Here is a 111,292-nt window from a genome sequence, read left to right on the forward strand (position 1 = left end):
TAGCTCAGTCGGTAGAGCAGAGGACTGAAAATCCTCGTGTCACTGGTTCGATTCCAGTTCGAGCCACCATAATGGCGCTATAGCCAAGTGGTAAGGCAGAGGTCTGCAAAACCTTTATTCCCCAGTTCAAATCTGGGTGGCGCCTCCAATTTATTTAAGATAGCTTATGTATTAACTAAATAGTTGATACATAGGCTATTTTTTATGTATATAATAAGCTTTATGGAAATCTATAATTTAAAATTGAATTAATTACATAGAAATATTATAAGTTAATGAGTCACTAATAGAGTTAATTAATGAATTATATATCACATGACATGTGTTGCAGCGATTGAATATATATATTTAATGGTATTACATTGGTTAAATTGGTTTACTATAATTGCAAAGGTAGGATATTATCATAAATATATATTAAATAAATTTTTAAATTACTTTTTAAATTACTTTTTAAAGTTTATTGAAAAAGGTTTCAAAGAGTGCTATACTAAATTTAAGGAAAATAAATATTGGGTACCTATTTTTCTAAAAGCTAATAGATATGCATGCATTATTAAGATTATTAATAGAAGGTATATTTATCGATATGATAAATATGAATAAAAACTAGTACAACATTATTTAAAGAATGTAAGAGAAAATTGGCCTTGCTAGTTATTTTTACCAAGTTTTATGGAGGTCAAATTATAAATATACTAGGCAATTAATGTATCTTTTGTAAACGATAAAAATAGTCTTCCGAACGAAGAAATTTTAGGAATATTATAAACGCACTAGGAATATACGAATTTAAATCAAATGAAATAAAAAATGGGAGATGATTTTAATGAAAATAAAAATTAGTAACTCTGTAATATATATTTTCGCTGCACTTAGTGGGCTTTTGTTTGGTTATGATACTGGAGTTATTTCAGGAGCTATTTTATTTATTCAAGAACAAATGCACCTTGATTCATGGCAGCAAGGATGGGTTGTAAGTTCTGTATTATTAGGAGCTATTCTTGGGGCTGCAATCATTGGTCCTATGTCTGATAAATATGGCCGTATAAAGCTAATTCTTACATCGGCTGTTATCTTCTTTGTCGGCGCACTTGGATCAGCATTTGCTCCAGAAATTTGGTCATTAATTATATTTAGAATCATTCTTGGTGTCGCAGTTGGTGCATCTTCAGCTCTAATTCCAACTTATTTAGCTGAATTATCACCATCTGAAAAACGTGGAACCATATCAAGTTTGTTTCAGCTAATGGTTATGAGCGGAATTCTATTGGCTTATATTACGAATTATGCATTTTCAGATTTATATACTGGTTGGCGAGTGATGTTAGGGTTCGCAGCTATTCCAGCAGCAGTTCTTTTAATAGGTGCACTTGTGTTACCAGAAAGTCCTAGATTTTTAGTAAAAGATGGACGAGTAGATGAAGCAAGAAGTATACTAGAACATATGAATAAACATGATAAAGGTGCTGTTAATTATGAATTAGCTCAAATAAAAAAACAAGCCGAGATTAAAAGTGGTGGAGTTAAAGAGCTATTTAGCGAATTTGTACGCCCGGCATTAGTCATAGGCTTTGGTTTGGCTGTTTTTCAGCAGATTATGGGTTGTAACACAGTTCTTTATTATGCACCAACTATATTTACTGATGTTGGATTTGGGGTGCAAGCAGCTTTACTCGCTCATATTGGAATTGGAGTTTTTAATATAATAATTACTGCTATAGCTGTAGCCATTATGGATAAAATTGATCGTAAAAAGATGCTTATTTATGGTGCTATTGGAATGGGCGTTTCGCTCTTGATTATGAGTATTTCAATGAAATTCTCTAATGGATCTTTCGTTGCCTCAATCATATGTGTTATTGCATTAACTATTTACATTGCTTTCTTTTCAGCTACTTGGGGACCTGTAATGTGGGTCATGGTAGGAGAAGTATTTCCATTAAATATTCGCGGCTTAGGTAATTCATTCAGTAGTGTAATTAATTGGAGTGCTAATATGATGGTATCATTGACATTTCCAGTATTATTGAATTACTTTGGTACAGGTAGTTTGTTTATAGGTTATGGTGTAATATGTTTTGCAGCAATTTGGTTTGTTCAGTCTAAGGTATTTGAAACACGTAATCGTTCACTTGAAGATATAGAATCTGAACTTAGATCATATAAAGGAGTAGAAAAACTCCAAAAGGATATCTGCACTCAAGATGCTACAACTAAGGCTTAGGTGATAAGAGTAGTTATAAGATATTATAAAAAAGATATGTTAGTTAAACATATCTTTTTTATATAATATAAAGGCAACAAGTCCACAAATGCCAACAGTTACGCCCATAACTATAGAGAATGCATGTGGATTATCTGCAGATAATGGTAATGCTATATTCATACCAAATATTCCACCTATTATAGTCGGTATTGCCATAAGAATTGTAACTGATGCAAGTACTTTCATAACAATATTTAAGTTATTTGATATGACAGAAGCAAAAAAATCCATTGTACTAGCTAATATATTACTATAGATTTCAGTCATTTCTATAGCTTGTTTATTTTCTATAATTACATCTTCCAAAACATCTTTATCTTCTTCATATTTTTGCATAAGCTCTAATTTCAGCATTTTCTCTAAAGTAATTTCATTAGCCTTTAGTGAAGTTGAAAAATAAACAAGTGATTTTTCCAGAGAATGTAATTGTATAAGCTCTCTATTTTTCATAGATTTATGAAGCCTTTTTTCAATCATTAAACTTTTTTTATCTATTTGACGCAAATAAAGTAAATAGTATGTTGATATTCTATTTAGTATTTGTAATGTAAATCTTGATTTTTTAAATGTATAAAAAGATTTAATTTTGTTATTAGCAAAATCCGTTAGGATTTTACTGTTTTTTAAGCATACAGTTATCAATTGTTTATTAGTATGTATTATTGATAATGGGTATGTATCATAAGTAAGAGAGTTATCTTCCATTTCGGTAAACGGTATATCCACTATTATTAATAATGAATCCTCTTCAATATCGATACGTGAGGTTTCTTCATCATCTAAAGCTGCTTTCAAGAATTCCAGGGGCACGCCTGTTTTCTTTGATATTAATATTAGTTCTTCAGCAGATGGAGCAATAAGATTTATCCAAGCACCATTTTCTATCGTATCTATTAATTTTAGGGAAGGATCAAATTCATTTTCGCTTTTATAGATTTGAATCAATTTATACACCTCCTAAGCAGTACAACTAATATTATACTATTATAAGATGGTTTGTAAACACAACATGGCGTTTCTTTTAGCATCCTATTATTTTTATTATTCTGTAAGTTTAAGGTGGAAATATACCAAAGGGTTTTACGTTTGCTTTTTTTATGATGCTAGAATCTATGAAGTGAAATATGGTACCTTAAAATATAAATCAATATAATATACGGACTTTATTACTATTAAAGGTATATATTATATTATTTTTAAGATACCATATCTTATAATTTTTTTATTAGCAATTTCTATTATTAAAGAATTCAGATTTAACTTCAGAGAGTAAAGTTTCATTTTGTATCAAGTCAATAGCAGTTAATGCAAGAGCTGTAGCTGCTATATTGCATTGTTTTAAAGCAAATTCAGATGTAGTTGCTTTTGCGAAATCTAGGCTTCCATATTTAATATTTTCATCATCTATTATAGATATATACGGATGTATACAAGGAACCTTATGACTTACATCTCCAATGCTTAATCCGGCATATATATCTTTTGGTGGATTAATATTTATTATTCCACTTTCTTTAAGGTTATGACTAAATAGTCTATTTAGGGTCCTATTGGTTATTAGTTCCTTATTAGGAGACTCATATAAGAAAAATTTATTAGGAATATCTATTAATGTTGTTACATTATTTGCAATTTTTCTTATTTTATCATAAGCCTCATTAGCAGTTTTGGTGTTAGATGCACGAATGCAAAATTTAATTTCAGAATCTGCTGGTAATAGCAATGTTGTATACCCACCATTAGATATAACCGAATTTATTTCTAAATTATCGGGAAATCCTTTTTTTATGGAGTTTAAAATATTAAGAGTTAGTAAAACGGCATCTAACGATGTATAAGAATTCTGATTTAAAAAACTCAACTTGCTTTCGCTTTCAAACTTAAGCCCTAATGGGATAATTGCTGATGAAGAGCCACTTTCACATGTACATGTGTCAGGGTGTGCTACCATTACAACATCTATGTCATCAAATAGTCCTTGTTTTACCATTGTCCCTTTAGTCCCGCCAAAGTATTCACCGGGGCAACCTACCAGTATTACAGAACCTCCGATGTCATCTATAACACTTCCTAAAGCTAACGTCGCAGATACTGACATTGCAGTAACCATATTATGCCCGGTAATATGACCTTCATTTTCGATAGCATCATACTCACATAGATAGCATATTTTAGGATGACCTTGGCCTTTCTTTGCTATAAAGGAATTGTTAATGTTAAAAAAATTTCTATCAACTTCAAATTTGTATTTATTTAATAAATTGCATATGCAATTAGACGCGTTAACTTCACTATAACTTTTTTCAGGATTCTCATATAAATAGGTACAGAGATTTTTAATATCGTCAGCACAAGTAGATAAAAATGAAATAATTTTGTTTTTCATAAGCGCAATTTCTTACTTAAAACTTGCAAAATAAATTACTAGATCTTGTATATAGTACAGGTTTTGCTTCGTTTTACAGTAAGTTCTCCTTTCATATTAATGTTTTTATTGTTAACATGGTAGTAGCTGTATTAAATATAAGCTTAATATAGCTATCACTTTAAATATTATGAGCAAATTATTATTTGAAAATTTAATAATATAAGATATTTTTGCAAGCTATATTTACATTATGTAATTTGTATTAAATTCAGCATTAATTGTGTAATTATATATTGCCCTTTATTAGTATTACCAAAAATTTAAAAAATATCTATATAGAAGTTATTAACATCCAGAGAGTGTATAAAGTCTACATAATTGGTAATAATTTTATAAGAATCATAAAATTAAGGGGGAATTACTAATGGAGGATACAAATAAATCATGTTTTTTATGTGGAGCAAGTGATTGCGATGGTATAATATTAAATGGAGAAAAAATTTGTAAAGCATGTGAAGAGAAAATTGTTAATACAAATGCAGAGGGTCCAGATTATGATTATTATAAAGATAATGTTAGGATAATCTTATTTAGCGAACATGCTTAGAAATTAAATTCTTACATTTAAACGCTAATATATAGAGGGGTACGTTAAGATGAAAAAAGGTTTATTTATAGTTTTTGAAGGTGGCGAGGGAACCGGAAAAACAACGGCAATTGACGCAATATATGATTGGATTACAGAAAATAATTTTGAATGTATAAAGACGAGGGAGCCAGGCGGAATTAAAATATCAGAGCAAATAAGACAAGTTATTTTAAGCACAGATAACAAGGAGATGGATGCTAAAACAGAAGCACTATTATATGCAGCGGCGAGAAGACAACACCTTGTAGAAAAAGTGATACCAGCATTGAATCAAGGTGTAATAGTTCTTTGTGATAGGTTCATAGATTCTTCTTTGGCGTATCAGGGTTATGCGAGAAATTTAGGAATAGAAGAAGTTTTAAGTATAAATAAATTTGCTATTGGTGAGTACATGCCAGATATGTCAGTGCTATTTGATCTTGATCCTAAAATAGGATTGGCTAGAATAGCTAATAATGATTGCAGAGAAGTAAATAGATTAGATATAGAAAAGTTAGAGTTTCATGAAAGAGTTAGAGAAGGATATGATATTGTTTATAAAAATAATAATCATAGAATTGTTAAGATAGATGCAAATAATACTAAAGAAAATGTGATTAATCAAATAAAAAATATACTAAGACCTAAAATATGGACAAATATAAACTAAGTAATAAAAAGCCACCTATTTGTGGTAAAATAGTATGTAGTAAATTATTATTAGTTTAAGGGTGGGAATTAAAATGAAATTGATAATTGCAATTGTTCAGGATGAAGATTCAGCAGATGTCATAGAGGCTTTAACAGAAGAGGATTATAGAGTTACAAAACTAGCAACTACAGGAGGATTTCTTAAATCTGGTAATACTACATTATTGGTAGGAATTGAAGAGGAAAAAGTTGAACTTGTTATTGATGTTATTAGGAATGTATGTAGAAAGCGAAATGAGACAGTAGTCACACCAACTACCCTTGGGGGAAGTGAAAGTGGATATATGCAACAATACCCAGTGCAAATTAGCGTGGGAGGTGCTACTGTATTCGTAATTGATGTGGATAAGTTCGTAAAAATATGATATCAAGGAGAGATAAGCATTGAGAAAGATAATCGGACATAAAAATATTATCGATAATATAAATAATAGAAGACAAAAGGATTCATTTTCTCATGCAAATCTAATAATTGGTAATGATGGAATAGGAAAAAGTATAGTAGCTAAGTATCTTTCAAACCAGATTATTAAAGAGAGAAATGGTGTAGAGAGTGTTGATATTGTAAGATATTCTCCTAATTCCAATTCATTTGGTGTTGATGATGTGAGAAACATTATAAGTGAAGTCAATAAAAAGCCTTATGAAGGTGATAAAAAGGTATTAATATTATATAAATGTGACAAGCTAACAGTTCAAGCTCAAAATGCATTATTAAAAACTATTGAAGAACCACCAAGAGGTGTACATTTAATATTACTAAGTGATTCTTTAGAAGTAATTTTAGATACCATAAAATCGCGTTGCCAAATATATAGGTTAACACCATTAAATAAAGAAGAAATTTTGAGTTACCTTGAGAAAAAATATAATAATTTAAGTGAAGATGATAAAAAAGCTGCATTAGCTTATAGTGCTGGAATACCTGGAAATGTAGATAGATTTTTTAGCGATGATAAGTTGAGAAATTTGAGAGATATATGTATAGAATTATTTGAAGATATCGTAAGTAGACAAAAAGGTATTATATTAAAGTATGAAGAATTATTAAAAAGTGCAAAAGAAGATAAATTAGAGTTACTAAATATACTTCTATCATATATAAGAGATATCTTACTTCTTAAAGAACTTAATGATAGTGAACTCGTTGTTAATTTTGATAAAATATATAAGATAAAAAATATATCAAGAGGAATATCTTATAAGAAATTAAATAGTATGTTAGAATACATAAAAGAAGCTAGAATAAATTTTAATAGTAATACGAACTATTCAATGGTCATAAGTGTTTTGCTTATGGGCTTTGCGGAGGTATAATTAATGATAAAAGTTATAGGCGTAAGATTCAAGAAGGCAGGAAAAATTTACTACTTTAGTCCATTAGAATTGGATATAAAAAAGGGCAATTATGTAATAGTAGAGACAGCTAGAGGTATAGAATTTGGTGAATGCGTTATAGGAATTAAGGAGATAAAAGAGGAAGATATAGTATCACCTTTAAAGAATGTTATTAGAATTGCTGATGAGGATGATATTAGAAAACATAAAGAAAATAAGGATAAAGAAAAAGAAGCATTAGATATATGTTTAGCTAAAATTCAAGAACATAAATTAAATATGAAATTAATAGATGTAGAGTATACATTTGATAATCATAAGGTTATATTCTACTTTACAGCAGATGGCAGAGTAGATTTTAGAGAATTAGTTAAGGATCTAGCTACTATATTTAAAACCAGAATAGAATTAAGACAAATAGGAGTAAGAGATGAGGCTAAAATGGTTGGAGGACTTGGACCATGTGGTAGGCCTATGTGCTGCTCTACATTCTTAGGAGACTTTGCATCTGTGTCAATAAAAATGGCAAAGGAACAGAATCTTTCTTTGAATCCAACCAAGATATCTGGAATATGTGGAAGATTGATGTGCTGTTTGAACTATGAGCAAACTACATATGAAGGTATAAGAAAGAGATTGCCTAAGATTGGTTCTATTGTTAAGACAGAGGCTGGAAATGGAGAAGTTGTTGGTAATTCAATAGTTAAAGAGATGGTAAAGGTTAAGGTTAGAAGAGGAGACGAGGAAGTTGTTGAGGAATTCAAAATAACTGATGTAGAGCTCGTTTCAGGAAAATATGAAGACACAATTGATGAAAATAATATAAAATTGATTGTTGAGTCAGAGGAAGATAAAACATTAATAAAAAATCTTATTAATGAAAAATAGGAGGAATTTCTATGAAATCTGTTATTAAGATTTGTAATATGGAGTCTAATGACGATGCCAAGATAATTCAAGATACAGTTGTTAAGAATTCGGGAGTAATAGCTACTGAAATTTCGCTTGCAAGAAGGGAGATAACAGTGATATATAATGATATCTTTTTAAAACTCGAAAGGATTATAAATTCCATAGAGGATTTAGGATATGTTGTTTTGTAATCGTAAATAATATAACAATATTAAAAAATAAGAAGTCTAGAATACAAAACACTTTTAAAACATACGAATACGTGTTAAAATGTAAGAGGTTAATTACCACAATTTATTAGGAGGTGTTCTAGATGGCATTTGTTATTAATGATTCATGTGTTAGCTGTGGAGCATGCGCTGGAGAATGTCCAGTTAGTGCTATAACTCAAGGAGATACTCAATTCGTTATTGATGCAGATACTTGTATCGATTGCGGAAACTGTGCTAATGTTTGCCCAGTGGGAGCTCCAAACCAAGAGTAATAAAAGAGAGATCGTCTTTAGGCGGTCTTTTTTTTATTTAAAAATAGTTGAAATAGTTATTTTCACTATTTATATGGAGGTGTTAACAAGATACATTCAGACTTAAGGTTAGAATTTATATCCAAGTCAGAAGTATCTAATATATTAGAATTTATTTTTTTTACGCTCTTCATAGATATTATAAAATTCTTAGGGTCGTCTAAGTATAAAGATGTTGTATTAGTTTTATAATGCATAGGAACTATGTATTTTGGGGAAATAAGGTTACAAAGTTTCGCAGACTCAAAACCGTCGAGAGTGAAATGTCCACCAATAGGGATAAGTAAAATATCAATATTTTTAAGCTTTTCTAAAATCAATGAACAAGGTATATGGCCTAAATGTCCTAAATGGCATATGGAAAGTTTATCATCCTTAAATATATAAATAATATTTGAGCCTCTTTTTAGTCCATTGCACTTATCATGAAAGGAGTCAAACCCTTCTATGCTAAGGAAGCTTAAGTTAAAGTTTCCGCTCTCATTAATAATCTTGGTTGTATTATTTATATCATTAATATATGAACTATCAAAATGGTTATGACTAATGGTAATTAAATCGGATTTAGGGAAATTATTATCATAACCTAAATTGTTGCTAAATGGATCAATTAGAATTCTTTTACCAATGGATGTTTTCATAAGGAAACAAGAATGTCCATACCAAATAATTTGCATATAAAACCTCCATAAATTGAAATATATTAAATATTATTAACATACAGTATTATAAATAATCATAAATTTATATTGATACTTCAAAAAGTAAAAGAAGTATAGTATAATATTATAAAGTCAAAGTAAGTCAAAAACAAATAATTAAATAAAGGTTTAAGCAGGTGATGTTATGGCAAGACTTTCAGATATAATAGAAGAGTTTATAAAACAAATGTTTAATGAGAATAGAGATAATGTGATTTTTATACAAAGAAATGAGTTAGCAGATCAGTTTAGATGCGCGCCGTCCCAAATAAACTATGTATTAACAACTCGATTTACCTATGAAAGAGGATATTTAATTGAGAGCAAGAGAGGCGGCGGAGGTCATATAGCGATCAAGCAGTTGGATGATGATAATTCCAATAGAAGGGAAGAATTAATTAACCAAAGCATAGGAGAAACAATAACATATCATAATGCAAACGCATTGCTTAATCACTTATTAGAATCTGGAGTTATTGAAGAAAGAGAATGTGAAATAATGAAAATAGCAATAAATGATAGAAGTTTAACTTCAGCAGATAATAAAAATAAAGTAAGAGCTGATATTTTAAAAGCTATGATTATGATAATTTTATCTTAAAGGTGGGGATATATATGTTATGTGAAAAATGTAAAAAAAATGAAGCAAAGATAAATTTAATTACAGTGATGAATGGTCAGAAACAAGAAATTTGGTTGTGTGAAAATTGTGCAAAAGATATAGCTAATATTCCGTTCTTTAATCCAATAATGCAAAATATAAATGTTCCATTTCAAGGCATACTTACAGAAATATTATCTAATGTAGATAATGGTAAATCAAATATAGATAATAATAAAGTAAAGGAAATTATTTGTCCAAATTGTGGGTTAACCTATCAGGAATTTAAGAAATCAGGAAGATTGGGATGTACTGATTGTTATAAAGAATTTAATATTGTACTTGAGCCAAGGATAAAGAGCTTACAAGTTGGAAGTAAACATATTGGTAAGATTCCTAAGGTAAAGGGAAAGGAATTGGTTCAAAGAAAAAATCTTAAGGATTTAAAAGAAGAGATGCAAAAATTGATAGTAGCAGAGGAATATGAGAGAGCAGCAATAGTAAGAGATGAAATTAAAAAACTAGAATTATATATATTAGAAAGTAACACTAAGGAAATTATAAATAGAAAGGAGGGCAATTGTGATGAATAGCTGGGAAGATGATAAGGAAAGATTTGGGGCAGTATTAAGTAGCAAAGTGTTGTTAGCTAGAAACTTTAGTAATTTACCTTTTCCTAATAAGCTAAACTATATTAAGGGTAGAGAAAATGGCAAAGAAGTATATAACGTTCTTAAAAACGAATTGGATAATGAAGAAATTACGTTATATGAGATTTGGAATACAAAAGAGGAATTTAGTAAACAATATTTAGAAAGGGATCTAATTAGCAAAGAGCTTTTGAAAAATTCTGATAAGGGCTCATTTATATTGAATAAAGAAGAAGATCTTAGCATCATGATAAATGAAAAAGATCATATAAATCTTCAATGTGTAAGTGATGGATTGAAATTAGAAGAAATTTTTGAGAGAGCAACAGTTATTGATGATAAGATAGAAGAAAATTTTGACTATGCTTTTGATGAAACATTAGGTTATTTAACAGCATCACCAGAGAATATCGGAACAGGAATGAAGGCCTCAGTAGTATTACATTTGCCAGCTCTTAGTATGAGTGAAGAAATTAATAATATATCCAAAAGGCTTGGTAAGTTAGGAATTGCTATAAAGGGAGTTCATTTAGATGGTACAAAGGTTTTTGGAAATTTATACAGAATATTTAATAAAGTGTCATTAGGTTTGACAGAGGAGAATATTATAAATAAATTAAAAGAAGCAGTTTGGAGCATAATAATAGAGGAAAATAAATTCCGAGAAATATTACTTAGTAAATGTAGACATGAATTAGAGGATAAGATATATAGAGCATATGGAATACTGAAATATGCAATGATTTTGGATTTTAAAGAGTCTATTGAACTATTATCAAATGTTAGATTAGGGGCGGAATTATCAATTATAAATATTGATAAGGGTAAGTTAGATAAACTATTTATTCTAATTACTAATTCATCCCTTCAAAATTATTTAAAAAAATCACTAGATGATAAGGAAATTAAGTATGAAAGAGCTAAATTAGTGAAAGAAATGTTAACCTAAGGAGAAGATAGGAGGTTTAAAGTATATGGAATATAATAAATTAACAGAAAGGGCACAAGCAGTAATTTTAGAAGCTGAAAATGAATCGGAAAAATTTAAACATGGGTATGTTGGAACTGAGCATATATTACTTGGCATATTAAAAGAAGATGGATATTCTGCTAAGTTATTAAAAAAATATGGGGTTAATAGTGAGAATATTAGAAATATGATACAAAGATACTTGGGTTATGGGGATATCAAGAAAACAGACGATAATATTTTACTGACCCCTCGGACCAAAAGGTTAATAGATGAAAGTTTCGCAGCAGCAAAAAGATTAAATCATAAATATGTTAGCCCTGAACACATTTTATTGGCCTTACTTAATCAAGAAGAAGGAATGGCATACACTATCTTAAAAAGCTTGAATCTTAACTTCACCATTATAAGTGAAGAATTACTTGTATTCTTATCTGGTACTTATGAAGATAAAGCTAGCGATAAAAATATAATTGATAATAAGAAAGCTAATACTCCAATGCTTGATAAGTATGGAAGGGATTTAACAGTACTATCTAAGGAACAAGGACTAGATCCTGTAATTGGAAGGGATAATGAAACTCAAAGGTTATTAGAAATTCTTTGTAGGAGAATTAAAAATAACCCGTGTCTGATTGGGGAACCAGGTGTTGGTAAAACTGCTGTAGTTGAAGGACTAGCACAGAGAATAGTGGAGGGAAATATTCCAGAGATACTTAGAAATAAAAGAGTTGTTTCTTTAGATTTAACATCTATGATTGCAGGAGCTAAGTATAGAGGTGAATTTGAGGAAAGACTTAAGAAAACTATGGATGAAATAATTAAAGATAAAGATATAATTATTTTTATAGATGAGATTCATACTATTATAGGAGCAGGAGGAGCAGAAGGTGCTATCGATGCATCTAATATATTAAAGCCTGCTTTAGCAAGAGGAGAGATTCAATGTATAGGAGCCACAACTATAGATGAATATAGAAAGTATATTGAAAAGGATTCTGCATTAGAAAGAAGATTTCAACCTGTAACAGTGGGAGAGCCTTCAAAGGAAGAAACGCTAAAGATTCTTAAAGGATTAAGAGATAAATATGAAGCTCATCACAGAGTTGAAATAACAGATGAAGCTTTAGAAGCGGCCGTTAATTTGGCAGATAGGTATATAACAGATAGATTTATGCCGGATAAAGCCATTGATTTGATTGATGAAGGAGCTGCTAAAGTGAGAATCCAAAGTTTAACAGCCCCTCCAGATTTAAAAGATTTAGAAGAAAAAATTGAAAATATAGGTAAAGAAAAGGAAGAAGCTATACGAGTTCAAGACTTTGAGAGAGCTGCGAATTTAAGGGATAAAGAGAGAATTTTAAAAGAGCAGTTAGGTAATATGAAAGATAGTTGGGATACTCAGAATTCTATAAAGACACTAGTTGTAGATGCAGAAAAGATAGCGAGTGTAGTATCATCTTGGACTAAGATTCCAATTCAAAAGTTAACTGAATCGGAAAGTGAAAGGTTATTAAAATTAGAGGAAATACTACACAAGAGAGTTGTTGGACAAAATGAGGCGGTTAAATCTATAGCAAGGGCTGTGAGAAGGGCAAGAGTTGGAATAAAGGATCCTAATAGACCAATAGGAAGCTTTATATTTTTGGGACCAACTGGAGTTGGAAAGACTGAGCTTTCTAAAGCACTTGCAGAAGCTATGTTTGGTGATGAAAATAATATTATAAGAATTGATATGTCAGAATACATGGAAGGTCATTCGGTATCTAGATTAATAGGATCGCCTCCAGGATATGTAGGACATGAAGAAGGTGGTCAACTTACAGAAGCTGTTAGAAGAAAACCTTATTCAATAGTTCTTTTAGATGAGATAGAAAAGGCAAATCCAGAGGTATTCAATATATTGCTTCAAATTATGGAAGATGGAAGGCTTACTGATGGCAAAGGAAAAATAGTTAATTTTAAGAATACAATAATTATAATGACTTCAAATGTTGGGGCTCATCAAATTAAAAAACAAAAAAGCATAGGATTTAGTAGTGTTAGTTCTAAAAACGAAAATGAAACTGAATATGAAAAGATGAAGGAAAATATATTAGGGGAATTAAAGCAAAAATTTAGGCCAGAATTTTTAAATAGAATAGATGATACAATAGTATTCCATAAGTTGAGTGATGAAGATTTAAATCAAATTATAGATTTAATGCTTGCATCAATAAGAAAAAGGCTTGAAGACAGAGATATATACTTAAACTTTGAAGATAATAGTAAAAGGTTCCTGCTAAACAAAGGAATTGACCTTGATTATGGTGCAAGGCCACTTAGAAGATTAATAATAAAAGAGGTAGAAGATAAATTAAGTGAGGAAATATTACAAGGAAATATAAGAATTGGAGATAGGGTAAAGGTAAGTGAGTTAGAAAACAAACTTATTTTCAAAAGATTGGCTGAAAGCAATTTGGAGCTCAATAAGAATTAATTTATGTTAATGGGCTATTTCAACGCTATAAATTATTTATACATTGAAATAGTCTGTTTAGTTTAAAGATTAATATAATATTTGGGTATTGAGTAGTTTAAAATGTATTAAATATTAGGAGAAAATAGATATGAGTAAAGAAAAGAAAGAATTGGATTTAATTATAATTGGTGGTGGACCAGCAGGTCTTACAGCAGCAATGTATGCAGGAAGGGCAAAGTTGGATACATTGTTGTTAGAAAATGAACTTGTGGGAGGTCAAGTTAGAAATAGTTATACTATAGAGAATTACCCGGGATTTAAAAGTATAGGTGGAGGAGATTTAGCTGACATATTTCAAGAACAAGCTAGAGATCTTGGAGCAAATATTGATGAATTTGATTCAATTGAAAAGATATATATATCAGATGATGAAAAGATTATAGAAACTGAATCATATGTATACCAACCTAAAGCTGTAATAATTGCTACAGGAGCTGCGCCAAGAAAACTGCCTATTCCTCAAGAAGAACAATTTTCAGGAAGAGGAATTCATTACTGTGCTATTTGTGATGGAGCACTTTATCAAGGCAAAAAAGTTGCTGTTGTAGGCGGCGGAAATTCTGCACTAGAGGAGTCTGTATTTTTAACGAGGTTCGCTGAAAAAGTGTACTTAATAAGAAGGTATGATTATTTTAAAGGAGAACAGTCATTAATTGATGAAGTTTTCAATAATCCTAAAATAGAGGTTCTATTAAATAAGGATTTGATTCAAGCCAATGGTAAGGGATTTTTGGAATCGGTTATTATAAAAGACACTAAGACTCAAGAAAGTAGTAGCTTAGATGTTAATGCAGTTTTTGGATATATAGGAACAGAGCCTAGAACAAAAGAAGTAAAGGATTATATAAAATTGAATGAACAAGGATATATAATTACCGATGAAGATTTACAAACAAATATTCAAGGAGTATATGCAGCAGGGGACGTAAGACAAAAGAAGTATAGGCAAATAACAACTGCTGTATCAGATGGTACGATTGCGCTTTTAAATGCAGAAAAATATATATTACGAAAAAGAAAATAGCATTAAAGATGAGAATATAAATCAGATATATTTATATAAGCCAAAATAAAAGAGGCGGATATACGCCTCTTAATTATTTACCTAAAGCCTTTAGAATAGCAGGCTTATCAAAGCCTATAATAATATTATCATTAATATCTAATACTGGGACACCCATCTGATTAGACTTTTTTATCATTTCTTCTCTAGCTTCCATATCATCTTGAACATTTAATTCTTGAAATTCAATGTTCTCTGATTTAAGAAAAGTTTTTGCTTTAACGCACCAAGGACAAGTATTGGTAGTATATACTTTTACCATAAATGAATACGCCTCCTTAATAATAGTTATTATATTGTAATTAATATTATAATATAGATTTTATAATCATTCAATATAGCTAGAAAATAATGATGTTTATTATCAATTAAATTATAACTTGGTTATATATTGTTGTCTCATTATTAGAATAATCATTATAGAGTAATTTAGTTAATACATAACTGGTGAATTATATATTATATTTATTTTCTAGTGTTGATATTAATATTATAATTTCTATATTATTATATATTTGTTCTTTACTAATCTATTTTATAATAGCTTTTGCAATAATTTATTAAATATTCTAAGAACAAAAAATAAAATAGTTATAAAGTACTATATATAATAATTGATTGAAGGCTAAGCACTAGCTATATTTAATTCAAAATATATGAGTAAGAAAGTAATATGCTATAATGTAATTAATATTATTATTAAAAAAGTAAGATGTAATAAAGATCTAGAAACGAAGGGAGAGGTTTATGAAGAAAAAAACATTATATAGATGTAATAGTTGCGGTTTTGAAAGTATAAAGTGGCTTGGTAAATGCCCAACATGCAATAATTGGAATACATTAGAGGAAATTACTATTGAAGCAAAAAATTTAGAGACTAGATCCAGACAAGTAGCAAAAAAACCGTTAAAAAAACTTTTGGATATAGTTTCCAACAAAAGCGATAGAATAGTAACAGGGATAAATGAATTTGATAGGGTTATGGGTGGAGGAATCGTAAAGGATTCAATTTCAATTATAACAGCAAGACCGGGAGCGGGAAAATCAACACTTCTTCTTGAAATTTCCGATGCTGTCGCCCAAAAAGGATATAAAGTAATTTATGCGTCAGGGGAAGAAAGTGATAGTCAGATAAAAAACAGAGCAGACAGAATTCTTAATAAAATCCACGAAGATATATGGGTACTACAAGAAACAAGTCTTGATAATGTTTTAGATGCAGTTGAAGAAATAGATCCGGATATTATAATAATAGATAGTATACAAACATTTACTATGGAATCATCTTTGCCAGCGAGAGCAGGGTCACCTACACAAACTATGGAATGTGCTAATGCATTGCTCCAAATGGCTAAAAACGATAGAAGGCCAAGAGCGGTTATAATAGTTGGTCAGATGACTAAAAGTGATGAACTTGCAGGGCTAAGAGCCTTAGAACATTTAGTTGATACGGTGCTTATAATAGAAGATGATAGTGATGAAGAGTTAAGAGTACTTGTAAGTTCTAAAAATAGATTTGGTGGTATTGAAAATGGCTTCTTTCAAATGGGGGAGAGAGGGATTATTTCAATAGATAACCCCTCAGAATTTTTCATGACAAAGCGTGAAGAAGGAGAAATTGTATCAGGAAGTGCATTAACAGTAATTAAAGAAGGAACAAGAGCAATAATAACTGAAATAGAAAGTTTAGTGTCGAAGAGTTTTACTCCGTATCCTACAAGAATAGGGGAAACATTAGGAAAGGATAAATTAAACACTTTGATATCTATACTTGAACAACGTGGAGGAATTAATTTATACGATAAGAATGTAATTATTAAAACTACAGGTGGTATAAAAATAAGAGAACAGGGCATTAATTTAGCTGTAATAATGAGTATAGTATCCTCAGTAAAGCAGCAGGGGATAGAATCAAATATAGCGTTTATAGCAGATGTAGGACTGACTGGGGAACTTAAAAAAGTACCATCATTAGAAAGTAGGATTAGGGAACTTGAGAGAATGGGATTTAAAAAGGTTTATGTTCCAAAGGATTCTATAGGAAAAAGCAGTAACTTAAAGAAAATAGATATAATTGAATTAAAGACCTTGATGGATGTAATAAATAATATTTATAGAAGCTAGAACATTATAGAAATTCCATATTAAATATGAAGAGGATAGAGCTATTTCTTACAAATAAATATATTATAACTTAAATTTAACAAATGTTGTTGAGGGATTATATTTATTATAGTATTATAGTTTCTAGAGCCTAGGTTAAATTTACTCGGAAAATAATATCAGTCAAAATGTTTAATATTTGATTTTAAATAAATCTAGAAAAGTATTAAAATGATTTTTAAAGAAAATGGGTGAGTGTATGAGAATAGAAAAGGGAATAGGAATAAAGAATGTCTTAAAGATAATGTGCCCAGGCACTCAACTAAGGGAAGGTCTTGAAAATATATTAAGAGCTAAAACAGGTGGATTATTAGTGATTGGTGACGATGAAGAAGTTATGAAACTCGTTGATGGCGGTTTTTATATTAATTCAGAGTATACACCATCATATGCATACGAATTAGCTAAAATGGATGGAGCTATAGTCATAACTGGAGACTTAAAGAAAATCGTTTGTGCTAATGCGCAATTAATACCTGATTCATCTATTCCAACATATGAAACAGGAACTAGGCATAGAACAGCGCATAGAGTAGCTAAGCAAACGAATAACATAGTAATTGCAATTTCTCAAAGAAGAAATATAATAACTATGTACAAGGGTGATATAAAGTATGTATTAAGAGAAAGTAGTGTAATTCTTGGAAAGGCAAATCAAGCGCTTCAAACACTAGAAAAATATGTTGCAGTACTTGAACGTGTTATTAATAACTTGAATTTATTGGAGTTTCAAGACTTAACAACACTATTCGATGTAGTTACAGCAATTCAAAGAACTGAAATGGTAATGAGAATAGTGGAAGAAATTAATATGTATATACTAGAGTTGGGGAATGAAGGACGATTAATATCAATGCAATTGAATGAATTAGTTAAGCATATAGAAAGAGATGGAATATTGCTAATTAGGGATTACTGTAAAGATGGACTTCAATATAACGAGGTATATGAGCACATTCAAAAATTAAATTCTTCAGAATTATTAGAATTAGACGCAGTTGCAAGAACATTAGGTCGTGGAGGAATTCCACTTATGGATACATTAATATCTCCAAAGGGATATAGAATGTTGAGTAAGGTGCCAAGAATACCATCTAATGTTATTGATAATCTTATAAAAGAATTTGAAGAATTAAGTAATATAATTGATGCGGATATAAATGACTTAGATAATGTTGAAGGAATAGGAGAAGCTAGAGCTACTGCCATTAAAGATGGATTGAAACGTATAAAAGAGCAAGTTTCATTAAAAAAGGAAATATGATAATTAAATTTGTGTTAAATTAAATAGGATTTAGTTTTTACAAAGAAAATACCATTTATTTAGATTTATTGATCTAAGATTTAAGTTGATTCTTCAAAGTAGAATGAAATTATTAGTAAACTTAATAATTTATTCATTTTAGAGGTACTTATTGTATGATATAATTAATATGATTTAGAGAAATGTTGAAAAAATGATTAAAATACTATCTAATTGTAAATAATTAGAAGGAGGTGAAGTATGTGTTAAAAAGACTATTAAGGGGAATTTTTTCTGTAATTGGATTGATACTAGGATATTTCATATCTGAAATATTACTTACAATCCCTCAGGTTGATAATTTAACTTACATTTCAACCACTATTACTAGAGTTTTATTTATTATTATTATATCTTTTATCTTTGGACTTATATTTTATATTATTTCTCCTATTATATACAAAGGAATTTCTAATTTAATTGAGTATATTGAAAAGAGTATGCAAAAAATGAGCATAACTGAAATCATTTATGGAACTTTTGGAGCTGTAATTGCGTTAATTCTTATGACATTTATTGCAAAACCAATAAATGATATAAATATAATTGGGCCAATTTTATTGATTTTATTAAATGTGTTAGCTGCTATAATAGGTGCTGAAATAATGATTAAAAAAAAGGAAGATATAACAGCTCTTCTTGTTAATATGAAAAAGCCTGTAATTAAAGAGAAAAAAGTTAAAGAGGTAATAAAAGAATCTATAAAAGGAATTCCAAAGGTATTAGATACATCAGTTATAATTGATGGAAGAATATTTGATATTTGTGAGACTGGATTTGTTGAAGGACCACTGGTTATACCTAACTTTGTATTGGATGAATTAAGGCATATATCCGATTCTTCTGATTCACTAAAAAGAAATAGAGGAAGAAGAGGTCTAGATATATTAAATAAAATACAAAAAGAGCTAGCCATAGAAACTCAAATTGTAGAAGATGATTTTCCTAAAATTGCAGAAGTTGATGCAAAGTTGCTTAAACTTGCACAAAAGATGGAAGGAAAGGTTATAACTAATGATTATAATCTAAATAAAGTGGCTGAGTTTCAAGGAGTACCGGTATTAAATATAAATGAATTATCAAATGCAATAAAACCAGTAGTATTACCTGGTGAAGAAATGACAATTGATATAGTAAAGGATGGAAAAGAATCAAGTCAAGGTGTTGCATATTTAGAAGATGGAACTATGATTGTCGTTGAAGGTGGAAGAAAATATATAGGACAAACAACAAGTGTTATAGTTACATCAGTTCTTCAAACAGCAGCTGGACGAATGATTTTTGCAAAACCAAAAGATAATTAAAAGTTAAGGAGAGTTTTCTGTATGGTTAGTGCGATAGTATTAGCTGGAGGCAGAGGTAAGAGAATGGGCAATATTCAAAGCAAGCAATATATTGATTTGAATGGTGCGCCCATTCTTTATTACACGTTAAAGCAGTTTATAGAAAATGATTTGATAGATAAGATCATTTTAGTAGTGCCTGAAGATGAAAAAGATTATTGTAAAAGAGAAGTATTAAATAAATATGGATTAAAAATAGATGATTTAGTATCTGGTGGGAATGAAAGACAAGAATCAGTATATAATGCTTTGGAGAAATTAGAAAAATCCGATATAGTATTAATTCATGATGGAGCTAGGCCATTTGTATCTCAGAAAATAATAAATGATGCGGTTGAATATGCTAAGCTTTATAAAGCTGCAGCGCCTGGAGTTATGCCTAAAGATACTATAAAAATTAAAGATAGTAATAATTTTTCAGTAGATACTTTAGTTAGAAGTGAACTTGTTGCGATTCAAACGCCCCAAGCTTTTGATTTTAACCTAATATATGAATGCCATAAAGAAATAAAGAAAAGATGTATATCAGTTACTGATGATACTAGTGTAGTAGAGCTTTTGGGACATAAAGTTTATATTTATGAGGGGGATTATAAAAATATAAAAATAACTACACCGGAAGATTTAATACTTGCAGAGTATTTTGTGAAAAATATAGTATAGTAATAATGTATTGACAGGCTAAATTCAGGAAGTTATAATATATTAAAATAAAATTTAATTAAGATTGTAAAACGTTGATGAAGAATAGTAGAAGTCGATAATATAAGAGAAAAAGTCCGTGGGCTGAAAGACTTTTAAATAGGCTTTGAACCAGCTTTTGAGTATAGGGAAAAACTATCGGTCTAAAACCGTTATCATTGCTAGAGAACAAATTTAGGTGGTACCGCGATATAAAGTTCGCCCTAATATATATATTAGGCGGGCTTTTTTATTTATCCAATTATATATTTTTAAACTATTAATTATTTGTAAAATCAAATATTCAGATTTTATTACATCATATATAAAATATTATTTGCAATCTAACCAATATTATTTAGGAGGAACACCAAATGAAAATGTCTAATATGTTAATATCAACATTAAGAGAAGTACCAGCGGAAGCAGAGATTGATAGCCATAAGCTTATGTTAAGAGCCGGAATGATAAGGAAAATGGCTGCAGGAGTATATAATTATATGCCTCTTGGATTAAAAGTTTTAAAAAAGGTTGAGGATATAATTAGGGAAGAAATGAATGCCGCAGGTGCGCAGGAATTTCTAGCATCAGCTATTATTCCAGCAGAATTATGGCAAGAATCTGGTAGATGGGATGCATATGGAGCAGAAATGTTTAGATTAAAGGATAGAGGGGATAGAGATTTCTGTTTAGGGCCAACTCATGAAGAAGTATTTACAGATATAGCGAGAAATGAAATTAAGTCTTACAAGCAATTACCTCTTAATTTATATCAGATTCAAACAAAGTATAGAGATGAGCGTAGACCTAGGTTTGGAGTGATGAGATCTAGGGAATTTGTAATGAAGGATGCTTATAGCTTTGATAAAGATCAAGGTGGGCTAGATTTAGCTTATGATAAAATGCATGATGCATATGTAAAAATATTTAATAGATGTGGTTTAGATGCAAAATGTGTTGCTGCTGATTCTGGTGCTATTGGTGGTTCAAATTCAGCAGAGTTTATGGTTAAATCGGAAGTTGGAGAGGATGATGTGGTATTTTGCAGTGAATGTAACTATGCAGCAAATATCGAGAAAGCTTCATCACCAGCAGAGAAAGAGTTAAAACAAGAATTCAAGGAAATAAATAAAGTTGAGACACCTAATACAAAAACTATAGATGAATTGGTTAAGTTTTTCGGTACTAATGAAAAAAAATTCGCAAAGACTATCTTGTTTAATGCAGATGGCAAAATAGTAGCAGTTATGGTTAGGGGTGATAGAGAAATTAATGAGGTTAAGGTTAGCAATGCAATTGGTGAAGTAATTAATCTAGATCTTGCTAGTTCAGAAGATGTAAAAAAGGCAACGGGAGCAGAAATAGGATTTGCGGGACCAATAGGGATAAAAGTAGATATGCTATTAGTTGATGAAGAAGTTGCTAATATGTATAACTTTATTGTGGGTGCTAATGAAACAGGTTACCATATTAATAATGTGAATTATGGAAGAGACTTTGAAGGTGTAATAGGAGATTATAGAAACGTAACTGAAGGTGAAAAGTGCCCAGTTTGCGGTGGTAAGGTTACTATTGCAAGAGGAACAGAAGTAGGGCATATATTTAAACTTGGTACTAAATATTCGGAAGCCATGAATGCTAAGTTCATAGATGAAGATGGAAAAGAAAAGCCATTTATAATGGGATGCTATGGAATTGGAGTTACAAGAACAATGGCATCTATAATTGAGCAACATCATGATGAGAATGGTATAGTATGGCCATTGTCTGTTGCACCATACCATGTTTCTGTAATTCCTGTTAATGTAAAAGATGAGGAACAAGCTAGAATTGCAAATGAAATTTATGAAAAATTAACAAGTGCTGGAATAGAAGCTCTTTTAGATGATAGAAATGAAAGAGCAGGAGTGAAATTCAAAGATTCAGAATTAATGGGAATACCAATGAGAATAACAGTAGGTAAAAAGATTAATGATGGAGAAATTGAATTTAAACTTAGAGATGGGGAAATGGAAGTAATCAAAATAGAAGATGTTTATAATATAATAAAAGGTGAATTTGAGAAAAACAAAATAAAACTAAAATAATTTTAGGAGGTAAATTAATGAGGGTATTTAATACTTTAACAAGACAAAAAGAAGAGTTTATCCCTATTATTCCTGGCGAAGTTAAAATGTACGTCTGTGGGCCGACTGTATATAATTTTTTTCACATAGGTAATGGAAGAACATTTATTGTATTTGATACTATAAGGAGATATTTGGAGTATAGAGGATACAAGGTTAGATTTGTTCAAAACTTTACTGACATAGATGATAAAATGATTAATAAAGCTAATGATGAGGGAATTACAGTAAAAGAGCTTGGAGATAAATATATAAAAGAATACTACCAAGATGCCGATTCATTAAAGATAGAAAGAGCTACTGTAAATCCTAGAGCAACAGAATATATTAATGATATAATCAAATTTGTTGAAGAGTTGATTGAAGCAGGATTTGCTTATGAAGTTGATGGTGATGTTTACTATAGCACAAAAAAATTTGATAATTATGGAAGATTGGTAGGACAGAACTTAGATGATTTGCAGGTTGGTGCAAGAATATCTGTTGATGAAAGAAAGAAAGATCCTATGGATTTTGCAGTATGGAAAGCACAAAAGCCAGGTGAACCTGCTTGGGAAAGTCCTTGGGGGCCTGGAAGGCCTGGATGGCATATAGAGTGTTCGTGCATGGCAAAGAAATTGTTGGGAGATACAATAGATATTCATGCAGGTGGCATGGATTTAAGATTCCCGCATCATGAAAATGAAATAGCTCAAAGTGAAGCTCTAACAGGAAAAACATTTGCAAATTATTGGCTCCATGCAGCATTTGTTAATGTAGATAATAAGAAAATGTCAAAATCATTAAATAACTTCTTTACCGCAAGAGAAGTTCTTGAGGAATATAGTTCGGATGCAATAAGGTTCTTGATGTTGTCTGGACACTATAGAATACAAATAAATTTTACTAAAGAACTTTTAGATTCAGCAAAATCATCAATAGAAAGATTATATAATTGCATAAATAATCTTGAAAATTTGAAAGATGAAGTGACTAAAAAATTAATGGATGAAGCGGAAGAAAAATATCTAAAGTCTTTAGATAAATATAGAGAAAAATTTATTGAGAAGATGGATGATGATTTTAATACAGCAGATGCTATTTCAGTATTGTTTGATTTGACTAAAGATATTAACAATAATGTGAATATTAATTCATCCTCTGGATTATGTGAGAAAGCAGAATCAATGGTTAGAGAACTAGGAAATCCGCTAGGTATACTTCAAGATCGTATTGAGAAGGATTTGGAAACAGAAATTCAGGAGCTTATTGAAAAGAGACAGCAAGCTAGAAAAAATAAAGATTTTGCACTTGCGGATAAAATAAGAGATGATTTAAAAAGCAGAAATATAATTTTGGAAGATACACCACAGGGTGTTAGATGGAAAAAGATTGATTAATTAAAGAAAGGGTTGCATTTTTGCAACCCTTATTTAAAGGAGAATTATAATGTTAGATGACTTAAGAATTAGAAAATTTTCAAAAGATGAAGCAAGAATGCTGAATTCATTACAATTGGCATTAATAGGTGATGGTGTATTTGAAGTTTTTATTAGAAATTATATTTTGACTCAAAATACAGCGTTATCTGCAAATAAGATACATGTGAAGGCAATTGGATATGTAAAAGCAAAAAGTCAGGCGTGTATAATGCATGAAATTGAGAATCTCCTAAATGAGGAGGAAGAAGCGGTTTATAAAAGAGGAAGAAATGCGAAATCACCTACTGTCCCTAAAAATGCAGAGATAAGGGATTATAGAATGGCAACTGGGTTTGAAGCATTAATTGGTTATCTATACCTAGTGGGTGATAAGGAAAGATTAGAATTTATATTTAATAAAAGTATTGAAATTATTAATTAGTTTATAAAATTAAAAAAGGAGGATTTATAATGAATAGTAAGCCGAAAAAAAATATTTCAAATGGCAAGTTTATGGAAGGTAAAGATAAATCTGTAACTGAATCAAAAGGCAAAGCTAAAAGCTATAATGAGGCAAAAAATAAAACTAATAAAGATAATATGGTAGGAAATGATAAGTCGACGGGTGCTATTGAAGAGAGAGAAGATATAGTTATTGGAAGAAATGCCGTAATTGAAGCTCTAAGAGGAGAAAGAACTATCGAAACGCTATATATATCTAATAGTAAATTAGAAGGTTCAATAAAAACTATTGTTGGTTTAGCAAAAGAAAATAGAATATTAATAAAAGAAGTGGATAAAAGAAAACTTGATTCAATGTGTGGTGGAGAAGTACATCAAGGGGTAATAGCAAAAGTTACTCCATATAAATATTCAGAAGTATCCGATATATTGGATTTAGCAGAGAAAAGAGGGGAAGCTCCGTTCATAGTTATATTGGATGAAATTGAAGATCCGCATAATTTAGGATCAATAGTAAGAACTGCAGAACTATTTGGAGTTCATGGAATTATACTTCCGAAGAGAAGAAGTGCATCCGTAAGTACAACTGTTTATAAATCTTCGGTTGGAGCAATAGAACATGTAAAAATAGCTAAAGTAACAAATTTAAATTCGACAATCGAGGAACTAAAAGAAAAGGGGATTTGGATCTACGGGGCAGACATAAGAGCGGAAGAATATAGCTACCAAGTAGATTTTGGAGGACCTTGTGCAGTTATAATTGGAAATGAAGGGAGAGGTATTTCAAAGTTAACGGTGGAAAAGTGTGATAAGCTAATAAAAATACCAATGGTCGGAAAGATTAACTCTTTAAACGCATCTGTAGCTGGTGGTATAATTATGTATGAAGTTTTAAAAGGACGATTGAAATAGAAAGAGGTATATCGTGAAAACTATTTTTGTAGATGGATATAATGTTATAAATAGTTGGCCTAATTTAAAACAAAAAAAGGATTCTAGCTTTGAGGGTGCAAGACAAACTCTTATAGATACTTTACATAATTATGGGGTTTTTAATGCTTGTAGAATAATATTAGTATTTGATGCTCATAAAGTTACAGGGAGTATTGAAAAAAAAGAAGAGGTAAATAGAAATATATCGGTAGTATTTACAAAGGATGGAGAAACTGCGGATAGTTACATTGAGAAACAAGTTAATGCTCTAGGAAGGAAACATGAAATAGTTGTTGTGACATCTGATAGTCTAGAGCAGCAAACAATTTTTCAAAGAGGTGCAGTTAGAATGTCATCTTTAGAATTTTATAGTGAGGTTCTAAGGATAGAAAAGTCTATAAAAAATAAAACAGATAAGAACAGAATTTCACAAAAAAATATAATAAGCGATAATATAGATGATAGGATAGCCAAAATATTAGAAGAAATCAGAAGAAGTAAGTAAATTCAGTTGACTAACATAATTTTACTGGGGTATAATTGTCTAAACGAGTGGTTAGTTTAATGCAGAAGAGAGTTGAGAATAAGCAGTTGAAAGGTTTTTTAGATTTCAAAGATAAATCAGACGAAGAAATTGTTGCGAAAGCTAAGAGTGGTAATAGTAGGGCGCAAGAATATTTAATTTCAAAATATGAGAACTTTGTGAAGTCGAAGGCTAAATCATATTTTTTAATTGGAGCCGACAAGGAAGACATTTATCAAGAAGGGATGATAGGTTTATATAAGGCTATCAGAGATTTTAATGCAGAAAAATCAACATCATTTAAAGCCTTTGCAGAAATATGTGTAATCAGACAAATAATAACTGCAATAAAAACAGCTACTAGGCAGAAACATATTCCGTTAAATACTTATGTCTCTTTAAATAAGCCAATATATGAAGAGGAATCAGAGAGAACTCTCCTTGATGTTTTGGCAGGATTGAAAATTTCAGATCCTGAAGAGCTAATGATTAGTAAGGAACAAATGGATTATATCGAGAAAAAGATTTCGAAAGTGTTATCAGATTTGGAATTAGAAGTTCTTACTTCATACCTAGATGGAAAATCTTATCAGGAGATTGCAAGTGATTTAGAACGACATTCGAAGTCGATAGATAATGCATTACAAAGAGTAAAGAGAAAATTAGAAAAATGCTTAGATTTAAAGTGATAATTTATATTGACAAATAAAAAGAATAATAGTAAACTTTATAATTGGTATATCAAAGAAGATAGCAATTTTGAACGCTCACATAGCTCAGTCGGCAGAGCGTCACCTTGGTAAGGTGGAGGTCGTCGGTTCGATTCCGATTGTGAGCTCCAAATAATAAAAAATAAAAAAACACTAGGCCAAGTTTATTAGAAGATAATAAGGGAGGAAAATTATAATGGCAAAAGCAAAGTATGAAAGAAGTAAGCCACACGTTAATATTGGAACAATAGGTCACGTAGACCACGGTAAGACAACATTAACAGCAGCAATCACAACAGTATTAGCAAATAAAGGATTTGCAGAAGCATTTAACTATGCGGATATTGATAAGGCTCCAGAAGAAAAAGAAAGAGGAATCACAATCAATACAGCACACGTTGAGTATCAAACAGAAAACAGACACTATGCTCACGTTGACTGTCCAGGGCATGCTGACTATGTTAAGAACATGATTACAGGAGCAGCACAAATGGATGGAGCTATCTTAGTTGTATCAGCAGCAGATGGTCCAATGCCACAAACAAGAGAACATATACTACTAGGATCAAGAGTTGGTATCCAATATATCGTAGTATTCTTAAATAAAGCAGATATGGTAGACGATCCAGAATTATTAGAATTAGTAGAAATGGAAGTAAGAGAATTATTAAGCGAATATGACTTCCCAGGAGACGATATTCCAGTAATAACAGGATCAGCATTAAAAGCATTAGAAAATCCAACAGATGAAGAAGCAATTAAGCCAATCATGGATTTAATGGAAGCAGTAGATAGCTATATCCCAACTCCAGAAAGAGCAACAGATAAGCCATTCTTAATGCCAATCGAAGATGTATTCACAATTACAGGAAGAGGAACAGTTGCAACAGGAAGAGTTGAAGCTGGAGTACTTCATGTAGGAGATGAAGTAGAAATCGTTGGATTAACAGAAGAAAAGAAGAAAGTTGTAGTAACTGGAATCGAAATGTTCAGAAAGTTATTGGATGAAGCGCAAGCAGGAGATAACATCGGAGCATTATTAAGAGGAGTTCAAAGAGCTGATATTGAAAGAGGTCAAGTTTTATCAAAACCAAATTCAGTACATCCTCATACTAAATTTGTAGGTCAAGTATACGTACTTAAAAAAGAAGAAGGCGGAAGACATACTCCATTCTTCGATGGATACAGACCACAATTCTACTTCAGAACAACAGACGTTACAGGATCAATCAAGTTACCAGATGGAATGGAAATGGTAATGCCTGGAGATCACATTGATATGAATGTTGAATTAATCACTCCAATCGCAATGGATGAAGGATTAAGATTCGCTATCAGAGAAGGCGGAAGAACTGTAGGTTCTGGAGTTGTTACTAAAATAGTAGAATAAGATACATTTATTACCGATAGGACTAAGTTATATAACTTAGTCCTATTTAAAGGATGATTGACAAGTCAAATATTCTATGATATTGTATAAAAGTGACATTTTAAGCAACGTAAATTTTAGAAGTGAATAGGAACTCAAGATTCCTATTTAATATATAAGAAAACTGGAGGTGCAGTCATGAGAACAAAAGTAACTTTAGCATGCACAGAGTGTAAACAAAGAAATTATGATTCAATGAAAAACAAAAAGAATGATCCAGATAGATTAGAAATGAAAAAGTATTGTAAATTCTGTAAAAAGCACACTCTTCATAGAGAAACAAAGTAATTAGCCGAAGTAATGACATATAGTTATTAAATTTAAGGATGTGAAGATATGTCAGCAAAGAACAGTGTGAAAACTGAAAAAGCTATTAAAAGTAATGGTTTGTTTGGTTTTTTTCGAGAGGTTAAGGTAGAGGTTAAGAAGATAACTTGGCCTTCAAAAGATGAGACAAAGAAAGCATTTGTTGCAGTTATTGTGTTCACACTAATGTATACTATATTAGTTGGTGGATTGGATTCTATTTTCAATAACCTCTTTAAAATGATTTTAAATTTCAAGTAAAAGGGAGGTTTGGGCGATTTTATATCGCCTGACGAATATGAGTGATAGAGCACGATGGTATGTAGTTCATACATACTCAGGATATGAAAATAAAGTAAAAGCAAACTTAGAAAAAGCAATTGAAAATAGAAATCTTGAAGCATTAATCCATGATATACAAGTACCCATGGAAGAAGTGGTTGAAGAAAAAGATGGAAAGCAAAAAGTCTCATTAAAGAAGAAATTTCCTGGATATGTGCTTGTAAAAATGTTAATGGGAGATGAAGCTTGGTACGTTGTTAGAAATACTAGAGGCGTAACAGGATTTGTAGGCCCAGGATCTAAACCAGTTCCTCTTTCTGATGAAGAAGTGGAATCAATGGGAGTGTTAGAAGTTCCTGTTGAGATTGACTTAGAGGTAGGGGAAAGTATAAGAATTATCTCTGGGCCATTGAGAGATTCAGTAGCCACAATACAAGAGATAATTCCAGATAAACGCAAAGTGAAAGCTTTAGTGGAGATGTTTGGCAGAGAAACACTTGCCGAATTAGACTTTAATCAAGTTGAAAAATTAGTTTAACTATAATGAACTAATTTTAATTAAGTGGGAGAACTAAAAAGAGTTCGTTATACCACAGTAATAGGAGGAATAACAAAAATGGCTAAGAAAGTAACTGGAATGATTAAACTTCAACTTCAAGCAGGTAAGGCAACACCAGCTCCACCTGTAGGTCCAGCTTTAGGTCAACACGGTGTAAATATAATGGGATTCTGTAAGGAGTTTAATGCAAAAACTGCAAATCAAGCTGGGTATATAATACCAGTAGTTATTACAGTTTACCAAGACAGATCTTTTAGTTTTATATTAAAGACTCCTCCAGCTGCAGTTCTAATTAAGAAGGAAATAGGATTAGAAAGTGGTTCTGGAGTACCTAATAAAACAAAGGTTGGTAAATTAACTCAAGATCAACTTAAAAAGATTGCTGAAACTAAGATGCCAGACTTAAATGCTGCAAGTCTTGAATCGGCTATGAGAATGATAGCAGGAACAGCTAGAAGTATGGGCGTAACTATTGAAGAGTAATTCGTAAAAATAAGTGGGAGGTCAAAACCGTTAATACCACAGAGGAGGCAAATTATGGGAAAAAAATACATTGAAAGTGCAAAGCTTATAGACAAGAGTGCATTATATAATCCAGTAGAAGCATTAGATCTTACATTAAAGACTGCAAAGGCAAACTTCGATGAAACTATTGAATTACATGTAAGACTTGGAGTAGATCCAAGACATGCAGATCAACAAGTTAGAGGTGCAGTTGTATTACCAAACGGAACAGGTAAAACAGTTAGAGTACTTGTTTTTGCTAAAGGAGATAAGGCTGCAGAAGCACAACAAGCAGGAGCAGATTTCGTTGGAGCAGATGAACTAGTTCAAAAAATCCAAAGCGAAAACTGGTTTGATTATGATGTAGTTGTTGCAACACCAGATATGATGGGAGTTGTAGGTAGAATTGGTAGAGTGTTAGGACCTAAAGGACTAATGCCAAATCCAAAGTCAGGAACAGTAACATTTGATGTTGCTAAGGCAATTGAAGAAATTAAAGCTGGTAAAGTTGAATATAGAGTAGATAAAACAGCAATAGTTCACTGTCCAATTGGGAAAAAATCATTTGGAACTGAAAAATTAAAAGAAAACTTTACTGCATTAATGGAAGCTTTAGTTAAGGCTAAACCAGCAGCAGCAAAAGGGCAATACTTAAAATCAGTATCTGTTTCAAGCACAATGGGACCAAGTGCAAAAGTTAATCCTACAAGAGCTTTAGATTAGTATTGACTTAATTGAAATTATGTAGTATAATTTCAAATGTTGTAAAAAGAAAATATTTTTTCCGTAGACAGTGGGTGCGAAAGCGTAAAGTATAACTGCCCGCCTAGGTATATAATAGATTGTATTATAGGCCTTCCATGTCTGCGGAAGGTCTTTTTTAATAAAAGAAGCAGTTTGAACTGTGAGGAGGTGGACTACAGTAATGAATAAAAACAGAGAACTTAAAGAAGCAAAAGTTGCTGAAATTAAGGAAAAATTAGAAAAATCAAAAGCTGTTGTTCTTAGTAAGTATCAAGGTCTAAATGTTGAAGAAGATACAGCTCTTAGAAAGAGTTTAAGAGAAGCTGGAGTTGAATACAAAGTATATAAAAATACTTTAGTAACTTTAGCAGCTAAAGAATTAGGCTTAGATGGTATAGCAGAATATTTAGAAGGTGCAGTATCTATTGCATTTAGTTATGAAGATGTAACATTAGCTGCAAGACTTTTAAATGATTTTGCTAAAGATCACAAGAAGTTAGAATTAAAGGCTGGTATCATAGAAGGAGAAATCTATGATGAAGCTAAGATTAAACAACTTGCAACAATACCATCAAAAGAAGTTCTTATTGCAAAACTTCTTGGAAGTATCAAGTCTCCAATATCAAGCTTTGCACGTGTATTAAGTGCTATTGCTGATAGCAAAGGAACTGAGTCTGCAGAATAATTTAAAGATTAACTAAAATTTTAAGAAAAAAATTCGGAGGTGCTATTAAAAATGACAAGAGAAGAAATAATTCAAGCAATAAAAGAAATGAGCGTTTTAGATTTAAATGAATTAGTAAAGGCTTGTGAAGAAGAATTTGGAGTAAGTGCTGCTGCTGCTGTTGTAGCTGGTGGAGCTGTAGCTGGTGGAGCTGCTGCTGAAGAAAAAACTGAATTCGACGTAGTATTAGCAAGCGCAGGAGATAACAAGATTAAGGTTATCAAAGTAGTTAGAGAAATAACAGGATTAGGATTAAAAGAAGCTAAGGAAATAGTTGATGGAGCTCCTAAGACATTAAAAGAAGGCGTTTCTAAAGACGAAGCTGAAGATATGAAAGCTAAATTAGCTGAAGTAGGAGCTACTGCAGAAGTTAAGTAGTTTGTTTTAAAGAAAAAGGTGCTTTATAGCACCTTTTTTAAACTGAATTTATAAAGCTATATAAAATGCTTGTTAGGTAAATAGGTATTTTATATAGCTTTATAACTGAAAAGAATTATTCAATAATATTTATTGACAAGAAAAATATCCTATGATATTATAATATAATGTATTATTCTCTATGGAATACTATATATTTATAGTGAAAATAAAGAGTATAATCTGGTGAATAATGGTTATACTATAGAAAGACGCTGTCCGAAAGCAAAGTCCTTAGGGAAAGTATGCTTTTGGCTATTTTAGTTTATTTTATACAAGGGGTGAAAATTCATGGTACATCCTGTCCAAGTTGGAAAAAGAACAAGAATGAGTTTTGGTAAGGTTAATGATGTTACTGAAATGCCGAATTTAATTGAAGTACAATTAGATTCGTATGAATGGTTTTTAAGAGAAGGGTTGCATGAAGTTTTTGATGATATTAATCCTATCACAAACTTCACGGGAAATTTAGTACTTGAGTTCGTAGACTATAAACTTGATATGGAAAACATCAAGTATTCTGTCGAAGAATGTAAGGAAAGAGACGCGACTTATGCTGCACCATTAAAAGTTTCAATCAGATTGCAGAATAATGAAACTGGTGAAATTAAAGAACAAGAAGTATTTATGGGTGACTTCCCATTAATGACAGAGCAAGGTACCTTTGTAATTAATGGTGCTGAAAGAGTTATAGTTAGTCAATTAGTAAGATCACCGGGTGTATATTATAACTACTCTATAGATAAGAGTGGTAAAAAGTTATATTCATCAACTGTTATTCCTAATAGAGGAGCATGGTTGGAATACGAAACAGATTCTAATGATGTAATTTATGTAAGAATTGATAAAACTAGAAAATTATCAATTAGCATATTGGCAAGAGCTATGGGATTAGGCAGTGATCAGGAGTTGTTAGATTTCTTCGGTGAAGAAGAAAGATTTAGAGCTTCAATAGAAAAAGACAACACTAAAACTAAAGAGGAAGCACTACTTGAAATATATAAAAGATTGAGACCTGGTGAACCACCAACAGTAGATAGTGCTATATCTTTAATTGATACATTATTTTTCGATGCAAAAAGATATGATTTATCTAGAGTAGGAAGATACAAATTTAATAAAAAACTTGCATTAAACCTAAGAATAGCTAACCAAGTAGCGGCCACTGATATTGTTAATCCACAAACCGGAGAAATAATGGTGGAGAAGGGTCAGAAAATAAGTAGATTAGTAGCTGAAGAAATTCAGAATGCAGGTGTTAAATCTGTTGATGTATTAATAGAAGATAAAGTTATTAGAGTAATTAGTAATAACTTTGTAGACTTAAAGAAACAAGTTTCCTTTGATATTTCAGACCTAGGAATAAAAGAATTGGTTCATTATCCAACTTTGAAAGAAATATTGGATAATTTTTCTGATGAAGCAAGTATTAAAGAGGAAATTAAGAAGAATATTAGTAAACTTATTCCTAAACACATCATAAGGGATGATATATTTGCAACTATAAGTTATGAATTAGGATTAACTTATGGAATAGGTTATGTTGATGATATAGATCATTTAGGCAATAGAAGATTAAGATCTGTAGGAGAATTATTGCAGAACCAATTTAGAATTGGTCTATCTAGAATGGAAAGAGTAGTAAAGGAAAGAATGACTATTCAAGATCAAGAAGCTATAACTCCTCAAATGTTAATTAATATAAGACCAGTAGCAGCAGCTATTAAAGAATTTTTTGGTAGCTCGCAGTTATCACAATTCATGGATCAAACAAATCCATTATCAGAGCTTACTCATAAAAGAAGGTTGTCAGCATTGGGACCAGGAGGTCTTTCAAGGGAAAGAGCTGGTTTCGAAGTAAGAGACGTTCACCATTCGCATTATGGTAGAATGTGTCCTATTGAAACACCAGAAGGTCCAAATATAGGGCTTATAAATTCTTTGGCAACTTTTGCAAAAGTTAATGAGTATGGATTTATAGAAACACCATATAGAATTGTTGATAAAGAAAATGGAAGAGCTACAGATGAAATAAGGTATTTCACTGCAGATGAAGAAGATCAATGTTTAATAGCTGAAGCAAAAGAGCCAATGGATGAAAATGGGCACTTTATAAATAAAAAGGTCAGAGTAAGACATTTAGAGGATATATTAGTTGTTCCAACAACTGACGTTGATTTAATAGATGTATCTGCAAGACAAATTGTATCTGTTGCAACTGCGATGATACCATTCCTTGAGAATGATGATGCATCAAGAGCCCTTATGGGTTCAAACATGCAACGTCAAGCAGTTCCATTACTAAGTCCTCAAGCACCAATAGTTGGAACAGGGATCGAATTTAAAGCTGCTGTTGACTCAGGGGTATTACCAAAAGCAAAGAATGCTGGAGTAGTTACTTACGTTTCAGGCAGTGAGATTCGTGTTAAAAGAGACTCAGATGGTGGCACAGATGTATATAAATTATTAAAGTTTAAGAGAAGTAACTCAGGAACTTGTATTAATCAAAGACCGATAGTTGATACAGGAGAAATAGTATACAAGAATCAAGTTATTGCAGATGGTCCGTCTACAGATTTAGGTGAAATTGCATTAGGTAAGAATATCAGAATGGGATTCATAACTTGGGAAGGTTATAATTACGAAGATGCTATGCTAATTTCAGAAGAATTGGTCAGAGAAGATATCTTTACATCTATGCATATAGAAGAATATGAATGTGAAGCTAGAGATACTAAGTTAGGACCAGAGGAAATTACAAGAGATATACCAAATGTAAGTGATGATGCACTTAAGGATGTAGATGATAGAGGAATTATACGAATTGGTGCAGAAGTAAGATCAGGAGACATATTGGTTGGAAAAGTAACTCCAAAAGGTGAAACTGAGCTTACAGCAGAAGAAAGATTGCTAAGAGCAATATTTGGTGAAAAGGCAAGAGAAGTAAGAGATACTTCATTAAGAGTTCCTCACGGAGAAGCTGGAATAATTGTTGATATAAAAGTATTTACAAGAGAAAATGGAGACGAATTGAATCCTGGAGTAAATGAACTTGTAAGATGCTATATAGCACAAAAAAGAAAAATTTCAGTTGGAGATAAGATGGCAGGACGTCATGGTAATAAGGGGGTTATCTCTAGAATATTACCAGAAGAAGATATGCCGTTCTTGCCAGACGGTAGACCTCTTCAAATATGCTTAAATCCATTAGGAGTACCTTCTCGTATGAATATAGGTCAGGTACTTGAAGTTCACTTAGGTTGGGCAGCTAGTCATTTAGGATGGCATATAGCTACACCTGTATTTGATGGTGCAACACAACCTGAAATCACAGAATGCATGATAAAAGCAGGATTTAGAGAAGATGCTAAAACTATATTATATGATGGTAGAACTGGAGAACCATTTGATAATCCGGTAACTGTCGGTATAATGTATATTTTAAAACTTCACCATTTAGTAGATGATAAGATTCATGCTAGATCTACAGGACCATATTCATTGGTTACTCAACAACCATTAGGAGGTAAAGCTCAATTTGGTGGTCAAAGATTTGGTGAAATGGAAGTTTGGGCATTAGAAGCATATGGAGCAGCACATACACTTCAGGAAATATTAACTGTTAAATCAGATGATGTTGTAGGTAGAGTTAAAACATATGAAGCTATAGTAAAAGGTGAAAATATACCTGAACCAGGGGTTCCAGAATCATTCAAGGTTCTTATTAAGGAACTACAAGCATTATGCTTAGATATTAAGGTATTAAATGATGAGCATGAAGAAGTAACTTTAAAGGAATTTGTTGATGAAGATATGGCAAATCTAGAAGTTAATATAGAAGGCACTGAAGAGATTATGGTGCCAGAACCAGATGTATTAGATGATGATAGTTATGATCAAAATAATGATGAAGACATAGATGAAATTGATTATGATGAAAGTGTCGATATAGCTGATCTTGAAACTGAATTAGAACTAGATGATTTTAATGATGAACACTAATTTTGAAGGGAGGATTTACCCTTGTTTGAATTAAATAATTTCGATGCAATACAAATTGGTTTAGCATCTCCAGAACAAATAAGACAGTGGTCAAGAGGAGAAGTTAAAAAACCAGAAACTATTAACTATAGGACTTTAAAACCAGAGAGAGATGGTTTATTCTGTGAAAGAATTTTTGGACCAATGAAAGATTGGGAATGTCACTGTGGAAAGTATAAGAGAGTAAGATATAAAGGGATAGTTTGTGATAGATGTGGAGTTGAAGTCACAAAAGCTAAAGTAAGAAGAGAAAGAATGGGGCATATAGAATTAGCTGCCCCAGTATCTCATATTTGGTATTTTAAGGGAATTCCATCAAGAATGGGATTAATTTTAGATATGTCGCCAAGAGCTTTGGAAAAAGTTCTGTATTTTGCATCTTATATAGTGATAGATCCTAAGGAAACACCATTATTAAAGAAACAACTTCTCAATGAAAAGGAATATAGAGAAGCTGTAGATAAATATGGCGATGAAAGCTTTGTAGCAGGCATGGGAGCAGAGGCAATTCAAGATTTGCTAAATGAAATTGATTTAGAAACTTCTTCAAAAGAACTTAAAGAAGAATTAAAACAAAGTTCAGGACAAAAGAAAGTTAGAATAATTAGAAGACTAGAAGTTGTAGAGTCATTTAGAAAATCAGGTAATGATCCACAGTGGATGGTTATAAATGTAATACCAGTAATTCCACCGGATTTAAGACCTATGGTTCAATTAGATGGAGGAAGATTTGCGACATCTGATTTAAATGATTTATATAGAAGAGTAATAAACAGAAATAACAGATTAAAGAAGTTATTAGATTTAGGCGCTCCAGATATAATTGTAAGAAATGAAAAAAGAATGCTTCAAGAAGCAGTAGATGCTCTTATTGACAATGGTAGAAGAGGCAGACCGGTAACTGGACCAGGAAATAGACCTTTGAAATCTCTTTCAGATATGTTAAAAGGTAAACAGGGTAGATTTAGACAGAACTTACTTGGTAAGAGAGTTGACTACTCAGGTAGATCGGTTATTGTTGTTGGTCCAGAACTTAAAATGTATCAATGCGGACTTCCTAAGGAAATGGCAATAGAATTATTTAAACCATTTGTTATGAAAAAGCTTGTACAAGATGGCATAGCTCATAATATAAAGAGTGCCAAGAGAATGGTTGAGAGAGTATTACCACAAGTATGGGATGTATTAGAAGAAGTAATTGCAGATCATCCAGTATTACTTAACCGTGCACCTACTCTACACAGACTTGGTATTCAAGCGTTCCAACCTGTATTAGTAGAAGGTAGAGCAATAAAACTTCATCCGTTAGCATGTACAGCTTATAATGCTGACTTTGATGGAGACCAAATGGCTGTCCATCTTCCATTATCAGTAGAGGCTCAAGCTGAAGCTAGATTTTTAATGTTAGCTGCAACAAATATTCTAAAACCATCAGATGGTAAACCGGTTTGTGTACCTACACAAGATATGATTCTAGGATCATATTATTTAACAATGGATAAAAATGGAGCTAAAGGCGATGGTATGACATTCTCAAGCAAAGATGAAGCTATAATGGCGTATGAAGTTAAAGAAATTGACATACATGCTCAAATAAATGTTAGAATGTTTAGAGAAGTCGATGGAGAATTGAAATCTAAGATCATTAAAACTACTGTTGGAAAGATTATATTTAATGAATCAATTCCACAAAATCTTGGATTAGTAAATAGAGAAAATGAAGAAGAATCATTTAATCTAGAAGTTGATTTCTTAGCTACGAAAAAGTCGTTAGGAAAGATAATCGATCAATGTTATATGAAGCATGGTCCGGTTAAAACATCTATAATGCTTGATAATATTAAAGCATTGGGGTATCATTATTCATCAATCGGGGCTGTAACAGTTGCTTCATCAGATATAATAGTTCCAAAAGTGAAATATGATTTACTTAAGGAAGCAGATGAAACGATCGAAAAGATTGAAAAGATGTATAAGAGAGGTTTCATATCTGATGAAGAAAGATATGAAAGAGTTATAGAAAAATGGACTCAGACAACTGAAGATGTAGCCAATGCATTAATGGATAGTCTTGATAAATTTAATCCGATATATATGATGGCTGATTCTGGAGCCAGAGGATCAAAATCTCAGATCAAGCAGTTAGCTGGTATGAGAGGTCTTATGGCCAGTCCATCAGGTAAGATTATAGAGTTACCTATAAGGGCATCATTTAAAGAAGGATTAGATGTAATAGAATATTTCTTATCAACACATGGAGCTAGAAAGGGTAATGCAGATACAGCCTTAAAGACTGCGGATTCTGGATATCTAACTAGAAGACTTGTTGATGTTTCACAAGATGTTATTGTAAGAGAAGAAGATTGTGGCACAGATGAAGGAATATTTGTAAGTGAAATTAAAGAAGGTAACGAAGTTATCGAGGAATTAAGAGAAAGATTAATTGGTAGATATACAGCAGAAGATATTGTTGATCCGGAAACTGGGGATGTATTACATCCAAAGAATGAATATATGGATCCATATGCCGCTGATAAGATAGTTTCTGCAGGAATTAAGAAAGTGAAGATTAGATCCGTATTCACTTGTAAGTGTAAAGTTGGTGTATGTGCTAGATGCTATGGTATGAATATGGCGACAGCTAAAAAGATTGATATTGGAGAAGCTGTTGGAATAATAGCGGCTCAATCAATTGGAGAACCAGGAACACAGCTTACAATGAGAACATTCCATACTGGTGGAGTTGCAGGAGCAGATATTACTCAAGGTTTACCTAGAGTTGAGGAGCTATTTGAGGCTAGAAAACCGAAGGGGCTTGCAATAGTAAGTGAAATTGCTGGTACTGCGAGAATAGAAGAAACTAAAAAGAAAAGAACAGTAATAGTTATGGGTGCCGATGGAGAAGAACGTAGCTACGATATACCTTTTGGATCAAGATTGAGAGTTAATGAAAGTGATTATGTTGAAGCTGGAGATGAAATCACAGAAGGTTCGGTAAATCCTCATGATATAATGAGCATAAAAGGAATAGATGGAGCGAGAAGATACTTACTTTCAGAGGTTCAAAAAGTTTATAGACTACAAGGTGTTGATATTAATGATAAACACTTAGAAGTTGTTGTTAGACAAATGACTAGAAAGATAAAAATCGTTGATTCAGGTGACACGGATTTATTACCAGGAACTATGATTGATATGTTTGATTTCTATGAAGAAAATGCTAGAGTAAGAGAATTTGGTGGAGAAGAAGCAAAAGGAGAACAAACTCTACTAGGTATAACTAAGGCAGCATTAGCAACTGATAGTTTCCTATCAGCAGCTTCGTTCCAAGAAACGACAAGAGTTCTAACAGAAGCAGCAATTAAAGGAAAAGTTGATCCTTTAGTTGGATTAAAAGAAAATGTAATAATTGGTAAGCTTATTCCAGCTGGTACTGGAATGATGAGATATAGATCTTTAAAGGTGGAAACAGATAGTGAATTAGTTGAAGAAACTATTGGAGAAACTGTTGAAGAATAAGCATGTATTATATTGACATGTGTAAAATTAAATGATAAAATACAATTTGTGTGATTTTAAATGTGAAATCACACAAATTAATGTGAATATATCATTTTATAAAAGTAAATTTATAGCTTAATACATAGGATATTGATTTATTGTGTAAAATTTAGGTATATTTGATAAGTTGTATGATATACTAATTCATATAACTTGATAAATTAGTGTTTATCTTAATTTTAAAATAGATAAATAAATTTCAGGAGGTGAAAAAATGCCAACTATTAGCCAATTAGTAAGAAAAGGCAGAAAAACAGCAGTAGTTAAATCAACTGCACCAGCACTTAAAGAGTGTCCTCAAAAAAGAGGTGTATGTACAGTAGTTAAAACAACAACTCCTAAAAAACCTAACTCAGCGTTAAGAAAAATTGCCAGAGTTAGATTAACAAATGGATTTGAAGTAACTGCATATATTGGTGGAGTAGGTCACAACTTACAAGAACATAGTGTTGTTCTTATAAGAGGTGGAAGAGTTAAAGACCTTCCTGGTGTTAGATACCATATCGTAAGAGGTGCGCTAGACTGCGCTGGAGTAGCTAACAGATTACAAGGAAGATCAAAGTACGGTGCTAAGAGACCTAAGAAGAAATAGGAATTTTAACAAAGAATAGTGCTTATCTTCAACAGAAATTATAGATTTTATTTTGAGTTTATATAGATGTAAAAGATGTAGCACTTTACGGTATGAAAAATACCGAGTACCGATGAACTTAAATTTAAAATGTTAAGGAGGGAAGAAAAGTGCCAAGAAAAGGACATATCGCAAAAAGAGACGTATTACCAGATCCAGTATACAATTCAAAGGTTGTTACTAAATTTATAAATAGTATAATGGAAGATGGTAAGAAGGGTGTAGCCCAAAAGATATGCTATGAAGCATTTGAATTAATAGCAAAAAGAAGTGGAAAAGAAGCTTTAGAAGTATTTGAAGAAGCTATGAACAATGTAATGCCATTACTAGAAGTTAAAGCTAGAAGAATAGGTGGTGCTACTTATCAAGTTCCAATCGAAGTTAGACCAGAAAGAAGACAGACATTAGGAATAAGATGGATGTTAATAGCAGCTAGAAAAAGAGGCGAAAAGCTAATGAGTGAAAGAGTTGCTGGTGAATTATTAGATGCATCTAATAATACAGGAGCAGCTGTTAAGAAGAGAGAAGATACTCATAAAATGGCAGAAGCTAATAAGGCATTTGCTCATTACAGATACTAATATCTATAAAACTGTTTTGGCTTATGCTAAGGCAGTTTTGTCAAATTAAATTATATTTTACTCATTGAGAGGAGGACAAATAAATGGCTAGAAAATATCCTTTAGATAAATTCCGTAACTTCGGTATAATGGCTCATATAGATGCTGGTAAGACAACAACTACTGAACGTATATTGTTCTATACAGGAGTGAGTCACAAAATAGGGGAAGTTCATGATGGTGAAGCTACAATGGACTGGATGGTTCAAGAACAAGAAAGAGGTATAACAATTACTTCAGCAGCAACTTCATGTTTCTGGAAAGAACATGAACTTAATATTATAGATACTCCTGGTCACGTAGACTTCACAGTTGAAGTTGAAAGATCATTAAGAGTACTTGATGGAGCTGTTACAGTTCTTGATGCAAAGAGCGGTGTTGAACCACAAACTGAAACTGTTTGGAGACAGGCAGATAAGTATGGTGTGCCAAGAATGATTTATGTAAATAAAATGGATGCAACAGGTGCTGATTTCTTTAGATGTATTCAAACAGTTAAAGATAGATTAAAAGCAAACGCAGTTCCGATTCAGATTCCAGTAGGTAGCGAACAAGGCTTCAAAGGAATGGTTGACCTTATAAAGAATGTTGCTTTTATATTCTATGATGATCTTGGAAAAGATATGAGAGAAGAAGCTATACCAGCTGAATATGCTGATCAAGCTGAAGAATACAGAGCAGCAATGATAGAAGCTATTGCTGAAACAGATGAAGAATTAATGGAAAAGTATTTAGAAGGTGAAGAACTTACAATTGAAGAATTAAAAGCTGCTTTAAGAAAAGCTACAATTGCTAACGAAATATATCCTTGTATTTGTGGTTCTTCATACAAAAACAAAGGTGTTCAAGAAATGATTGATGGAGTTGTAGATTACTTACCATCACCATTAGATGTTCCAGCAATAAAAGGAACAACATTAGATGGAGAAGAAGATCATAGAAATTCTTCAGATTCTGAACCATTATCAGCTTTAGCATTTAAAATAGCTACTGATCCATTTGTTGGTAAATTAGCATTTACAAGAATATATTCTGGTGTAATGCAAAGTGGTTCATATGTTCTTAACTCAACGAAAGGTAAGAAAGAAAGAATCGGTAGACTTGTTAAGATGCATTCAAATTCAAGATCAGAAGTTGAATCATTAGAAGCAGGGGAAATTGGTGCAGTAATTGGATTAAAAAACACTACAACAGGTGATACTTTATGTGCAGAAAATAGTCCAATAATTCTTGAAGCTATGGAGTTCCCAGAACCAGTTATAAGAGTAGCTATTGAACCAAAGACAAAAGATGCTCAAGAAAAGATGGGGATGGCATTAGCTAAATTAGCAGAAGAAGATCCTACATTTAAGACTTGGACTGATACAGAAACAGGTCAAACAATTATTGCGGGTATGGGAGAGCTTCACTTAGAAATAATTGTTGATAGACTTCAAAGGGAATTTAAAGTTGAATGTAATGTTGGAGCACCTCAGGTTGCTTATAAGGAAACAATTAGATCAGCTGTTAAAGCAGAAGCTAAATATGCTAAACAATCAGGTGGTAAAGGACAATACGGTCATGCTGTGATTGAAATGGAACCAACTGAAGGTGAATATGTATTTGAAAATGCTGTTGTTGGAGGAGCTATTCCTAAGGAATACATACCAGCTATTGATGCAGGTATTCAAGAAGCATCTAAAAATGGTATAATTGCAGGCTATAATGTTATTAACTTCAAAGTTAAATTAGTACACGGTTCATATCATGAAGTTGACTCATCTGAAATGGCATTTAAAATAGCTGGTTCTATGGCATTTAAGAATGCAATGGCTAAAGCAAGCCCTGTACTTCTTGAACCAATGATGAAAGTTGAAGTAACAGTTCCAGAAGAATACATGGGAGATGTTATCGGAGATATCAATTCAAGAAGAGGTATAATGGAAGGTATGGAAGCTCTTAATGGAGCGCAAGTTATCAGAGCGTTTGTTCCATTATCAGAAATGTTTGGATATGCTACTACTTTAAGATCTAGAACTCAAGGTAGAGGAGTTTACTCAATGGTATTTGATCACTATGATGAAGTTCCAAAGAATATTCAAGAACAAATTGCAGGTAGCAGAACTAAATAAAGAGTAATATAAAGTTTTTATCATATTGTATATTAAATTATTTTACGGAACATATAATGTGCTTTAATAATTTTTATATAATATGGTAAAAAACTTGAATAATAAATATAGATATTAAAATATCTATAAGTTATAATATTTACGAAAAGATTCTTTAAATTATGTCTATCAAGGGAGGAAAATTATAATGGCAAAAGCAAAGTATGAAAGAAGTAAGCCACACGTTAATATTGGAACAATAGGTCACGTAGACCACGGTAAGACAACATTAACAGCAGCAATCACAACAGTATTAGCAAATAAAGGATTTGCAGAAGCATTTAACTATGCGGATATTGATAAGGCTCCAGAAGAAAAAGAAAGAGGAATCACAATCAATACAGCACACGTTGAGTATCAAACAGAAAACAGACACTATGCTCACGTTGACTGTCCAGGGCATGCTGACTATGTTAAGAACATGATTACAGGAGCAGCACAAATGGATGGAGCTATCTTAGTTGTATCAGCAGCAGATGGTCCAATGCCACAAACAAGAGAACATATACTACTAGGATCAAGAGTTGGTATCCAATATATCGTAGTATTCTTAAATAAAGCAGATATGGTAGACGATCCAGAATTATTAGAATTAGTAGAAATGGAAGTAAGAGAATTATTAAGCGAATATGACTTCCCAGGAGACGATATTCCAGTAATAACAGGATCAGCATTAAAAGCATTAGAAAATCCAACAGATGAAGAAGCAATTAAGCCAATCATGGATTTAATGGAAGCAGTAGATAGCTATATCCCAACTCCAGAAAGAGCAACAGATAAGCCATTCTTAATGCCAATCGAAGATGTATTCACAATTACAGGAAGAGGAACAGTTGCAACAGGAAGAGTTGAAGCTGGAGTACTTCATGTAGGAGATGAAGTAGAAATCGTTGGATTAACAGAAGAAAAGAAGAAAGTTGTAGTAACTGGAATCGAAATGTTCAGAAAGTTATTGGATGAAGCGCAAGCAGGAGATAACATCGGAGCATTATTAAGAGGAGTTCAAAGAGCTGATATTGAAAGAGGTCAAGTTTTATCAAAACCAAATTCAGTACATCCTCATACTAAATTTGTAGGTCAAGTATACGTACTTAAAAAAGAAGAAGGCGGAAGACATACTCCATTCTTCGATGGATACAGACCACAATTCTACTTCAGAACAACAGACGTTACAGGATCAATCAAGTTACCAGATGGAATGGAAATGGTAATGCCTGGAGATCACATTGATATGAATGTTGAATTAATCACTCCAATCGCAATGGATGAAGGATTAAGATTCGCTATCAGAGAAGGCGGAAGAACTGTAGGTTCTGGAGTTGTTACTAAAATAGTAGAATAAGATACATTTATATTTGACGGTAAAAGCAAGGAAATTACACCTTGCTTTTATTTTATGAATTATATAATCTAGTTAGTATTTCATAATAAAATCAGATTGTTATCACAAATATTTATTTATTATCGAAAATAAATTATGACAAACTGATATAAAATTTTTAGTAAAGATAGCTAAAAAATCACCAAATATAAGGAATTAAAAAAAAATAGGAAAATGTAAAAAAAAGCTTGAAAAGACAATATAACAATAGTATAATTAAGAAGTTGCATAGCATACAGCGAGGATTCAAGAGGTTGCCGGACTTCCGGGTAATTCTTGATGAGTAAGTTTGGATCTAGAATCCGACGACAGGGATTCTGTATTAAGTTTGGATATCACGAAACACCTGGAACAGTTTACAGAATAGCCGCTGTTGTGCGTTAGAAGTAAAACGTACATAAAAGGAGGGAAATGAAATGTCAAAGCAAAAAATAAGAATTAGATTAAAGGCTTTTGATCATACAATTTTAGATCAATCAGCTGAAAAAATTGTTGAAACTGCAAAAACATCAGGAGCTAAGGTTGTAGGACCAGTGCCACTACCAACTGAAAAAGATGTTGTTACAATATTAAGAGCGGTTCACAAGTACAAAGATTCAAGAGAACAATTTGAGATAAGAACTCATAAGAGATTAATCGATATTGTTAATCCATCACCTAAAACTGTTGATGCATTAATGAGATTAAATCTTCCAGCGGGTGTTGATATAGAAATCAAGCTTTAGTACTGGAAATAATATAAAACGGCTAGTTATGATTGTTAACAGTCCGCTAATTAGTTTGGGAGGTGTAAATACATGAAAAAAGCTATAATTGGAAGAAAAGTTGGAATGACACAAATTTTTGATGAAAAAGGAAAAGTGATTCCTGTAACTGTAGTAGAAGCTGGCCCATGTGTTGTTGTTCAAAAGAAAACATTAGAAAATGATGGTTATGAAGCAATACAAGTTGGTTTCGATGAAATAAGAGAAAAATTAGCTAATAAGCCAAGAAAAGGTCACTTTGCTAAGGCTGGAGCTACTTTAAGAAGAACTCTTAAAGAATTTAGACTTGACGATATAAGTCAATACGAAGTTGGAAATGAAATAAAAGCTGATGTATTTGGAGCAGGAGATAAAGTTGATGTATCTGCAGTATCTAAGGGAAAGGGTTTCCAAGGATCAATTAAAAGATGGAATCAACAAAGAGGACCTATGACTCATGGTTCTAAGTTCCATAGAGCACCAGGTTCAATGGGAGCTTCATCAGATCCATCTAGAACATTCAAAAACAAGAGAATGCCAGGACATATGGGATCTGTAAATACAACAGTACTTAATTTAGAAGTTGTTAAAGTAATAGCTGAAAAGAATTTAATACTAATTAAGGGTGGAATCCCAGGACCTAATAAAGGTACAGTAGTAATTAAAGATACAGTTAGAGCTTAATTTCTTTGAAGAAAGGAGGAAATAAAATGCCTACAGTAGGAGTATTTAATAAAGAAGGAAATAAAGTTGCAGATATGGAGTTAAATGAAAATGTATTTGCAGCAGAAATTAATGAATATGCATTGCACCAAGTAGTAGTTGCATTATTAGCTAACAAAAGACAAGGAACTCAATCAACTAAAACTAGATCTGAAGTTAGAGGAGGCGGAATTAAGCCTTGGAGACAAAAGGGTACTGGAAGAGCAAGACAAGGTTCTATCAGATCACCACAATGGATCAAAGGTGGAATTGTATTCGCACCAAAGCCAAGAGACTACAGAGTTTCAGTTCCAAAGAGTATGAGAAAGGTTGCTATGAAATCTGCTTTAACTAGCAAGGTTCAAGATAATCAAATGATAGTTCTTGATTCATTAAATTTTGAAGCACCAAAAACTAAGAGCATGATAGAAATGCTAAAGGCTTTAGAAGCTAATAAAGCATTAATTATAACAGCTGAATCAAATGAAGTTGTTTATAAGTCAGCAAGAAACATTCAAGGAATAAGTGTTATTCCTGCAAACAACATCAATGTATATGATTTATTGAAATATGAAAAATTAATCATAACTAAAGATGCTGTATCAAAAATTGAGGAGGTGTACGCATAATGAAATTAACAAGCCATGATATAATAAGAAAGCCAATCATAACTGAAAAAAGTATGGCGTCTATGGCCGAAAAAAGGTACACTTTCATAGTTCATGTTGATGCTAATAAATCTCAAATAAAGAGAGCTGTGGAAGAAGTTTTCAATGTTAAAGTTGAATCTGTTAACACTATAAACGGCTTAGGTAAAACTAAGAGAATGGGCGTACATGTAGGTAAGAGATCAGATTACAAGAAAGCTATAGTTACATTAACTGAAGAAAGTAATGGAATTGAATTCTTCGAGGGAATGCAATAATAGTAGAATAAAGCCATTATTGGTGATCAACACCAGAGAAGCTTGAAGAAGGAGGGAATTTTAAATGGCAGTTAAAAAGTTTAACCCTATTACACCAGCAAGAAGACAAATGACTATGCCAACTTTTGAAGAAATAACTTCACAAGAACCAGAAAAGTCACTTCTTGTTGCATTAAAGAGTAAAGCGGGTAGAAATGCTCAAGGTAAAATTACTGTTAGACATCGTGGCGGCGGTGTTAAGAGAAAATATAGAATAATAGACTTTAAAAGAAATAAAGATGAAATCCCAGCAAAGGTTGCAACTATAGAATATGATCCAAACAGATCAGCATATATTGCTCTTGTTATATATAGCGATGGAGAAAAGAGATATATTCTTGCACCAGCAGGATTAAAAGTTGGAGATGTAATAGAGTCTGGAGTTAATGCTGATATCAAACCTGGTAATGCACTTCCATTAAAGAACATACCAGTAGGTACAGTTATTCACAACATAGAATTACAAAGAGGTAAAGGTGGTCAATTAGTTAGAGCAGCAGGTGGATCAGCTCAATTAATGGCTAAAGAAGGAGATTATGCAACTCTTAGATTACCATCAGGTGAAATGAGATATGTAAGAATCGAATGTAGAGCTACAATAGGAACACTTTCTAATGCAACAAACGATATTGTTAATATCGGTAAAGCTGGTAGAAAGAGACATATGGGATGGAGACCAACAGTTAGAGGATCTGTAATGAACCCTAATGATCACCCTCATGGTGGTGGTGAAGGTAAATCTCCAGTTGGTAGACCAAGTCCAGTTACTCCATGGGGTAAACCAGCACTTGGATACAAAACTAGAAAGACTAAGAAATATTCAGATAAATTTATTATCAAAGATAGAAGAGCTAAGTAGTTTGAGGAGAATAGTAAGTTCTCTTCACAACTTAGACCTTAGTGTTTATGAAGGGAGGCATATTAGTGAGTAGATCAACAAAGAAAGCACCTTTTGTTCATGAGGGACTTTTTAAGAAAATAGAAGAAATGAATGGTAATGGAGAAAAAAAGGTTGTTAAGACTTGGTCAAGAAGTTCAACAATTTTTCCACAATTCATAGGTCATACAATTGCTGTTCATGATGGAAGAAAGCATGTACCAGTATATATATCAGAAGATATGGTTGGCCATAAATTAGGTGAGTTTGTATTAACTAGAACTTATAAAGGTCATGACGATAAAACATCAAAAAGATAGCCTGGAAAGGAGGATCATAAATGGAAGCTAGAGCTATAGCAAAATATATTAGAATGTCTCCAACAAAGGTAGGAGTAATTCTTGATTTAATAAGAGGAAAACAAGTTAACGAAGCTTTTGCTATTTTACAATATACTCCAAGAGAAGCAGCGGTAGTTATAAATAAAGTTTTAAAATCAGCTGTTGCTAATGCAGAAAACAATTTGGAATTGAATGCTGATAACTTATATGTTTCAGAGTGTTTCGTTGGTCAAGGATCAACATTAAAGAGATTCCAACCTCATGCTCAAGGTAGAGCATTTAAAATATTAAAGAAAACAAGCAATATAACAGTAGTTGTTAAAGAAAGAGCTTAATAAGATAAAAGGAGGGAAAAGCAAGTGGGTCAAAAAGTAAATCCTCATGGCCTTAGAGTAGGTGTTATCAAGGGATGGGACGCAAAATGGTATGCTAACAAGAAAAACTTTGCTGATAATCTTATAGAAGATAACAAGATCAGAAAATTTGTGAAAAAGGAACTTTTTTCTGCAGGTATTTCTAAAATTGAAATTGAAAGAGCTGCTAAAAGAGTAAAATTAAACATATATACAGCAAAGCCTGGTGTTATAATAGGTAAAGGTGGATCTGGAATTGAGGCTTTAAAAAATAAATTAACTCAATTCGTTGAAAATAAGAATGTTTTAATAAACATAGTTGAAGTTAAAAGTGCAGAAGCTGATGCACAATTAATGGCTGAAAATATTGCTGCACAATTAGAAAAAAGAATTTCATTCAGAAGAGCTATGAAGCAAACAATGCAAAGAGCTATGAAACACGGAATAAAAGGTGTAAAAACTGCTTGTTCTGGTAGATTAGGTGGAGCAGAAATAGCAAGAACTGAACATTATCATGAAGGAACAATTCCACTACAAACATTAAGAGCTGATATCGATTATGGATTTGCTGAAGCAGATACAACATATGGAAAAATCGGAGTTAAGGTTTGGGTTTATAATGGAGAAGTTCTTCCAACTAAGAAAGTAGAAAAGGAAGAGGCTAACGCATAGGAAAGGAGGAATAGATCATGTTAATGCCTAAAAGGGTAAAACATCGTAAGGTGCAACGTGGTAGAATGAAAGGTAAAGCTACAAGAGGTAATTTCTTAGCTTATGGTGATTACGGAATCCAAGCGCTAACTTGTGGATGGATAACAAGTAACCAAATTGAATCTGCCAGAATTGCTATCAATAGATACATTAAAAGAGGTGGAAAACTTTGGATAAAGATTTTCCCAGATAAACCAGTTACAGAAAAGCCAGCTGAAACAAGAATGGGTTCAGGTAAAGGATCACCAGAATACTGGGTTGCAGTAGTTAAACCAGGTAGAGTACTATTTGAATTATCAGGAGTACCAGAAGAAACTGCAAGAGAAGCAATGAGACTTGCTTCACATAAACTTCCTGTAAAAACAAAATTTGTTTCAAAAAGAGATTTTGAGGAAATGGGTGGTGAAGAATAATGAAGGCTAGAGAATTAAAAGAATTGAAATCAAGCAATCCTCAAGATTTAACAGTTAAATTGGGCGATCTTAAAGCGGAGTTATTTAATTTAAGATTTCAATTAGCTACAGGACAATTAGAAAATCCAATGAGAATAAGAGAAGTTAAGAAATCTATAGCCCAAATAAAAACCATCTTAAGAGAAGAAGAATTAAAAGCATTGGAACAATAAAAGTTGGAAGGAGGTAAGCCCTAATGGAAAGATCATTAAGAAAGAAAAGAATTGGTAGGGTTGTTTCTGATAAAATGGAAAAAACTATTGTAGTTGCCGTTGAAACTAAGGTTAGACACCCATTATACGGTAAGACAGTTAATAGAACTACAAAGTTTAAAGTACATGATGAGAATAATGAAGCTAAAATTAATGATAGAGTATCAATAATGGAAACTAGACCTTTATCTAAAGATAAGAGATGGAGACTTGTTGAAATAGTTGAAAAGGCTAAATAAGCTTTAAAACTGAAAGGAGGGTAATTTAATGATACAACAACAAACCTTATTAAAGGTTGCAGATAATTCAGGTGCAAAAGAAATTATGTGTATCAGAGTATTAGGTGGATCTAAAAGAAAGTTTGGTAATATCGGCGATGTTATAGTTGCTAGCGTTAAAAGTGCAACACCAGGTGGAGTTGTTAAAAAAGGTGATGTTGTAAAGGCAGTTGTAGTTAGATCAGTAAAAGGTGTAAGAAGAGCTGATGGTTCATATATTAAATTTGACGAAAACGCAGCAGTTATAATCAAAGATGATAAGCAACCAAGAGGAACTCGTATCTTTGGACCTGTTGCTAGGGAGCTAAGAGATAAAGAATTCACTAAAATTTTGTCATTAGCACCAGAAGTTCTATAAGAGGAGGTGGCCAACTTGAAGATACATGTAAGAAAGAATGATACAGTTATTGTTATATCTGGAAAAGATAAAGGCAAAACTGGTGAAGTGTTAAAAGCGTATCCAAAGACAGGAAAAGTTCTTGTTCAAGGAGTTAATATAGTTAAAAAACATCAAAAAGCTAATAAGGGTCAAGTTGAAAGCGCTATAATTGAAAAAGAAGCAGCAATCAACAGCTCAAAAGTTATGTTATATTGTAACAAATGTAAGAATGCGACTAGAATTAGTAACAAAGTTTTAGATGATGGTACTAAGGTTAGAGTATGTAAAAAATGCGGAGAAACATTCTAGATTTTGAAAGGAGGTAACTAATATGACAAGACTTCAAGAAAAATATCAAAAAGAAGTAGTTCCAGCTATGATTGAAAAGTTCGGATATAAAAACATAATGGAAGTACCAAAGCTAGAGAAGATAGTAATCAATATGGGAGTTGGAGAAGCTAAGGAAAATCAAAAAGTGCTAGAATCAGCAGTTAATGATTTGACTTTAATAGCAGGTCAAAAGCCTGTATTAACAAGAGCTAAAAAGTCTGTAGCTAACTTTAAAATTAGAGAAAATATGCCACTAGGATGCAAAGTTACTCTAAGAAAAGCTAACATGTTTGAATTTGCTGATAAACTAATGAGCATCGCACTACCAAGAGTTAGAGATTTCAGAGGGGTTTCTAGCAAAGCTTTTGATGGTAGAGGAAATTATTCATTAGGAATTAAAGAACAATTAATATTCCCAGAAATAGAATATGATAAGATAGATAAAGTTAGAGGAATGGATATAATCTTCGTTACTACAGCTAACACTGACGAAGAAGCTAGGGAATTATTAAGATTCCTTGGAATGCCATTCGCTCAATAATAAGGAGGGAAACACATTGGCACGTAAGGCTATTATTGAAAAGTGGAGCAAAACTCCTAAATACAAGACAAGAGCTTATACAAGATGTAGAATATGTGGAAGACCACATGCTGTATTAAAAAAATATGGAGTATGCCGTATTTGTTTTAGAGAACTTGCTTATAAGGGCGAAATTCCAGGTTGTAGAAAAGCAAGTTGGTAAGATATACGATGTAACGAAAGGAGGCACATTAAATGGTTATGACAGATCCTATAGCAGATTTATTAACTCGTGTAAGAAATGCTAATGCTGTAAGACATGAAGTGGTAGAAGTACCTTCTTCAAACGTAAAGAAGGAAATTGCAAATATATTATTACAAGAGGGTTATATAAAAGAAATAAATGAATATAACGATGGAGTTGTTCCAATGTTAAGATTATCTCTTAAGTATGGAGCTAATAAAGAAAGAGTTATAACTGGTATTAAGAGAATTTCTAAACCAGGATTAAGAGTTTATTGCAAGAAAGACGAGGTACCAAAAGTTCTTAATGGATTAGGTATCGCTGTTGTTTCAACTTCAAATGGAATAATGGTAGATAGAGAAGCTAGAAAGAACGGATTAGGTGGAGAAGTAATCTGCTACGTTTGGTAATATCTCAGATAAATTAAACTAGATAAAATTGTAAAATGCAATTTTAAAATAATACAGGAGGTGCAATTATGTCAAGAGTAGGTAGATTACCAATAGCTATTCCTGCTGATGTAACTGTTACTGTAACACCAGACAATTTAGTTACAGTTAAGGGACCAAAAGGTGAATTAGTTAAAACTATGCATAAAGATATTAGCATAGCTGTTGAAAACAATGAAGTAATTGTTACTAGACATAGTGAACAAAAAGATCACAGAGCTCTTCACGGTTTAACAAGAGCATTAATTAATAATATGGTAATTGGAGTAAAACAAGGGTACCAAAAAACTTTAGATTTAGTTGGTGTTGGTTATAGAGCTCAATTACAAGGTAAAAAGCTTGTAATGAACCTTGGATATTCACATCCAGTTGAAATTGAACCTATTGACGGAATCACATTTGAAACTCCAGCTGCAACTAGAGTAATAGTTAGCGGAATCGACAAGGAAAAAGTTGGATTTGCTGCAGCGGATATAAGAAAATGGAGAGTACCAGAACCATATAAGGGTAAAGGTATTAAGTATGAAAATGAAGTGATCAGACGTAAAGAAGGTAAGACTGGTAAGAAATAATAGAAAGGAGTGAGTTTTATGTTCAAAAAGGTAGACAAAAAGGCGAGCAGAGAAAAACGTCACCTTAGAGTTCGTAAAAAAGTTTTTGGAACTGCGGAAAGACCAAGACTTTCAGTATTTAAGAGTGAAAAGAATATATATGCACAAGTTATTGATGATATAAATGGTGTTACATTAGTAGCTGCTTCAAGTTTAGAAAAAGATTTTGCTGCAAAAGGCGGAAACAAAGAAGGTGCTAAACTTGTAGGTGAATTAGTAGCTAAAAAAGCTATAGAAAAAGGAATTGACGTAGTGGTATTTGATAGAGGCGGATACATATATCACGGAAGAATTCAAGAATTAGCACAAGCAGCTAGAGAAGCTGGCTTGAAATTCTAATTAAACAAGGAGGGAAATAAATGAGAATCGATCCTAGTACACTAGACCTTAAAGAAAAGGTTGTTTTCATAAACAGAGTTACTAAGGTTGTTAAGGGTGGTAGAAACTTCAGATTCAGCGCTCTAGTTGTTGTCGGAGACGAGAACGGACACGTTGGCGTTGGAATGGGTAAGTCAATCGAAATCCCAGAAGCAATAAAAAAAGGAATAGAAGATGCTAAGAAGAACTTAGTAAGCGTTGCAATGGTAGGAACAACAATTCCTCACCAAGTTAATGGTAAGTTCGGAACTGCAAATGTTCTAATTATGCCAGCTAAAGAAGGTACAGGAGTTATTGCTGGAGGTCCAGCAAGAGCAGTACTTGAATTAGCAGGATTAAAGGATGTTAGAGCTAAATCATTAGGTTCAAATAATCCTAATAACATGGTAAATGCTACAATAAACGGATTAGCTAGCTTAAGAACAGTAGAAGATATAGCTAAATTAAGAGGCAAATCTGTTGAAGAAATATTAGGTTAAGGAGATATTGCAATGGCTAAATTAAGAATTACATTAGTTAAGAGCTTAATAGGTAGAAAAAAAGACCATATCGCTACTGCAAATGCTCTTGGACTAACAAAGATAAGAAAAACAGTAGAACCTGAGGCAACACCTCAAGTTCAAGGTATGATAAAAAAGATTGAATATCTATTAAAAGTAGAAGAAGTATAAAAACAAGGAGGTGCACTGAATATGAAACTTCACGAATTAAAACCAGCAGCAGGTAGCAAGAAAGCACCTAAAAGAATTGGTAGAGGTACTGGTTCTGGATTAGGAAGAAATGCTGGTAAAGGTGAAAAGGGTCAAAATGCAAGATCAGGTGGTGGCGTAAGACCTGGTTTTGAAGGCGGTCAAATGCCTTTATATAGAAGACTTCCTAAGAGAGGTTTTACAAACATTTTTTCAAAGAAGATTGTTAGCATAAATCTTGACAGATTAAATATCTTTGAAAATGGTACTGAAGTTACTCCAGAATTATTACTTGAAAGAAGAGTTGTAAGTAAGGTTTTGGATGGAGTAAAGATTCTTGGAAACGGAACATTAGAAAAAAGCTTAACGGTTAAAGGATGTAAGTTCTCTAAGTCTGCTATAGAAAAGATTGAAGCAGCTGGGGGAAAAGTTGAGGTGATGTAAAGTGCTTCAAACTTTAAGCAATGCATTCAAAGTTCCTGAACTTAGAAAAAAGATTTTATGGACAGTATTATTAGTTGCAGTTTTCAGGATGGGAAGTCATATTCCTCTTCCTGGAATTAACTCTGATTTTTTAAAAAATCTATCTCAGTCTGGTGGACTATTAGGATTTTATGATATGCTTTCTGGAGGAGCTTTTAGCAGATCCAGTATATTAGCATTAGGAGTTATGCCATACATTAATGCATCAATAATAATTCAATTATTAACTGTTGCTATCCCACAATTGGAGCAACTATCAAAAGAAGGAGATACTGGCAGAAAAAAGATACAAAATGCAACACGTTATGTATCTCTTGGAATAGCTTTTATCTTAGCTTATGGAATTTTTGCAACAATTTCAAGTAGTGGAGCTACAGTTGGATTAACTGCAATCCAAAAGACTATTGTTGTTTTTGCACTAGTGGTTGGAACAACATTTTGTATGTGGTTAGGTGATCAACTTACAGTTAAGGGCATTGGAAATGGTACTTCAATACTAATATTCGTTAATATAATTTCGAGAGTTCCAGCAACAATTGCTTCAATGATGACACTTCAGCAAGCAGGAAGTGCAAGTGTTGTGGAAATTGTACTATTTGGAGTATTTACCGTATTTCTACTTGCTACTATACTATATTTTTCTTTATCAGAAAGAAGGATACCTGTGCAGTATGCTGGTAAATTTGCATCAGGCAATAGTAATATGGTTAAATCACAATCAACACATATACCATTAAGTATAATTGGATCAGCGGTTCTTGCTATTATATTTTCTATGTCCGTAATGGATTTTCCAAAAACTATTGCCACATTATTTGGTGGAGTAGGTGAAAGTCAAAAAGAGTGGGCAAAGTGGGTATTAAATAATCCTACATCTGTCTTTAATCAAAAGAGTTGGATGTATATGGTACTATATGCAGTACTGACAATATTCTTTAATTGGTTTTATACTCAGATTACATTTAAACCAGATGAAATGTCTGAGAATTTGCATAAATCGGCAGGATTTGTGCCTGGAGTAAGGCCAGGTGAAGAAACCACAACATATTTTGAAAGAGTTTTAAACAGACTATCTTTTATTGGAGGTATATTAGCAGCGGTATTGGCTGTAACTCCAGTTATAATACAAAACTATACACAATTTCAAAATATAGCTTTTTCAGGAACTGGATTATTAATTGTTATAAATGTTGCGTTAGATTTTACTAGAAAAGTAGAATCACAAATGGTAGTTAGGCACTATAAAGGATTTCTTAAATAGATTAGAATAAATGGAGATGAAGCCAGTGAAGATAGTATTACTAGGTCCTCCTGGAGCTGGAAAGGGAACACAGGCTAAATCAATTAGCAATAAATATTCAATACCACATATTTCTACAGGTGATATTTTCAGAAAGAATATTTCTGAAAACACTCCCTTAGGAATAGAAGCAAAGGGTTATATTGATAACGGACAATTAGTTCCTGATGAAGTAACAATTAATATGGTTAAGGATAGACTGCAACAGGACGATTGTAAGGTCGGATATTTATTAGATGGTTTTCCTAGAACTGTGGCTCAAGCTGATGCTCTTAACAACTTTCTTGTAGATAAGAATGAACAATTAGATACCGCATTGCTTATAAAGGTACCTAATGAATTTATTCTAGAAAGAATGACTGGTAGAAGAGTATGTCCATCATGCGGAGCAAGTTATCATGTTAAATTTAATCCTCCAACAAATGAAGGAAAATGTGATTTGTGTGGAAGTGAAGTTATACAGAGAAAAGATGATACAGTTGAGACTGTAAAGGAAAGACTTGATGTATATCAAAAGGAAACACAACCGCTAATTGAATTTTACGGTGAAAAAGGCTTGCTTTCAGAAGTGGATGGCACAAAAGCTATTAATGAAGTTTTCAGAGGAATATGTGAATTGTTAGGGAACAACAAATAATGATTACTGTAAAGAATCATGATGAAATAGCCATAATGAGAAAAGCAGGTAGAATAGTAGGAGAAACATTGCTATTGCTTGAAAAAGAGGTAAAACCCGGAGTAACAACTGCAAATTTGGATAGAATAGCAGAAGAATTTATAACTAAGCATGGAGCAAAACCTTCATTTAAAGGCTTATATGGTTTTCCTTCGTCACTATGTATTTCAGTAAATGAGCAAGTAATACATGGATTCCCAGGAGAATATGTTCTTAAAGAAGGCGATATAGTTAGTATTGACTGTGGGGCGTTTTTTGATGGATTCCATGGAGATGCTGCAAGAACTTTCTCTGTAGGGGAAGTTTCAGTAGAAGCTCAAAGATTAATTGATATAACAAGAGAAAGTTTTTTCCAAGGTATAAAGTTTGCAAAACAAGGAAATAAATTAACTGATATATCACATGAGATACAAAGCTACGTAGAAGCAGCAGGTTTCTCAGTTGTAAGAGATTTTGTAGGTCATGGGATTGGGCGAAAAGTTCACGAGGATCCTAATGTACCTAATTTCGGAAAGTCTGGTAGAGGTCCGAAATTACTGGAGGGTATGGTGTTAGCGATAGAACCTATGGTTAACGCTGGTACTTATAAGGTTAAGACATTAAAAGATGGATGGACAGTTGTAACAGCGGATTCTTCTTTATCGGCACATTATGAAAATACAGTTGCAATTTTATCAGATGGACCTGAAATATTAACACTGATTAAGTAGAATAAAGAGTGTTGCTTAGTTATAAATTTGCATAATACCGTTGTGGTAGTGTTAATTTATACTAAGGTAATCATAGAGGTGAAAAATTTGCAAAACAATGACTTGATTGGAAAAGTAGTACTTTCAAAAGCAGGAAGAGATAAAGATCACTTATATGTTGTTGTTAGGCAGATAGATGATGATTATGTATTACTAGCTAATGGAGATACAAAATTAATTGAGATGCCTAAGAAGAAAAAAATTAAACACTTAAGTATTTTAGAAGATGTAGATGATGAATTATTATCATTAATAAACTCATGCGATAAGAGTACTAATTTAAAGATTAAGAGATTCCTAAAGCTTAGAGGCATTGTTAAGGAGGGTTGATTACCTTATGTCAAAAGATGATGTTATAGAAATGCAAGGTACGGTATTAGAATCTTTACCAAACGCTATGTTTCAAGTTGAACTTGAAAGTGGCCATAAGATTCTAGCACACATATCAGGTAAATTAAGAATGAACTTCATAAGAATTTTACCAGGAGATAAAGTTACAGTAGAACTTTCTCCTTATGATTTAACCAGAGGTAGAATTACATGGAGAGCAAAATAAAGTAGATATAACTTACATTGATCTACTACAAAAGTAATATGAGGAGGGTTAGCTATGAAAGTAAGACCATCAGTTAAGCCTATTTGTGAAAAGTGCAAAGTAATCAGAAGAAAAGGAAAAGTAATGGTAATCTGTGAAAATCCTAAGCACAAGCAAAAGCAAGGCTAATGATCAAGTTTACAATATTATTTACATTAAAATAAATGTAAATAATATTGACATTTCAGCAAAAGTCAAATATGATTATATAGTCGTTTAATTAATCAAAAATAAATTTTAGGGCGGCTGGCAATAGAATCGTCTATTGACCTAAAATTTTATTATAAATTATAAATCATAAATTATAAAATCAACTTTTATACATTTCAATTATCAGGAGGTGTAAATTTTAATGGCAAGAATATCAGGTATTGATCTACCAAGAGAAAAAAGAGTTGAAATAGGTTTAACATATATATATGGAATAGGATTATCAACTTCACAAAAAATCTTAGCTGTAACAGGAATTAATCCAGATACAAGAGTTAAGGATTTATCAGAAGAAGAAGTTAATGAAATCAGAACTTATATCAACAAGAATTTAATGGTTGAAGGTGACTTAAGAAGAGATGTCGCTTTAAATATCAAGAGATTAGTAGAAATAGGATCATATAGAGGAATTAGACATAGAAGAGGTCTTCCAGTAAGAGGACAAAAAACTAAGACTAATGCAAGAACTAGAAAAGGTCCTAAGAAGACAATAGCAAATAAGAAGAAATAGTAAGGAGGGAAGATAATGGCAGCTAAAACAGTAAAGAAAACTAGAAGAAGAAAAGAAAGAAAAAATGTTGAGCATGGTGCTGCACACATTAAGTCAACTTTTAATAATTCAATAGTTACTTTAACAGATGCAGTAGGAAATGCTTTATCATGGTCAAGTGCAGGAGCACTAGGTTTCAGAGGATCAAGAAAGAGCACACCATTTGCAGCTCAAATGGCAGCAGAAACTGCAGCTAAAGTAGCAATGGAACACGGCTTAAAAAGTATAGAGGTTTATGTTAAAGGACCTGGTTCAGGAAGAGAAGCAGCTATAAGATCCTTACAAGCAGCAGGACTAGAAGTAACTTTGATTAAAGATGTTACTCCAATACCACATAATGGTTGTAGACCACCAAAGAGAAGAAGAGTCTAATATAAATGTAGTAATAGGAGGTGTAATTTAATGGCAAGATATACTGGCGCTACATGTAGATTATGTAGAAGAGAAGGTATGAAACTTTTCCTTAAAGGTGATAGATGTTTTACAGATAAGTGTGCTTTCGTTAGAAGAAGCTATGCACCAGGACAACATGGAGCTAACAAAAAGAAAGTATCAAACTATGGTGTTCAATTAAGAGAAAAGCAAAAAGCAAGAAGAATTTATGGCATATTAGAAGGCCAATTTAGAACATATTATGAAAAAGCTGAGCATATTAAAGGTATAACAGGTGAAAACTTACTTAAATTACTAGAAATGAGACTTGATAACATAGTTTATAGATTAGGTTATGGTTCATCAAGAAACGAGGCAAGACAATTAGTGACTCACGGACATTTCTTAGTAAATGGTAAAAAGGTTGACATTTGTTCATATCATGTTTCAGTTAATGATGTAATTACTGTATGCGAAAAGAGCAGATCAAGTGAAAAGTTTAAAACTTTTGTTGAAAATCCAAAAACTTTACCAAAATGGTTAGAAGCTAATGTTGATAACTATGAAGGAAAAGTAGTTGCAGAGCCATCAAGAGAAGATATAGATGTGCCTGTTAACGAAACACTTATTGTTGAGTTATACAGTAAATAATATATTTATATTTGTTAGAGAAATTTATCACAATATATGCAAATATAGAATCAGTTGCCCTCATAATAAGGTTGCCATTTTTAAAATAAGGAGGGTTTGTCAATGTTAGAAATCGAAAAGCCAATAATAGAATGTATAGAAGCTAATGAAGATGGTACTTATGGTAAGTACGTTGTTGAACCACTTGAAAGAGGCTATGGTATTACATTAGGAAATGCCCTAAGAAGAATACTATTATCATCTCTTCCAGGAGTTGCAACAACCTCTGTCAAAATTGATGGTGTGCTTCATGAGTTTTCTACTGTTCAAGGAGTTAAAGAAGATGTTACTGAGTTAATTCTTAATATCAAATCATTAGCTCTAAGAATGAATGGTGAAGGTCCAAAAGTTATTTATATTGATGCTAAAGGACCAGGAGAAGTTACTGGAGCAGATATAAAGACTGATGGTGATGTTGAAGTTGTTAATAAGAATTTACATATTGCAACTTTAGATAACGATGGAAGACTTTATATGGAATTGACAGTTAATAAGGGAAGAGGATATGTTACTCAAAATAAAAATAAGAGTGATGAATTGCCTATTTCAGCTATAGCAGTTGATTCTATTTATACACCAGTAAAAAGAGTTAATTTTACTGTTGATAATACAAGAGTTGGTCAAATTACTGATTATGATAAATTAACTTTAGAAATTTGGACTAATGGTACTATAAAAATAGATGAAGCTATTAGTTTATCAGCAAAAATACTTATTGAACACTTTAAATTATTCATGTCATTAACAGATAATACTAATGATGTTGAAATAATGATAGAAAAAGAAGACGATAAGAAAGAAAAAGTCCTAGAAATGACTGTAGAAGAACTTGATTTATCAGTTAGATCATATAACTGTTTAAAGAGAGCCGGAATTAATACAGTCCAAGAACTTGCTACAAAATCTATGGATGATATGATGAAAGTAAGGAATCTAGGAAAGAAATCTTTAGAAGAAGTTGAAAGAAAGCTTAAAGAATTAGGTTTAGCCCTAAAACTAACCGAGGAGTAAGGAGGTAAATCCATGGCAGGTCATCGTAAATTAGGTCTTCCTACAGACCAAAGAAGAGCTATGCTAAGAAATCTTGTTACTAGTCTATTAAAACATGGTAAAATCGAGACAACTGAAACAAGAGCTAAAGAAACTAGATCAATAGCAGAAAAAATGATTACTCTTGGAAAAAGAGGAGATCTTCATGCTAGAAGACAAGTATTATCTTATGTTCAAGAAGAATTAGTTGTTAAGAATTTATTTGATAATGTAGCTCCAAAGTATACTGAAAGAAATGGCGGATATACAAGAATAATTAAAAAAGGTCCTAGAAGAGGGGACGGAGCTGAGATAGTAATACTTGAATTAGTATAATACTAATGGGGGATTAAGTTTAAACTTAATCCCCATTTTGACATAGAAAATAAAATTGGAACTTAATTTATTATAGAGATGTTTTCTTACTCAAGATATATATTTTTTTATTGAATATGTTGGATTTTGAGATATAATGAAAATAATAATTTAATATCAAAGATAACAATGTTGTCTTTGAAAAACATTTGTATAATATATTAAAACTATAAAACATCATGGGGAGGTACACTATGAGTGATGCGATGATAAAGTGTGCAAAAGTATCTTTTAAATATGTAAAGGATACAGAAGGAGTTAAGCAAGAAAAATATGCAATAAAAGATGTAGATTTGGAGGTGAAAAAGGGGGAGTTTTTAGTAGTTTTAGGGCATAATGGATCAGGTAAATCAACGATAGCTAAGCATATGAATGCATTGGTTGTACCATCAGAGGGAACAGTGATTGTAGATGGCTTGGATACTAGTAAAATGGAGAATGTTTGGGAGATTAGATCTAGAGCAGGAATGGTGTTTCAAAATCCTGATAACCAGTTAGTTGCTACCATAGTGGAAGAAGATGTTGCTTTTGGACCAGAGAATTTAGGAGTAGAACCATCAGAGATAAGAAAAAGAGTTGATGAAAGCCTGGAGAAGGTTGGAATGAGCAAATATAAAAGGCATGCGCCACATCTTTTATCTGGTGGACAAAAGCAAAGAATTGCTATAGCAGGAATACTTGCAATACAACCTGAATGCATAATTTTTGATGAACCTACAGCAATGTTAGATCCATCAGGAAGAAGGGAAGTTCTAAAAACCATAAATGAATTAAATAAAATTCATGGTATTACTATTGTATTAATAACACATTACATGGATGAGGCAGCTCAAGCTGATAGAATTGTAGTAATGGATGGTGGAAGTGTAAAAATGGAAGGGACTCCTAGAGAAATTTTTCCTCAGGTAGAGCGAATGAAAAAAATAGGTTTAGATGTTCCACAGGTTACTGAATTAGCTTATGAGCTAAAAAAGGCAGGAATAGATATAAATGAAAAAATATTAAATGTGGATGAGATGGTGAATGAATTATGTCAATTAAAGTAGAAAATTTAACACACATATATATGCCTAAGAGTCCATTTGAAAAGACTGCATTGGACAATGTGTCTTTAGAAATAAAAGATGGAGAATTTGTAGCACTAATTGGGCATACTGGCTCTGGTAAATCTACTTTAATACAACATTTTAATGGTTTACTAGAAGCAACTAGTGGAGAAATAATTGTTGATGGAACAAATATTACTGATAAAAAAGCAAAGCTTACGGATATAAGAAAAAAGGTTGGCTTGGTATTTCAGTATCCGGAATATCAACTTTTTGAGGAAACTATAGCTAAGGATATTGAATTTGGGCCTAGAAATTTAGGACTTTCCGATAGCGAAATTAATAATAGGGTAATTAGGGCGATGGAAATGGTTGGTCTAGACTATGAGACTTATAAAGATAGATCGCCATTTGACTTAAGCGGTGGTCAGAAGAGAAGAGTTGCAATTGCAGGAGTTATAGCAATGCAACCTACAACACTAATATTGGATGAGCCTACGGCAGGGTTAGATCCAAAGGGTAGAGATGATATATTAGATCAGATAAGAAAGCTACATGAGGATTATAATATGACTATAATTATAGTTAGTCATAGTATGGAGGATGTTGCAAAGATTGCAGAAAGAATCATTGTTATGAATGGTGGGAAAGTAGCATTACAAGGAACTCCAGCAGAAGTATTTAAAGAAGTTGATGTGCTAGAGAAGATAGGACTTGGTGTCCCTCAGGTAACATATCTAATAAGAGAACTAAGAAAAAAAGGATTTGACATTCCAGATAATATATTTACGATAGAGGAAGCAAAAAAGCAACTTTTGTCTACTTTGAGGATAAATAAAGTGAAAGGGGAATAGACAAAATTATGTTGAAGAATATTACAATAGGACAATATTTACCTGGAGAGTCATTTGTTCATAAGTTAGATCCTAGAACAAAGATCCTTATATCAATACTTTTTATTGCATGTTTATTTATCATAAATAAATTTATAGGTTATACTTTTGTTGTTGTTTTTTTACTAGCTATAATATTGATCGCAAAGGTGCCATTTAGATTTATTTTTAATGGATTGAAGCCAATTTTCCTATTGATAGTCTTAACAGCTGCTCTAAATATATTTATGGTTAGGGGCGCTGAAGGGACAGAAGTTTTTAGTATTGGATTTTTAAAGGCATATCCGGAGGGGTTAAGTATTGCAGCATTTATGGCAATAAGACTAATTCTATTAATAGTAGGAACATCACTGTTAACATTAACAACATCTCCAATTGAGTTAACTGATGGAATCGAAAAATTATTACGGCCGATTGGAAAAGAAATGGCTCATGAACTTGCTATGATGATGACAATAGCCTTACGATTTATACCTACCTTAATAGATGAAACGGATAAAATAATGAAAGCTCAGAAGGCTAGAGGGGCTGATTTTGAGTCAGGCGGAATAATAAAAAAGGCTAAGAGCTTAGTACCATTATTAGTGCCTTTATTTATCAGTTCATTTAGAAGAGCAGATGAATTAGCAATGGCAATGGAAGCAAGAGGCTATAGAGGTGGTGCTGGGCGAACTAGAATGAAAATACTTGAATTTTCGTATAGGGACTTGGTTGCTTTTATTGTATTTTGTATTTTAGTTTTATGGTGCATAGCTGTAAGATTTATTATGCTATAGGAGTAAGATAACTTAAATGAGAAATATAAAATTAATTATTGAGTTTGATGGAAGTAACTTTTGCGGGTGGCAAAGGCAACCCAAAGGCAGAACTATTCAAAAAGTAATAGAGACAGCAATATTTAAGGCTACTGGAGAGGAAATTATGATTAATGGAAGTTCCAGGACTGATGCGGGTGTTCACGCAAGAGAAATGGTTGCAAACTTTTTGACTAATTCTTCAATACCTGGAGATAAGTTTAGAGAAGCTATTAATACAAGACTGCCAGAAGATGTATCTATAATTAAATCAGAAGAAGTAAGTGAAGATTTTCATGCAAGATATTCATCAAAGGGAAAGACATACTCTTATACAATTATAAATAGATATGAAAGGTTATCTTTAGGTCACCAATATCTGTATCATTATAAGTATAGATTAGATGTAAATGAGATGAGAAGAGCATGTGAATATTTTATAGGGAGGCATGACTTTAGGGCGTTTATGTCTCCAGGAAGCTCAATAAAAACTACAACAAGAACTATTCATGATCTATATATAGATCAAAATGGAAATGAAATAAAAATATTTATTACGGCTGATGGATTTTTGTATAATATGGTGAGAATAATAGTAGGTACATTAATAAAGATTGGAAATGGAAAACTAGAAGCGGAAAATATAAAAGATATAATAGAAGAAGGAAATAGAAAAAAAGCAGGAATGTGCGTACCGCCAAACGGATTAATATTAGAAAAAGTTTTCTATTAAATGATAAAAATGTGTTGACACGCCCGTGTGCGTGTATTATAATAGGTTTGTTTGTTAAAACATTTATGTATATAAGATCCACTAGCCCCGGGTCTTGACATAAAAAATCTTACTTAAAATAATAAGTAAAGAATTAATGTAAGTTCAGGGAGGGAAACAGATGAAATCATACATTGCTAAAGCAAGTGAAATTGAAAGAAAATGGTATGTAGTTGATGCTGCTGGTAAGCCACTAGGTAGAGTTGCTAGCCAAGTTGCTTCAATTTTAAGAGGTAAAAATAAACCAACATTTACACCTAATGTTGACTGCGGAGATTTTGTTATTGTAATTAATGCAGAAAAGGTAGTTTTAACTGGTAAGAAATTAGATCAAAAATTAATGAGAAAGCATAGTCTTTACCCAGGCGGATTAAAAGAAACTCCTTATAGAGTAGTATTAGATAAAAAGCCTGAATTTGCTTTTGAAGAAGCAGTAAGAAGAATGCTTCCAAACGGTGTTTTAGGAAGACAAATGTTAAAGAAATTAAATGTATATAGAGGTGCAGAACATAATCATGCAGCTCAAAAACCAGAAGTACTAGAATTAAGATACTAATACGATCTCGGGAGGAGGAAAAAGAAATGGCAAAAGTTCAATACATGGGAACTGGAAGAAGAAAGAAATCAGTTGCAAGAGTAAGACTTGTACCAGGAAGTGGTAAGGTTCTTGTAAATAAAAGAGAAATAGAAAACTTTTTTGGTTTAGAAACATTAAGAGTTATCGTAAACCAACCATTAGTTTTAACTGGAACTAAGGATAGATTTGACGTTTTAGTAAATGTTCACGGTGGTGGATTTACAGGTCAAGCAGGAGCTATTAGACATGGTATAGCTAGAGCATTAGTTAAATCTGATGAAGCTTTAAAGCCAGAATTAAAGAAGGCTGGATTCTTAACAAGAGACCCAAGAATGAAAGAAAGAAAGAAATACGGTCTTAAAGCAGCAAGAAGAGCTCCACAATTCTCAAAGAGATAATATTTGGAGATCAAAAATCCCACAAACGCGGTGTTTGTGGGATTTTTATTTTATATAAAAATATGTAATCTTAAAGAACAAATATAAATAATAGTTATTACATTTCTAGTAATGCGGTTCTGGTGCCACTTCCTAATATAGTTATAAACTCTTCTATTATATATATATGTTCAAGCTAAGCCTATATATATTTTGCCTTAAATGAATTCTTTAGCTATTACAAGTCTAAATATAGCTCTATTATATACAATATATATTCATGTATATATAAGTTCTAAGTGGTATAATTCATTTTTTATAAAATTATTAACATTTCTATATATGGTAATTACAGATGGATTTCAATTGATTAAATATTTTAGATATTATATTAAAAATTGTGGTGATGCATCTATTGGGTGTTCTATAAAATATGTTTAATAAAAAATAAAAGTTTATTAATATAAATGAATTTGAATAATTAAGATTGTATAGCAAACAATACAGTATGTAAGTCTAAATGATTTGGAGGAACAGTTTTATGAGAATGAAAAAATGGATAGCATTGTTCTGCATATTTTGCTTAATTTCTGGGATTCCGGTAAGGACAAATTCCGAAGAAAATAAAGATAAAAGGATAATATTAATAGATCCTGGACATGGAGGAATTGACGGTGGAGCAAAATCAAAGAGTGGAACTATAGAGAAGGATATAAATCTATCTATATCTTTAAAGTTAAAAAAGGAGTTGGAGGACTCTGGATATGCTGTGTATATGACAAGAGAAGGGGATTCACAATTAGATGCGAAGAAAGTTAAAGATCTTAATGCCAGATGTCAAATGAAGAAGGATGTTAAATGTGATGCATTTATATCTATACATCAGAATATGTTTCCACAGTCCAGTTGCTTTGGGTCTCAAGTTTGGTATTCATCTAATGAGATCAGCAAGTCTTTAGCAGAAAATATTCAAGTATCACTCAAAGAAACAATAAATGATAACAATAAGAGAGTTCCTAAGGCTGCAAAGGAACAATATAGAATACTTAGAGATGGATATGAGGGTGCATGTGTTCTCGTAGAATGTGGCTTCTTATCTAATTATGAAGAAGAGCAAAAACTAAAAAGCGATGAACATCAAGACAAAATAGCAAAAGGAATAACAACTGGTGTCAATAACTATTTTGAGAATAAAGATAGTTAGTTATTTAATTTCATGAAAATGGGGCCAACTTTTATGCTATTTTGAGGATATTCATAAGAATAATATAATTTGTTTACTAATAAAAACAGATTATACAATAGTAAACAGGTTAAAAGAACAATTAAAAAGTAAATTAGTATAGTTAGAAATTTATCTAAATTTTTAGGGTTCATAAATTAACCTCTCAAATATATAAAATAATTATATATGTTGCAATTGAATTCCTGCATTTTTAAAATTCAATACTTGGCTTACAAGTATTTTAAATGTAAGCCAGCTATTGCAACATATATATATAATTATAGTAGTAATGAACTATAATTATGAGCGATAAATTAAAAAATAGAGAAAGTATTTAGTAACATTAAGAAGGAAAATACTAAAAATCATCATATAGAATTCTTCGCTTATGATTATGATGTACAGTATATGCCGCAATTGCTTGCATGGGGGTCTGAGAATTATTGGATTAAATAAAATTTATTTGGGGTTGTAAATAGTAAGAAATACTTTTAAACTTATATGTAGTAATAAGTATAAATGTATAGTTTATAAGCGATAATAAAGGAGCTGTAAGAATGAGAGAAATAAATGTTGAACTTATAACAGAAGCTATTAAAAATTTATCAATTGAAGCTAATTATTTCTTAGGATCAGATATTAATGATGCATTATTAAATGCTAAGAAAGAAGAACCATGGAAATTAGCATCCGATGTTTTAGATAAGATATTAATAAATTCAGAAATTGCAAGAAATGAAAAAATGCCTATGTGCCAAGATACGGGAATGGCATGTGTATTTATTGAAATAGGACAAGATGTTCATTTAGTTGGTGGAAGGATTGAAGATGCTATTAATGAAGGCGTACGTAGGGGATATGAGGAAGGATTTCTAAGAAAATCGGTAGTAAAAGATCCGATAAGAAGAGTTAATACAAAGGACAACACTCCAGCTATAATATATTATGACATAGTGGATGGTGATAAGGTTAAGATCATATTAGCACCAAAGGGATTTGGTTCTGAAAATATGAGTAAAATAGGTATGTTAAAGCCATCAGATGGACTGGATGGAGTGAAGAAGTTCATAATAGATACAGTTAAAGCGGCAGGACCTAACCCATGTCCTCCTATGGTAATAGGTGTTGGAATTGGAGGGACTTTTGATAAGGCAGCATACTTAGCTAAGAAAGCATTATTAAGACCCATCAATATAAGGAATGAAGATGAATTTTATAAGGAATTAGAATTGGAACTATTACAAGAAGTAAATAAATTGGGAATTGGACCACAAGGATTCGGAGGTAAAACAACTGCATTAGGGTTAAATATAGAGACTTATTCAACTCATATTGCGGGGTTACCTGTTGCGGTAAATATAAATTGTCATGCTACTAGACATAAAGAGGTAATACTATAAAAAACTATGATTTAAATGAGATATATAAGTTATAAATAACACAGCTAATTCTTTATGAATTACCTAACTTTCATTATTTGACTATTTAAGATGAAGCTTTGATGAATTAAACTTTTTAGAGTTATATATTTTATTAAAAGTCTAATTGGTAAGAATGTATTAGAAATAAAAATTGAAATTATATGTATGATTGGAGAAAAGCTATGGAAATTAAATTAGAGACACCTCTTAATGAAGAAAAGATAAGACAATTAAAAGCAGGAGATAGTATTTTGTTAAGTGGGATAATATATTCTGCTAGAGATGCCGCACATAAAAGATTAATAGAATTGCTTGATGAAGGGAAGGAACTGCCTTTTAATATAAAAGATCAGGTTATATACTATGTCGGACCATCACCAGCTAAGCCAGGGACTGTTATAGGGTCTGCTGGTCCAACAACTAGCTACAGAATGGATGCTTATGCACCTAAATTAATGGACATTGGACTAAAAGGAATGATAGGTAAAGGTGCAAGAAACGATGAAGTAATTAGTTCAATCAAAAGGAATGAGGCAGTATACTTTGGAGCAATTGGGGGGGCGGCCGCATTAATAGGAAAAAGTATTATTAAGTCTGAAATAATCGCTTATGAAGATTTAGGTGCTGAAGCTATAAGAAAAATGGAGGTTAAGGATATGCCTCTAGTTGTTATTATAGATGCTCAAGGAAATAACTTGTATGAAATTGGTCAAAGAGAATATTTAGATTCGGTAAAATAAAATGAAGTTATATATTAAGCCGTATTAAAAGGAGAAATATATGAGCAGAATTAAGTTACCAGGAAAAGAGAAAAATAAAAGAATACTATTATTTGTGCTAGTGCTAATAGCATTGGGAATAATATCTCATGAATTTATAGAAAATAGAAATAGCAAGGATAAGAAATATAAAGAAGAAAAAGAAATAATAATGCCTGAGGGAACGCAACAATCAGATAATAATGTAGCCAATAAAGAACTAGAAAGTATAGATATGAAGGATGATTCTAAAAAGGCTGTTAATGATAAAACAAATGAAAAGTCTAGTTATTCGGAAAGGGAAAATGAATTATACGACGAAGCATATAATTTATTTTTTTCACATAAGTACACTGAGTCAATTAGCAAAGCAGATTTGCTTATAAATGAATTTCCAAGTAATGCAATGGGATATAATATAAGAGGAATTGCGAAGTCTTATAATGGAGATTTTAATAGTGGTATAGATGATATTGATAAGGCATTAAGTATTGATAATAACTATGGATATGCAAGGTTTAATAAAGCACTTACATATGAATTATATGGAAGAATGGATGACGCACTTGAATGGTATAATAAGGCTTTAGATGTTGAAGATTATGAATGGAGTTATTATGGAATAGCATCTATTTATGGAAGAAGAGGAGATATAAAAAATACAATGCTATATTTGAATAAAGCAATACAAATGGATGCATCAATAAAGGAAATAGCAAAAGAAGAGCATGATTTTGATCCAGTTAAAAATTCAGAAGAATTTAAAAAAGCAGTGTATAATTAATATTTAGAAGATAAGTTCATTGTAAAACAATACTATGTGAGACGTGAACTTTAGGAGGAATTTGTATGTTCAATGTATTAGTAGTTGATGACGAAAAGGAAATACGAGATGCAATTGAAATATATTTAAGAGGCGAAAATTTAAAAGTATTTAAGGCTGAGGATGGATTGGAAGCTTTAGATATTCTTGAAAAAGAAAAAATACATTTAATTATACTAGATATAATGATGCCTAGATTTGATGGGATACGTACTTGTTTAAAGATAAGAGAAAGTCAAAACTTACCTATAATAATGTTATCTGCAAAAGGCGAAGATTCAGATAAAATATTAGGATTAAATGTAGGGGCGGATGATTATATAACTAAACCATTTAACCACTTAGAATTGGTAGCAAGAGTTAAATCTCAATTAAGAAGGTATGAGAAACCTCTAAATGTAGAAGAGGGTAAGGATATAATTAAAGTTAAAGATTTAGTAATAGATACCATTGCAAAAAAGATTACTTTGCGAGGGGAAGATGTTAAGGTAACAGCTACAGAATACAAAATATTATATTTGCTAGCATCAAACTTAGGAAAAGTATTTTCTATTAAAGAGATATACGAAAACGTGTGGGAAGAGATATTTTACAAAAGTGAAAATACAGTAACCGTACATATTAGGAGAATAAGAGAAAAAATTGAAATAAACACAAAAGAGCCTGAATATATCAAGGTGGTGTGGGGGATTGGATACAAGATTGAAAAGGAAGATTAAGCTATATTTTAGTAGCATCTATTTAGTAGATATAATAATTGTAGCATTGATAACATTATTTTTACTTTCAGCATTGGGTGATTATATACAGATCAATAGGTCGCAACACAGCTTAGCAGTTAATAGAATTAAAAGTGATTTAAGAGGACTAATTTTCTTAGCTGCCATATATGTGGCGTTTATTACAAAGATTATTTTCATATTGAAAAAGAATCAAAATTCACCTAGAATACAATCTGATTTTGTTAATAATGTGATTTTTGTAATTAAAAATGGATTTCATTATAAAGAAACAAGGAGCAAATTAATAATATCCATTGCATTAGCATTGATATTGTTAATTGCATATTTATATTTTCTGGCTACTGGAGGATATGAAAATAATATATTTGTGAAGTTTTTTCAAACGTATCCGTTTAAAGGAAGTGTATTTGTTATTATAATATTATTTTTCACTATGATGTATGCATTAAAGAAGACTCTAGACATAATAGTCGTAAATGATGCACTCAGAAGAGTTAGTGAAGGAAATTTGCAAGATGATATTAAATTGGATGGATCGCCTGCGATAAAAGAGCTTGCAAAAAATATTAACTTAATAAAAGCGGGATATAAGGAAATATTAGAAGATGGTGTCCACAATGAGAAACTGAAAACAGAATTAATATCGAATGTATCGCATGACTTAAAGACGCCTTTAACATCAATTATAAATTATGTTAACATACTAAAGAATAGTGATATAACGGAGGAAGAAAGAGAAGAATACTTATTAATATTAGAGAGAAAGTCGCTAAAATTAAAAGTATTAATTGAAGATTTATTTGAAATGTCAAAAATCAATAGTGGGAAAATTAAGTTAAATAGAGAGTTAATAGACATACTATCATTAATACATCAAGGTATAGGTGAATACAGTACTTTATATGAGGAAAAAAATATTTCCTTTAAAGTAACAAGTGAAGAAGATGCTGTATATATGGAACTTGATGGAAAGATGATGTCAAGAGCCTTAGAAAATATAATAATTAATGCACTAAAGTATTCAATGAGTAATACTAGGGTTTATATTAATGTAAAAATAGATGGTGATTATGTTAATGTCGGCGTGAAAAATATTGCTAATTACGAAATGGATTTTAATGAAGACGAAATGTTTGAAAGATTTGCAAGAGGAGATAAGTCTAGAAATTCTAAAGTAGAAGGTTCGGGATTAGGTCTAGCAATCACAAAGAGTATAGTTGAACTTCATGGTGGAGAAGTTAAAATAAAAAAAGAAGGAGATATGTTTAAAATTTATCTTATGCTTCCAATAAATAAGGGATAAAAAATATTAATAAATAAATTTTATCAATTAGGTAGTTAATCTATAGAAAACTAAAGATTAGCTACTTTTTTCATATATATCTATAAATTTTAAGGTTTTACAATTATGATGTTAACAATTATAATATACGATATGTTGTATAGAAAAATTAAATTACATACAAAAAACACAATATGTAGTAGGGAGAGATAATTGAATGTCGCTTTTGAGTGAATTATGCAAAGATGCTATTAATGCAATTAAAGATAATGAGGGACTTTATACAGAAGATAAACTATTAGATGCTTTAAATCCAATTATAAGAAAAGATATGAATAAAAGAGAAATAAGAAATTCATTGATACAAGTAGCTCTGGAATTAACTACAGATATGGAGCCTAATTGGCAATATGTAGCAGCTAGGGCGTATACATATGAACTTTATGATAGAGTTAGAAGCTCTAGAAATTTAGAGGATGATAAGAATTTATACCAGGATTATTACGAATTTATTGAATCTCTAACTGAAAGAGGTCTTTATGGAGAATATATTTTAAAGAATTACTCAAGAGATGATATTTTAGAACTGGAGAAGGATATAAAGCCAGAAAGGGATTTTCTATTTAATTATAGTGGAATTAATCTTTTGGCAAGTAGATATTTAGTTCAAGATTATAATAGAAGCCCTATAGAGCTTCCTCAGCAAATGTTTATGGGAATAGCTATGCATCTTGCAATTCCAGAGAAAGAAGAAAATAGAGTATATTGGGCAAAGAGATTCTATGATGTACTTAGTTCATTAAAAGCCACTATGGCAACTCCAACAATGTCTAATGCACGAAAGCCATTTTATCAATTAAGTTCATGCTTTATAGATTCAGTGGAAGATAGTTTAGAGGGAATCTATAAATCCCTTGATAATTTCGCTAAAGTATCTAAATTTGGTGGTGGAATGGGTATATATATGGGAAAAATTAGAGCATTAGGTTCACCAATCAGAGGATTTAAGGGAGCATCTGGAGGGGTAATACCGTGGGTTAAATTATTTAACGATACAGCAATAGCTGTAGATCAGTTAGGTGTGAGAAATGGCTCGGTGGCAATATGGTTAGATGCATGGCATAAGGATATTCCTGAGTTTCTTCAAATAAGGACTAATAATGGGGATGATAGGAAAAAGGCACATGACGTATTTCCAGGTATATGCTATCCAGATCTATTTTGGAGGCTTGCTGAAAATGATATAGATGCCAATTGGTATATGATGTGTCCACATGAGATTAAGAACATTAAAGGATATGCATTAGAAGACTTTTATGGAGAGCAATGGGAAGAAAAGTATTATGAATGTGTAAGCGATGAGCGAATAGAGAAAAGAGTAATGTCAGTAAAAGATTTAGTGAGATTAATCATAAAGAGTGCAGTTGAAACAGGAGCACCATTCGCATTTTATAGAGATATGACAAATAAAATGAATCCTAATAAGCATAACGGAATGATATATTCATCAAATTTATGTACTGAAATTATGCAGAATATGAGTCCGATGAAGATACAAAAAAGTCAAATTCTTAGTGATAAAGATGAATATGCTGTGGTTGAGAAAATAATACCAGGAGATTTTGTTGTATGTAATCTTTCATCAGTAGTACTTGGAAATATAGATGTATGTAATGATGAAGAAGTAGAATATGTTGTTGAAACTCAGATTAGAGCAATGGATAATGTAATTGACTTAAACTATTATTCAGTTCCTTTTGCTGAGATTACGAACAAAAAGTATAGGGCAATAGGTCTTGGAACTAGTGGATATCATCATATGCTTGTTAACAATAAGATACATTGGACGGAAGAAGAACATAAAAGTTTTGTGGATAAAATTTATGAGAAGATAAACTACTATGCTATAAAAGCCAGTATGAACATATCAAAAGAAAAGGGATTCTATGAATTGTTTAAGGGATCTGATTGGGATACTGGAGAGTATTTCAGATTAAGAAACTACAATAGCGCTAAATGGAATGAACTAAAGGAGCTAGTTCATGAATTTGGAACTAGAAATGGATATTTAATTTCAGTAGCACCAAATGGCTCGACGGCAACAATTGCAGGAACAACAGAAGGAATTGATCCTATTATGGCAAGATTCTATTTAGAAGAAAAAAAGGGAAGTATAATTCCTAAGACTGCACCAAATCTATCAGAAGATAATTATTGGTATTATAATTCGGCTTATAATATAGAACAAATGTGGTGTGTTAAAATGAATGGAATACGTCAAAGGCATATAGATCAAGGTCAATCCTTTAATCTTTATATAACGAGTAGCTATACAATGAGGCAAATAATGAACTTATATATAGAGGCATGTAAATGTGGTGTTAAATCTATATATTATGTCAGATCAAAATCATTAGAAGTGACAGAATGTGAAACTTGTTCAGCGTAAGTGTACTTTATAATCTATGTATCAATACTTAGTATTAGGGGTTATACATAGTGAGATTGATAAACGAGAACTCAAATTTTATATTTGAGTTCTCAAGTTAATTTAGTTCTTTGATACTACTTGGTTATTTGAACTTATGAAAAATAAAATATATGAATAATTATGATATATTTAGATATAAAATTTTTAGAATTAATTGCTATATAACTAACACATGTTAGCTATATAATGCTTAGAGAATAGGAGTGCAGATATGACTATAAATAAAAAACCTCTTTTTAATGAGTTGGGAGATAGAGAAATCAGTAAAAAGAGAATTATAAACGGTAATACTACAAATTTAAATGATTTTAATAATATGAAATATAGCTGGGTTTCAGACTGGTATAGGCAAGGAATGAATAATTTTTGGATACCGGAGGAAGTAAATCTTTCACAAGATTTAAAGGATTATCAAAACCTATTAGAAGAAGAAAGAATTGCATATGATAAGATATTGTCATTCTTAATATTTCTAGATTCTATACAAACAGCAAACTTAAGTAATATAAATAATTATATTACAGCAAGTGAGATAAATCTGTGTTTAACAATTCAAAGTTTTCAAGAAGCAGTACATTCGCAAAGCTATAGCTACATGCTTGATAGCATATGTTCTCCTGAAAAAAGGAATGAAATATTATATCAATGGAAAGATGATGAGATACTCTTGAAAAGAAATAAATTCATAGGAGACTTATACAATGAATTTATAGAGAATCCAACGGAATACAATTTATTAAGAACACTTATGGCTAATTATATATTAGAAGGTATATATTTTTATTCTGGATTTATGTTCTTCTATAACCTGGAGAGAAATGGTAAAATGCCAGGGTCAGCACAAGAAATTAGGTATATAAATAGGGATGAAAATACTCATCTGTGGCTTTTTAGAAATATTATAAAAGAGCTACAAAATGAAAATCCGGAACTATTTACTGAAGAAGTAAAAAATGAATTAAGAAATATGATGAAGATTGGTGTAGAACAAGAAATTTTATGGGGACATTATGTTATAGGAGATAAGATACAAGGGATAAATAAGCAATTAATTGAAAATTATATAAAATATTTAGGAAATAAAAGATTGAAAGAAATAAATTTATTGCCATTATTCAAAGAACAAGATAAGAATCCAGCTTCATGGGTAGATACTCTATCAAATGCAAATTCTGTTAAAACTGATTTCTTCGAAGCAAGATCTACAGCGTATGCAAAAGTGACAACTTTGATTGATGATTTATAAAATATAAAAATAATAGGGAATAGATGGTAATAGATAAATGGAGAGATACTTTTTTTAGTAAAAATCATAAAAAACGATTAAATTTAAGTTAATTTTTTTGTGAATTATGTTATAATAGAAAAGGTTTATACTTAAAATAAAACTTGCAAATACACGAATTAATGTAAGAAATACTTACTTAATAAATGAAATTTACAATCAAGGAGGAGTTCCATATTATGAAAAAAGGTATTGCTGCTTCTAAAGGATATGCAATAGGAAAAGTATTTTTACAAGAGCATGAGGAAATCATTATAAATGACAGTAAAATTGCAGATATAGATGCAGAAAAAGCAAAAATGCAAAAAGCATTAGATGATTCTAAAGTACAATTAGAAGCTATTAAAGATAAGGCAGAAAAAGAAATGGGTGCAGAGAAGGCAGCTGTATTTGAAGCACACATTACATTATTAGATGACCCAGAATTTACTGGAGCAATGATGATGGAAATTGAAAATAATAGTATAAATGGATTAAAGGCTATTGAGAGTGTTGCAAATACTTTTGTTGCTATATTTGAATCTATGGATAATGAATATATGAGAGAAAGAGCTGCTGATATTAAAGATGTATCTAAGAGAATATTATCAAATTTTGCAGGTAAGGGCGGAGATTCTTTTGCAATTACTGAAGAAAATACAGTAGTTGTAGCTCATGATTTAACTCCATCTGATACAGCAGGATTAGATAGAACTAAGGTTGTTGGATTTATAACTAATATAGGTGGAAGAACTTCACATGCAGCTATAATGGCTAGAACTTTAGAAATTCCAGCAGTACTTGGATTAGGTGATATAACTACAGCTGTTAAAACAGGAGATGCAGTTATAGTTGATGGAATAACAGGAGATGTTATTATAAATCCATCAGAAGAAGTTTTAGCAGAATATAGAGAGAAAAAAGCAAAATTCCAAGCAGAACAAGAAGAATTAAAGAAATTAATAGATGTTAAAACAACTACTAAATCAGGTAGAAGAATAGAAGTTTGCGGAAACATTGGTAAACCAGAAGATGTACTAGGTGTTTTAGCAAATGGTGGAGACGGTGTTGGATTATTCAGAACAGAGTTTTTATACATGGATAGAGATAGTGCTCCAACAGAAGACGAACAATATGAATCATATAAATTTGTTCTTGAAAAAATGGAAGGTAAGCAAGTTGTTATAAGAACTTTAGATATCGGAGGAGATAAAACGCTTCCATATTTACCATTACCAGAAGAAATGAATCCATTCTTAGGATATAGAGCAATAAGACTTTGTTTAGATAGAAAAGATATATTTAAAGTTCAGTTAAGAGCATTGCTTAGAGCTTCTATATATGGAAATCTTGCAGTTATGTTCCCAATGATTTCTGGATTAGAAGAATTTGAGCAAGCAAGAGAAGTTGTTGAAGAATGTAAGGCAGAATTAAAAGCTGAAGGAAAAGAATACTCAGAAAAGATCCAATGGGGTATAATGGTTGAAATTCCAGCAGCAGCAGTTTATGCAGATGAATTAGCTAAACATGTTGATTTCTTCTCAATAGGAACTAATGACTTAATTCAATACACATTAGCAGCTGATAGAATGAGCGAAAAAGTTTCATATCTTTATAATCCAATGCATCCAGCAGTATTAAGATTAATAAAGATGACTATTGATGGAGCTCATAAACATGGTAAATGGGTTGGAATGTGTGGAGAAATGGCTGGAGATGAAGCAGCTATCCCAACATTAGTTGAATATGGATTAGATGAATTCTCAATGAGTGCTACATCAATCTTAAATGCTAAAAAGATAATGTTAGAACAAGAATAATATATCGTTTATATAATTAAGGCTATCTCAAAATTAATTGAGGTAGCTTTAATTTTTATATTTAATTATTATAATTGAGTGCGATATAATATATATTATGAATCGGTAAAACATATTGCATTAAAAATTACAAAGGGGAATTTTATGAATAAAAAGGTTAAAAGGGCTCATGATAAAGCTATGAGTTACTATGAGATGGGACAAATAGATAAAGCTTTAGAAATATGTGAAGATATATTACTAGAAGGTTTGGATAACCCAAATGTATTGAACTTTAAAGGGCTCTTATTATATCAAAAGGGTAATTTAGAAGAAGCAGTTACAGTATGGAAGATGAATAGTGATTTAAATAATGATGATATTGCAAAAAGTTACATAAATGATTCTGTTTTAGATAGAAAGAGATTAGAGTTATATAGGCAGGGAGAACAAGCATTAAAGCAGTTAAAGGTTGATAAAGCATTAAATATATTTATGAGATGTGCGGAAAGTGATTTTAATGCTATTAAGGTGAATACTGGAATTGCTATGTGCTATCAAAGGAAAGGTGATTTCTACAGAGCAAGAGAATATGCAGAGAAAGTACTAAATATCGATAAGAATGCAATTACAGCAAAAAAAATCGAGAAAGAATTGAAAGACAGTGGAACATTTATAGAGGAAAGAAACTCCTCAAAGGGGTTATTTGGAATAATAATTATGGTTATAGTGGCCGCTATTGTAGTGGGTGGATATACAGCTGTATCAAAATATAAGAGTTTAAATAATACTGTTGAAGAAACAACGAAAGATAAAAGCGATATTAATAAAGAAGCTGATACATATGAGGAAAAGGATAATAAAGAATCCACTCCAGAGACATTAAAGGAAGAAGTAAAAGAGGAACATGATAATATTAAATTTAATAAGGATAAGATGATAGCATTAATAAATAATAATGATTTAGATGGTATATATGAACAAATAAAGGATATTAAACAGGAATCTATAAGTAGTGATGATCAAGGAGTATATAAGCAAGCTATTGATTTAATAAAAGATCAAGGAGTTTCAAGATTTTATGAAAATGGATTAAAGAGTTTTAATGAAAATAAATATTCAGATGCTAAAGTTTTTTTAGATAAAGCGTATGCATACTGCGAAGGGAATAGTTTAAAAGAACATATATTATTTTATAGAGCCAGCAGCTCTTCAAAGCTATCTGACAACTCTGCAGCTGTAAAGCAATATGAGGAATATTATAGTCAGTATCCTAATGGTGTATATGTAGAAGAAGCACTCTATGATCTGGCATTATTAAACAGTTCTATAAATAAGGATAAGAGTAAGCAGTATGCAAGTATACTAATAAATAATTATCCAGATTCAATGTATGCTAATAATAATATAAAAAATATAATTAAGGAATAAGAAATAAGTTTCAAATTTAAAATTACTTATTCTTCTTAATTTAAAAGCAAATTACTGTCATATTAATATATCTATTAGGAAAAGATAATCACATAATCGGCATTTTATTATTAGATGTGATGATTTAGAGTATTTATTTAAAATAAAGGATAGGTGAGAATATGATTTCAATAATTAAAGGATGTAACGTGTATGCACCTAAACACCTTGGAATAAAAGATGTTGTGATAGTCGGGGGCAAAATAGAAGGGATATATGAAAATCTTAATATTAAAATTGCTCCGATAGATGTTGAGGTTATTGATGGAAGAAATAAATTACTTTTTCCAGGGTTTATAGACGGTCATGTTCACATTATAGGTGCTGGAGGCGAAGGTGGATATAACACAAGAACTCCTGAAATGCCATTATCTAGCTTGGTTAAGGCAGGAATAACCACGGTTGTAGGATGTATAGGAACAGATGGAACATGCAGAAGCATGAAATCATTGATAGCAAAGGTGAAAGCACTAAAACAAGATGGCATGTCTGCATACTGTTTTACTGGTTCATATGAGCTGCCTGTTAAGACTGTAACAGACTCAATTAAGAGCGATTTAATGTTGATTGAAGAAATAATCGGAATAGGGGAAATAGCTATTTCAGATCATAGAAGTTCTCAGCAAACCTTTGAAGTATTTGCAAATGCAGTAGCAGAAAGTAGAGTTGGAGGTCTTCTATCAAATAAATGTGGAATTGTTAATATACATTTAGGTGAAGGAAACAGGAAATTAAATTATTTATTTGAATTGCTAGATAAGACAGAAATTCCTGAGACTCAGTTATTGCCGACTCATATCAATAGAAACGGTAAGCTATTTAAGGAAGGTTTAGAGTATGTTAAAAGAGGTGGTTTCATTGATTTAACAACTAGCTGTGACCTAGAGAATTTAGGAGAAGGTGAACTTAGAGCTGGTGAAGGATTAAAAAAATACTTAGATGAAAAATTACCTATAGATCATATAACTTTCACTTCAGATGGAAATGGAAGCATGGAGAAATTTGATAAGGACGGAAAGTTAGAAGGATATGAAATTTGCTCAGTTTCAACATTATATAGGGAAATTAAATATGCAATTACTGAACAAAATGTGCCAATTGAAGACGCTATTAAAGTAGTAACATCGAACGTTGCAGCAATCATGAAATTAGCTAATAAGGGCGCAATTGAGTCAGGAAAAGATGCGGATTTATTGATAGTGGACGAAAAATCTTTAGATATAGAAATGGTTTTTGCAAATGGAAAGAAAATGATGGAGAATGGAGAAGTGATTGTAAAAGGATTTTTTGAAAAGTAATTGCAATAAGAGATGGGTTATATCATTTTTATTTGATATAACCCATTATTTTTAAATCAATATATAGAGGCTACACTTTTACTTTGAAAAAAGTGTGATGCCCTATAATTTTTTCGTTTACTTTTTGTGTTTCTTTCATCCAATGACATGTTGCGGTAGCCGGATTATAGAAAAATAAGGCATCATTTGTTGGATCAGCGCCCCTAATCGCATCGTATACTGCATTATAGCAATCTTGATCTGGATTAGCAGTTATTTTACCATTCTTAACGCATGAAAAGGCATTTTTTTGGAATATAACTTCTCTAATAGTATTTGGAAAATGAGGATCAATAGTACGATTTAATACTACAGAAGCTACAGCAACCTTTCCAGCATATGGTTCACCACCACTTTCAGCAGATACAAGTTTTGCCATTAGATCTATATCTTCACCCGTTATATATAATTGTTGAGTATCATGTTTGAAAACTTCTAAAACTTCGTTGTTTTTCTCATCAGACTGAGAATTGTTTATATTAGCACTTAAGTAGTTTACTTTCATTTTTGGATTTTCATAAGTAGTCTTAATTTCACCATGAGATCCAGCTAAATTAGATGCGAATGCTGGATTCATATTAATAACGGAAAGATATAGTATTAACGCAGTTACAAAAATACTATATGTCTTTTTCATAAAAAACCTCCTTCGGTATAATGCAACAAATAATATTATTGCCAAAGAAAGTAATTATATACACTATTTATTCGTATAATCATTTATAGGATTTTATAACGATATAAACTATAATTAATTAATAGTAATAAAAAATTACTATAAAAATAATTAAAAAGTAAGAAAATAATAATTCTCTTTATATCTAATATCATAGTATTTGTTGTATAATTTTATTGTGAGAGAAAAAGAGGTGAGAAGAAATTTGCAAGAACTTTTAACAATGTTAATAAAAAGCTTTTCTAATATATCGATATGGTCCATATTAGATATACTAGTAGTGTCCTATATATTTTATAAAGGATATATGTTAATAAAGGAAACAAGGGCAGAACAATTATTAAAGGGAATAGTATTAATTATAGCACTTATTCCAATCAGTTATTTATTAAAGTTAGATATGTTATATTTTATATTAAATAAGACATTAACCATCGGGGTATTATCTGTAGTTATAATTTTTCAACCGGAGATTAGAAGGGCTTTAGAACATTTGGGAAGAAGTGCTTTCGATGATCATTATCTTAATAATAGAGAAGATTTTAATACTATGATTAATGAAATTACAATTGCTGTACAAAACTTAGCGGAAAGCAAAACAGGAGCTCTAATTGTAATGGAGCAAAGTACAGGTTTAAATGAATTAATTGGTGCAGGAACAGTATTAGATGCCAAAATCACCTCGAATCTTTTGGAAAATATATTTGTTGTTAATACTCCTCTACATGATGGAGCAACAATAATAAGAAATAATAGAATTTTGGCATCTGGATGCGTTTTACCGCTTACTAGTAATAATTCTATAAATAAGAAATTAGGAACAAGGCATAGGGCAGCGATAGGTTTATCAGAAGTATCTGATGCGCTAGTTATAATCGTATCTGAAGAAACTGGTGTAGTATCGCTAGCGATCAATGGAAAAATTACAAGAGGTTATGATAAAGATAGATTAAAGCTTATACTAACGAAGGTAGTAGAAAATAGAAACCAGAAAAGAGTTAAAACGGCGGGAGAGAAGGTGAGGTCATGGATAAAAGTGAAAACGGAACGTTAATTGTTAAAATTATTTGTTTACTGTTATCAGTGGTTCTGTGGCTATATATCTCGAATGTTGAGAACCCACTTAGGACTTATGAATTAAAAGGAATACCAGTAGAATTAACTAATGAGGATTCCTTAGTAGATTCAAAATTCGCAATTGTAAATAAACAGCCATTTACGGTGGATTTAAAATTAGAGGGGCCATCAAGTGAAATATTAAAGGTGAAGAAAGAAGATTTTAAGATTGTAGCTGATATGTCGGCTTATGCACTTAAAGTAGGGGAAAATACAATACCAGTCCAAATAACGAGTTATCCTGAAAATATAACTATAAAGAATAATGGGATGTTAGGTATAAAAGTTAACCTAGAGGAATTGACTCAAAAGGAACTTACGATAAGCTCAAAAGTAAAAGTAACTTATAAAGAGAATATTTATGAAAAAGAGCAAAATATAAATCCTAAGACCGTAACAATAACAGGGGGGAAAAGTTCCGTAGATAAGGTTACTGAAGCTATTCTGACTGGCGAAGAAAAAGATGTAGATAAAAATAAGCAAGGTGATTATAATATACAATTTATAGACTCATTTGGAAATGCAGTTAGCAATATTGAATCTAATATAAAAACTGCAAAGCTATCAATTACGGTTACGAATGGGAAGACAGTGCCAGTTAATGTAAAGACTACGGGAAATGTACCTCAAGGATTTGTTTTAGATGGGTATGAATTAAGTAAAAATAATGTAACTGTATTAGGCGATAGTCAGGTTTTAAATAAGTTGGAGTCAATAGATACAGAGGCCGTGGACATGTCGTCATTGCAGCCTGATAGTGAAGTCGATGTCAAACTTAACTTGCCAGAAGGTATTTCGATAAGTGATGGAGAAGCATCAATTAAGGCTAAATTTAAATTAAAGAAGGAAGAGAATACAACTAAAAATATAGAATGTAATGTTCAGTACAAGAATTTAAGTGATATATTTTTGGTTACAAATCAAAGTTTAGTATCCAATGTAAAATTATCAGGTACACAAGAAGCATTAGATAAGATAAGTTCACAAAATATAAGTGTAATACTAGATTTAGCTAATGTAAAAGAAGAAGGTATTTTTGATTACACACCTCAGGCAACACTTGTTAATGCTAATAATGTAACAGTATCAGATGTTGGAACTGTTAGTGTAACAATAAAGAAAAAAGGATAATAATAAAATCACAGTATTAATTAATTTGTTAATACTGTGATTTTTTATGATATAATTTCTTTGAATTAGTTTGCAGTAAGGTAGGATGGGAAATAATAAATAAAATATGAAGTTTGATTGAATAGATATATAATTATAGATTGTTTGTTGAAAGGATATGGTGATAAGTCTGTGGCTATAAGAATAAATAATATAAATCTGAGTTTAGACGATGATTTAAATGTTTTAGAGAAAAAAATATGTAAAAAGCTTAATATGTCAAAAGAAGATATCAGCAGATTAGATATAATCAAGAGAAGTATAGATGCAAGAAAAAAGAATGATATAAAAGTAAGCTTTAGCGTTAATGTATTTTGTAAAAAGGAGAAAATGTTACTATCAAGAATACATGATAAGGATATAAGTTTTGAAGAAATTAGAGAAATTGAGTCAATAAAAAGTGGTACCGAAGAAATTAAAGCAAGACCAGTAGTTGTAGGATTTGGGCCAGCAGGAATTTTTGCAGCATTAACATTAGCAAGGTATGGATATAAACCAATTGTGTATGAACGTGGGGAAGATGTAGATAAAAGAACTGAAACTGTGGAAAAGTTTTGGAAGGATGGACGTCTTAATTTAGAATCAAATGTTCAATTTGGAGAAGGGGGAGCAGGTGCATTTTCTGATGGAAAATTAACTACAAGAATTAAAGATCACAGGTGTTCATTTGTTCTTGATGAACTAATAAAGGCGGGGGCGCCAGCAGAAATTAAATATGAGAGCAAAGCTCATGTTGGAACAGATCTTTTAAAAGGTGTGGTTAAGAATATCAGAGAAGAAATAAAGAGACTTGGAGGAGAGGTTAACTTTAATTCTAAGTTAGAGAAAATAACATATAAAGATGGAAAGTTAGAGAGCATAGTTGTCAATGGAAAGAATATTACATGTGAGGCTTTAGTGCTAGCTATCGGACATAGTTCAAGAGATACATATGAAATGTTATATAGAGAAAATGTATCAATGGATGCAAAGGCATTTGCAATAGGGGTAAGGATTGAACATCCACAAGAATTAATAAATGTTAACCAATATGGCAACAATCATGATCATCCTAAATTACATGCGGCAGATTATAGACTTACATATCAAAGTGAAAAGCTAAAAAGAGGTGTATATTCATTTTGCATGTGCCCTGGTGGAGTAGTGGTTGCGGCAGCATCAGAAGAAGGAAGACTTGTGTCTAATGGTATGAGTTATCACGCAAGGGATTTAGATAATGCGAATTCAGCACTAGTGGTGACTGTCTCTCCAGAAGATTTTAAAGGAAGTTCACCCCTTAGAGGAATGGAATTTCAAAGGCATTATGAAAGTTTAGCATTTAAGCTAGGTGGTGGAAATTATAAAGCACCTGTTCAATTAGTAGGAGACTTCATGAAAGATAGAGTGTCAACTAAGTTGGGGGCGGTCATCCCGAGTTATACTGCAGGGTATGAATTTAGGGAATTAAAAGAGTGTCTACCTGATTATGTTGTAGAGGCTCTTAAAGAAGGAATTATAAATTTTGATAAAAAGATAAAAGGGTATGCAAGAGAAGATGCAATTTTAACTGGAATAGAGACAAGAACATCAGCACCAGTTAGATTGAATAGAAATGCTTCACTTGAAAGTATAAATGTATGCGGACTTTATCCAACTGGAGAAGGAGCAGGATTTGCAGGTGGTATAATATCAGCGGCTGTTGACGGGATAAAGGTTGCCGAACATATAATTGAAAAATTCGATTTACCAAAATAAGATTATAAGTAACATGAATGGAATTAGTATAATCTTTTCAGAAGATGAGGAAGATATATTATATTACGTTCATGTTGTGAAATCTTATAAAAATGAATATATAAAATTAATAATATAATAAAAATAATATTCTGAAAATTCAACATTTCCAATATTTTTTTGTTACAATAAGGTATAAAGAAATATTCATAGCATTGATTGATATAAATTTAACAAACAATTAAATTAATTATATATAAAAGTTAAAAATTATTAAAGTAGAGGTGCAAAAAATGAGTAAAAACTTTGATGAGTTATTATCAAGATTAAAGGAAGTTCCAACAAAAAAAGTGGCTGTAGCCGTAGCACAAGATGAACCAGTATTAGAGGCTATAAAAGAAGCTACAGAAAATAACATCGCACAAGCAATATTGGTTGGTGATAAACAACAAATCCATGAAATCGCAAAGAAAATAAACTTGGACTTATCTGATTATGAAATAATGGATATTAAAGATCCAAAGAAAGCAACATTAGAAGCAGTAAAATTAGTTTCTAGTGGTCATGCAGATATGTTAATGAAAGGTCTAGTTGATACTGCAACATTCCTAAGAAGCGTATTAAACAAAGAGGTTGGTCTTAGAACAGGAAAATTAATGTCCCATGTAGCTGTGTTTGATGTGGAAGGTTGGGATAGACTATTATTTTTAACTGATGCAGCATTTAATACATATCCAGAATTTAAGGATAAAGTTGGAATGATAAATAATGCAGTTGTAGTTGCTCATGCATGTGGAATAGATGTTCCAAGAGTAGCACCTATATGCCCAGTTGAAGTTGTAAATACAAGTATGCAATCAACAGTTGATGCAGCATTGTTAGCTAAAATGAGTGACAGGGGGCAAATTAAAGGATGCGTAATTGATGGACCTTTTGCCTTAGATAATGCAATATCAGAAGAAGCAGCTCATCATAAAGGTGTTACAGGATCAGTAGCAGGTAAAGCTGATATATTATTATTACCAAATATAGAAGCAGCAAATGTAATGTATAAAACATTAACATATTTCTCTAAATCAAGAAATGGTGGACTTTTAGTAGGTACATCAGCACCAGTAATTTTAACTTCAAGAGCAGATTCATTCGAAACTAAAGTTAATTCAATTGCTCTTGCAGCATTAGTTGCAGCAAGAAATAAGTAATAAATCAATCCATAATAATTAATGCATAATTAATGGAGAGATTTATATGGAATTTGCAATGCACTATTAGATTCTATAATAATTTCTTCTGAAAATTATGCATTATGACTGTATAGAATGCATTAAATTTAAGGGGGATTCAGAATGTCATATAAGCTATTAATAATCAATCCAGGTTCAACATCAACAAAGATTGGTGTTTACGAAGGAGAAAAGGAACTATTTGAAGAAACTTTGAGACACACAAATGAAGAAATAAAGAGATATGATACAATATATGATCAATTTGAATTTAGAAAAGAAGTTATATTAAATGTTCTTAAAGAAAAGAATTTTGATATAAAGACTCTAAGTGCTATTGTTGGTAGAGGTGGAATGCTTAGACCAGTTGAAGGTGGAACATATGCAGTAAATGATGCAATGGTTGAAGATTTAAAAGTTGGAGTTCAAGGACCTCATGCTTCTAACCTTGGCGGAATAATTGCCAAGTCAATTGGAGATGAATTAAATATTCCATCATTTATAGTAGATCCAGTTGTTACAGATGAGTTAGCAGATGTAGCAAGACTATCTGGAGTACCAGAACTACCAAGAAAAAGTAAATTCCATGCTTTAAATCAAAAAGCGGTAGCTAAAAGATATGGAAAAGAAAGTGGACAAGGATATGAAAACCTAAATCTTGTAGTTGTACATATGGGTGGAGGCGTTTCAGTTGGTGCTCACAATCATGGGAAAGTTGTCGATGTAAATAATGCATTAGATGGAGATGGCCCATTCTCACCAGAAAGAGCTGGATCAGTTCCAATTGGTGATTTAGTTAAAATGTGTTTTAGTGGAAAATATAGTGAAGCAGAAGTATATGGCAAGGCTGTAGGAAAAGGTGGATTTGTTGGTTATCTAAACACAAATGATGTAAAAGGTGTTATTGACAAGATGGAAGAAGGAGATAAAGAATGTGAATCAATATACAAAGCATTTGTTTATCAAATTTCAAAAGCAATCGGAGAAATGTCAGTTGTATTAGAAGGTAAAGTTGATCAAATTATTTTTACCGGAGGAATTGCATACTCACCAACACTTGTTCCAGACCTTAAAGCAAAAGTTGAATGGATAGCCCCAGTTACAGTTTATCCTGGAGAAGATGAATTACTTGCTCTAGCTCAAGGTGCTATAAGAGTACTTGATGGAGAAGAACAAGCTAAGGTTTACTAGACGTAAAGATGCACCTAGAGATATTTTCTAGGTGTATTTTTTTATTCTTTAGGAATTTATATTCCAGTAAAATCTGTGGATAACATAAAAAAGGTTGATTAAATAGTTTTGGTATTTTAAAAAGAATAAAAAAGAAATCTTATTCGCCTGCCAAATTTTTCTCACATGCGTTCGAAAAGGCAGATGCGTGAAAAAAATCTCCGGCTCCACAGTCGCCTGCGATTTTTTTATATACATAAAATTCGCATATGTATATCGCTAAACTGTGACCAAATGATATAATAAAATAATCGTAATGATATTTAGTAAAGAATAAGTTTAATTGGGGTATGATATGGATAGATTTAATTGTATTTTGAATGACACGGAATATATATATTATCTAAAAAGAAATAAAAAGTTTGAAAAAGATAGAAAGTTCTGCAAGCATAATTTAAAGCACTTTTTAGATGTAGCACGAATAGCACAATTAATAAATATTGAAGAAAGTTTAGGATTTAACAAAGAAATCATATATACGACTGCAATTCTCCATGATATAGGAAAGTCGCTTCAGTATGAAAATGGAACACCTCATGAAATAGCATCATGGGAGATTTCAAAAGAAATTTTACATAATTACAGATATAATGAGGAAGAAATTGAAATTATAAGACAAGGAATACTAGGCCATAGAGATAAAAAAAGTGAAAACTTTGCACAGCTCATGTATAGAGCAGATAAACTCTCACGGCTATGTATTAGCTGTAAGTCTATTGATGAATGTAATTGGGGAGATGAAAAGAAAAATTTTAAAATATATTATTAGAAGGAGCTATAAGTTAATGAAAATAGGAAGTAAGGAATTTAATATAGGGGAAAAAACATATATTATGGGAATATTAAATTTTACTCCAGATTCTTTCTCAGATGGAGGAAAATTTAATGACATTGATGTTGCTGTAAAACATGTGAAAGAAATGATAGATAACGGAGCTGACATAATAGATGTAGGAGGGGAATCTACAAGACCGGGATATGAGATAGTAAGTGAAGAAGAAGAAATTTCAAGAGTTGTACCTATAATAAAAGCTATAAAAGAAAATTTTGATATACCAGTATCAATAGATACATACAAAGCTAAAGTTGCAGAGCAAGCAATAGAAGCTGGTGCGAACCTTATTAATGATATATGGGGATTTAAAAAAGATAAAGATATGGTAAAAGTTGCGGCAAAATATAATGTACCTTGTTGTCTAATGCATAATAGAGATAATACAGAGTATAAAAATTTAATGGAAGATATATTAAATGATTTGAAAGAATGTATTAATATTGCTAAGGATGCTGGAGTAAAAGATGAAAATATAATACTAGATCCAGGTATAGGTTTCGGAAAGACCTATGAACAAAATTTAGAAGCTATGAATAACTTAGAAAGAATCAAAGAGTTGGGATATCCGATATTGCTTGGCACTTCCAGAAAGTCTATGATAGGATTAGCTCTTAATTTGCCTGTAGAGGAAAGAATAGAGGGGACAGTTGCAACAACGGTTATTGGAATAATGAAAGATGCTTGTGATTTTGTAAGAGTTCATGATGTGCTTGAAAATTCAAGAGCAGCAAAGATGACTGATATAATCGTAAGAAGATAGGATGGATGAGTTTTGGATAAGATGTATATAAGAGAATTAGAGTTATTTGGCTTTCATGGAGTTTTCGAAGAGGAAAAAAGATTAGGTCAAAAGTTCATTTTATCTTTTGAGCTAGATATAGATCTAAAATTAGCAGGAAAAACTGGAGATTTAACTAAAACAGTTCATTATGGTGAATTGTGTGAAAAAATAGAAGATGAATTTAAAAGAAAGAACTATGAGCTTATAGAAACAGCAACTTTAAATTTAGCTGATTTTATTCTTAATGAATATAAGATAATAGAAGGTGTTAAGGTGTTCCTAAAAAAGCCTTGGGCCCCTATAAAAAAACATTTAGATACTGTAGAAATAATGATTGAAAGAAGAAGGCACAAAGCATATATAAGTTTAGGATCTAATATTGGGAATAAAGAACAATATTTAGAGGACGCAATAAATAAAATATCTGCAGAAAAAAATATTGAAATAATAAGAAAGTCATCGTTTATTAAAACAAAACCATGGGGATACTTAGAACAGGAAGATTTTTTAAATGGTGTTGTGGAAATAGAAACTATATTAGAAGCAGAAGAACTTATGGATGTACTACTTGGAATCGAAGCAAATCTAGATAGAAAGAGGACTATAAAATGGGGACCTAGAACTATTGATCTGGATATTATTATATATGATTCAGTGGTTTCTTCAAATGAAAAGGTGATTCTTCCACATCCAAGAATGCATGAGAGAGAATTTGTATTAAAACCATTAAGTGAAATAGCACCATATCTTATGCATCCTGTGCTCAATAAGAGAGTATTCACTCTTTTAGAGGAGTTAGAGAAAAAGGACAATTAAAAACATGAAACAGCTTATTATAAGGTAGGGGTAATTTTATGAGAAGTTCACTAAAGTTTACTAACAAATTAAATATGTTATCTGAAATGGAATGTGAATCAAAGTTTCAAATATTGGAATATGAGAATTTAGACGGAGCGACTGATGTTCAAACTGCTTTTGGACTTAACATAATGAAAAAGAGTGGTATAAAATTAAAACAAGTGAGAATATTGCTAGAAGATAGTTCGGTAACACTTGAACCAGGTTCTTTGAGCTATATGAAAGGGAAGATTCAAATAACAAATAAATCAGGTGGGTTGTTGGGACTTGGCAAAAAGATAATATCAAGTAAATTAATAGGAGAAAGTATATTTAGGCCTACTTATAGTGGGACTGGAGAAATATTTTTAGAGCCTTCTTTTGGTCATTTTGCATTAATAGAACTAGAGGATGATGAAATAGTTGTGGGAGATAATATGTTTTATGCATGTGAAGAAGGTATAGAAATTGATGCAACAATGCAAAAAAATGTATCGTCAGCTTTTCTAGGGAATGAGGGACTGTATCAAACTAGGATAGAAGGTAGCGGAATAGTTGTTCTTAAGGTTCCAGTTCCAGAAAGTGAAATATTTAAATGTATATTAATTAACGATACTTTAAAGGTAGATGGAAACTTTGCTATCTTAAGGACAGGAAACATTGAATTCTCAGTGGAGAAATCATCTAAATCAATTATAGGAACTGCAGTTAGTGGAGAAGGTATGGTTAATGTATATAGAGGTACTGGAGAAGTTTGGCTAGTACCTACAAAAAGTATATACAAGGATTTAAATATTAAGGGATTGGACGCGATAAGTGGCATAAATCCAGAAAGTAATGTTGAAGATCTATAATTAGAATATTATAAATTTAATTAAAGAAGAAGTGTATTATAAATTTTATTTTATAATAAGCTTCTTCTTTGTTTTATGAATTTTATGTAATTCATATTAATATATGCTTTCGTATATTAAAGTTGTAAAGTAAGCTTTAGATGGTTATAATTAAAGAGAAAATAAGTATTACAAGAGGTGATAAAGTGGGTTCTTTAGAGTCAAAGCTAAAAAGTAAAGAATTAGATTTATTTTTTAAATCAATTTTAGAACTTAAAAATATAGATGAATGTTATAAATTCTTTGAAGATGTAGCGACAATAAATGAAGTTAAATCATTAGCACAAAGATTACATGTAGCAAAGCTGCTTAAATGTAAAAAGACTTATTCAGAAATAGCTGAAATAACTGGAGCTAGCACTGCAACAATTAGTAGAGTTAATAGATGTTTGAATTATGGCAGTGATGGATATAATTTAGTTTTAGAAAGATTAAAAGATGAAAATATAGACTAAATAGATGCTGATTCTAAAAATATTATTCTTATGTGTAATTGATTGTAAAATAGTAATATTATAACAGAAAGAGAAGATTGTAAATACGTGTTAAAAATATTATACTATTTAAGGTAGGCACTGAAGAAATTGCAAATAATATTATCCATTGTAAGTGATTAAGTATATTATAGTAATTGAGTGACTATAACAGAATAAAAAAGTGAGGTAAAATTATGGGTAGAATGTTTGGAACTGATGGAGTTAGAGGAGTTGCAAATACAGAATTAACAGCAAGAATTGCGTATGATCTTGGAAGAGCAGGAGCATATGTATTAACAGAAGGAGCTCATAAGCCTAAAATATTAGTGGCAAAAGATACAAGAATATCAGGAGATATGTTAGAATCAGCATTAATAGCAGGAATATTATCAGTTGGAGCTGAAGCAATAGTGCTTGGAGTAGTACCTACACCAGCTGTTGCATACTTAACAAGGAAATATGGAGCAGATGCGGGTGTTATGATTTCTGCATCACATAATCCAGTAGAATATAATGGGATTAAGTTCTTTAACGATAAAGGATACAAGCTTTCGGATGAATTGGAAGATGAGATTCAAAGAGTCATTGAAAGTGATTTTGAAGGAGTTCCAAGTCCAACAGGCACAGATTTGGGCAGAGAGACAATTGAAGTGTCAGCATTAGATGATTATATAGAATTTGCTAAAAACACTATACCTTATAGCTTGAAGGGATTAAAGATAGCATTAGATTGTGCCAATGGAGCTGCATATAAATCATCAGTAAAAGCGTTTAGAGAACTAGGCGCTGATGTATTTGTAATTAATGACAATCCAGACGGAACAAACATAAATGAAAATTGTGGATCTACGCATCCAGAAGAATTAATGGAATATGTAATTAAAAAGAAATGCGATTTAGGTTTTGCCTTTGATGGAGATGCAGATAGATGTTTAGCTGTTGATGAAAAAGGTAATTTAATAAATGGTGATTTTATACTAATGTTATGTGCAAAATATTTAAAGGAACTTGGTAAGTTAAAAGATGATACATTAGTTGTAACTGTAATGAGCAATCTTGGATTAGATATTGCATGCAAAAATGAAAAAATAAACATTGTTAAGACTGCTGTTGGAGATAGATATGTTTTAGAAGAAATGGTTAAAAACAAATATGTCTTAGGTGGAGAACAATCAGGTCATGTTATATTCTTAGATTATAATTCGACTGGAGATGGATTAGTAACAGCGCTTCAAATTGCAGGGATAGTTAAGAAAAAGGAAAAAGCATTATCTGAATTATGTTCAATAATGAAGGAATTACCACAAGTTTTAGCTAATGCAACAATACCAAACGATAAAAAAGATTTATATTTGACAGATGATGAAATACAAAACGAAATAAGAAAAATAGAAGAAGCTTTAAATGGTGTTGGAAGAGTACTTATAAGACCATCTGGAACTGAACCGCTAGTAAGAGTAATGCTTGAAGGAGAAAATCAAGCTGAGATAGATGAAATGGCTCATAATTTAGCAAACTTAATCGAGAAGAAATATAATTAATTAAATAAAGTATATATAATTTTGTTAAGAGGAACTCTATTAAATGAGTTCCTTTTTTATTTATTTACCCAAAATAGATAAAACTAATTTAAAATTGCTATAAGTTTATAAAGTTGCTTGAAAGTTTGTCTTTTTACATATAATTTTTTATGAATAACAAATGAACAATAAGGGGATAAATAGATTAATACATAAAATAATAATACGTTGATAAAGGAGGCATTTATATGGACAAAGAACCTTATAATGAATATCTAGTAGTGATGCCAACCGGTAATTGCAAGGGATTTAATGATATAGAAGGAGTAAAAGCATATATTAATATGTATTATGAATTGCGTCTTGATGATGTTTTTCATAAGGATGGTTATAATGATGCTACTGAAATAGGTGGAGATGAATATAGGTACAACGTATTTACACAGTTAGGTGCCGAAGAGGGAGCGAAATGCGAAATATATAAAACAGCGTCATTCATTGAAGAAATTAATAAAGAGTTAGTTTTTGAAGATGAGAAGGAAGAGATAATTTCAAAGTTATGTGAAGCAAAAATAAATTTTAACATATATGATTATAGTTTAGATACAGTTTTAGCAAACATTCAAGAAGTTGAATATATGGATGATTATGGAACAAATGTTAGCAGGATGTAGTACTCCAAATTAAAAAAACAATAAAAGTGAGCTTATTTAAATTGTTAATTTAAGATACTATAAAGATTAATATAATTAAATTAAGTCTTAGTGTATTGATATATAGTTAAAAAAGTGCATAAAAAAATGATAAATAGTTAATTTTCATATATTGTAAATATATAAAAAAATGATAATGAAAAATATATAATTAAAATGTTGACAACAATAAAAACCGAGAGTACAATTTAGTCTAACAGGAAAATCAAATAGGTCCTTAAGCTATAAAATGCTGAGATGGAGAAAATTATTTAGTAGATAAGTTGCAGAGAGTCGATGGCTGGTGAGAATCGATACTTTAGCTCTATAATTATCACTCCTGAGCAGAATCCAGAAAGAGGAACAACGTTTCTTGAGTAAAAGATATCCGGTGTGCATCCGTTATATGCAAGGGTTTGTTAGAACCTAGTGATATTATGTAAGGCGGAATATTATCCCACTTCTTATGATTTATATCATTAAGGGTGGATTTTTTTAACCATTTTTAAGGGGGGAAGGCAATGGAGAAGCATGTATTATCTGTCTTAGTAAAGAATTCATCTGGTGTTTTGAGTAGAGTCAGTGGATTGTTTTCAAGAAGAGGATACAATATCGATAGTTTAACTGTTGGTAGAACTGAAGATCCTTCAATTTCGAGAATGACAATTACACTTATGGGAGACGAGAATGTATTAGAACAGGTTAAGAAGCAGCTAAATAAATTAGAAGATGTTATAAGGGTTATAAACTTTAAAGCTGATGACTCTGTTTATAGGGAATTGGTGCTAATTAAGGTAAAGGCAAGTGCAGAAAACAGAGCCGCAATAAATGAAACTGTAAATATTTTTAGAAGCAAGATAATTGACCTGTCTACAGACACTTTAACGATAGAATTAACTGGGGATGAAAATAAAATATCAGCATTAATAAACCTGATGGAGGAGTATGGAATAGAAGAATTGGTTAGAACAGGTGTGACAGCACTACAAAGAGGGGAAAAAACTATAAGAAATTCCATTGAATCTTATTAATGTACATTAAATAAAGATAATCTAAAAGCAATAAGGCAATAAAATGAAAAGGGGGATAATCATATATGGCTCAGAATCAGGTGAAAATATTTGATTCTACTCTAAGAGATGGAGCCCAAGGTCAAGGAATTTCATTTTCATTAGAAGATAAAATTAAAATAGTAAAAGTTTTGGATGAGATGAAAGTTGATTACATTGAAGCTGGTAATCCAGGATCAAATCCAAAAGATATGGAATTCTTTAAAAGGCTTAAGGATGTGGAACTTAAGAACGCAAAGGTCGTAGCATTTGGATCTACACGAAGACCTAAAATTAACGTAGAAGATGATAAAAATCTAAAAGACTTACTGTCATCAGGGGCAGACACAATTGTGGTATTTGGGAAGTCATGGGACTTTCAAGTAACAGATATTATAAAAACTTCTTTAAGTGAAAATGTAAATATGATAAAAGACACAATTGAGTATTTGTGTGTTAAGGGGAAAGAAGTAATATTTGATGCAGAACATTTTTATGATGGATATAAAGCCAACAAAGAGTATGCGATGGCAACTTTAAAGGCAGCAGAAGAAGCAGGGGCAAAAGTAGTTGTACTATGTGACACTAACGGAGGGGCTTTACCTCAAGAGATATATAGCATAACTAAAACCATAAAAGAAACAGTGAAGGTTGAGCTTGGAATTCATAGTCATGACGATATGGGGATGGCAGTTGCAAATTCGATCATGGCAGTGGAGGCAGGAGCGAGTCAGATTCAAGGAACTTTTATTGGAATAGGAGAAAGATGCGGGAATGCTAATTTAAGCACAATAATACCTACATTAAAACTAAAGCTTGGATATAAAGTTTTAAATGATAACGAGCTAGTAAATCTAACAAAAACATCTAGGTATATTGCTGAAATTTGTAATATCACTTTATCAGATGAAGATCCATTTGTAGGAAATTCAGCGTTTGCTCATAAAGGCGGAATGCATATAGATGCAGTAACTAAATCACCAAAGTCATATGAACATATAGAGCCAGAATTGGTAGGGAATAAGAGGCGCTTTTTAGTATCTGAGGTAAGTGGCAAAAGTACAATTTTACAGGAAATACAAAAGATATTTCCTAATATATCTAAGGATGATAAATCAGTTCAAAAGATTACAGATAGATTGAAAGAACTAGAATATGATGGGTATCAGTTTGAAGGAGCAGAAGGAACAGTTGAATTAGTTATAAGAAAAATTATTGGAAAGTACAAACCGTTCTTTAAATTGAATCATTTTAAGATCATTGGTGAACAACCCTATGGATCAGAGGAGTTCTCATCAACAGCAGTAATAAACATTACAGTTGATGGACAAAATGAGATGACAGCAGCAGAAGGCGAAGGACCAGTGAATGCTTTAGATAAGGCTATTAGGAAAGCACTAGAAGTTTTTTATCCAGAATTAAAACAGGCAAGATTAGTGGATTATAAAGTTAGAGTTTTGGATTCAGAAAGTGCAACTGAGGCAAAGGTAAGAGTATTAATTGAATCAACAGATGGGATTGAAAGTTGGAGTACTGTTGGGGTATCTCGGGATGTAATTCAAGCTAGTTGGATAGCTCTAGTAGATTCAATAGAATATAAATTAATAAAAGATATTGAAAGAAAAGTAAAAGCATATTTTTAAGGGGGATTAAAACATGGGAATGACAATGACTCAAAAAATCTTAGCAGCTCATGCGGGATTGGAAGCTGTAAAAGCTGGACAATTAATTGAAGCAAATCTTGATTTAGTATTAGGAAATGATATTACAACGCCAGTTGCTGTAAATGAATTTAAGAAGTTTGGAACAGATAAAGTATTTAGCAAAAGCCAAATTGCTATAGTACCAGATCACTTTACCCCTAACAAAGACATAAAGGCAGCAGAACAAGTTAAATATATTAGAGAATTTGCTCAAAATATGGAGATAGAAAATTTCTTTGAAGTAGGAGAAATGGGAATTGAACATTGCTTACTTCCTGAAAAAGGTCTAGTAGTTGCTGGAGATGTTGTTATAGGAGCTGATTCACACACATGTACTTATGGAGCACTTGGGGCTTTTTCAACAGGAATAGGATCAACTGATATGGCAGCTGGTATGGCTACAGGAAAGTGTTGGTTTAAGGTTCCATCTGCTTTGAAATTCGTACTTAAGAATAAACCAGCAAAATGGATAAGTGGTAAGGATATAATCTTACACATAATCGGAATGATTGGTGTTGACGGTGCTCTATATAAATCAATGGAATTTGTAGGTGATGGCTTACAATATCTTTCAATGGATGATAGATTTACAATGGCAAATATGGCAATAGAGGCTGGTGGAAAGAATGGAATTTTCCCAGTTGATGATAAAACAGAAGAATATTTAAAAGATCATGCTTCTAGAGAATGGAAGGTTTATGAAGCTGACGAAGATGCAGAATATGATAAAGTATTTGAAATTGATTTAAGTGAATTAAGACCAACAGTTTCATTTCCTCACTTACCAGACAATACAAGAACAATTGATAATACTGGGGATGTAGCTATTGATCAGGTTGTAATTGGATCATGCACAAATGGTAGGATTTCAGATTTAAGAATAGCTAGAGATATCTTAAAAGGAAAGAAAGTTAAAAAGGGCATCAGATGTATAGTTATCCCTGGAACTCAAAAAATTTATTTACAAGCAATAAAAGAAGGAATAGTTACTGACTTGGTAGAGGCTGGAGCTGCATTTTCAACACCGACTTGTGGACCATGTTTAGGTGGACATATGGGAATCTTAGCTAAAGGTGAAAGATGTGTATCGACAACAAATAGAAATTTTGTAGGAAGAATGGGGCATGTTGAGTCAGAAGTATATCTAGCAAGTCCAGCAGTGGCAGCAGCGTCTGCTTTAACCGGAAAAATAACTGATCCTGAATTAGTGTAGGAGGTATTTAGTAATGAGCGTAAAAGGTAAAGTATTCAAATATGGTGATAATGTAGATACAGACGTAATAATTCCAGCAAGATATTTAAACACTTCGGATGCTAACGAACTTGCTGCACATTGTATGGAAGATATAGATGTGGATTTCGTTAAAAATGTAAAGAGTGGAGATATAATTGTTGCAAATAAGAATTTTGGATGTGGTTCTTCAAGAGAACATGCACCTTTAGCAATTAAAACAGCAGGGGTTAGCTGCGTTATTGCATCAACTTTCGCAAGAATATTTTATAGAAATGCAATCAATATTGGGTTACCAATTTTAGAATGTGATGAAGCTGTAAAAAATATTGATGCAGGAGATGAATTAGAAGTTGATTTCTCAACAGGTCTTATTAAAAATTTAACTAAGAGCCAAGAGTATCAAGGGGAAGCATTCCCTGAATTTATGCAAAAAATCATCGATAATGATGGATTGATTGGATATATAAGAAATAGATAGAAAAACTGATTATTAAAAGAAGAATCAAATTAAACTAATATATTTTCTTAAGAGAAGGATACTAATAACTAGAATTAATAATTAAATTTTGATTAAAAAGCAATAAGAAATAGGCAATTATAAGAGGGGGATTATCATAATGAAATGTAATATAGCTGTAATACCAGGGGATGGAATTGGCCCAGAAGTGATAGATGAAACAATAAAGGTTTTAAAAGTTATTGGAGATAAATTTGGGCATAGATTTGAATATGAATATGTATTAGCAGGTGGATGCGCTATTGATAAAGAAGGAACTCCGCTTCCAGAAGCAACTTTAGAAGCATGTAAAAAAAGTGATGCAGTTCTACTCGGAGCTGTTGGAGGTCCTAAGTGGGATGATCCTACTGCTAAAATAAGACCAGAGCAAGCACTACTAGGATTAAGGGGGGCATTAAATCTTTATTGTAATTTAAGACCAGCAGTACTATATGCTCCACTAAAAAATGAATCACCACTTAAAGATAGCATTGTTAAAGATGGGATAGATATCTGCATAGTTAGAGAATTAACAGGTGGAATTTACTTTGGAGAAAGAGGATTGGAAGAAGTAGATGGAGTAAAGAGTGCTTATGACACTGAAAGATATAATGTAAATGAAATAACTAGAATTGCTAAAATAGGATTTGAAACAGCAATGAAAAGAAATAAGAAACTTACAAGTGTAGATAAAGCTAACATATTAGAAAGTTCTAGACTTTGGAGAAGTGTAGTTAACGAGATGGCTAAGGATTATCCAGAAGTTGAAGTAAATCATTTGTATGTTGATAATACTGCTATGCAGTTAGTAAAAGATCCAAATCAATTTGATGTAATTGTAACTTCAAATATATTTGGAGATATATTATCAGATGAAGCAAGTATGGTTACAGGTTCAATAGGTATGTTACCTTCAGCATCGCTTGGGGAAGGAACTCTTGGAATGTATGAACCAATTCATGGAAGTGCTCCTGATATCGCAGGACAAGGAATTGCTAATCCGTTAGCAACTATTCTTTCAGCAGCAATGATGCTTAGGTATAGTTTTTCATTAGAGGAAGAAGCAAAATCTATTGAAGATGCAGTTTTAGCAGTTCTTGAAGATGGATATAGAACTGGAGATATAATGACTGAAGGTAAGAAGAAAGTTGGAACAATTGAAATGGGAAATCTAGTTCGCGAGAAATTAGAGGCAACAAAATAGAATCTAAATCAATTTATACATTGCTAGTTATCAAACAGAGATCATTTTATAAGCAAAGGAGTGAATAAAATGTTATTGACGGGGGCTGAAATATTAATAAAGTCATTGCTTGATGAAGGGGTAGAGATTATATTTGGATATCCAGGTGGGGCGGTATTAAATATATATGATGAGTTATACAAATATAAGGATAAAATTCGTCATGTTCTTACTTGTCATGAGCAGGGAGCATCACATGCGGCTGATGGATATGCAAGGGCCACTGGAAAAGTTGGAGTTTGTCTTGCAACTTCAGGACCTGGAGCTACCAACTTAGTAACAGGTATTGCTACTGCATATATGGATTCAATTCCAATGGTTGCTATTACGGGAAATGTGGCAAAGCCATTACTTGGAAAGGATAGTTTTCAAGAGGTTGATATAACTGGAATTACAATGCCTATAACAAAACATAATTATATTGTAAGGGATATTAATGAACTTCAGGACGTAATAAGGGAAGCTTTTTATATAGCTCAGGAAGGTAGACCGGGTCCGGTATTAATAGATATTCCAAAAGATATTACTGCTGAAAAAACTCAATATAATAAAATAATTCCTAAAGAGGTAATTAGAAAATCAGAGCATATTACAGAAAAATCATTACAGGAAGCTGTTGAGTTAATAAATCAAAGCAAGAGACCTCTTATATATGCAGGCGGAGGTATAGGTATATCTGAAGCAACATCTGAATTGATAAAATTTGCGGAAAAGATAAATTGTCCTGTATCAACATCGCTTATGTGTATGTCTGAGTTTCCAAATGATCATGAATTATATACTGGTATGATAGGAATGCATGGAACAAAAGCATCAAATATTGCTGCAACTAAATGTGATTTATTAATAACTCTGGGAGCTAGATTTAGTGATAGAGTTATAAGTAATCAAAATCATATAAAAAATGCAAAGATATTACAAATAGATGTTGATCCAGCAGAAATAAATAAAAATATAAAAGTCGATACATGTATAGTAGGAGATTTAAAGGTGGCACTGAATCAATTAATACCAATAATTGATGAAAAGAAAAATGACGAATGGTTGGATACTATAAATAATTTAAAAGAGAATAATAAATTAGTGCCATACTGTGACTTGACTCCGGAATTGTTCTTTGATAGGTTGAATAAATTAAATGACGGAAGTTTTATAATTTCTACTGAAGTTGGGCAACATCAAATGTGGACTGCTCAATATTTCAATTTTAAAAGTGAAAGAACATTTATAACATCAGGTGGGCTTGGAACTATGGGATATGGTCTTGGAGCAGCAATTGGAGCTCAGATAGGCAGATTTGATAAAAGAGTATTTAATATTGCAGGAGATGGAAGTTTTGGAATGAACTGCAATGAATTAGTTACTGCTGTTAAAAACAATCTTCCATTAATTCAAGTTATTATGAATAATAATTGTTTAGGAATGGTAAGACAATGGCAAGATTTCTTCTACGAAGGAAGATATTCTGAGACAACCTTAGATAGACCTACAGATTATGTTAAGCTTGCTGAAGCTTTTGGAGCTAAAGCATTTAGAATAACTCAAGTAGATGAAATAGACGATATACTTAGAAAAGCTCTGGATTCAGAAGGTCCAGTTCTTATAGATTATCTAATAAACAGTGATAAAAAAGTTTTTCCTATGGTTGCACCTGGTGCGCCAATTAACCAAATAATAAGTGAAGAAGATATTAATATTAACTAGGAGGTCATTAAAATGCCAAAAATGTATTATGAAAAAGACACAGATTTAAATTTATTAAGAGGAAAGAAAGTTGCTATAATAGGATATGGTAGCCAAGGGCATGCACATGCGTTAAATCTTCATGAAAGTGGAGTAGATGTTGTTGTTGGATTGTATAACGGAAGTAAATCTTGGGCTAAAGCAGAAGCAGCAGGATTGCAAGTTGCAACTGTTGCAGATGCGGCAAAAGCAGCAGATTTAATCATGATTTTATTACCAGATGAAAAGCAAGCAAAAATATATAATGAAGAAATTGCTCCAAACTTAGAAGAAGGAAATGCATTAGTTTTTGCTCATGGATTTAATATACACTTCGGTCAAGTGGTTCCACCTTCATACGTTGATGTATTTATGGTTGCGCCTAAAGGTCCAGGGCATTTAGTAAGAAGAACATATACTGAAGGTGCTGGAGTACCTTGTTTAATAGCTGTACATCAGGATGCAACAGGAAAAGCTAAACAATATGCATTAGCATATGCTAATGGAATTGGAGGAGCAAGAGCAGGAGTTCTTGAAACTACATTTAAAGATGAAACAGAAACAGATTTATTCGGAGAACAAGCAGTTCTTTGTGGCGGAGTTTCAGAACTTATCAAAGCTGGCTTTGAAACTTTAGTAGAAGCAGGTTATGCTCCAGAAAATGCTTACTTTGAATGTATGCATGAAATGAAATTAATTGTTGATTTATTATATCAAGGTGGATTAAGCATGATGAGATATTCAATTTCAGATACTGCTGAATATGGAGATTACCAAATTGGTAGAAGAATCATCACAGATGAAACTAAGAAAGAAATGAAGAAAGTTCTTACTGAAATTCAAGATGGTACATTTGCTAAGAATTGGTTATTAGAAAACCAAACTAATAGACCAGGATTTAATGCAAGAAGAAGAATGGAAGCAGAGCATCCAATTGAAAAAGTTGGTAAGGAATTAAGAGGAATGATGAGCTGGATTGATACGGCTAAAGTAGACTAATATTTAATTATATGTATTAGGGTAGCAGATTTTAAATCTGCTACTTTCTTTTTTTATGAATTTATAGTTTAGCAGAATCTGTGCATAACTATTGAAAGTAATAGAAATGCAGGGGCCACGAATTAGAACATGTTATTAACTCAGAAATATTTTATATGAGAAAAGTAATTTAAGTGGTATTATGATCAACTAAATGTTTAAAAAGTATATACAATAAACTTATATGCTATAGAATTAATAAAAATGAGAATATATTACATCCAAAAATGAAGTAAAAATGATATACAAGAAAAGTAAAATAGTGTACCATATCAGTATAAAAAATCGCGTAGTCTACAATGTTTTCGGTTGCGCGATTTTTTGTATTTTTAGGAAATTGAATTATAAAGGGGGAGAATAGAAAAAAGGACATTTCTATTTGGCACAAATTGTACCGTGGCATAGATATTGCTACTATAAGATATTATGGAATAAAAAGTATGAAAATAAACACATCATAATCACTAAGGTGCAAAATAATTATAGTATATCGTGGAGGGATTACATGCAAAGATTAATAGAACTTATTAATAGTGAGGATAAAAAGAATCCTTATACCGATCAAGAACTTGCAGAATTCTTATCTATACCAAGGCTAAAAGTAATACAAAAAAGAAATGAACTAAATATTCCAGATTCTAGGGATAGAAGAAAAGAACTGCTATTAGCAGATCTAAGAGAAATATTGAAAAAAAATATAAATTTATCGGAACGAAAAGTAACAGAACTAATGATGGAGAGAGGCTATAATATTTCACGTAGTATTATAAGTAAAAATATTAAAGACGTTATTCAAGAGATCAAAGGGGGAAATGAGTCTACACTTCCAAATGAAACTCTAGTGATTAAAGAAAAAGATAATAATAAAAATGAGGAAAGCTTTCAAAAACTTATAGGATATAGAGGGAGTCTTAGAAATAAGATAGACCTAGCAAAAGCGGCTATATTATATCCACCGAATGGACTTCACACCTTAATTTATGGGGGCTCTGGAGTTGGGAAAAGTGAGTTGGCGGAATGTATGTATGAGTTTTCTGTATTAAGTGGAGTAAAGTCTAAAGATGCCCCTTTCATAGTATTTAATTGCGCAGACTATGCAGAAAATCCAAATTTGCTCATAGCCCAGTTGTTTGGAGTAATTAAAGGCGCATATACTGGGGCTAATTCAGATAAAGAAGGATTAGTTGAAAAAGCAAATGGGGGAATTTTATTTTTAGATGAAATTCATAGACTTCCATCGGAAGGGCAAGAGATATTGTTTTATCTTATAGATAAAGGAAAGTATAGAAGGTTAGGTGAAACTAATGTTGAACGAAAAGTAAACGTTCTTATACTGGCGGCGACTACAGAAAACCCAGAATCTAATCTACTATTGACTTTTAGAAGAAGAATACCTGTACTTATTGAATTACCTAAATTAACGGAAAGACCGTTATCTGAAAGATTAGAGGTCATAGTAATGTTTTTAACAAGAGAGGCCAGAAGAATTAATAGAAATCTCTTGGTTAAAAAGGATGTATTAACGTGCTTGATGATGTATAACTGTAAAGCTAATATAGGTCAATTAAAGAGCGATATTCAAGTTATATGTGCGAAGAGTTATGTAAAATATATGTTTAAGAATACAGATGAAGTTGTTATAGATATAGAAGATTTGAGTCTTTCAATCAAGAGTGCACTTTCAGAAGGCCAGAAAGAGAAGAAGCAAGTTAAAAATCTTGGAATAGATGACTTATATATAGATATAAAGAATGAACAAAAAAATAAAGATGAAATATACAAATATGTAAACGAAAACGAGATATATCACTATATAGAGGAACAATTTAAGAAGCTTGAATTAGAAGGAGTAAAAAATGAAGAGATGGATGAAATTCTTTTAGAAAAAGTTGAGAATAAGTTAGGTAAAATTATTGATAATAAAAAGATAACTAAACTTTTAAATATTAATGAGTTAAAAACAATAGTAAGACCAGAAGTTATAAACATAACAGAAGGAATTCTTGAATTAGTGAGGGAAAAATACAAATTTATAAATAATAGTTTTTTTATTGCCTTAGCAATCCATATTAATTTTACAATTGAAAGAGTAATGAATGGAAAAGTTATAACAAAATCAAATATTCATATGGAAAAGGCAACCATGGTACAAGAAATGAAAATTGCAGAGAAAATCAGAATAATGATAGAAAAATCCACAAAGTTAAAAATTCCAAAGGAAGAAACAACGTATATAGCAATTTATATAAAGAAATTCTGTTCAGATGTGTTTAATGTAAAACCAAAGGTTAGAGTAATCATAATAACTCATGGACATGTAGCCTGTGGAATTGCAGACATTGTTAATCAATTGTTGGGGGTGGAAGATACAGTTGGGATAGAAATAGCTTTAGATGAATCTCCAGAAAGCGGTATAGAAAGAACTATTGAGTTAGTTCAGGAAATAGACGAAGGACGGGGATGTTTACTACTTGTAGATATGGGGTCATTGGGAATGTTCTCAACAATAGTGGAAGAGAGGACTGGAATCAAAACTATGAGTCTAGCTAGAGTTGACACGTTATTGGCATTAGAAGCCGTTAGAAAAGCCTCTATAGAGGGAGCAAGCTTGGAAGATATAGTTGAAATGCTAAAGGAAGTTAAAGAATATAATGGTACGTTTAAGTCAGAAATAGCAGGTAAAAAGAATAAGAAAAAAGCAATAATAACTGTTTGTTTGACTGGGGAAGGAAACTCGCTAAGTATAAAGAAATACCTTGAAAGCCATCTGAAAACAGCTAACCATAGTATAGAAATTTTTGCAATGGGGCTTATTCGTGAAAAAGATGTGGAGGCTGAAATTACTAAGATGTCAAGTGAATACGATATTGTGGCAGTATGCGGAACAATAAAAGTAAATATTGCAAACATACCATTTATAGATTATGACAGTATATTAAATGGAAGTGGAATTAATAGATTAATCAAGCTTATGGAGATACAGTTTGATAATAAGGAAATGTTAGTTTATGAGAGGCTAAACAAGCTAATATATGAAGAATTTATTTTATTAAACTTAGACTGTGTATTTAAAGAAGAAGTCATAGATAAAATGGCAGAGTTACTTGAAGAAAAGGGATTTGTAAATAATAAGTTTATGTTAAATATATATAAAAGAGAAGCAATGGGAAATAGTGTGTTTAATAAAGAGGTAGCTATTCCCCATGGACTTCCTGAAAATATAATTAGACCAGCTATAGTTATAGCAAAACTAAATAAACCAATCCAATGGGATAACGAAACAGCGGTAGATATAGTCTTTATGTTGGCACTTAAAGAAGACAATAGAGAAGAGATAAAAAAATTGTTTTATATGGTTAGAGAAAAAAACTTAGTAAACAACGTGCGTATAGCTCAATCTGAAAAAGAGGTAAAGAAATTGTTTTCATAAAATCAAAATATTCCAAAAGTTTGGCATGAGTCTTGCGATATAAATAGCCATAAAGGTTAAGTAAAAAATAGTGTAGTGAAAGGAGAAGTAATAATGGAACTAGTTAAGTTTATTAATGAAAAATTAATAAAAGTAAATTTACCATGCAAAGACAGAAATGAATTGTTCAAGATGATGCATGATGAAGCCTTTAAATATGGATATGTAGAATCAAGTTTTTTAGATGGCTTAATATCAAGGGAAAGCATTTTTCCAACAGGAATAAAACTAAATAATTATAGTGTTGCAATACCTCATACTGATGCAGTTCATGTCAAAAAGGAATTTATTGCAATAGTTGTACCAGAAAATCCAATACAATTTAAACTAATGGAAGATGAGAAACAGGAGGAAAAAGTAAATTTAGTATTTATGTTAGGACTGAACAAACCTCATAGTCAATTAGAAGTGTTAAGAGAGCTAATGGATCTTATACAAAGAGAGGATCTAGTAAAACAAATTATAAGAGCAACTAGTCAAGAAGACATTGAAAATATTTTGAATAAATTACAAAGTGTATAAGGGAGGAATTAATTATGAAAAAACGTATTTTAGTGGCATGTGGGGCTGGAATAGCAACATCAACAGTGGTTTGTGACAGAGTGGAAAGATTAGTAAAGGAAAATAATATTGATGCAACTGTAACTCAATGCAAGATTGCAGAAGTGGGGTCATTAGAAGATCATGCGGATTTAATAATTTCAACAACTATTTTGCCAAGAGAATTTAAAATTCCAGCTATAAAGGCTACAGCTTATATTAGTGGAATAGGTACTGATAAGTTAGACGAAAAAATATTAAGCTATTTAAGATAACAAAGCTATAAATTACCTTTTTAATGATGTTAAGAAGGTAATTTAAATAAATAAAATAAAGGGAGGAAAAATGTCATGAATAATTTAATGGGAGTTATACAATATGTCCTAGGTCTTGGACCAACTGTAATTTTACCAATTGCTATTCTGATAATAGGATTAGTTTTTGGTATAGGATTGAAGAAAGCATTAAAAGCTGGTTTTACAATTGGAATTGGGTTTGTTGGCATAAATTTAGTAATTAATTTACTTACTGGAAGTCTAGGGCCAGCGGCACAACAAATGGTTGAAAGATTTGGATTAAAATTAACAGTACTAGATACAGGATGGCCGTCTGCAGCTGCAGGGGCTTGGGCTTCTCCAGTAGCAGCAATTTTAATACCTATAATCATGGGCGTTAATATATTAATGATATTAACTAAAACAACAAAGACTTTGAATATAGACATTTGGAATTATTGGCACTTTATAGCAGCTGGAGCAACAGGGTATATATTAACTAACAATTGGTTTTTCGCAATCTTCTGTGCAGTTCTCTTAGAAGTAGTAACTTTATTTATAGCAGATAAAACTGCCCCAATGATAGGAAATTTTTATGACTTAGAAGGTGTATCACTACCTACAGCCTCAACAGCATCTTTCGCACCTTTAGGATTTTTAGTGGGTTACTTAGTTGAAAAAATTCCGGGATTAAACAAAATAAAAGCTGATCCTGACACTATTCAAAAGAAATTTGGTATATTTGGTGAACCTATGATGATGGGAATAGTTATAGGTTGGGTACTAGGAATTTTAGCAGGATATGACATTGGTAAGACATTTAATATGGGAATAACAATGGGAGCAGTTATGCTTCTAATGCCAAGAATGGTTAAGATAATAATGGAAGGTCTAATACCAGTTTCAGAAGCAGCAAGAGAGTTTTTACAAAAGAAATACGGAGATAGAGAACTTTATATTGGATTAGATGCTGCAGTTGCAGTTGGGCATCCAGCAGTTATATCAACAGCACTAATTTTAGTACCAATTACAATCTTTTTAGCTGTAATATTGCCAGGAAATAAAGTATTACCATTTGCTGATTTAGCAACAATTCCTTTCTGTGTAGCATTTATAGTAGGATCAAGAAAAGGAAATATCGTGCACTCAGTTATAACAGGAACAATAGTAATGGCCATTTCATTATATATGGCTACAGATTTTGCACCAGTATTTACACAAATGTTGGCTTCAGCTCAATTTAAGATGCCAGAAGGTGTGGCATTAGTATCTAACATAGATACAGGTGGTAATTTGCTTAACTGGTTAGTACTAAAATTATCACAATTAGTTCAACCTTTATTTGGATAACAACGAAGTAATAAAAAATTTAATAGAATAAATAATTGTAGATTTATTTAAAGCAGGAGGTTAGCAATAATGAAAGCATTAACAAAAACAAATCCAGGATATGATCAAATGGAACTATTAGATATGCAGGAGCCAAAAGCTACTAAAAACTTTGTGAAAATAAAAGTAGAGTATAGTGGAATATGCGGATCAGATTTACATTCATTTAAAGGTGAATATGGAAATATAAAGACACCTGTAGTTTTGGGACATGAGTTTTCGGGAACAGTAGTTGAAGTAGGGGAAGAAGTTAAGGAAATTAAAATAGGAGATAGAGTAACAAGTGAGACTACATTTGAAACTTGTGGAACATGTGATTACTGTAAGAGTAAAGATTATAATTTATGTCCTTCAAGAAAGGGTATTGGAACTCAAGTAAATGGTAGTTTTGCAGAATATGTGCTATCACGAGAAGAAAGTGTACATGTATTACCTGATAATGTTAGTTTTTTGGCAGCCTCATTAACTGAACCACTTGCATGTTGTGTACATGCTGCTTTAGAGAAAACGACTATAGATAAAGATGATGTAGTTTTAATATTAGGACCAGGACCAATAGGATTACTTCTAGCTCAAGTAGTTAAGTCACAAGGTGCTAAAGTAATTTTAAGTGGAGTTACAAAGGACAAAGAAAGATTAGAGTTTGGTAAAAAATTAGGTGTTGATGTGATTGTTGATTCATTACAAGAAGATTTAGAAAAAATAGTAATGGAAAAGACTAATGGATATGGTGTTAATAGAGCGTTTGATTGCTCTGGAGCAGTTCCAGCTGTAAATCAGGGACTAAGACTTATAAAGAAAAAAGGTGAATTTGTTCAAGTAGGATTATTTGCAAATATTAAAAATCCATTAGACCAAGAAGCTATTATTCAAAGAGAGATTAAATACGTTGGATCTAGATCACAAAAACCAAGTTCTTGGATAAAATCACTAGAGTTAATGGAAGCAAAAAAAGTTGACCCAGAAGCATTGATAACAAAAATTGTAGATCTTAAGGATTGGAGATCTGGAATAGAGGCAGCTATGGAAGGTACAGAATTAAAAGTAGTAATAAGATCTTAATTACTTAGAAGGAAGTGTTATTTGTGAACGAAAATTTAAAAAAGATAGCGAACAATATAAGAATAAGCATTATTAAAAGTGTATCAGCAGCAAAATCGGGGCATCCAGGTGGTTCCTTATCAATTACAGATATTCTTACTGTATTATATTTTGAAAAGATGAATATAGATCCTCAAAATCCTAAGAATCCAAATAGAGATAGATTTGTATTATCAAAGGGACATTCAGCACCAGCGCTATATGCTACTTTAGCAGAAAGAGGATATTTTTCTAAGGAAGAACTTTTAGGATTAAGAAAGTACGAATCTAAATTACAAGGACATCCAGACATGAAAAAAATAATAGGTGTTGATATGTCTACAGGTTCACTAGGACAAGGGCTCTCAGCAGCAAATGGAATGGCTTTAGCAGGAAAGTTAGATGAAAGTTCTTACAGAGTTTATGCAATACTTGGAGATGGGGAAGTACAAGAAGGTCAAATATGGGAAGCGGCAATGAGTTCAGCTCACTATAAGCTTGATAATTTAACTACTTTTCTTGATCTTAATGGATTGCAAATAGATGGCTCTAATGATGAAGTAATGAGTATAGGTCATGTTGACGAAAAGTTTAGATCATTTGGATGGAATGTTTTAACTATAAATGGGCATTGTTTTGAAGAAATAGTTAAGGCAATAGATAAAGCAGCAGCTACAAAAGGTAAGCCAACAATGATAGTTTGTAATACGGTAAAAGGAAAAGGCGTTTCATTTATGGAAAATAACGTTGCATGGCACGGATCAGCGCCAAATGAAGAACAAACTATGAAAGCGTTAGCTGAATTAGAAGGAGGCGTAAGATAATGGGAATAGCAACAAGAGAAGCTTATGGAAAAGCTCTAAAGAAATTATCAGAAGACAGAAATGTTGTAGTATTAGAAGCTGATTTAGGAAAGGCAACTAAAAGTATAGAATTTAAAAAACATGCACCAGAAAGATATTTCGATATGGGAATAGCTGAAGGGGATATGATTGGAACTGCAGCAGGCCTTGCTACATGTGGAAAAATACCATTTGCAAGTACATTTGCTATGTTTGCTGCAGGAAGGGCATTTGAGCAAATAAGAAACTCAGTGGTATATCCAAATTTAAATGTTAAGATAGTAGCAACTCATGCAGGAATAACAGTTGGTGAAGATGGAGGAAGTCATCAAGCTATTGAAGATATTTCTTTAATGAGAAGTATACCTAATATGGTTGTATTGAATCCAGCAGATGCTATTGAGGCAGAAAAAGCAATATTTGCTGCGAAGGAATACTATGGACCAGTATATATAAGATTAGGAAGATCAGCAACTCCAGATATACACAGTGAAGACTATGAGTTCAAAATTGGAAAAGGAGAAGTCTTATTAAACGGTGAAGATATAGCTGTAGTTGCAACAGGATTGATGGTAGCAAAGGCATTAGAAGCAGCTAAAAAGTTGAGTGAGCAAGGAATAAACGCAACAGTTGTAAATATATCAACTATAAAACCTTTTGATAATGAATTAATTGTTGATATTGCGAAAAGAATAGGAAAGATTGTAACTGTAGAAGAACATAGCATAATAGGTGGATTGGGTTCAACAGTCGCAGAGTTATTGATTGAAGAACATCCAGTAAAGATTAAAAGAATTGGAATAAATGACGAATTTGGAAGATCAGGAAATGCTGAAGTTTTATTAGAAAAATATAATTTAACAGCAGCACATATAGTTGAAACAGTTAAGTCATTATTATAAGTCAAAATAAAGTAATAAATGAAGTAAGAATGGGGGATTGTAGATGGAAACAATAATTTCGCCATCACTATTATCAGCAAATGTATGTAATTATTCAGATGATTTTAAAGTATTCAACGAAAAAAATATTCAAGTCATCCATATTGACATTATGGATGGGCATTATGTTCCTAATATATCCATAGGATTAGATCAAGTGGCTTCTTTAAGAAAGTTAACCGATGCTGAGTTTGATGTTCATTTAATGGTCACAAATCCAGATGAATTTGTTGAAGCTTTAGTGGAAGCAGGCGCGAATAGTATTACTATACATTCAGAAGTTGCAACTCACTTGTATAAAAGTATACATTATCTAAAAAGTTTTGGGATAAAAGCGGGAGTAGCTTTAAATCCAGCCACACCAATAAGTTGTTTAGAACACGTTTATTCTCTTCTAGATAGAGTTTTAGTAATGTCTGTAGAACCAGGATTTGGGGGACAAACGTTCATTCCGTTTAGTTTGGAGAAGATAAGGAAACTTAATGATATTAAAAGCGAGAACAATTATGGATTTACTATTCAGGTAGATGGAGGAATAAATTTAGATAATATAGAAGATGTGATTAAGTCAGGAGCTAGAGATATTGTTATAGGTTCATCATTATTTAGAGAAAACTTATCAGACAATATTGATTCATTTAATCAAAAAATAATAGGCATCAACAATACCCCATAACTCATTAAGAATAATTAAAATATCAGGAGAATATTGCGAGTATTCTCCTGTTAATTTAACATCAATTATACTACTAGTCAGCATAAGTTTCAATTAATAAATATAGAAAGAAGATGAAGCGAATGAAAATTGCATTAGGTTGCGATCATGGTGGCATTAATTTAAAAGGAGCTATAAAAAAGCATCTTATATCTAAAAATATAGAGGTTGAGGATTTTGGAACTAATAGCAGTGAAAGTGTAAATTATCCTGAATATGCAATTAAGGTTTCTAAAGCAGTGATATCTAAAGAATGCGATTTGGGAATATTATGTTGTGGGACAGGAATTGGAATGTCAATTGCAGCTAATAAACATAAAGGAATAAGAGCAGCCGTCGTTGGAGATTGCTTCTCAGCTAAAATGACAAGAGAGCATAATAATACAAATGTTTTATGTTTAGGTGAAAGAGTAACAGGAGAAGGATTAGCACTTACAATTGTAGACACTTGGATAAATTCAAAATTTCAAGGTGGACGTCATTCAGAAAGACTTGCTTTAGTGGAAGAAATTGAAAATAAGTAAGTAACATTCAATAGTGAAAAAGTATTTATTAGTGTTTATTAAATATATTAAATTTATTGCAGTAGGTGTCTTATCATGAATTTTTGTTTTAGAGGGGAGTTATTATTATGCTACAAGAACTTAAAAAACTGCAAAGTGGAACTGATATAAGGGGAATAGCTATAGAATATGAAGGAGCTAAAAATCTTACACCTAATTTAGTGAATAATGTGGGATTTGGTTTTGTAGAGTGGCTTAAAAAAACTAAAGGACTCAGTAATAAAAATATAAAAATAGCAGTTGGCATGG

The 111,292-nt window shown here is 31.6% G+C and carries 119 protein-coding genes, 2 tRNA genes, 1 pseudogene and 1 other annotated feature; of the genes and pseudogenes, 117 read left to right on the forward strand and 5 right to left on the reverse strand.

Annotation, left to right across the window (positions count from 1 at the left end; translation table 11 throughout):
• Positions 1–73: 73 nt before the first annotated feature.
• Together L3B96_RS18585 and L3B96_RS18590 are read left to right on the forward strand one after the other, a co-directional pair.
• Positions 74–148: transfer RNA gene (locus L3B96_RS18585), tRNA-Cys, on the forward strand.
• Positions 149–829: 681 nt separating this feature from the next.
• On the forward strand, positions 830–2,227 hold the full coding sequence (locus L3B96_RS18590) for a sugar porter family MFS transporter (protein WP_238948277.1): 1,398 nt from the start codon (positions 830–832) through the stop codon (positions 2,225–2,227).
• A 39-nt stretch (positions 2,228–2,266) separates the two neighbouring features.
• On the opposite strand, the gene L3B96_RS18595 is transcribed toward L3B96_RS18590, so the two are convergent.
• Positions 2,267–3,214 carry a magnesium transporter CorA family protein gene (locus L3B96_RS18595; protein ID WP_238901270.1) on the reverse strand — a complete coding sequence of 316 codons (948 nt, stop codon included), beginning with the start codon at positions 3,212–3,214 and terminating at the stop codon, positions 2,267–2,269.
• A 280-nt stretch (positions 3,215–3,494) separates the two neighbouring features.
• The gene (locus L3B96_RS18600) at positions 3,495–4,655 is read right to left on the reverse strand and encodes a M20 family peptidase (RefSeq protein WP_238948278.1); all 1,161 of its coding nucleotides are present in this window, start codon (positions 4,653–4,655) and stop codon (positions 3,495–3,497) included.
• A 406-nt stretch (positions 4,656–5,061) separates the two neighbouring features.
• Here L3B96_RS18600 and L3B96_RS18605 point away from each other — a divergent pair, with 406 nt between their 5' ends.
• The 7 genes from L3B96_RS18605 to L3B96_RS18635 all read left to right on the forward strand — a co-directional run bounded on the left by L3B96_RS18605 (position 5,062) and on the right by L3B96_RS18635 (position 8,710).
• Positions 5,062–5,244 carry a sigma factor G inhibitor Gin gene (locus L3B96_RS18605; RefSeq protein ID WP_238901272.1) on the forward strand — a complete coding sequence of 61 codons (183 nt, stop codon included), beginning with the start codon at positions 5,062–5,064 and terminating at the stop codon, positions 5,242–5,244.
• A gap of 49 nt (positions 5,245–5,293) precedes the next feature.
• Positions 5,294–5,935, forward strand: a complete 642-nt coding sequence (gene tmk, locus L3B96_RS18610; RefSeq protein ID WP_238901273.1) for a dTMP kinase — start codon at positions 5,294–5,296, stop codon at positions 5,933–5,935.
• A gap of 73 nt (positions 5,936–6,008) precedes the next feature.
• The gene (locus tag L3B96_RS18615; protein ID WP_011967478.1) at positions 6,009–6,341 is read left to right on the forward strand and encodes a cyclic-di-AMP receptor; all 333 of its coding nucleotides are present in this window, start codon (positions 6,009–6,011) and stop codon (positions 6,339–6,341) included.
• Between the two features lie 19 nt (positions 6,342–6,360).
• Positions 6,361–7,293, forward strand: coding sequence for a DNA polymerase III subunit delta' (locus L3B96_RS18620; protein ID WP_238948279.1), 933 nt, complete (start codon positions 6,361–6,363; stop codon positions 7,291–7,293).
• A 3-nt stretch (positions 7,294–7,296) separates the two neighbouring features.
• The gene (locus tag L3B96_RS18625; RefSeq protein WP_023976584.1) at positions 7,297–8,202 is read left to right on the forward strand and encodes a stage 0 sporulation family protein; all 906 of its coding nucleotides are present in this window, start codon (positions 7,297–7,299) and stop codon (positions 8,200–8,202) included.
• 11 nt (positions 8,203–8,213) lie between these two features.
• Entirely contained in the window at positions 8,214–8,417 is a 204-nt protein-coding gene (locus L3B96_RS18630; RefSeq protein WP_343073102.1) for a ferredoxin, read from the forward strand.
• A 122-nt stretch (positions 8,418–8,539) separates the two neighbouring features.
• A complete protein-coding gene (locus L3B96_RS18635; RefSeq protein WP_008426524.1) occupies positions 8,540–8,710 on the forward strand; it encodes a 4Fe-4S binding protein in 171 nt (56 codons plus the stop codon).
• A gap of 65 nt (positions 8,711–8,775) precedes the next feature.
• Here L3B96_RS18635 and L3B96_RS18640 read toward each other — a convergent pair whose 3' ends face one another.
• Positions 8,776–9,426 (reverse strand): MBL fold metallo-hydrolase, encoded by a 651-nt coding sequence (locus L3B96_RS18640; protein ID WP_238948280.1) that lies wholly within the window; start codon positions 9,424–9,426, stop codon positions 8,776–8,778.
• Between the two features lie 169 nt (positions 9,427–9,595).
• Here L3B96_RS18640 and L3B96_RS18645 point away from each other — a divergent pair, with 169 nt between their 5' ends.
• The 5 genes from L3B96_RS18645 to trxB all read left to right on the forward strand — a co-directional run bounded on the left by L3B96_RS18645 (position 9,596) and on the right by trxB (position 15,216).
• Positions 9,596–10,051: a CtsR family transcriptional regulator gene (locus L3B96_RS18645; RefSeq protein ID WP_011967483.1), complete on the forward strand. Its 456-nt coding sequence runs from the start codon at positions 9,596–9,598 to the stop codon at positions 10,049–10,051.
• A gap of 14 nt (positions 10,052–10,065) precedes the next feature.
• Positions 10,066–10,644, forward strand: a complete 579-nt coding sequence (locus L3B96_RS18650; RefSeq protein WP_011967484.1) for a UvrB/UvrC motif-containing protein — start codon at positions 10,066–10,068, stop codon at positions 10,642–10,644.
• Positions 10,637–11,650 carry a protein arginine kinase gene (locus L3B96_RS18655; RefSeq protein ID WP_087703326.1) on the forward strand — a complete coding sequence of 338 codons (1,014 nt, stop codon included), beginning with the start codon at positions 10,637–10,639 and terminating at the stop codon, positions 11,648–11,650. The genes L3B96_RS18650 and L3B96_RS18655 overlap by 8 nt, the downstream gene beginning before the upstream one ends.
• Positions 11,651–11,675: 25 nt before the next feature.
• Positions 11,676–14,150, forward strand: coding sequence for an ATP-dependent Clp protease ATP-binding subunit (locus tag L3B96_RS18660; RefSeq protein WP_065418335.1), 2,475 nt, complete (start codon positions 11,676–11,678; stop codon positions 14,148–14,150).
• A 130-nt stretch (positions 14,151–14,280) separates the two neighbouring features.
• The gene (trxB, locus tag L3B96_RS18665; RefSeq protein ID WP_238948281.1) at positions 14,281–15,216 is read left to right on the forward strand and encodes a thioredoxin-disulfide reductase; all 936 of its coding nucleotides are present in this window, start codon (positions 14,281–14,283) and stop codon (positions 15,214–15,216) included.
• Positions 15,217–15,289: 73 nt separating this feature from the next.
• Here the strand turns inward: trxB and L3B96_RS18670 are convergent, their stop codons facing one another.
• The gene (locus L3B96_RS18670; protein WP_011967488.1) at positions 15,290–15,517 is read right to left on the reverse strand and encodes a glutaredoxin family protein; all 228 of its coding nucleotides are present in this window, start codon (positions 15,515–15,517) and stop codon (positions 15,290–15,292) included.
• A 485-nt stretch (positions 15,518–16,002) separates the two neighbouring features.
• Between L3B96_RS18670 and radA the strand changes: the two genes are divergently transcribed.
• The 74 genes from radA (at position 16,003) to iadA (ending at position 79,543) form a co-directional block, all read left to right on the forward strand.
• Positions 16,003–17,379, forward strand: a complete 1,377-nt coding sequence (radA, locus tag L3B96_RS18675; protein ID WP_011967489.1) for a DNA repair protein RadA — start codon at positions 16,003–16,005, stop codon at positions 17,377–17,379.
• A gap of 238 nt (positions 17,380–17,617) precedes the next feature.
• Positions 17,618–18,682 (forward strand): DNA integrity scanning diadenylate cyclase DisA, encoded by a 1,065-nt coding sequence (gene disA / locus L3B96_RS18680; RefSeq protein ID WP_011967490.1) that lies wholly within the window; start codon positions 17,618–17,620, stop codon positions 18,680–18,682.
• 242 nt (positions 18,683–18,924) lie between these two features.
• The gene (locus L3B96_RS18685; protein WP_011967491.1) at positions 18,925–20,025 is read left to right on the forward strand and encodes a PIN/TRAM domain-containing protein; all 1,101 of its coding nucleotides are present in this window, start codon (positions 18,925–18,927) and stop codon (positions 20,023–20,025) included.
• Positions 20,026–20,046: 21 nt separating this feature from the next.
• The gene (gene ispD, locus L3B96_RS18690) at positions 20,047–20,727 is read left to right on the forward strand and encodes a 2-C-methyl-D-erythritol 4-phosphate cytidylyltransferase (protein WP_238948282.1); all 681 of its coding nucleotides are present in this window, start codon (positions 20,047–20,049) and stop codon (positions 20,725–20,727) included.
• 392 nt (positions 20,728–21,119) lie between these two features.
• The gene (locus tag L3B96_RS18695; RefSeq protein ID WP_238901279.1) at positions 21,120–22,832 is read left to right on the forward strand and encodes a proline--tRNA ligase; all 1,713 of its coding nucleotides are present in this window, start codon (positions 21,120–21,122) and stop codon (positions 22,830–22,832) included.
• Positions 22,833–22,849: 17 nt separating this feature from the next.
• Positions 22,850–24,250 (forward strand): cysteine--tRNA ligase, encoded by a 1,401-nt coding sequence (gene cysS, locus L3B96_RS18700; protein WP_238948283.1) that lies wholly within the window; start codon positions 22,850–22,852, stop codon positions 24,248–24,250.
• Positions 24,251–24,299: 49 nt separating this feature from the next.
• Positions 24,300–24,713, forward strand: coding sequence for a ribonuclease III domain-containing protein (locus L3B96_RS18705; RefSeq protein ID WP_238901281.1), 414 nt, complete (start codon positions 24,300–24,302; stop codon positions 24,711–24,713).
• 158 nt (positions 24,714–24,871) lie between these two features.
• Positions 24,872–25,645: a 23S rRNA (guanosine(2251)-2'-O)-methyltransferase RlmB gene (gene rlmB, locus L3B96_RS18710; protein ID WP_238901284.1), complete on the forward strand. Its 774-nt coding sequence runs from the start codon at positions 24,872–24,874 to the stop codon at positions 25,643–25,645.
• 13 nt (positions 25,646–25,658) lie between these two features.
• Positions 25,659–26,171: an NYN domain-containing protein gene (locus L3B96_RS18715; protein ID WP_238901282.1), complete on the forward strand. Its 513-nt coding sequence runs from the start codon at positions 25,659–25,661 to the stop codon at positions 26,169–26,171.
• Between the two features lie 59 nt (positions 26,172–26,230).
• Positions 26,231–26,878, forward strand: coding sequence for an RNA polymerase sporulation sigma factor SigH (gene sigH, locus L3B96_RS18720; protein ID WP_023976573.1), 648 nt, complete (start codon positions 26,231–26,233; stop codon positions 26,876–26,878).
• A gap of 76 nt (positions 26,879–26,954) precedes the next feature.
• Positions 26,955–27,030: transfer RNA gene (locus L3B96_RS18725), tRNA-Thr, on the forward strand.
• Positions 27,031–27,095: 65 nt separating this feature from the next.
• The gene (gene tuf / locus L3B96_RS18730) at positions 27,096–28,289 is read left to right on the forward strand and encodes an elongation factor Tu (RefSeq protein ID WP_077303750.1); all 1,194 of its coding nucleotides are present in this window, start codon (positions 27,096–27,098) and stop codon (positions 28,287–28,289) included.
• A 177-nt stretch (positions 28,290–28,466) separates the two neighbouring features.
• Positions 28,467–28,616 (forward strand): 50S ribosomal protein L33, encoded by a 150-nt coding sequence (rpmG, locus tag L3B96_RS18735; protein WP_002583138.1) that lies wholly within the window; start codon positions 28,467–28,469, stop codon positions 28,614–28,616.
• Between the two features lie 48 nt (positions 28,617–28,664).
• A complete protein-coding gene (gene secE / locus L3B96_RS18740; RefSeq protein WP_023976912.1) occupies positions 28,665–28,895 on the forward strand; it encodes a preprotein translocase subunit SecE in 231 nt (76 codons plus the stop codon).
• Positions 28,896–28,932: 37 nt separating this feature from the next.
• Positions 28,933–29,454, forward strand: a complete 522-nt coding sequence (gene nusG, locus L3B96_RS18745) for a transcription termination/antitermination protein NusG (protein WP_023976911.1) — start codon at positions 28,933–28,935, stop codon at positions 29,452–29,454.
• A 78-nt stretch (positions 29,455–29,532) separates the two neighbouring features.
• A complete protein-coding gene (rplK, locus tag L3B96_RS18750; protein ID WP_011967502.1) occupies positions 29,533–29,958 on the forward strand; it encodes a 50S ribosomal protein L11 in 426 nt (141 codons plus the stop codon).
• Positions 29,959–30,012: 54 nt separating this feature from the next.
• Positions 30,013–30,702: a 50S ribosomal protein L1 gene (gene rplA / locus L3B96_RS18755; protein ID WP_023976910.1), complete on the forward strand. Its 690-nt coding sequence runs from the start codon at positions 30,013–30,015 to the stop codon at positions 30,700–30,702.
• 43 nt (positions 30,703–30,745) lie between these two features.
• Positions 30,746–30,870: a sequence feature (ribosomal protein L10 leader region), on the forward strand.
• Between the two features lie 34 nt (positions 30,871–30,904).
• The gene (gene rplJ / locus L3B96_RS18760; protein ID WP_011967504.1) at positions 30,905–31,408 is read left to right on the forward strand and encodes a 50S ribosomal protein L10; all 504 of its coding nucleotides are present in this window, start codon (positions 30,905–30,907) and stop codon (positions 31,406–31,408) included.
• Positions 31,409–31,459: 51 nt separating this feature from the next.
• Complete coding sequence (gene rplL, locus L3B96_RS18765; protein ID WP_011967505.1) at positions 31,460–31,825, forward strand: 50S ribosomal protein L7/L12; 366 nt, start codon at positions 31,460–31,462, stop codon at positions 31,823–31,825.
• A 330-nt stretch (positions 31,826–32,155) separates the two neighbouring features.
• Positions 32,156–35,866, forward strand: a complete 3,711-nt coding sequence (rpoB, locus tag L3B96_RS18770; protein WP_077856593.1) for a DNA-directed RNA polymerase subunit beta — start codon at positions 32,156–32,158, stop codon at positions 35,864–35,866.
• A 21-nt stretch (positions 35,867–35,887) separates the two neighbouring features.
• Entirely contained in the window at positions 35,888–39,424 is a 3,537-nt protein-coding gene (gene rpoC / locus L3B96_RS18775) for a DNA-directed RNA polymerase subunit beta' (protein ID WP_077856592.1), read from the forward strand.
• Between the two features lie 256 nt (positions 39,425–39,680).
• On the forward strand, positions 39,681–40,058 hold the full coding sequence (gene rpsL, locus L3B96_RS18780) for a 30S ribosomal protein S12 (protein WP_011967508.1): 378 nt from the start codon (positions 39,681–39,683) through the stop codon (positions 40,056–40,058).
• Between the two features lie 149 nt (positions 40,059–40,207).
• Positions 40,208–40,678, forward strand: coding sequence for a 30S ribosomal protein S7 (gene rpsG, locus L3B96_RS18785; RefSeq protein WP_017210137.1), 471 nt, complete (start codon positions 40,208–40,210; stop codon positions 40,676–40,678).
• 83 nt (positions 40,679–40,761) lie between these two features.
• Positions 40,762–42,828, forward strand: a complete 2,067-nt coding sequence (fusA, locus tag L3B96_RS18790) for an elongation factor G (RefSeq protein ID WP_238901367.1) — start codon at positions 40,762–40,764, stop codon at positions 42,826–42,828.
• Between the two features lie 187 nt (positions 42,829–43,015).
• Positions 43,016–44,209 carry an elongation factor Tu gene (gene tuf / locus L3B96_RS18795; protein WP_077303750.1) on the forward strand — a complete coding sequence of 398 codons (1,194 nt, stop codon included), beginning with the start codon at positions 43,016–43,018 and terminating at the stop codon, positions 44,207–44,209.
• Positions 44,210–44,664: 455 nt separating this feature from the next.
• Entirely contained in the window at positions 44,665–44,973 is a 309-nt protein-coding gene (rpsJ, locus tag L3B96_RS18800) for a 30S ribosomal protein S10 (protein WP_002582605.1), read from the forward strand.
• 72 nt (positions 44,974–45,045) lie between these two features.
• The gene (rplC, locus tag L3B96_RS18805; protein WP_011967511.1) at positions 45,046–45,675 is read left to right on the forward strand and encodes a 50S ribosomal protein L3; all 630 of its coding nucleotides are present in this window, start codon (positions 45,046–45,048) and stop codon (positions 45,673–45,675) included.
• 26 nt (positions 45,676–45,701) lie between these two features.
• On the forward strand, positions 45,702–46,322 hold the full coding sequence (gene rplD, locus L3B96_RS18810; protein ID WP_011967512.1) for a 50S ribosomal protein L4: 621 nt from the start codon (positions 45,702–45,704) through the stop codon (positions 46,320–46,322).
• Positions 46,322–46,618, forward strand: coding sequence for a 50S ribosomal protein L23 (rplW, locus tag L3B96_RS18815; protein WP_011967513.1), 297 nt, complete (start codon positions 46,322–46,324; stop codon positions 46,616–46,618). The genes rplD and rplW overlap by 1 nt, the downstream gene beginning before the upstream one ends.
• 64 nt (positions 46,619–46,682) lie before the next feature.
• Positions 46,683–47,516 (forward strand): 50S ribosomal protein L2, encoded by an 834-nt coding sequence (gene rplB / locus L3B96_RS18820; protein ID WP_017209698.1) that lies wholly within the window; start codon positions 46,683–46,685, stop codon positions 47,514–47,516.
• A 65-nt stretch (positions 47,517–47,581) separates the two neighbouring features.
• Positions 47,582–47,854, forward strand: a complete 273-nt coding sequence (gene rpsS, locus L3B96_RS18825; protein ID WP_023974821.1) for a 30S ribosomal protein S19 — start codon at positions 47,582–47,584, stop codon at positions 47,852–47,854.
• 20 nt (positions 47,855–47,874) lie between these two features.
• Positions 47,875–48,210 (forward strand): 50S ribosomal protein L22, encoded by a 336-nt coding sequence (gene rplV / locus L3B96_RS18830; RefSeq protein WP_009167817.1) that lies wholly within the window; start codon positions 47,875–47,877, stop codon positions 48,208–48,210.
• Positions 48,211–48,234: 24 nt separating this feature from the next.
• Positions 48,235–48,900, forward strand: a complete 666-nt coding sequence (gene rpsC / locus L3B96_RS18835; RefSeq protein WP_011967516.1) for a 30S ribosomal protein S3 — start codon at positions 48,235–48,237, stop codon at positions 48,898–48,900.
• Between the two features lie 17 nt (positions 48,901–48,917).
• Positions 48,918–49,352, forward strand: coding sequence for a 50S ribosomal protein L16 (rplP, locus tag L3B96_RS18840; protein WP_008426579.1), 435 nt, complete (start codon positions 48,918–48,920; stop codon positions 49,350–49,352).
• Positions 49,352–49,564 (forward strand): 50S ribosomal protein L29, encoded by a 213-nt coding sequence (gene rpmC, locus L3B96_RS18845; RefSeq protein WP_009167820.1) that lies wholly within the window; start codon positions 49,352–49,354, stop codon positions 49,562–49,564. The genes rplP and rpmC overlap by 1 nt, the downstream gene beginning before the upstream one ends.
• A gap of 23 nt (positions 49,565–49,587) precedes the next feature.
• Positions 49,588–49,842, forward strand: coding sequence for a 30S ribosomal protein S17 (gene rpsQ / locus L3B96_RS18850; protein ID WP_011967517.1), 255 nt, complete (start codon positions 49,588–49,590; stop codon positions 49,840–49,842).
• 28 nt (positions 49,843–49,870) lie between these two features.
• Entirely contained in the window at positions 49,871–50,239 is a 369-nt protein-coding gene (gene rplN / locus L3B96_RS18855; protein ID WP_011967518.1) for a 50S ribosomal protein L14, read from the forward strand.
• Positions 50,240–50,254: 15 nt separating this feature from the next.
• Complete coding sequence (rplX, locus tag L3B96_RS18860; protein WP_011967519.1) at positions 50,255–50,569, forward strand: 50S ribosomal protein L24; 315 nt, start codon at positions 50,255–50,257, stop codon at positions 50,567–50,569.
• Between the two features lie 22 nt (positions 50,570–50,591).
• Positions 50,592–51,131 carry a 50S ribosomal protein L5 gene (gene rplE / locus L3B96_RS18865; RefSeq protein ID WP_011967520.1) on the forward strand — a complete coding sequence of 180 codons (540 nt, stop codon included), beginning with the start codon at positions 50,592–50,594 and terminating at the stop codon, positions 51,129–51,131.
• A 16-nt stretch (positions 51,132–51,147) separates the two neighbouring features.
• Positions 51,148–51,333: a type Z 30S ribosomal protein S14 gene (locus L3B96_RS18870; RefSeq protein ID WP_009167825.1), complete on the forward strand. Its 186-nt coding sequence runs from the start codon at positions 51,148–51,150 to the stop codon at positions 51,331–51,333.
• A gap of 32 nt (positions 51,334–51,365) precedes the next feature.
• A complete protein-coding gene (rpsH, locus tag L3B96_RS18875) occupies positions 51,366–51,764 on the forward strand; it encodes a 30S ribosomal protein S8 (RefSeq protein ID WP_008426597.1) in 399 nt (132 codons plus the stop codon).
• A 68-nt stretch (positions 51,765–51,832) separates the two neighbouring features.
• Positions 51,833–52,375, forward strand: a complete 543-nt coding sequence (gene rplF / locus L3B96_RS18880; protein WP_011967521.1) for a 50S ribosomal protein L6 — start codon at positions 51,833–51,835, stop codon at positions 52,373–52,375.
• An 18-nt stretch (positions 52,376–52,393) separates the two neighbouring features.
• On the forward strand, positions 52,394–52,753 hold the full coding sequence (gene rplR / locus L3B96_RS18885; protein WP_011967522.1) for a 50S ribosomal protein L18: 360 nt from the start codon (positions 52,394–52,396) through the stop codon (positions 52,751–52,753).
• Between the two features lie 20 nt (positions 52,754–52,773).
• Positions 52,774–53,271, forward strand: coding sequence for a 30S ribosomal protein S5 (gene rpsE, locus L3B96_RS18890; protein ID WP_011967523.1), 498 nt, complete (start codon positions 52,774–52,776; stop codon positions 53,269–53,271).
• A 12-nt stretch (positions 53,272–53,283) separates the two neighbouring features.
• The gene (gene rpmD, locus L3B96_RS18895; RefSeq protein ID WP_011967524.1) at positions 53,284–53,463 is read left to right on the forward strand and encodes a 50S ribosomal protein L30; all 180 of its coding nucleotides are present in this window, start codon (positions 53,284–53,286) and stop codon (positions 53,461–53,463) included.
• 21 nt (positions 53,464–53,484) lie between these two features.
• Positions 53,485–53,925: a 50S ribosomal protein L15 gene (gene rplO / locus L3B96_RS18900; RefSeq protein ID WP_238900837.1), complete on the forward strand. Its 441-nt coding sequence runs from the start codon at positions 53,485–53,487 to the stop codon at positions 53,923–53,925.
• A 1-nt stretch (position 53,926) separates the two neighbouring features.
• Positions 53,927–55,225 carry a preprotein translocase subunit SecY gene (secY, locus tag L3B96_RS18905; protein WP_238900836.1) on the forward strand — a complete coding sequence of 433 codons (1,299 nt, stop codon included), beginning with the start codon at positions 53,927–53,929 and terminating at the stop codon, positions 55,223–55,225.
• 25 nt (positions 55,226–55,250) lie between these two features.
• Positions 55,251–55,901, forward strand: a complete 651-nt coding sequence (locus L3B96_RS18910) for an adenylate kinase (protein WP_011967527.1) — start codon at positions 55,251–55,253, stop codon at positions 55,899–55,901.
• Positions 55,901–56,650 carry a type I methionyl aminopeptidase gene (gene map, locus L3B96_RS18915; RefSeq protein ID WP_023974816.1) on the forward strand — a complete coding sequence of 250 codons (750 nt, stop codon included), beginning with the start codon at positions 55,901–55,903 and terminating at the stop codon, positions 56,648–56,650. Before L3B96_RS18910 ends, map begins: the two co-directional genes overlap by 1 nt.
• An 87-nt stretch (positions 56,651–56,737) precedes the next feature.
• Positions 56,738–57,019, forward strand: coding sequence for a KOW domain-containing RNA-binding protein (locus tag L3B96_RS18920; RefSeq protein WP_011967529.1), 282 nt, complete (start codon positions 56,738–56,740; stop codon positions 57,017–57,019).
• A 7-nt stretch (positions 57,020–57,026) separates the two neighbouring features.
• Entirely contained in the window at positions 57,027–57,245 is a 219-nt protein-coding gene (gene infA, locus L3B96_RS18925; protein WP_002582630.1) for a translation initiation factor IF-1, read from the forward strand.
• Positions 57,246–57,299: 54 nt separating this feature from the next.
• Positions 57,300–57,413, forward strand: coding sequence for a 50S ribosomal protein L36 (gene rpmJ / locus L3B96_RS18930; RefSeq protein WP_003156543.1), 114 nt, complete (start codon positions 57,300–57,302; stop codon positions 57,411–57,413).
• 223 nt (positions 57,414–57,636) lie between these two features.
• Positions 57,637–58,005, forward strand: coding sequence for a 30S ribosomal protein S13 (gene rpsM / locus L3B96_RS18935; protein WP_011967530.1), 369 nt, complete (start codon positions 57,637–57,639; stop codon positions 58,003–58,005).
• Between the two features lie 15 nt (positions 58,006–58,020).
• Complete coding sequence (gene rpsK / locus L3B96_RS18940) at positions 58,021–58,416, forward strand: 30S ribosomal protein S11 (protein WP_011967531.1); 396 nt, start codon at positions 58,021–58,023, stop codon at positions 58,414–58,416.
• 30 nt (positions 58,417–58,446) lie between these two features.
• Positions 58,447–59,067 carry a 30S ribosomal protein S4 gene (gene rpsD / locus L3B96_RS18945; RefSeq protein WP_011967532.1) on the forward strand — a complete coding sequence of 207 codons (621 nt, stop codon included), beginning with the start codon at positions 58,447–58,449 and terminating at the stop codon, positions 59,065–59,067.
• A 102-nt stretch (positions 59,068–59,169) separates the two neighbouring features.
• Complete coding sequence (locus L3B96_RS18950) at positions 59,170–60,117, forward strand: DNA-directed RNA polymerase subunit alpha (RefSeq protein ID WP_011967533.1); 948 nt, start codon at positions 59,170–59,172, stop codon at positions 60,115–60,117.
• Positions 60,118–60,129: 12 nt separating this feature from the next.
• Positions 60,130–60,471: a 50S ribosomal protein L17 gene (gene rplQ, locus L3B96_RS18955; RefSeq protein ID WP_011967534.1), complete on the forward strand. Its 342-nt coding sequence runs from the start codon at positions 60,130–60,132 to the stop codon at positions 60,469–60,471.
• Positions 60,472–60,704: 233 nt separating this feature from the next.
• A complete protein-coding gene (locus tag L3B96_RS18960) occupies positions 60,705–61,556 on the forward strand; it encodes an energy-coupling factor transporter ATPase (RefSeq protein WP_238900835.1) in 852 nt (283 codons plus the stop codon).
• Positions 61,541–62,410: an energy-coupling factor transporter ATPase gene (locus L3B96_RS18965; RefSeq protein WP_238900834.1), complete on the forward strand. Its 870-nt coding sequence runs from the start codon at positions 61,541–61,543 to the stop codon at positions 62,408–62,410. The genes L3B96_RS18960 and L3B96_RS18965 overlap by 16 nt, the downstream gene beginning before the upstream one ends.
• Positions 62,411–62,418: 8 nt before the next feature.
• Positions 62,419–63,225 carry an energy-coupling factor transporter transmembrane component T gene (locus L3B96_RS18970; RefSeq protein ID WP_017209692.1) on the forward strand — a complete coding sequence of 269 codons (807 nt, stop codon included), beginning with the start codon at positions 62,419–62,421 and terminating at the stop codon, positions 63,223–63,225.
• A gap of 16 nt (positions 63,226–63,241) precedes the next feature.
• The gene (truA, locus tag L3B96_RS18975; RefSeq protein WP_077829708.1) at positions 63,242–63,976 is read left to right on the forward strand and encodes a tRNA pseudouridine(38-40) synthase TruA; all 735 of its coding nucleotides are present in this window, start codon (positions 63,242–63,244) and stop codon (positions 63,974–63,976) included.
• A 160-nt stretch (positions 63,977–64,136) separates the two neighbouring features.
• The gene (rplM, locus tag L3B96_RS18980) at positions 64,137–64,571 is read left to right on the forward strand and encodes a 50S ribosomal protein L13 (protein ID WP_011967539.1); all 435 of its coding nucleotides are present in this window, start codon (positions 64,137–64,139) and stop codon (positions 64,569–64,571) included.
• Between the two features lie 26 nt (positions 64,572–64,597).
• Positions 64,598–64,990 (forward strand): 30S ribosomal protein S9, encoded by a 393-nt coding sequence (gene rpsI, locus L3B96_RS18985; protein ID WP_008426638.1) that lies wholly within the window; start codon positions 64,598–64,600, stop codon positions 64,988–64,990.
• A gap of 520 nt (positions 64,991–65,510) precedes the next feature.
• A complete protein-coding gene (cwlD, locus tag L3B96_RS18990) occupies positions 65,511–66,173 on the forward strand; it encodes an N-acetylmuramoyl-L-alanine amidase CwlD (RefSeq protein WP_238900833.1) in 663 nt (220 codons plus the stop codon).
• 578 nt (positions 66,174–66,751) lie between these two features.
• Positions 66,752–67,594: a fumarate hydratase gene (locus L3B96_RS18995; protein WP_023974811.1), complete on the forward strand. Its 843-nt coding sequence runs from the start codon at positions 66,752–66,754 to the stop codon at positions 67,592–67,594.
• 203 nt (positions 67,595–67,797) lie between these two features.
• On the forward strand, positions 67,798–68,355 hold the full coding sequence (locus L3B96_RS19000; protein ID WP_011967542.1) for a Fe-S-containing hydro-lyase: 558 nt from the start codon (positions 67,798–67,800) through the stop codon (positions 68,353–68,355).
• A 40-nt stretch (positions 68,356–68,395) separates the two neighbouring features.
• Entirely contained in the window at positions 68,396–69,157 is a 762-nt protein-coding gene (locus tag L3B96_RS19005; protein WP_238948284.1) for a hypothetical protein, read from the forward strand.
• Between the two features lie 65 nt (positions 69,158–69,222).
• Positions 69,223–69,915 (forward strand): response regulator transcription factor, encoded by a 693-nt coding sequence (locus L3B96_RS19010; RefSeq protein ID WP_238948285.1) that lies wholly within the window; start codon positions 69,223–69,225, stop codon positions 69,913–69,915.
• Positions 69,887–71,242 (forward strand): HAMP domain-containing sensor histidine kinase, encoded by a 1,356-nt coding sequence (locus L3B96_RS19015; RefSeq protein WP_023974807.1) that lies wholly within the window; start codon positions 69,887–69,889, stop codon positions 71,240–71,242. The genes L3B96_RS19010 and L3B96_RS19015 overlap by 29 nt, the downstream gene beginning before the upstream one ends.
• A 196-nt stretch (positions 71,243–71,438) precedes the next feature.
• Positions 71,439–73,670 carry a ribonucleoside-diphosphate reductase subunit alpha gene (locus tag L3B96_RS19020; protein ID WP_238948286.1) on the forward strand — a complete coding sequence of 744 codons (2,232 nt, stop codon included), beginning with the start codon at positions 71,439–71,441 and terminating at the stop codon, positions 73,668–73,670.
• A 253-nt stretch (positions 73,671–73,923) separates the two neighbouring features.
• Positions 73,924–74,958, forward strand: a complete 1,035-nt coding sequence (locus tag L3B96_RS19025; RefSeq protein WP_077829711.1) for a ribonucleotide-diphosphate reductase subunit beta — start codon at positions 73,924–73,926, stop codon at positions 74,956–74,958.
• A gap of 218 nt (positions 74,959–75,176) precedes the next feature.
• Positions 75,177–76,796 carry a phosphoenolpyruvate--protein phosphotransferase gene (ptsP, locus tag L3B96_RS19030; RefSeq protein ID WP_011967548.1) on the forward strand — a complete coding sequence of 540 codons (1,620 nt, stop codon included), beginning with the start codon at positions 75,177–75,179 and terminating at the stop codon, positions 76,794–76,796.
• Between the two features lie 144 nt (positions 76,797–76,940).
• Complete coding sequence (locus tag L3B96_RS19035) at positions 76,941–78,206, forward strand: tetratricopeptide repeat protein (RefSeq protein ID WP_238948287.1); 1,266 nt, start codon at positions 76,941–76,943, stop codon at positions 78,204–78,206.
• A 161-nt stretch (positions 78,207–78,367) separates the two neighbouring features.
• Entirely contained in the window at positions 78,368–79,543 is a 1,176-nt protein-coding gene (gene iadA / locus L3B96_RS19040) for a beta-aspartyl-peptidase (RefSeq protein WP_238948288.1), read from the forward strand.
• A 70-nt stretch (positions 79,544–79,613) separates the two neighbouring features.
• Here iadA and L3B96_RS19045 read toward each other — a convergent pair whose 3' ends face one another.
• Positions 79,614–80,219: a cell wall hydrolase gene (locus L3B96_RS19045; protein WP_011967551.1), complete on the reverse strand. Its 606-nt coding sequence runs from the start codon at positions 80,217–80,219 to the stop codon at positions 79,614–79,616.
• A 244-nt stretch (positions 80,220–80,463) separates the two neighbouring features.
• Here L3B96_RS19045 and cdaA point away from each other — a divergent pair, with 244 nt between their 5' ends.
• From cdaA to L3B96_RS19190, 29 genes and pseudogenes are all read left to right on the forward strand, one after another.
• A complete protein-coding gene (gene cdaA, locus L3B96_RS19050; RefSeq protein ID WP_011967552.1) occupies positions 80,464–81,312 on the forward strand; it encodes a diadenylate cyclase CdaA in 849 nt (282 codons plus the stop codon).
• Positions 81,285–82,505 carry a CdaR family protein gene (locus L3B96_RS19055; protein ID WP_238948289.1) on the forward strand — a complete coding sequence of 407 codons (1,221 nt, stop codon included), beginning with the start codon at positions 81,285–81,287 and terminating at the stop codon, positions 82,503–82,505. Before cdaA ends, L3B96_RS19055 begins: the two co-directional genes overlap by 28 nt.
• Before the next feature lie 171 nt (positions 82,506–82,676).
• On the forward strand, positions 82,677–84,278 hold the full coding sequence (locus L3B96_RS19060; RefSeq protein WP_238948296.1) for an FAD-dependent protein: 1,602 nt from the start codon (positions 82,677–82,679) through the stop codon (positions 84,276–84,278).
• A gap of 263 nt (positions 84,279–84,541) precedes the next feature.
• Entirely contained in the window at positions 84,542–85,459 is a 918-nt protein-coding gene (gene ptb / locus L3B96_RS19065) for a phosphate butyryltransferase (protein ID WP_257788281.1), read from the forward strand.
• A gap of 144 nt (positions 85,460–85,603) precedes the next feature.
• Positions 85,604–86,671 (forward strand): butyrate kinase, encoded by a 1,068-nt coding sequence (buk, locus tag L3B96_RS19070; RefSeq protein ID WP_011967556.1) that lies wholly within the window; start codon positions 85,604–85,606, stop codon positions 86,669–86,671.
• Between the two features lie 334 nt (positions 86,672–87,005).
• Entirely contained in the window at positions 87,006–87,479 is a 474-nt protein-coding gene (locus tag L3B96_RS19075; protein ID WP_065417057.1) for an HD domain-containing protein, read from the forward strand.
• 16 nt (positions 87,480–87,495) lie between these two features.
• On the forward strand, positions 87,496–88,305 hold the full coding sequence (folP, locus tag L3B96_RS19080; protein WP_238948290.1) for a dihydropteroate synthase: 810 nt from the start codon (positions 87,496–87,498) through the stop codon (positions 88,303–88,305).
• Between the two features lie 12 nt (positions 88,306–88,317).
• Complete coding sequence (gene folK / locus L3B96_RS19085; protein WP_011967559.1) at positions 88,318–89,142, forward strand: 2-amino-4-hydroxy-6-hydroxymethyldihydropteridine diphosphokinase; 825 nt, start codon at positions 88,318–88,320, stop codon at positions 89,140–89,142.
• A gap of 38 nt (positions 89,143–89,180) precedes the next feature.
• Complete coding sequence (locus L3B96_RS19090; protein WP_011967560.1) at positions 89,181–90,017, forward strand: AIM24 family protein; 837 nt, start codon at positions 89,181–89,183, stop codon at positions 90,015–90,017.
• Positions 90,018–90,202: 185 nt separating this feature from the next.
• Positions 90,203–90,511: a YerC/YecD family TrpR-related protein gene (locus L3B96_RS19095; protein WP_038458148.1), complete on the forward strand. Its 309-nt coding sequence runs from the start codon at positions 90,203–90,205 to the stop codon at positions 90,509–90,511.
• 215 nt (positions 90,512–90,726) lie between these two features.
• Positions 90,727–92,073, forward strand: coding sequence for a phosphoglucosamine mutase (glmM, locus tag L3B96_RS19100; RefSeq protein ID WP_011967562.1), 1,347 nt, complete (start codon positions 90,727–90,729; stop codon positions 92,071–92,073).
• Positions 92,074–92,300: 227 nt separating this feature from the next.
• Positions 92,301–92,726 (forward strand): hypothetical protein, encoded by a 426-nt coding sequence (locus L3B96_RS19105; protein WP_011967563.1) that lies wholly within the window; start codon positions 92,301–92,303, stop codon positions 92,724–92,726.
• A 539-nt stretch (positions 92,727–93,265) separates the two neighbouring features.
• Positions 93,266–93,775 (forward strand): acetolactate synthase small subunit, encoded by a 510-nt coding sequence (ilvN, locus tag L3B96_RS19110; protein WP_011967564.1) that lies wholly within the window; start codon positions 93,266–93,268, stop codon positions 93,773–93,775.
• Between the two features lie 65 nt (positions 93,776–93,840).
• Positions 93,841–95,436, forward strand: a complete 1,596-nt coding sequence (cimA, locus tag L3B96_RS19115) for a citramalate synthase (RefSeq protein ID WP_011967565.1) — start codon at positions 93,841–93,843, stop codon at positions 95,434–95,436.
• 13 nt (positions 95,437–95,449) lie between these two features.
• On the forward strand, positions 95,450–96,709 hold the full coding sequence (gene leuC / locus L3B96_RS19120) for a 3-isopropylmalate dehydratase large subunit (RefSeq protein WP_039772689.1): 1,260 nt from the start codon (positions 95,450–95,452) through the stop codon (positions 96,707–96,709).
• A 13-nt stretch (positions 96,710–96,722) separates the two neighbouring features.
• Positions 96,723–97,208, forward strand: a complete 486-nt coding sequence (gene leuD / locus L3B96_RS19125) for a 3-isopropylmalate dehydratase small subunit (RefSeq protein ID WP_011967567.1) — start codon at positions 96,723–96,725, stop codon at positions 97,206–97,208.
• A gap of 139 nt (positions 97,209–97,347) precedes the next feature.
• The gene (gene leuB / locus L3B96_RS19130) at positions 97,348–98,430 is read left to right on the forward strand and encodes a 3-isopropylmalate dehydrogenase (RefSeq protein ID WP_238948291.1); all 1,083 of its coding nucleotides are present in this window, start codon (positions 97,348–97,350) and stop codon (positions 98,428–98,430) included.
• 69 nt (positions 98,431–98,499) lie between these two features.
• Complete coding sequence (gene ilvB / locus L3B96_RS19135; RefSeq protein ID WP_238948292.1) at positions 98,500–100,173, forward strand: biosynthetic-type acetolactate synthase large subunit; 1,674 nt, start codon at positions 98,500–98,502, stop codon at positions 100,171–100,173.
• Between the two features lie 12 nt (positions 100,174–100,185).
• The gene (ilvC, locus tag L3B96_RS19140) at positions 100,186–101,190 is read left to right on the forward strand and encodes a ketol-acid reductoisomerase (protein ID WP_011967570.1); all 1,005 of its coding nucleotides are present in this window, start codon (positions 100,186–100,188) and stop codon (positions 101,188–101,190) included.
• A gap of 544 nt (positions 101,191–101,734) precedes the next feature.
• Positions 101,735–104,659 (forward strand): sigma 54-interacting transcriptional regulator, encoded by a 2,925-nt coding sequence (locus L3B96_RS19145; protein ID WP_238948293.1) that lies wholly within the window; start codon positions 101,735–101,737, stop codon positions 104,657–104,659.
• A 93-nt stretch (positions 104,660–104,752) separates the two neighbouring features.
• Positions 104,753–105,220, forward strand: a complete 468-nt coding sequence (locus tag L3B96_RS19150; RefSeq protein WP_017209665.1) for a PTS sugar transporter subunit IIA — start codon at positions 104,753–104,755, stop codon at positions 105,218–105,220.
• Between the two features lie 14 nt (positions 105,221–105,234).
• Complete coding sequence (locus L3B96_RS19155; RefSeq protein WP_011967573.1) at positions 105,235–105,513, forward strand: PTS sugar transporter subunit IIB; 279 nt, start codon at positions 105,235–105,237, stop codon at positions 105,511–105,513.
• Between the two features lie 75 nt (positions 105,514–105,588).
• A complete protein-coding gene (locus L3B96_RS19160) occupies positions 105,589–106,863 on the forward strand; it encodes a PTS galactitol transporter subunit IIC (protein WP_017209664.1) in 1,275 nt (424 codons plus the stop codon).
• Positions 106,864–106,932: 69 nt separating this feature from the next.
• On the forward strand, positions 106,933–107,964 hold the full coding sequence (locus tag L3B96_RS19165) for a zinc-binding dehydrogenase (RefSeq protein ID WP_011967575.1): 1,032 nt from the start codon (positions 106,933–106,935) through the stop codon (positions 107,962–107,964).
• Positions 107,965–107,987: 23 nt separating this feature from the next.
• A complete protein-coding gene (locus L3B96_RS19170) occupies positions 107,988–108,806 on the forward strand; it encodes a transketolase (RefSeq protein WP_238948294.1) in 819 nt (272 codons plus the stop codon).
• On the forward strand, positions 108,806–109,726 hold the full coding sequence (locus tag L3B96_RS19175; protein ID WP_238948295.1) for a transketolase family protein: 921 nt from the start codon (positions 108,806–108,808) through the stop codon (positions 109,724–109,726). Before L3B96_RS19170 ends, L3B96_RS19175 begins: the two co-directional genes overlap by 1 nt.
• 43 nt (positions 109,727–109,769) lie before the next feature.
• A complete protein-coding gene (gene rpe / locus L3B96_RS19180; protein ID WP_017209662.1) occupies positions 109,770–110,441 on the forward strand; it encodes a ribulose-phosphate 3-epimerase in 672 nt (223 codons plus the stop codon).
• A gap of 122 nt (positions 110,442–110,563) precedes the next feature.
• Positions 110,564–111,004 carry a ribose 5-phosphate isomerase B gene (gene rpiB, locus L3B96_RS19185; protein ID WP_038457044.1) on the forward strand — a complete coding sequence of 147 codons (441 nt, stop codon included), beginning with the start codon at positions 110,564–110,566 and terminating at the stop codon, positions 111,002–111,004.
• A gap of 107 nt (positions 111,005–111,111) precedes the next feature.
• Positions 111,112–111,292: pseudogene (locus L3B96_RS19190) on the forward strand (phosphomannomutase/phosphoglucomutase); the annotation flags it as partial.

It is taken from the genome of Clostridium sp. YIM B02569, assembly GCF_022320765.1.
Classification (GTDB): Bacteria; Bacillota; Clostridia; order Clostridiales; family Clostridiaceae; genus Clostridium; species Clostridium beijerinckii.

Excerpts from the sequence above, each read along its gene's own strand:
- L3B96_RS18965 (WP_238900834.1), top strand. The coding sequence starts at position 61,541 with ATGTCAATTAAAGTAGAAAATTTAACACACATATATATGCCTAAGAGT.
- L3B96_RS19000 (WP_011967542.1), top strand. The coding sequence starts at position 67,798 with ATGGAAATTAAATTAGAGACACCTCTTAATGAAGAAAAGATAAGACAA.
- sigH (WP_023976573.1), top strand. The coding sequence starts at position 26,231 with ATGCAGAAGAGAGTTGAGAATAAGCAGTTGAAAGGTTTTTTAGATTTC.
- ilvB (WP_238948292.1), top strand. The coding sequence starts at position 98,500 with ATGTTATTGACGGGGGCTGAAATATTAATAAAGTCATTGCTTGATGAA.
- rpsE (WP_011967523.1), top strand. The coding sequence starts at position 52,774 with ATGAGAATCGATCCTAGTACACTAGACCTTAAAGAAAAGGTTGTTTTC.
- rpsQ (WP_011967517.1), top strand. The coding sequence starts at position 49,588 with ATGGAAAGATCATTAAGAAAGAAAAGAATTGGTAGGGTTGTTTCTGAT.
- L3B96_RS19175 (WP_238948295.1), top strand. The coding sequence starts at position 108,806 with ATGGGAATAGCAACAAGAGAAGCTTATGGAAAAGCTCTAAAGAAATTA.
- L3B96_RS18625 (WP_023976584.1), top strand. The coding sequence starts at position 7,297 with ATGATAAAAGTTATAGGCGTAAGATTCAAGAAGGCAGGAAAAATTTAC.
- rplJ (WP_011967504.1), top strand. The coding sequence starts at position 30,905 with ATGAATAAAAACAGAGAACTTAAAGAAGCAAAAGTTGCTGAAATTAAG.
- ilvN (WP_011967564.1), top strand. The coding sequence starts at position 93,266 with ATGGAGAAGCATGTATTATCTGTCTTAGTAAAGAATTCATCTGGTGTT.
- L3B96_RS19150 (WP_017209665.1), top strand. The coding sequence starts at position 104,753 with ATGGAACTAGTTAAGTTTATTAATGAAAAATTAATAAAAGTAAATTTA.
- rpsD (WP_011967532.1), top strand. The coding sequence starts at position 58,447 with ATGGCAAGATATACTGGCGCTACATGTAGATTATGTAGAAGAGAAGGT.
- L3B96_RS19020 (WP_238948286.1), top strand. The coding sequence starts at position 71,439 with ATGTCGCTTTTGAGTGAATTATGCAAAGATGCTATTAATGCAATTAAA.
- L3B96_RS18645 (WP_011967483.1), top strand. The coding sequence starts at position 9,596 with ATGGCAAGACTTTCAGATATAATAGAAGAGTTTATAAAACAAATGTTT.
- rplE (WP_011967520.1), top strand. The coding sequence starts at position 50,592 with ATGACAAGACTTCAAGAAAAATATCAAAAAGAAGTAGTTCCAGCTATG.
- rpsH (WP_008426597.1), top strand. The coding sequence starts at position 51,366 with ATGGTTATGACAGATCCTATAGCAGATTTATTAACTCGTGTAAGAAAT.
- rplP (WP_008426579.1), top strand. The coding sequence starts at position 48,918 with ATGTTAATGCCTAAAAGGGTAAAACATCGTAAGGTGCAACGTGGTAGA.
- L3B96_RS19025 (WP_077829711.1), top strand. The coding sequence starts at position 73,924 with ATGACTATAAATAAAAAACCTCTTTTTAATGAGTTGGGAGATAGAGAA.
- secE (WP_023976912.1), top strand. The coding sequence starts at position 28,665 with ATGTCAGCAAAGAACAGTGTGAAAACTGAAAAAGCTATTAAAAGTAAT.
- rpsL (WP_011967508.1), top strand. The coding sequence starts at position 39,681 with ATGCCAACTATTAGCCAATTAGTAAGAAAAGGCAGAAAAACAGCAGTA.
- L3B96_RS18605 (WP_238901272.1), top strand. The coding sequence starts at position 5,062 with ATGGAGGATACAAATAAATCATGTTTTTTATGTGGAGCAAGTGATTGC.
- truA (WP_077829708.1), top strand. The coding sequence starts at position 63,242 with ATGAGAAATATAAAATTAATTATTGAGTTTGATGGAAGTAACTTTTGC.
- leuB (WP_238948291.1), top strand. The coding sequence starts at position 97,348 with ATGAAATGTAATATAGCTGTAATACCAGGGGATGGAATTGGCCCAGAA.
- radA (WP_011967489.1), top strand. The coding sequence starts at position 16,003 with ATGAAGAAAAAAACATTATATAGATGTAATAGTTGCGGTTTTGAAAGT.
- rplM (WP_011967539.1), top strand. The coding sequence starts at position 64,137 with ATGAAATCATACATTGCTAAAGCAAGTGAAATTGAAAGAAAATGGTAT.
- rplL (WP_011967505.1), top strand. The coding sequence starts at position 31,460 with ATGACAAGAGAAGAAATAATTCAAGCAATAAAAGAAATGAGCGTTTTA.
- L3B96_RS19165 (WP_011967575.1), top strand. The coding sequence starts at position 106,933 with ATGAAAGCATTAACAAAAACAAATCCAGGATATGATCAAATGGAACTA.
- L3B96_RS18950 (WP_011967533.1), top strand. The coding sequence starts at position 59,170 with ATGTTAGAAATCGAAAAGCCAATAATAGAATGTATAGAAGCTAATGAA.
- rplK (WP_011967502.1), top strand. The coding sequence starts at position 29,533 with ATGGCTAAGAAAGTAACTGGAATGATTAAACTTCAACTTCAAGCAGGT.
- L3B96_RS18960 (WP_238900835.1), top strand. The coding sequence starts at position 60,705 with ATGAGTGATGCGATGATAAAGTGTGCAAAAGTATCTTTTAAATATGTA.
- map (WP_023974816.1), top strand. The coding sequence starts at position 55,901 with ATGATTACTGTAAAGAATCATGATGAAATAGCCATAATGAGAAAAGCA.
- rplV (WP_009167817.1), top strand. The coding sequence starts at position 47,875 with ATGGAAGCTAGAGCTATAGCAAAATATATTAGAATGTCTCCAACAAAG.
- L3B96_RS18695 (WP_238901279.1), top strand. The coding sequence starts at position 21,120 with ATGAAAATGTCTAATATGTTAATATCAACATTAAGAGAAGTACCAGCG.
- rplO (WP_238900837.1), top strand. The coding sequence starts at position 53,485 with ATGAAACTTCACGAATTAAAACCAGCAGCAGGTAGCAAGAAAGCACCT.
- rplC (WP_011967511.1), top strand. The coding sequence starts at position 45,046 with ATGAAAAAAGCTATAATTGGAAGAAAAGTTGGAATGACACAAATTTTT.
- L3B96_RS18635 (WP_008426524.1), top strand. The coding sequence starts at position 8,540 with ATGGCATTTGTTATTAATGATTCATGTGTTAGCTGTGGAGCATGCGCT.
- rpmD (WP_011967524.1), top strand. The coding sequence starts at position 53,284 with ATGGCTAAATTAAGAATTACATTAGTTAAGAGCTTAATAGGTAGAAAA.
- ilvC (WP_011967570.1), top strand. The coding sequence starts at position 100,186 with ATGCCAAAAATGTATTATGAAAAAGACACAGATTTAAATTTATTAAGA.
- cimA (WP_011967565.1), top strand. The coding sequence starts at position 93,841 with ATGGCTCAGAATCAGGTGAAAATATTTGATTCTACTCTAAGAGATGGA.
- rpsM (WP_011967530.1), top strand. The coding sequence starts at position 57,637 with ATGGCAAGAATATCAGGTATTGATCTACCAAGAGAAAAAAGAGTTGAA.
- leuC (WP_039772689.1), top strand. The coding sequence starts at position 95,450 with ATGGGAATGACAATGACTCAAAAAATCTTAGCAGCTCATGCGGGATTG.
- L3B96_RS19105 (WP_011967563.1), top strand. The coding sequence starts at position 92,301 with ATGGACAAAGAACCTTATAATGAATATCTAGTAGTGATGCCAACCGGT.
- rplD (WP_011967512.1), top strand. The coding sequence starts at position 45,702 with ATGCCTACAGTAGGAGTATTTAATAAAGAAGGAAATAAAGTTGCAGAT.
- ispD (WP_238948282.1), top strand. The coding sequence starts at position 20,047 with ATGGTTAGTGCGATAGTATTAGCTGGAGGCAGAGGTAAGAGAATGGGC.
- disA (WP_011967490.1), top strand. The coding sequence starts at position 17,618 with ATGAGAATAGAAAAGGGAATAGGAATAAAGAATGTCTTAAAGATAATG.
- L3B96_RS18630 (WP_343073102.1), top strand. The coding sequence starts at position 8,214 with ATGAAATCTGTTATTAAGATTTGTAATATGGAGTCTAATGACGATGCC.
- trxB (WP_238948281.1), top strand. The coding sequence starts at position 14,281 with ATGAGTAAAGAAAAGAAAGAATTGGATTTAATTATAATTGGTGGTGGA.
- leuD (WP_011967567.1), top strand. The coding sequence starts at position 96,723 with ATGAGCGTAAAAGGTAAAGTATTCAAATATGGTGATAATGTAGATACA.
- L3B96_RS19075 (WP_065417057.1), top strand. The coding sequence starts at position 87,006 with ATGGATAGATTTAATTGTATTTTGAATGACACGGAATATATATATTAT.
- rpe (WP_017209662.1), top strand. The coding sequence starts at position 109,770 with ATGGAAACAATAATTTCGCCATCACTATTATCAGCAAATGTATGTAAT.
- cysS (WP_238948283.1), top strand. The coding sequence starts at position 22,850 with ATGAGGGTATTTAATACTTTAACAAGACAAAAAGAAGAGTTTATCCCT.
- folP (WP_238948290.1), top strand. The coding sequence starts at position 87,496 with ATGAAAATAGGAAGTAAGGAATTTAATATAGGGGAAAAAACATATATT.
- rpsK (WP_011967531.1), top strand. The coding sequence starts at position 58,021 with ATGGCAGCTAAAACAGTAAAGAAAACTAGAAGAAGAAAAGAAAGAAAA.
- tuf (WP_077303750.1), top strand. The coding sequence starts at position 43,016 with ATGGCAAAAGCAAAGTATGAAAGAAGTAAGCCACACGTTAATATTGGA.
- glmM (WP_011967562.1), top strand. The coding sequence starts at position 90,727 with ATGGGTAGAATGTTTGGAACTGATGGAGTTAGAGGAGTTGCAAATACA.
- L3B96_RS18670 (WP_011967488.1), bottom strand. The coding sequence starts at position 15,517 with ATGGTAAAAGTATATACTACCAATACTTGTCCTTGGTGCGTTAAAGCA.
- rpsI (WP_008426638.1), top strand. The coding sequence starts at position 64,598 with ATGGCAAAAGTTCAATACATGGGAACTGGAAGAAGAAAGAAATCAGTT.
- L3B96_RS18655 (WP_087703326.1), top strand. The coding sequence starts at position 10,637 with ATGAATAGCTGGGAAGATGATAAGGAAAGATTTGGGGCAGTATTAAGT.
- L3B96_RS19035 (WP_238948287.1), top strand. The coding sequence starts at position 76,941 with ATGAATAAAAAGGTTAAAAGGGCTCATGATAAAGCTATGAGTTACTAT.
- cwlD (WP_238900833.1), top strand. The coding sequence starts at position 65,511 with ATGAGAATGAAAAAATGGATAGCATTGTTCTGCATATTTTGCTTAATT.
- buk (WP_011967556.1), top strand. The coding sequence starts at position 85,604 with ATGTCATATAAGCTATTAATAATCAATCCAGGTTCAACATCAACAAAG.
- rpmJ (WP_003156543.1), top strand. The coding sequence starts at position 57,300 with ATGAAAGTAAGACCATCAGTTAAGCCTATTTGTGAAAAGTGCAAAGTA.
- L3B96_RS18615 (WP_011967478.1), top strand. The coding sequence starts at position 6,009 with ATGAAATTGATAATTGCAATTGTTCAGGATGAAGATTCAGCAGATGTC.
- infA (WP_002582630.1), top strand. The coding sequence starts at position 57,027 with ATGTCAAAAGATGATGTTATAGAAATGCAAGGTACGGTATTAGAATCT.
- rplF (WP_011967521.1), top strand. The coding sequence starts at position 51,833 with ATGTCAAGAGTAGGTAGATTACCAATAGCTATTCCTGCTGATGTAACT.
- L3B96_RS19055 (WP_238948289.1), top strand. The coding sequence starts at position 81,285 with ATGGATAAAAGTGAAAACGGAACGTTAATTGTTAAAATTATTTGTTTA.
- rplB (WP_017209698.1), top strand. The coding sequence starts at position 46,683 with ATGGCAGTTAAAAAGTTTAACCCTATTACACCAGCAAGAAGACAAATG.
- rplA (WP_023976910.1), top strand. The coding sequence starts at position 30,013 with ATGGGAAAAAAATACATTGAAAGTGCAAAGCTTATAGACAAGAGTGCA.
- rplR (WP_011967522.1), top strand. The coding sequence starts at position 52,394 with ATGTTCAAAAAGGTAGACAAAAAGGCGAGCAGAGAAAAACGTCACCTT.
- L3B96_RS18995 (WP_023974811.1), top strand. The coding sequence starts at position 66,752 with ATGAGAGAAATAAATGTTGAACTTATAACAGAAGCTATTAAAAATTTA.
- L3B96_RS19155 (WP_011967573.1), top strand. The coding sequence starts at position 105,235 with ATGAAAAAACGTATTTTAGTGGCATGTGGGGCTGGAATAGCAACATCA.
- L3B96_RS18600 (WP_238948278.1), bottom strand. The coding sequence starts at position 4,655 with ATGAAAAACAAAATTATTTCATTTTTATCTACTTGTGCTGACGATATT.
- rpsJ (WP_002582605.1), top strand. The coding sequence starts at position 44,665 with ATGTCAAAGCAAAAAATAAGAATTAGATTAAAGGCTTTTGATCATACA.
- L3B96_RS19090 (WP_011967560.1), top strand. The coding sequence starts at position 89,181 with ATGAGAAGTTCACTAAAGTTTACTAACAAATTAAATATGTTATCTGAA.
- nusG (WP_023976911.1), top strand. The coding sequence starts at position 28,933 with ATGAGTGATAGAGCACGATGGTATGTAGTTCATACATACTCAGGATAT.
- fusA (WP_238901367.1), top strand. The coding sequence starts at position 40,762 with ATGGCTAGAAAATATCCTTTAGATAAATTCCGTAACTTCGGTATAATG.
- tmk (WP_238901273.1), top strand. The coding sequence starts at position 5,294 with ATGAAAAAAGGTTTATTTATAGTTTTTGAAGGTGGCGAGGGAACCGGA.
- iadA (WP_238948288.1), top strand. The coding sequence starts at position 78,368 with ATGATTTCAATAATTAAAGGATGTAACGTGTATGCACCTAAACACCTT.
- L3B96_RS19005 (WP_238948284.1), top strand. The coding sequence starts at position 68,396 with ATGAGCAGAATTAAGTTACCAGGAAAAGAGAAAAATAAAAGAATACTA.
- ptsP (WP_011967548.1), top strand. The coding sequence starts at position 75,177 with ATGAAAAAAGGTATTGCTGCTTCTAAAGGATATGCAATAGGAAAAGTA.
- rpiB (WP_038457044.1), top strand. The coding sequence starts at position 110,564 with ATGAAAATTGCATTAGGTTGCGATCATGGTGGCATTAATTTAAAAGGA.
- L3B96_RS18705 (WP_238901281.1), top strand. The coding sequence starts at position 24,300 with ATGTTAGATGACTTAAGAATTAGAAAATTTTCAAAAGATGAAGCAAGA.
- rplW (WP_011967513.1), top strand. The coding sequence starts at position 46,322 with ATGAAATTAACAAGCCATGATATAATAAGAAAGCCAATCATAACTGAA.
- rpoB (WP_077856593.1), top strand. The coding sequence starts at position 32,156 with ATGGTACATCCTGTCCAAGTTGGAAAAAGAACAAGAATGAGTTTTGGT.
- L3B96_RS19160 (WP_017209664.1), top strand. The coding sequence starts at position 105,589 with ATGAATAATTTAATGGGAGTTATACAATATGTCCTAGGTCTTGGACCA.
- L3B96_RS18650 (WP_011967484.1), top strand. The coding sequence starts at position 10,066 with ATGTTATGTGAAAAATGTAAAAAAAATGAAGCAAAGATAAATTTAATT.
- L3B96_RS19145 (WP_238948293.1), top strand. The coding sequence starts at position 101,735 with ATGCAAAGATTAATAGAACTTATTAATAGTGAGGATAAAAAGAATCCT.
- rpmC (WP_009167820.1), top strand. The coding sequence starts at position 49,352 with ATGAAGGCTAGAGAATTAAAAGAATTGAAATCAAGCAATCCTCAAGAT.
- rplN (WP_011967518.1), top strand. The coding sequence starts at position 49,871 with ATGATACAACAACAAACCTTATTAAAGGTTGCAGATAATTCAGGTGCA.
- tuf (WP_077303750.1), top strand. The coding sequence starts at position 27,096 with ATGGCAAAAGCAAAGTATGAAAGAAGTAAGCCACACGTTAATATTGGA.
- L3B96_RS18640 (WP_238948280.1), bottom strand. The coding sequence starts at position 9,426 with ATGCAAATTATTTGGTATGGACATTCTTGTTTCCTTATGAAAACATCC.
- L3B96_RS19010 (WP_238948285.1), top strand. The coding sequence starts at position 69,223 with ATGTTCAATGTATTAGTAGTTGATGACGAAAAGGAAATACGAGATGCA.
- L3B96_RS18970 (WP_017209692.1), top strand. The coding sequence starts at position 62,419 with ATGTTGAAGAATATTACAATAGGACAATATTTACCTGGAGAGTCATTT.
- L3B96_RS18590 (WP_238948277.1), top strand. The coding sequence starts at position 830 with ATGAAAATAAAAATTAGTAACTCTGTAATATATATTTTCGCTGCACTT.
- rlmB (WP_238901284.1), top strand. The coding sequence starts at position 24,872 with ATGGTAGGAAATGATAAGTCGACGGGTGCTATTGAAGAGAGAGAAGAT.
- L3B96_RS19045 (WP_011967551.1), bottom strand. The coding sequence starts at position 80,219 with ATGAAAAAGACATATAGTATTTTTGTAACTGCGTTAATACTATATCTT.
- rpmG (WP_002583138.1), top strand. The coding sequence starts at position 28,467 with ATGAGAACAAAAGTAACTTTAGCATGCACAGAGTGTAAACAAAGAAAT.
- L3B96_RS18660 (WP_065418335.1), top strand. The coding sequence starts at position 11,676 with ATGGAATATAATAAATTAACAGAAAGGGCACAAGCAGTAATTTTAGAA.
- rplQ (WP_011967534.1), top strand. The coding sequence starts at position 60,130 with ATGGCAGGTCATCGTAAATTAGGTCTTCCTACAGACCAAAGAAGAGCT.